Source organism: Streptomyces niger, from assembly GCF_000718305.1.
In the GTDB taxonomy this organism is placed as follows: domain Bacteria; phylum Actinomycetota; class Actinomycetes; order Streptomycetales; family Streptomycetaceae; genus Streptomyces; species Streptomyces niger.
The window spans coordinates 1-115343 of sequence record NZ_JOFQ01000015.1; the positions used below are offsets into that span (position 1 = coordinate 1).

Genomic DNA, 115343 nt, shown 5'->3' on the forward strand with positions numbered 1-115343 from the left:
GCGAACCGTCGGAGCCACTTGTGTGCGGTGGTCCGTGAGACGCCCATCTCGGCCGCGACATGCGCGACCGGACGGCCAAGACGGACCCGCTCGACCAGCAGCCGCCTGCCATGAACGGTCAATCGGGCATACGGTGGGACACGAAGACCTCCGTTGTGCGGTGAAGCCTAGACACCTCCACCACACCGGAGGTCTTCGCCATTGATCAAGCCCTGCGAGTGTCAACAAGCGCGCCGTCCTTGCCGGACCGCTTGCCGTCCTTGGCCTCCGCCTCGGCGGTGCCGCGCCGGCCGCGGGTGCTGTTCACGGTCCGGCCGCGGACGATCCCGATGAAGTCGTCCACCAGGTCCGTGGTCGCGTCCTCCGGCCAGGACAGCGCGATGCCCGACTCGGGGACGCCGGTGATCGGCCGGTAGGTGAGGTCCTTGCGGTGGTACAGGCGGGCCAGCGACTGCGGGACGACGAGCAGGCCGATCCCGGCCGCCACCAGTTCGACGGCGTCCTCGGTCCTGGCGGGCCGCTCGAAGGCGGGCTGTCCCGGCGGGCGCTCCCAGCCCAGGGTGTCGTCGAGCGGGTGCAGCACGACCTCGTCGGCCAGCTCCTCGGCGGCCACCTGGTCGACCGCGGCCACGATGTGGTCCTTCGGGACCACGACCACGGTCGTCTCGGTGTACAGAGGGATCGCGCTGAAGACCGTACGGTCCACCGGGAGCCGCACCAGGCCCGCGTCCGCGCGGCCGTCCCGCAGCACCTCGGGGGCCTCGGCGGCGGACACCTGGAGGAGCTCCAGGGGGACGTCGGGCAGGCGGTCCTGCCAGATCCGTACCCACTTGCCCGGCGTCACGCCTGGGACGTAGGCGAGCCGGAACGAGGGGGCCGCCTGCGGCGATGCCGCGGCGGGGGTGGATGCCGAGGGGGGAACTACCGAGCCTGTCACTACGCCAGGCTACCGGTCGTGGTCAGCGGCGGCGCGCACGATCGATACCCTTGTCCCATGACGTCGCACCACCAGAACACCCAGACCATGAAGCCCGCCACCGCGGCGAAGAAGCTGGGTGTGTACCTCGAGGCCACCCCCGCCGAGTTCCGGGAGGGTGTGGTCTCGCGCACCGAGCTGAACGCACTGCAGTCCGACCCGCCCGAGTGGCTGCGTGAGCTGCGGCGCAACGGTCCGCACCCGCGCCCGGTGGTCGCGTCGAAGCTGGGCGTCTCCATCTCGGGTCTGGCCCGTGGCGGCGTCACCGAGGCCCTCACCACGGAGCAGATCGACGCGCTGAAGGCGGAGAACCCGGAGTGGCTGCAGAAGGAGCGCGCCACGCAGGCCGAGGTCCGCAAGGAAGCCGTCCGGATCAAGGAGAAGAACGCCCAGCGCCGCGAGCAGGAGAGCTGAGGCCACCGCGCGCGAGCGCTCAGCCACCTCCGTCCCTTTTGCCCCCTGCCGCCGAGGGGCGGGCACCTGGACGGCACCTGAGCGGGCGGACCGGTACATCCGTCCGCCCGCCGGGTCGCGCGGACGTCCGCGCCCGCGCAGTACCGCCGTACCCTCCGGCCTACTGCACGGCGGCCCCCCGCCCCGATCGGAATAAGTCGGCGTCCCCCTCTTGACCGACTCCACCGCCGCTCGCCCCGTCGATCGGGCCGGGCGGCGCACACCAGATGCGGGGCCCTTTCCCTACGCGTTGCGTACCCGCCGCCGGCGCACCCGAGGAATCCGGCCAGGTGAGCGCTTTGTCGCCAACCGTCGGCAGGAGTGCCGCCGCGCCGCCCGTTGCGAGCTACACCTACAAGCGAAGGACGCTCTTTCCTGACGGGAGGGCCGGCCGGATGCTGACGATCAACGTGGCATTACTGCTCGCCGTCATCCTCTTCCTGCTGTTGTTCCGTCCGGTACAGGCCAGAAGCCGGGGCTACCAGACGATGGTCGTGGTCATCGCGGTGGTGCTGGGCGTGCTGATCGCCCCGACGGGGTTGGGGCAGGGAATCCTGAACGGCATGGCCCAGCTCTCGCAGGGCATCTCCAACTTCGGCCATTGAGTCACCGCCCCGCCTGCCTCGTCCCGTACGAGCAGGCGGGGCGGCTCAGCCGGGCCCGGCCCGGTCGGCCGGGTCCGTCACCGCCTCGCGTACCGGCGTGATGGAGACTACGGACGCCACACTGTCATCGACAGATCCACGACGATGCGGAGCGCCCATGCAGACCATCACCGTCGGCCCCGCCCGGATCCGCGAGGCCGTCACCATGCGCGAGGCCATCGACGCGGTACGCGCCGGCTTCCGTGACCTGGCCGCCGGGGAGTTCGAGATGCCCACGCGCACCGCGCTGCGGGACGGGCAGTTCCTGGTGATGTCGGCGCACCACCGCGCCACCGCCTCGGCCATGATCAAGACGCTGAGCCTGAATTTCGCGCGCACGCCCGCCATCACCGGCACCGTGGTGTGGACCGAGACCGGCCGAGTCGACGGCCTGGTCGCCGATGCCGGTGCGGTGACCACCCTGCGCACCGGCGCCGCCGTGGGGGTGGCCACCGATCTCCTCGCGCCCGTCGACGCCGGACGCCTGACGCTCATCGGTGCCGGTGCTCAGGCGCCCGACCAGGTCCGCGCCGTCCATGCCGTACGGCCGCTGCGCGAACTGACCGTGGTGGCCACCGACCCGCGCCGCGCGGAGAAGCTCGCGGAGACGCTGGCCCCGGATCTGCCCGGCACGCAGCTGCGCACCGCCACCGACGCGGAGGCCGCGGTGGCGGAGGCCGACATCGTCTGCTGCGCCACCAACACGAGCGACCCGCTCTTCTCCGCGTCGGCCCTGCCCGCCCGGGTACACGTCAACGCCATCGGTTCCTTCCGCCCCACGATGCGCGAACTGCCCGACGAGCTCCTCGCGCACAGCACCGTGGTCATCGACGAACTCGACGCGATCCTCGCGGAGTCCGGCGAGATCCTGCACGCGCTCGAAGCGGGCGCCCTCACCCGGAACGACCTCACCGAACTCGGCACGGCGCTGGCCACGCCCGACGCCCCGCGGAGCGAGCGGACCGTGTTCAAGTCGGTCGGCGTCGCCATGCAGGACTGGGCCATCGCCCGCCTGCTGGCGGACAAGTTCCTGGCCTGACCGGCTTTCCCGGCCCGACCGGCTTCGGGCCGCGGGACCGCCCCGGGACGCAGGACCGCCCCCGGGCGCGGGGTCGTCGCCCGAGGGCGACCGCGGAGACCCCGACTCGATCAGGCGCCGACGTACGAGGCGAGGTGCTTGCCCGTGAGGGTGGGGCGGGCCGCGACGAGGTCGGCGGGGGTGCCCTCGAAGACGATGCGGCCGCCGTCGTGGCCGGCGCCCGGGCCGAGGTCGATGATCCAGTCGGCGTGCGCCATGACGGCCTGATGGTGTTCGACGACGATGACGGACTTACCGGCGTCGACGAGCCGGTCGAGGAGGCCGAGCAGCTGCTCGACGTCGGCGAGGTGCAGACCGGCGGTCGGCTCGTCGAGGACGTACACGCCGCCCTTCTCCCCCATGTGCGTAGCCAGCTTCAGGCGCTGTCGCTCACCGCCGGACAGCGTGGTGAGCGGCTGGCCGAGGGTGAGGTAGCCGAGCCCCACGTCGGCGAGGCGCTGGAGGATCTTGTGGGCGGCCGGGGTGCGCGCCTCGCCGTCGGCGAAGAACTCCAGGGCCTCCGCCACCGGCATCGCGAGCGCCTCGGAGATGTCCCGCCCACCGAGGCGGTACTCCAGGACCGAGGCGTCGAACCGCTTGCCCTCGCAGTCCTCGCAGGTACTGGCGACACCGGCCATCATCCCCAGGTCGGTGTAGATGACGCCGGCGCCGTTGCAGGTGGGGCAGGCGCCCTCGGAGTTGGCGCTGAACAGCGCCGGCTTGACGCCGTTGGCCTTGGCGAACGCCTTGCGGATGGGGTCGAGCAGCCCGGTGTACGTCGCCGGATTGCTGCGCCGCGAACCGCGGATCGGGCTCTGGTCGACGGAGACGACCCCGAGGTCGGCGGGGACCGACCCATGCACGAGCGAGCTCTTGCCGGACCCGGCGACGCCGGTGACCACGGTGAGCACGCCGAGCGGGATGTCGACGTCCACGTCCTGCAGGTTGTTCGCGGTGGCGCCACGGATCTCCAGGGTGCCGGTGGGTTCGCGTACCGCGTCCTTGAGCGAGGTACGGTCGTCGAGGTGGCGCCCCGTGACGGTGTCGCTGCCGCGCAACCCGTCGACGGTGCCTTCGAAGCAGACGGTGCCGCCTCCGGTTCCGGCGCCGGGGCCGAGGTCGACGACGTGGTCCGCGATCTCGATGACCTCCGGCTTGTGCTCCACGACGAGGACCGTGTTGCCCTTGTCGCGGAGCCGCAGCAGCAGGTCGTTCATCCGCTGGATGTCGTGCGGGTGCAGGCCCGCCGTCGGCTCGTCGAAGACGTACGTGACGTCGGTGAGCGAGGATCCGAGGTGGCGGATCATCTTGACGCGCTGCGCCTCGCCGCCGGAGAGGGTGCCCGCGGGCCGGTCGAGCGAGAGGTAGCCGAGGCCGATCTCGACGAACGAGTCGAGCGTCTGCTGCAAGGCGGTCAGCAGCGGCGCCACCGACGGTTCCGTGAGCCCGCGCACCCAGTCGGCCAGGTCCCTGATCTCCATCCGGCAGGCGTCCGCGATGGACATCTTCTCGATCTTCGAGGAGCGGGCGTGCTCGGCGAGCCGGGTGCCGTCGCACTCGGGGCAGGTGGCGAAGGTGACCGCGCGCTCCACGAACGCCCGGATGTGCGGCTGCATCGCCTCCTTGTCCTTGGAGAGCATCGACTTCTGGATCCGCGGGATCAGCCCCTCGTAGGTCATGTTGATGCCGGCGATCTTCATCCGGGTCGGCTCGCGGTGCAGCAGGTCGTGCAGTTGCCGCTCGGTGAAGGTACGGATCGGCTTGTCCGGGTCGAAGAAGCCGGACTCCGCGTAGAGCCGCGAGTTCCAGCCGCCTCCGGTGTAGCCGGGGATGGTGAACGCACCCTCGTTGATCGACTTGCTGTCGTCGTACAACTGGGAGAGGTCGAGGTCGGAGACCGAACCCCGGCCCTCGCAGCGCGGACACATCCCGCCGACCTTGTTGAACGTGACCTTCTCCGCCTTCTTGGCGCCGCGCTCCACCTTGATCGCGCCGGACGCCGAGACGGACGGCACGTTGAAGGCGAACGCGCCGGGCGGGCCGACGTACGGCTTGCCGAGCCGGCTGAAGAGGATGCGCAGCATCGCGTTGGCGTCGGTGGCGGTGCCCACCGTCGAGCGCGGGTCGGCGCCCATCCGCTGCTGGTCCACGATGATCGCGGTGGTCAGCCCGTCGAGCACATCGACCTCGGGCCGCGCCAGAGTCGGCAGGAAGCCCTGGACGAAGGCGCTGTACGTCTCGTTGATCAGCCGCTGCGACTCCGCGGCGACCGTGCCGAACACCAGCGAGCTCTTGCCCGATCCGGAGACGCCGGTGAAGACCGTCAGCCGGCGCTTCGGGAGCTCGACACTGACGTCCTTGAGGTTGTTCACGCGCGCGCCGTGCACGCGGATCACGTCGTGGCTGTCGGCGGCGTGCGGCGCGGACGACTGCGAGTCCGTTCTCGGGGCCATGCTCATCGTGTCTCCATCTGTGGGGCGGGGCCGCCTGCGCGGTCTCCGTCGGCATCGCCCGGCTCGGCGCACCGGCGCCGAGCGGGTCGCCTGATTCTCCTTCGTCGGCGTCACCGCCGCCCCCGAGTTCCACTTTTCACCACTTCCCGGGCAGCGCACGATGCTCACCGTGTCACTTCACGGGGTCGGGGGAGCCACGGTCGACGTAGCTGCCCCGGAACAGGGCGCGGACGCTGCCGTGCGCGGTGGACGCGCTCCATTCCGCCAGCTCCACGAAGACCTGCCCTGACAGCCCTGCCCCGGCGCGGGCTTCCTCAGGACTCCTCGGTCGCGGCGTCGCGCGGGGCCGGAGCGGCGCGCCGCCGGTACACCACCACACCGCACACCGCGAGCAGGAGAACGACGACCGCGGCCACCCCGAGTGCCGTCCGCTCGGCGAACAGCCGCGCCAGCACTTCGAGCGCGCCCAGCCCCACCGTCGCGTAGAGCAGCGCCCAGCCCGCTCCCCCCACGAACAGTGCGGGGAGGTAGCGCGGCAGGGGCATGCGCAGGCTGCCGGCGAGGAAATTGGCGGCGGTCTGGAAACCGACGGTCAGGAACGAGACGGCCACCACCGGCGCGCCCCATCGCTGGATCGCCCGCTCGACGCGCTGGAACTTCGTCGAGGAGATCCGCCCGCCGAACCTGCTGCGCCGGGCGCCGGCACCGGCGAGCCATCCGACGGCGAACGTTCCGCCGGCCCGCAGCAGAACGATCACGTAGAGACCGGCGGCCGTGAGCGCGACCTTGTCCACGACGCCTCGTCTCCATGTCTCACCTGCAGCTTGCTTCCCCAGCCAGGTTAACCGACCGTCCATGCCCCGCACACACCACGCCGAACGGCCCCGACCGGGCCTCATCAGCGGCTGGGCGCGCGCCTCGGGCCGCACACCTGGATGCATAAAGATGATTGAAAGAGCCTTGACCGCGTCAACTTCGAGCAAATAGCGTCCGGATCATGACGGCACTGCCCCTCAGGAAGGCTCCGCGTGCGTAGACGTTCCCTTCTCACGGCAGCCGCCGCCTCGACGCTCGCGGCGGCCCCGCTCGCGGCCGGCTGCGGCCCCGCCTCGTCGCCATCCGCCTCCGGCGGCGGCTCCCGGCGCGGCCATCTCACCTACGGCGTCTGGGACGTCTACCAGGTGCCCGCCATGAAGCGGGTGGCGCGGGAGTTCGAGCGCTCCCGGCCGGGGGTGACCGTCGACGTCCAGCTCACCCCCAACGGCACGTACTGGACCAAGCTCCGTACCGCGTGCACCGGCGGATCCGCCCCGGACGTCTTCTGGATGAACGGTCCCAACTTCGGTATGTACGCGGACGCCGGGCAGCTCCTCCCGCTGGAGACCGACGGCCCCGAGCCCGTGCTGCGGTCCGCCGACTTCCCGCCCGACCTGGTCTCCCTCTACCGCTGGAAGGGCGTCCAGTACGGCGTCCCGAAGGACTTCGACACGGTCGCGCTGTGGTTCAACAAGGAGATCTTCGACCGGGCCAAGGTCGACTACCCGGACGCCTCCTGGAGCTGGCAGGACCTGATAACCAACGCGCAGCGGCTCACCGACCGCAAGCGCGGGATCTACGGCGTCGGGGCCCCGGTCCGCGAGCAGGAGAACTACTACAACTCGGTACCGCAGGCCGGCGGTTGGGTCATCTCCCCGGACAAGCGGCGCTCCGGCTACTCCGACGAGCGCACCCTCGAAGGGCTGCGGCTGTGGATCGACCTGATCCACCGCTACCGCGCCTCGCCGACCCTGCAGCAGATGACCGACACCGATCCCACCCAGATGTTCCAGTCCGGGACGCTGGCCATGACCTACGAGGCGAGCTACAACGCGGCGACGTTCCACGCCGACCGCGAGCTGCGGGCCAAGGTGGACGTCGCGCCGATGCCCAAGGGCCGGCGACGTGCCACCGTCCTGCACGGTCTGGCCAATGTCATCTACGCCCGCACGCCGCAGCCCGAGCTGGCCCGGGAGTTCGTCCGGTTCCTGGGCGGGAAGCGCGCCTCGTTGCTCCAGGGCAAGTACGGCACCGCCATCCCGGCGCGCAACGGCACCGCCGAACCGTGGGCCGCCGGCATGCCGCGCTTCGACCTCCAGGTGCACCTGGACGCGCTCGACTACGCGGTGCCCTACCCCAGTTCCGCCAACAGCGCCGCCTGGCAGCACAAGGACCAGATGTGGCTCGCCAAGGCGTGGAGCGGCGACCTGAGCCTCAAGGAGGCCACCAGCTCCCTGACCACGGCGATGAACCAGCTGCTCGCGCAGGAGAGGAAGGGCGAATCCTGATGAGTGTCGAGGCGCGTACGGGGCCGGTCGTACCAGGGCGGCGCGCCCGTGCGAGCGCCGTGGTCGGGCGGGAGCTGCGCCGCCGTGAGCGTCGCTTCCGGCACCGCGACAAGTGGTGGGGTTACGCGCTGATCGCCCCGGCCGGGCTGGGCCTCGCCGTCTTCTACCTGTGGCCCGTCGTGCAGACGGTGTATTACAGCCTCACCCGGTGGGGGGCCTTCGGCGGGACGACCTGGATCGGCCTGTCCAACTACCGCACGCTCGTGGCCGACCCCGAGTTCTGGCAGTCGCTGGCCAACACCGGCATCTACACCGGGCTGGTCCTGCTGGGCATCCCCCTGTCGATGGTGCTGGCGGTGCTGCTCAACCTCAAGGGCCTGCGCGGTACCGGCGTCTACCGCACGCTCTACTTCCTGCCGGTGGTCACGATGCCCGCCGCGGTCGCGGTGGTCTGGCGCTGGCTCTACAACGGCGACGTCGGGATCCTCAACCAGGCACTGTCCGCGCTCGGCATCGACGGCACCTACTGGGTGTCCGACCCGGACACGATCCGCTTCGCGGTGGCCGTCGTCGGCGTGTGGATGACCGTCGGCCACCACATGATCCTGCTGCTGGCCGGCCTGCAGAGCATCCCCGCCGACTACTACGAGGCCGCGTCGCTCGACGGTGCGGGACGCATCCGGCAGTTCTTCTCGGTCACCCTGCCGCTGCTGAGTCCCACGCTGTTCTTCACCACCGTGCTGTCGGTCATCCAGTCCCTGCAGGTCTTCGACCTGGTGTATCTGATCATCGGCGCCAACACGCAGAACTCGCTGCAGAACCCGGCCTTCGGCGAGGGCCAGACCGTCGTGATGCTCTTCTTCCAGAAGGCCTTCTTCGACAACCAGCGCGGCTACGGCGCGGCGATCGTGTGTGTGCTGTTCGTTCTGATCATGGCGCTGACCGCCGTCCAGTTCCGGTTGCAGAAGAGGTGGGTCCACTATGCGTAGGACGGCTGCGCGCGAGGGGCGGATCCGGCCCGCCCATGTTCTGCTGGCGCTGGGCGCGGTCATCACCGTCTTCCCGTTGGTGTGGGAGGTGCTGACCTCCTTCAAGAGCTTCGGCGAGTCCGTACGGATGCCGCCGACGATCCTTCCCGCGCACTGGGACCGGTCGAACTACGCGAAGGTCTTCGAGGCGGTTCCGTTCGGCCGGCAGTTCGTGAACACGGTGGTGATGGCGCTGCTGCGTACCGCGGCCCAGCTGCTGCTGTGCGCGATGGCGGCCTACGCCTTCGCCCGTATCCGCTTCCCCGGCCGCGGGGCGCTCTTCCTCGGGTTCCTCGCCGTGCTGATGGTGCCGGGCCAGCTCTTTCTGCTGCCGCAGTACCAGATCATGCAGAGCCTGGGCTGGCTGGACTCCATGCAGGCGCTGGTGGTGCCGGGGATGTTCTCCGCCTTCGGCACCTTCCTGCTGCGGCAGTTCTTCATGGGGCTGCCCGAGGAGCTGGAGGAGGCGGCGCGGCTGGACGGCGCCAATCCGTTCACCGTCTTCTGGCGGATCGCGCTGCCGCTGGCCCGGCCGGGCCTGCTGGCGCTCGGCATCCTCACGTTCCTGTGGTCCTGGAACGACCTGATGTGGCCACTGATCGTCAACACCGACCCGGCCAAGATGCCGCTGTCGGCCGGGCTGGCCTCCCTCCAGGGCGCCCATCTGACCGAGTACCCGGTGCTGATGGCCGGGTCCCTCCTCGCCACGCTCCCGGTGATCGTGGTGTTCGTCGCGATGCAACGCCAGTTCATCCAGGGCATCGCGTTCTCCGGAATGAAGGGCTGAGCACACATGACCGACGCCTCCGTCGCCCCGACGGAACACCGTCCGCACACCCGCGACCTGCGGCTGGGCGTCATCGGGCTCGGCCTGCGCGCCACCCTCGCCAAGGAGGCCCACCACCCCGGCGCGGGCTCCGCCGTGGTGGCCGCCGCCGACACCGCGCCCGGCATGTTCGGCCGGGCCCGCAAGTGGTTCGGCGACGACGTGCGCGTCTACCCCGACCACCGGCGGATGCTGGCCGCCGAGGACCTGGACGCGGTCTTCGTCATCACCCCCGACCACACCCACGAGGCCCTCGCGGTGGACCTGTTGGAGGCCGGGGTCGCCGTCTTCGTGGAGAAGCCGCTCGCCATCACCACCGAGGGCTGCGACCGCGTTCTGGAGGCCGCGCGGACCGGCCGCACCCGGCTGTACGTGGGCCACAACATGCGGCACATGCCGGTGGTGCGGGTCATGCGCGACCTCATCCGGGGCGGCGAGATCGGCGAGGTCAAGGCCGTGTGGTGCCGGCACTTCGTCGGCCACGGCGGCGACTTCTACTTCAAGGACTGGCACGCCGACCGCCGCAACACCACGAGCCTGCTCCTCCAGAAGGGCGCCCACGACCTGGACGTCATCCACTGGCTGGCCGGCGCGTACACCGAGCGTGTCACCGCGCTCGGCGGCCTGACCGTCTACGGCGACATCGCCGACCGCTCGGGCCAGGCCCCCGGTGCCGTCATGCCCGACTGGTACGACCCCGAGCGCAACTGGCCCCCGCTCTCCCTCACCGGGCTGAACCCCGTCGTCGACGTCGAGGACCTGTCGATGATGGTGATGCGGCTGGAGGGCGGCATCCACGCCAGCTACCAGCAGTGCCACTACACCCCCGACTACTGGCGCAACTACACGGTCATCGGCACCGAGGGCCGGCTGGAGAACTTCGGTGACCACGGGGAGACCGCCGAGGTCCGGGTGTGGAAACACCGCAGCGGCTACCGTGCCGACGCGGACCTCGTCGTCCCGATGCCGTCGCCCGGCGAGGGTGGGCACGGCGGCTCCGACCCGATGCTGGTGGCCGAGTTCCTGCGCTTCGTCCGCTCCGGTGGGACGACGGACACCAGCCCGGTCGCCGCCCGTGAGGCGGTCGCCGCCGGCGTCGCCGCGACCGAGTCACTGCGCGCCGACGGCCGCCCCGTCACGGTGCCGCGGGTCGCCCCCGACCTGGCGGACTGGTTCGCGAACGGCCAGAGCTGACCGCTGACCTTCACAAACCCGTGGACACCTTCCGGACAAGCGACGAACACGCACCATGACTTCTTGTAAGGGACTTGTTCAGGGAATTTGAGGCGTCCTGATACACCCGGTCCGAGGTTTTGCGACCTTGACGGGAATCAGCACGGACGGATATCCAGTTCAACGAGCAGGAAAAATCCAAGAAGCACGGGAGGCCTCACCCATGGCTGGTCCTTTTCGCCTCGCCCCCCAGGAAGTACAGGGACACATCCCCACCTGGGCCTTCGGCCGACAGACCAAGGTGATCGTCGACTGCAAGGCCGACGGGAACTTCGAGATGACGGCCGGCGGGTCCGCGACCGAGGTCAACGCGCTCCGAGTGGGACGAAATGAATTCGAGCGCTCTTTCGGCGGCGTCGAGTTATCCGTCAAGAATCTGACTCTGGAGGACATCACGGTGACGACGGAATAGGCGCGGCGATGCCGTGGACGTTCGACAAAAGCCGGATGGAAGTCGTCGGCCAGCTCACCAAATCCGAGCAGGAGACGTTCGACATTTTCCAGAACGCGATCCAGAGCGAGGGGCTCCACCCCGCCCAGGCAGCCGCGCGGGCCGGCGACACGAACTACAAGCGGTTGCTGGGCGATCAGTTCCAGATCCGCTTGAGCCAGAGCTCGCGCGCCACATTCCTGGTCCTTGACGAAGGAGGCGGCAACGGGAGGGTCGAGATGCTCCAGCTCGCCGGCCATACGTAGCAGCTCCTGAGAGCCGAGACGCGGCCAGGCCCCTGCCCGGCATTCGGGCAGGGGCCGGCCGGCACCCGCTGGATCTGCCGTGTTTTCTCCGCCGATCACCGGGCACCTGCACCGGTGATCGGCCGTGCAGCGGCAAGCCGTACCCGGCGCACCGCGCTGGAGGAGGACGGAGGTCCACCGTGTTGAGCACAATCGCAGATGTTCTCCGGTCCATCGGCGGGGCCATCGCCACCGTCGTCACCCTGCCTTTCCGGGCAGTGGCCCGACTGTTCGGCGGTGCCGCGAGCTCCGCCCACGGACACCACTGACAGGGCAGTCACGCGTCGATACGAAGCGCTTCCAGGACCGAGGCCCGGCTGGTACCCCCGTCCAGCCGGGCCTGCGCGCGCCGGGGTGCGGAGCTGACGTCCCCGAGGTCTCAGAGAGAGCCGAGGGGGTGCGGGGCCGTCGCCGGGAGCGGGGGCCAGGCGCGGGGGGCGAGGATGCCGAGGACGTAGGCGCGGGCGACGAGGGCGGGCCTGGTCGCGGCGCCCAAGAGGTCCCGCAGCCGACTGAGGTGGTAGTCCACCGCTTGCCGGGAGAGCTTCAGCGAGGTGGCGATCTCGCCGTTGGTGCTGCCCCCCGCGAGGAGGGACAGTATGCGGACCTGCGCCGCGGTGAGCGGGGGGTGTGCCTCATGGGCGATGCTCTGGTGGGTGACGACGGCCCACACGTGCGCAACGCGGCCGGCGGGCCCGATCACCGAGGTCAGGTGCAGCTGCGCGCGGCGCTGACGCCCCGCGGTGTCGAGGAGTACGGCGGAGGTCTCCACCCGTCTGACGCGGCGCGTGATCAGCGCCTCCCAGGCGAGGCGCAGCGGGCGGAGGTCGGGCGTGGCGGCGAGCAGGGTGTGCGCGCGGCGGCCGACGAGGTCGGACAGGCGCGTCCGGAACAGTTCGGCGGTGGCCGGGCCCGCCTGCTCGATGCGGCCGTTGACCGAGAGCAGCGCGCAGGGCAGACCGCTGTGGTCCCGCAGCGCCCGCAGGTTCTCCTCGGCCTCCCGCCGCTGGTCCATCGCGCGGGCGTGCTCGGTGATGTCGACGTAGATCCCGGCCACACAGGCCTGGCCGTCCTCCTCGACCGGGAAGCGGTGGCCGGCCGCCTGCCCCGTGCTGCCGTCCGAGCGGTGGTACCTCAGGTGGTGGCGTACCGGCTTGCCGCGGCTGAGGATCTCCTGGTCCAGGGCCCGGAACTGTGCGGCGTCGGAGGGGGTGTCGAAGTCCTCGATACGGCTGCCGACGACCCGCTCCGCCGTGGTGCCGTAGAGGTGCGCGTAGGAATGGTTGGCCCATAGATAGCAGCCGTCGCGGTCCCGGATGAAGGCCGCGGCCGGGGCGAAGTCGGCGAATTCCGCGAAGGCGGCGTACCGGCGGCCGCCCGCGGGCTGCGTATCGGTCTCCACGGCGATTCCACGGGTACGGCCGCTGCTTCGACGCTCGCCCAGGGGCCACGTCACACGGAAGGTCCGACCGTCGAACGGAACCAGGAAGTGGTCGTCTCCGCAGTCCTCCCCCTGGCCGTCGTCGCGGGAGTTTCTCTGAGCGGACATCTCCTGGCGCGCACGGTCGAGGAAGCGTTGCGTGGTGGGCAGATCGGTGAAGGCACCGCCGCCCCTCTCCACGACGCGCCCCTGCTCGTCGGCCTCCCACCAGGACACGGGGAGGTGCTCCAGCAGTGCTCTGAGACCGGAATCATCCACGAGGGCCTTTCCGTCCGAGTTCCCGCCGGTCGGCGGGGAATGACATCGCGATGTCTATCCCGTGCGTGATCCTTCCAATGCTCGGTTCTCGGCCGACTGCGTCGCGTGAGCGCGACCCCGCACAGCCGGCCGTAGGTGCCCCCTTTTTTCGTCTTTTTCCGTCTGCGCTCGACGCCGTGCGCGACTTTGGCATTTGCCTGACCGGTGGCCGTCCGCTGCGGCGGTTTCGAGGATCGCCGTCTGATTCCCTTGGGTGCGCCACCGGTCACCCGTCGTGTTCTACGCGGGTTGCGCCAGGTGCAGCGAGTCGACATCCCGTACCCGGCACGTCGATATCTCCGGCAGGACGAACGATGGGAGACGAACTTCAGTGAGCACGGTGCTGTTGGTGCACGCCAAGGGTGGTCCGCCGCTCGGCCATGTCCTGTCACGGGCAGCAGCGAGAGCGGAAGTGCACCTGTTGGCGCTCAGCGCGCTTCCGTCAGCGGTCGCCGCGTCCGCGAGCAGTCTGTGCGCCTCCGTCGTGACGCCCACCGACGCGGAGCGGTTCGACCTGGTCTCACTGATCGTCTCGCGGGCCGAGGCGGTCGGTGCGGACGCGGTCCTCACCTTCTCCGAGTACGCGGTCGTGGCCGTCGCCGAGGCTTGTGCGGCGCTCGGTCTCGCCGGCGCGGGAGGCGCCGCCGCGCTCGCCCGCGACAAGCGGATGATGCGGTACACCTGGCATCGGCACGGCCTGCCGCAGCCTGCGTTCCGTCCCGTCACCACGCGGGCCGATCTACACGAAGCCGCCGCCGCCCTGCCGTTCCCCATGCTGCTGAAGGCGGCCTGGAGCGCGGGTTCCACCGCCCACCAGGTCATCGCCTCGCCGCGGGAGGCCGACGGCGCCTGGCGGCGCTCGCGCGAGGTGATGGCGGAGTCCGCCCGGTTGGGGTTCGCCGAACTCCATGTGGCCGAGGCGGCGGCGCACTTCGTGGTCGAGGAGATCGTGACCGGTGACGCCGCGCAGTGGTTCGACGAGCCCGGCTGGGGCGACTACGTCAGCGTCGAGGGCGTGGTGGCCGGCGGCGTCTTCCACCCGGTCTGCGTCAGTGGCCGGATGCCGACGGTGGAACCGTTCACCGAGCGCGCCGGCATCACCCCCGCGTTGCTTCCCGCGGATCTCCAGGACCGCGTCGTGGCCCTCGCCCGGAAGGCCGTCGACGCCCTCGGCCTGCGCGACTGCGGTACACACACCGAGATCAAGCTCGGCGCCGACGGGCGCATGTGGCTGATCGAGACGGCCGCCCGGTTCGGTGGCGCGATGACCGTCCCGCAGATCGAGCAGGTCTTCCGACTCGACCTCGTCGGCATGCTCGTGGACCACCTGCTGGGCCGCCCGGTCGCCTGGCCGGAGCGGGCCCTCGGCCCCGAGCAGGCGCGCGGCGCCGCGGGTTCCCTCGTCGTCCTCGCGGTGGACGGCCGCGGCGAGGCCTGGCGGGACCGCAGGGTGTGGGACTTCCCCGCGGTGACGGAGGCCGTCACGCTCAGTGAGGGCAGCACCCTCTCGGTGGTACCGGAGAGTTCGCTGCCGGACGGCAGCACCGTGCCGGTCTACGACCCCGCCGGCGGTGCCAACACGATGGCGGCCCTGTGCCTGCTCTCCGCCGCCGACGCGCGCACCGTGCTCCGCGACTTCACCACCCTGGTGGACGCGCTGCCCACCGTGCTGCCGCCGGCCGCCTCCGCCGCCCCGCAACCACTGTCCACCACCCCTCAACTCCTGTCCGGCACACCGCAGTTGACGTCCGCCGCACCGCAGCCCGAAGGAGTCCGCGCATGAGCACCGCTCCGCTCCCCCTCGGCGACACCGGCGCTCCGGAACCCGCGACCGACCGCACGGTGATCGGCGAGAACCTCTCGCTGCCGCTGTTCCGCACCCTGTCCGGCGTGCTGGCCGGCCATCCCTACCTCAAGGTCGTCGTCGACCGCGCCGAGGCCACCTGGCACCTGCTCGACACGGCCGCCCACCCCTTCCACGTCAACTACATCGCCACCCATGTCATCGGCATGGACCTCGCCGAACTCGACGCCGCGCTGGACGAGTTCAATGCGTCCGTCTACATGGACCCCGAGCGCCGCTTCCTGCTCGGGGTGCTGTCCCTGCACACCGAGCAGGAAGCGGAGGGCCGCGAGCGCACCTTCCTCGTGCTGGAGACGACCGAGGCCGACACCATGCACGGGGAGTTGCTGGAGTTCTTCTACTCCTTCGTCCGGGAGCGCGTCGACGGCCGGCTGCCGCTCCTGCTCAAGCCCGCCAATCACGGCCAGGAAGAAGAACTGGCCGCGGTCAGCGAGCAGCGGGTGCCGCGCATCCTCAGCCACGAACTCTTCGGCACCAGGACCCGCACGCCGCTCAACCTCGGGGACGCCACGGGCCGGTTACGTCACTTCCGGACGGTGCAGGAGTATGAAGCGGCGGCCGGCGGGCTCGGCTGGTCGGACATCGTCGCCATGCCCTGCCTGCCGGACGACGTACGAAGAGTGGCCGGGTTCATCAACACCGCGCCCATCACCCCGCTGTCCCACACCAACGTCCTCGCCTCCGGATGGGGCATCCCCAACGCGATCGTCCGCGACCTGGAACAGCTCATCGAGAAGGACGGCCTGGACGGCGCCTGGGTCCGCTACCGGGTCCGTGAGGACGAGATCACCCTGGAGCGGTTGGCGCGCGCTCCCGAGCTGCGGGCCCCGGCCTGGCACCAACAGCGCATCCGGCTGGAGCCCCCGCTCCTGGCGGACGCCCCCGTACTCTCCCTGCACCGGCTGCGCAGCGCCGATCGGGACCGTTACGGCACCAAGGCGGCCAACCTCGGCGAGCTGTACCACGTGCTCGACAGCCGCACGGCGGATCTCACCGCGTTCCACGGCCGCCCCCGCCCGCCGCGGGAGAACCTGTACGGGCACCTCGCGGCCCGGCTCGGCCTGCGCGCGCCCGCCGCCGCCGAACTCCGCGTGGCCGCCGTCTCCTTCGTGGCCGGCACGGTCGGGGCCCCCGAAGGGGTCGCCCTGCCGTTCTCCCTCCTGCACCGTTTCCTCACCTCCTCCCCCGCGCTCCAGCAGGGCATCGGCAAGCTGAAGATGGCGCTCGAACTCGACGCCACCGACGTGCTCGACCCGCTCTGCCTGCAGCTCCAGCAGTTGGTCCGGCACACCCCGATGCCCGAGTCCGTCGCCGGGGAGATCACCCGGGCCCTCCCGGCGCCGCTCGCCACGGGCGTCCGCCTCGTGGTCCGCTCCTCCTCCAACGCCGAGGACCTGCCGGGCTTCTCCGCGGCCGGTGTCTACGACTCGGTCACCACTGTCCGCGGTACCGACGAACTCCTCGACGCCGTGCGGCAGGTGTGGGCCTCGTTGCTCTCTCCGCGCAGCGTGCGACTGCGCCAGCAGGTGGGCATCTCCCTGGACGACACGTACATGGGCGTGATCATCCAGGTGTACGTCCCCGCCGCACTCGGCGGCGTCCTGGTGACCTGCAATCCCACCCGGCGCGAGGACTTCCGCAACGTCTATCTCAACTGCTCGCCGGGCTCGCCGGAGAAGGTCGTCGAGGGCGAGGTCCTGCCGCAGCAGTACCTGTACAACACCGTCGAGGGCGGCGGGCGCACCGTCGCCCTCGGCTCCTGGACCGAGGGGCTGCCCGCCGCCACGCGCGCCCGGCTCGCGGACCTGTCCCTGGCCGGGCGGCTGCTGCAGTCCCACTTCAGCGCGCCCGAGGTGGACGCCCCGTTGGACATCGAGTGGCTGCTGACCGATCAGGGCGACTTCCGCCTGGTCCAGATCCGTCCCTACGCGCTGTGAGCCCCCGGCTCCGGCGCTCCGCGGCGCGGCCCGCCCGTACGCCACGGCCTGCGGCCACGTCCCTGACCGGCACCGCCCGCCGCATCATCCGGCTCAACCACGGCTTCCAGCTGCTGTTCAACCTGCTGTGGTGGATGCCGGTCTTCTACGCCTACCAGAAGGCCGCCGGACTCACCGACGGGCAGATCTTCGGCATCCAGAGCATCTACTACGTGGCCTTCTGCCTCTTCGAGATTCCCACCGGGCTGATCGCCGACCGTATCGGCGCCCGCAACTGCCTGCGGGCCGGCGCCGTCGTGATGACGGCGGCGAACCTCGCCCCGGTGTTCAGCGCCTCGTACACCGGGTTCCTCGTGCACTTCCTGGCCATCGCCGCGGGGCGCTCCCTCACCTCGGGGGCGGCCAGCGCCTACCTGTACGACGGGTTGCGCGCCGAGCGGTGCGAGGAGCACTACCTCAAGGCGGAGGGCACGGCACGGGCGCTCGGGCTCGCCGCGAAGGTGCTGTGCTGGCCGCTGGTCGGTCCGCTGATGGCCCTCGCGCATCCTGCCCCGTACGTCCTGAGCGCCGTGAGCGCGGCGGGTTCCCTCGCGTGCGCCGTGGCCCTGCCCCGGTCCGCCGCCTCCGTCGGGGCGCGCGATGCGGCGTCGTCGGACCGGACCGGAAAGGCGTCCGGAGCGGCGAGGGGCGGCCGGGGCGCCTCGCTGGCTGAGGCGAAGGCCGCGCTGCGTTGCCTCGCCTCCTCGCCGTGGCTGGCGCTGGTGATGGTGCAGGGCGTCGCCGTGTTCACCCTGTCCCGGATCTGCCAGGTCAACCTCTTCCAGCCGATCCTGCTCGACCACGGCATCGGCGAGGCCTCGCACGGCGGAGTGCTCGCCGCCATGACGGTGGCGGAGGCCGTGGGCTCGGCGCGCCCCCAGTGGCTCGGTCGCCGCCTGACGCCGGTGGCCTGGGTCTCCGTCCTCAGTCTCGCCCTCGCGGGCACCCTGGCCGGCAGCACGCTCGGCGGGCCCTGGGCGGTCGTCACCCTGCTCTGTCTGTTCGCCGCTGCCGCCGGCTTCGCCTACCCGGTCCAGCGCAAGTTGGTCAACGACGCCGTGCCCGCCCACGCCCCGCGGGCGACGCTGCTGTCGGTCGAGTCGATCGTGGACCGCGCGGTGTGCGCGCTGGCAGCCGTCGCCGTGGGCGCCTACCTCTCCGCGGGGCACCTGGATGCCCTGCTCTGGCACAGCGCCCTGGCGACCGCGGTGCTGCTCGGCGCCTTCCAACTGGTCCTGCGCAGCGGAGGAGTGCGGCGCGGTCCCGGAGGGACGGCAGAAGCCGCGCCCCGAGCACCCGGCGCGGGCGCACGGGAAGCCGTTCAGGCGCGTCAGCGGGACCGGTGCGCCGGCATCTCGATCACACGGACCGGGAGGTAGGCGGGGCGGGACGGCTGCCCGGTCTGATAGGCCAGGTATCCGAGCGAGGCCGCGACGCCGGTCTCCTCGGCGGTCTCGGCCTCGTAGACGAGGCGGCAGCCGTTCGCCTGCCCCTTGGCACGCTCCCACAGTGCGGGCGCCGGTTTGCGCTCCGCTTCGGTGCGCGGGGTGCGGATCCGGTCGCCGAAGTCCTTCCAGGCGAAGGGTACGGAGCCCGTCCAGGCACCGTCGACCTCCCTCTTCAGCGCGGCGGCACGCTCGGCGTCCGTCGCGCCCCAGGAGGGCGGCACGTTGGTGATCAGGCCGACCTTGATGTGGCGCTGCCGCAGCTCGCGCAAGTACGCGGCGGCGCCCGGCAGATAGCTCGTACTGCCGTCCTCGGCCGTGTGCACCAGGGTCTCGCCCAGGTCGAAGTAGACGACGGCGCAGCCACGCGCGGCTTCCGCCCGCGCCCCGGAGGGCACGTCGTGCGACACGTCCGCGGGCACGGCCGCACTCGCCGCGGTACCCGGCACGGTCGACAACGCCACGGCGCCCAGGAGCGCAAGGCCGGTACGGACAAGGCCGCGGAAGGAGCGTAAGGGGGATCTGTTCATGGCGTTCGGCGCCTTTCTCTTCGACGCTCCCGCCATACCCCTGAACCACACCCCCCACTCGCCGCACGCGAGTCGCCCTCGGATCGACCGTACGCGAGCTGTTCCACAAGCCCTGACGAATGCCTGCACACCATCTCCACAGTGCGGCACACCGTTACCCGACCATGACATAGCGATCTTGACAGTGGCTGCCATCGCGCAAGTAGGTTCAGCATGAAACGAATCTTTACCTCAAACCGGCGTCCCCGCGCCGGGAGAAGGGACGTCCATGGGTTCCCACGCCCGCCCCAACCGAATACACCGGACCGGAGTCCGGATCGCGACGGTGGCACTCTTCGGTGCCGCCCTGCCGATCACCGCCGGCGGCCTGGCCCAGGCCGCCACCCCCGGCACCGCGCACGCCGTCGACGAGAGCGGCCGGCAGACCGATGCGGCCGCCGCTGCCGTCAGCCAGGACCAGACCACCCCCCAGCTCCACACCGACCACGCCTTCCTGCTGGATGCCCGCGACGGCAGCCAGGAGCGGGAGCTGTGGGCGGGGGCCAAGGCGGACGAGAGCGTACCGATGGCCAGCACCACCAAGATCATGACCGCCTTGGTGGTACTGAAGCACCCCGAGTGGCTGAACCGGCAGATCACGGTGAAGCAGGAGTACCGCGACTACGTCCAGGAGAACGGCAGCAGCACCGCCGACCTCCAGACCGGCGACAAGCTGACCGTCGAGCAACTCCTGTACGCCATGCTGCTCCCGTCCGGCGGTGACGCCGCGATGGCACTGGCCGACAACTACGGAGTCGGCGACACCCAGGACGCGCGGATCGCCGACTTCGTGCGCCAGATGAACGCCGAGGCGCAGCAACTCGGCCTGGCCGGCACGCACTTCGACACGTTCGACGGCATCTCGCACGGCAACAACCACAGCACCGCCCGCGACCTGGCCAAGCTCGGCCAGCGCGCGATGCTGCAGCCGGTGTTCGCCGACGTGGTGAAGAACAAGCAGTTCAAGGCGGAGGCCCCGGCGGCCAACGGCCACACCCGGTACTACACCTGGACCAACACCAACGAGCTGCTGAGCAGTTACGACGGCGCCCTGGGCATCAAGACCGGCAGTGGCCCGGAGGACGGCTACTGTGTCGTCTTCGCCGCCCAGCGGGACAACCGCACCCTGGTCGGCGCGATCCTCAAGGACGACACGGACCAGCACCGCTTCGAGGACGCCGCCAAGATGCTCGACTGGGGCTTCGCCCACTGAGCAGGCGGCACACCCGGCGCCGAGCGGACGCCGTCCGGCGTACGAGCCCGGCCCTGACGCGGACCTTTCCGTGCGTCAGGGCCGGGTGATGTGTCACCCGTCCAGGTCTGCGAGGGCGGCTGCCAGGACGGGGCCGAGTTGCCTCAGGGCAGGGGTGCGCATCATGCGGTAGTGGGTCGTGTCGATGTCGTGTGTGGTGATGCGCTCGATCGTGGCGTCCGGGAGGCCGGCCTCACGTCCTCGTCGGCGAAGCAGCCGCCAAAGGGGCCAAGACCCGCTTCCGGTGGTAATCAGCCGCCCGGATCCGGGAACCCATCACCCGGCATTCCGTCGTCCCCCATCGAAAGGCGCCGCCATGACCACCGTGCGTCACACCACGCTCGGCCCCGCCAGCGACCTGGCCGACCTCTTCGAGCTCGCGCAGCAGCTGCGCGTGGACTCGGTGCGAGCCAGCACCGCCGCCGGTTCCGGGCACCCCACCTCCAGTCTGTCCGCGGCCGATCTGATGGCTGTCCTGATGGCCCGCCACCTGCGTTACGACTGGGACGCGCCCGAAAATCGCGCGGGCGACCACCTGATCTTCTCCAAGGGCCACGCGTCGCCCCTGCTGTACGCCATGTTCAAGGCCGCGGGCGTGGTGAGCGATGAGGAGTTGACGACGACCTACCGCCGCTTCGGCCACCGCCTGCAGGGCCACCCCACGCCGGTGCTGCCGTGGGTGGACGTGGCCACCGGCTCCCTCGGCCAAGGCATCGCCTACGGCGTCGGCATCGCACTGGCCGGCCGGGACCTGGAGAAGCAGCCCTACCGGGTGTGGGTGCTGTGCGGGGACAGCGAGATGGCCGAAGGCTCCGTATGGGAGGCGCTCGACAAGGCCGGCCACCATCAGCTGGCCAACTTCACCGCCGTCATCGACGTCAATCGCCTCGGCCAGAGCGGCCCCACCGAGCTGGAGTGGGACACCGGCGCCTACGCCCGCCGCGCCGAGGCGTTCGGCTGCCGCGCGATCGTCGTCGACGGTCACGATCTCGAAGCGATCGACCAGGCCCTGACCACCGCCGCCGACGGGCGGGCCCCCACCGTCATCGTCGCCAGGACGGTCAAGGGCCGCGGCGTGACCGAGGTCGCCGACAAGGACGGCTGGCACGGCAAGCCGCTGCCCGAGGACATGGCCGAGCGCGCCGTCGCCGAACTGGGTGGCATCCGCGATCTGCGGGTGCGCGGCCCCCAGCCGCCCGCCACCGCGCCCACCCCGGCCCCGACGCCCGGCCCCGTGGAGCTGCCCCGCTTCGACATCGGCGACAAGGTCGCCACCCGCGTCGCCTTCGGGAAGGCGCTGGTCGCCCTCGGCGCCCGCCCGGACGTCGTCGCGCTGGATGCCGAGGTCGGCAACTCCACCCACGCCGACGACTTCAAGAAGGCGTACCCCGACCGGTTCTTCCAGACCTATATCGCCGAGCAGCAGATGATCGCCGACGCCGTCGGCATGGCCGTACGCGGCTACCGCCCGTACGCCACCACCTTCGCCGCCTTCCTCACCCGCGCACACGATTTCATCCGGATGGCTGCCGTCTCCGAGGTCACCATGGCGCTGTGCGGTACCCACAGCGGTGTGGAGATCGGTGCCGACGGGCCGTCCCAGATGGGCGTCGAAGACCTCGCCATGATGCGTGCGGTCCGCGGCTCCACCGTCTTCTACCCCAGCGACGCCACCTCCGCGGCCGCCCTGACCGTGGCCATGGCCGACCTCGACGGGATCTCCTACCTGCGCACCACCCGCGGTGGCTACCCCGTCCTCTACGGCAGCGACGAGTCGTTCCCGGTCGGCGGCTCCAAGACCCTGCGACACAGCGGGGACGACCAGGTCACCCTCATCGGCGCCGGCGTCACCCTGCACGAATGCCTCGCCGCCGCCGACGACCTGGCCGGCGACGGCATCCCGGCCCGCGTCATCGACCTGTACTCCGTGAAACCCGTCGACGCGGACGCCCTCGCCCGCGCCGCCCGGGACACCGGTGCCCTCGTCGTGGCGGAGGACCACCACCCCGAAGGCGGCATCGGTGAGGCCGTCCTCTCGGCGCTCGCCGCATCCGCCGGCCATCCGGCCTTCGCCCACCTCGCCGGTACCGACCTGCCGGGGTCCGGCACCACCGACGAACTGCTCGACGCGGCCGGCATCTCCCGTACCCACATCGCCGAGGCAGCCCGGGCACTGCTCAAGCGGTAGCCCGGCCGGTGGCGGCCGGCCCGAGCCTTGTTCATGGCCCCGCGATGTACGCCAAGATGAGGCATCTGGCTTCGGGGACGTCACGGAACGGGGGCTCACAGTGGATCGCCTGGCAGAGACGGGGCGCAGGACGGCCGGGCGCGGCGGGCGGATGACCGGCCGGGCGGCGCCCGCGGTGCTGCCCCCGTCGCTGCGCGCGTGGCTCGGCCCCGTCGCGGCCCTCGCCGCGCTGGTGGTCGTCGTGCTCGGGGTCCTGTACGCCGGCCACAGCCGGCCCGGCAGGGTGGACAGGTGGTTCGTCGACCCGACGGCGGACAGCGTACGGCCACCGTGGCGGGGCGTCGCTCTGGCCATGGACTTCCTCGGGGAACCCGCCGGAGCGGCGACGCTGGTCGTGGCCGTCGCGACGGGCTGCCTGCTGCTTCGGCGTCCTCGCGCGGCGGCGCTCGTCGTTGCCGGGACCGGCGGCACCGTGGTGTCGGCGACGCTGCTCAAGCCCCTGGTGGGACGCACCATCCACGGCGACAACCTGTCCTTCCCGAGCGGGCACACCGCCTTCCTCACCGCGCTCGCCCTTGTCGTGGCGCTGCTCGCGACCGGCCGGCTCGGCCTCGGCAGGACGGCCGGCACGTCACTCGTGCTCGCCGCGGCGCTGATGGGCGGCGCCGCGATGGGGTGGGCCCAGGTCGCCCTGGGCGCGCACTACCCGACCGACGCCGTCGGCGGCTGGTGCACCGCGCTGGCGGTGGTTCCGGCGGCCGCATGGCTGGTCGACCGCGCTGCCGATCGCGCAGCCGACCGGCAGCAACGTCGCTGACGTCACGCCTTGCGCCGGAAGACCGGCTGCACAGGTCGTCCGCCCAGCCAGGGGGTGGGGTCGGCGGTGTCGAGTGCCTTCCGGTACACCGCGCAGGCCTGGGCCACCACGTCGACGGTGCGGTCGATGTCGGTGTCGTCGAGCGCGCTGCTCACCACGAACGACGGGGCCAGCACGCCGCCCGCGAGGAGTCGGCGCAGGAACAGCGTGCGGTACTCCTGCGAGGGCCGGCCGTTCCCGTCGAGGGTGGCGAAGACGAGGTTGCTGGCCCGGCCCCGGACGACGAGGTGGTCGGCGACGCCCATGCTCGCCGCGGCATCGCGGACACCGGCGGCCAGCTTCTCGCCGAGGGCGTGCAGCCGCGCGGTGATGCCCTCCTCGGTGTACGTGGTTTGCACGGCCATCGCGGCGGCCAGGGAGTGTGTTTCCGCGCCGTGGGTGGTGGACAGCAGGAACACCCGGTCGTCGGAGTGGCGCAGCCCGCCCCGCTCCATCAGCTCGCGGCGCCCGGCCAGTGCGGAGACGGCGAATCCGTTGCCCAGTGCCTTGCCGAACGTGGAGAGGTCGGGGACGACGCCGTACAGGCCCTGGGCGCCCGCCTCGGACCAGCGCAGGCCGGTGATCATCTCGTCGAAGACCAGTACGCAGCGGTGCCGGTCGGCCAGTTCGCGCAGCCCTGCAAGGTAGCCGGGCGGGGGCTCGGTGTGGGTGGCGGGTTCGAGGATAAGGCAGGCGACCTCGTCCCGGTACCGGCCGAGCAGCTCCTCCGTGGCAGCCAGGTCTCCGTACGGGAACGTCAGGGTGAGGTCCGTGGTCGCCGCCGGGATGCCGGCGTGCATCGGTGTGGTGCCGATGAACCAGTCGTCGGTCGAGAAGAAGGGGTGGTCGCGGCAGACCGCCACCCGTGGGCGGCCGGTGACGGCGCGGGCGAGGCGCACCGCGGCGGTGGTGGCGTCGGAGCCGTTCTTCGTGAACTTCACCATCTCGGCCGTCGGGACCGTGGCGAGGAAGCGCTCCGCGGCGTCCGCCTCCACGATGGACGGCCGGACGAAGTTGCTGCCGCGGTCGAGTTCCCGCCGGACCGCCTCGGTCACGCGCGGGTGGGCGTGACCGAGGCTGACCGACCGCAGTCCCGAGCCGTACTCGATGTAGCGGTTGCCGTCGACGTCCCATACGTGGGCACCGCGGCCGTGGCTGATGACCGGGGCCAGGTTCTCGGGGTACTGGTCGTCGCCCTTGGCGTAGGTGTGCGCGCCTCCGGGGACCATCGCGTGCAGCCGCTCGTTCGCCGCCCGCGACCGGGGCAGCGCGAACTCGCCGGTGGATACGGGGTGTTCGGTGTCCACGCCGGACCTCAGCTCTCGCGGTTCTGCAGGACCTCGGCGAGGCTGGGTGCCTCCCGGTCCCGCTGGGACTTCGAGGTGACCGGCAGCGGCCAGGGGATGGCCAGCTCCGGGTCGTCGAAGGCGATCGTGACGTCCTCGGCCGGATCGTGCGGACGGTCGATGCGGTACGAGGTGTCCGCGGTCTCGGTCAGTGCCTGGAAGCCGTGCGCGCAGCCCGCCGGGATGTACAACGTCACCTGCGTCTCGCCGGACAGCTCGAAGGTGGCCACGCCGAGGTAGGTCGGCGAGTCCGCCCGCAGGTCCACGACGACGTCGAAGATCCTCCCGTACGAGCAGCGCACCAGTTTGGCCTCGCCGGCGCCGGAGCGCAGATGCATGCCGCGCAGCACGCCACGGGCGGAGCGGGAGACGCTGTCCTGGACGAAGGTGTGCGGGTCCAGGCCCACCGAGCGGACCACGTCGGCGTCGAAGGTGCGGCAGAAGAAACCGCGCTCGTCGGCGTGGGGTGTCGGCTCGAAGAGGTACGCGCCGGCGATCTCCGGGACTTCGGTCGCTTTCATGGTGTCTCCCGCGGGGGCGTGAGGGCGTGGTCGGTCGCCGGGAACAGGGCCGCGGACAGGGCGTCGAACTGGCGCTCCAGGCACCGTGCCGCGGCCCGGTTCCGCTCGGTGAGGGTCTGCCGCAGCTCGGCCGATCGCTTCTCCAGCGACCGGAACTGCTCCAGAAGCCGGTCGGCATCGACCTCGCGTGCCGGGTGGCAGTACGCGCCGAGCCCCATCTGCGCCATGAGTGCGTCGCTCTTCGCCGCGTAGCTGAGGGCGAGCACGGGCGTGCCGGTCTTCAGCGCGCAGATCAGGTTGTGGTACCGGACCGCCACCACGGTGTCGGCGGCCACCATCTCGTTCATCAGGTCGGCGAGTGCGGCCGGTTCGGCGGCGGTGACCAGCGGCGACGGCACCGCGTCGAGGATCGCGGCGACCACCGTCGCGTCGCACGTGTCGCCGGTGAGCAGCCGGACCGGCCTGCCCTCCTCGACCAGCGCACGGACGAACCGGATCGTCCCGTCGAGGTAGCGGCGGTGGATCTCCGCGGCCCGGGCGCGGTCGTCGTTGCCGCCGTGGAAGTCCATGACGCCGACGCAGACCGGGCCGGGCGCGCCCGCGGGCGGGCTCGCAGGCGGAGTCGGCAGGGAGAACGCGAGGTCCGGGTAGACCTCGTCGCGCGCGGTGTCCACGCCCATCGCCCGCATCGCGTCGCGGGACCGGGCGTCCCGGTACGAGCGGTACGCGGCCAGCCGCGCCGACCAGCGCACCAGAACCCGGGTCGGCCGGTTGCGGATCTCGGCGGCGCCGACGCTGACCAGCGCGACCCGGGTGCCGAGCAGCCGGCCGCTCGCGCAGAGCAGGAACAGCGCGTACGGGAAGCCCCACGGCCGCAGTGGCAGTGTGGCCTCCAGAACGCCCATACCCGGCACGATCACCACGTCGTGCTTGCGCACCCAGGCGGCGGTGCGGAAGACGTCGACGAGTTTGCCCAGCCCCTTCCCCGCGATCGCGCCCGCGCGGGACGCGGTGCGGTACTCCCCGCGGTACCAGTGCAGCCGCGTCGCGGGGATCCCGAACCGGGCCGTGACGGTCTCGGGTCCGCCGCACAGCGCGTCCACGACCGCCTCCGGGTGCGCGGCACGGAGGTACCCGAGCACGGCTTCGAGCGATCCGTCGTTGCCGAGGTTGCCGGAGCCGAGCAGACCGAACACCCCCACCCGTGTCGCGGTCCTCATGCCTGCCTCCCCGCACGGCCGGCGACGAGGGCGTCGACGGAGACCGTGAACCGGCCCGGGTCGACCGGGGCACGGTCCTCGACCCGCTCCCCCGCGCCCGGCCGGGCCCGGCTGGTCATCCATGCGGCCAGGTGGCGGTAGCACGCGCGCCGGTCGGCCGCGGACAGCGGCGCCCGCCGGATCGCCGAGGCGAAGCCCCACAGGTACTCGGCGAGCAGCCGGGGCGTGGGGTGCAGCGGGCCCGCTCGGCGCGGATCCAGGTTGACGCACCGGGAGCGCTTGGAGGGGTTCGCGCGTTCGGCGCGGGTGGGGTGGTCGCGGCGGAAGTACAGCAGCTCCGGCACCTGGTGGAAGGGGCCGTGCAGGGTGATCTCGGCGACGAACGTGCGGTCCGCGTGGTGGTAGCTGTCGAGCGGCTTCACCCGGCGCAGCATGTCGGCCCGCAGCACCCCGTAGAAGTCGTCGCCCCCGGGCTCGAACAGCAGGCTGCGGAAGCGCTCCGGCGCGTGCGGCGAGTCGGTGGCGAGCCCGTACTCGTAGGGCACCTTCACCCGGCCGTCGCCGTCGATGACCGCCTGGCCGGAGTGCGCGAGGATCACGTCAGGGTGTTCGTCCAGCGCCTCCACGCAGCGCCGCAGCAGGTCACGCGCGTACAGGTCGTCGTGCGAGGCCCACTTGAACAGCTCGCCGCGGCACTGGGTGAACACGTAGTTGTGGTTCGGCGTGGCGCCGACGTTCCGGGACAGCCTCAGGTAGCGGATGCGCGAGTCCTGCGCGGCGTACTTGCGGCAGATGGCCTCGGTCCCGTCGGTCGAGGCGTTGTCGGAGATGACCAGCTCGAAGTCCTCGTAGGTCTGGCCGAGCAGCGCTTCGAGCGACTCGGCGAGGTACTCCTCGCCGTTGTATACGGGTAGGCCGATACTCAGCCGGGGGTGCGCGGTCATGGTGTTCTCACTTCGTTCAGGGGGTTCTGGTTCCGGTGGTGCTCGCGCAGCGCGGACCGCAGTTGCAGCCACCACACGGCCGAGCCGCTGAGGGTCGCGGCGGCGACGCCCCAGGCCGAGCCGACGGTGCCGGCGACGGCCGCCCCGCCGAGCCCGCCGCCGACGTAACACACCGAGGCGAGCAGCTGGCAGCGCAGGCTGCGCCGGGCCGCGGCGAGTGCGCGCAGCCCGGCCGCCGCGCCGGTGCCGAGCCCCGCCCCCGCGACGGCGAGCGTGACGGGCACGATGAGCTGCGAGGCGGCGGGCCATACGCCGCCGAGCACCAGCTCGCCGAGCCGGTCGGGCATCAGCAGCAGCGCCCCGCCCCAGAGCAGCGCGGCGGCGGCCTGCCCGGCGCCCAGCAGGAGGCAGAAGGAGCCGAGGCGGTGCGGGGTCTGCCGCAGCACCCGTGCCGCCTCCGGGACGGTGACCAGCGAGAGGCCCATCAGCACCGCGAGGAACGGGCCGAGCAGCAGCTCGGCGCCCCGGACCGCACCCACGGCGCCGACCCCGACGAGCACGCCGAGCCCGTAGGCGCGGAGCTGGCTCGCGCCGCTGAGGGCGACGTTCTCGACCAGGTACCGGTAGCCGAGGTCACGCTGCTCGCGGAGCCATCCCCGCGCTTCGGTCAGCCGGGGCCGGATGCCGGACTGGAGGCAGCCGTACCCCGCGGCCACCGCGGCGGCGGCGCCCCAGGCGAGCAGGAATGCGGCCACGCTGCCGACGCGGGCCGCCACCACCATGGCCGGGACGAGCGCGACGCCGCACACGAGGTCGTTGACGAACGCCTTCCGCCCGGCCCCCGCGGCGAAGAACGCGAACCGCCAGGCGTCCTGCAGCAGCAGCGCCGGCAGGACGACGCCGAGGCAGGCGAACGCGGTCCCCACGCTGCCGCCGAGAGCGAGCCCGGCCACCAGGGACGCCGCGCCGAGGGCCGCACCGAGGCCGAGCGCGGTGCCCGACGACCGGGCCGCCGCCGCGCGCCAGGACGCGGTCGGCACGCCGCTGAAGCGCACCACGAGCGGGTCGGTGGCGAGGCCGCGGGAGACGTTGAGCACCACGCCGTACGTCACCCAGGCCAGGCTGAACACACCGAACGCGGCCACTCCCAGCGAGCGTGCCACGTACACGCCCACCACGAAGTTGGACAGGCTGGAGGCCGCCTGGTCGGCCAGTCCCCAGGACAGCCGGCCGGCGAGGGCCCGCTTGGCGGATCCGGCGGATGGCTTCGTGGCCCCCTCCCCCTCGGTGGTCGTCGACGTCATGCCTTGACCAGCCCCGCTCCGTGCAGGGCGTCGGCCGCGGCGGCGACGGTGTCGAACGGCAGCCCGGACCGCTCGGCGACGTCCAGCAGGCTGTGTTCGCCGTCGGAGAGGTTGAGCACCCAGAGCATGGCCAGCTGGGCCTGCTTGGTGTCACTGCGGCCGCCGAGCGCGTCGTAGAGCCCGCGGCGGCCCAGCTGCGGTTCGCCGTACGGGCTGAGGTTGAGGTACCTCCGGTTGCGGTCGAGGACGGCGAATGCCTCGCGGCAGACCGCAAGGGTGTCAGCCATCGCCTCCGGGGAGACGAAGTCCAGGTTGTCCGCCGAGGTGTGGTACTCGGGGTAGCCCGCGTACGGGGTCCGGGTGAGCGATCCCACGCCGAGGTCGAACCCGGGCGAGCAGTACTGCCGCTCGTCGTATCCGTACGGGGTGAACTCAGCCACGCGGTGCGGCCGTTCGGATGCGGTCAGCACGTGCTCCAGCACCCGGTCGATCTCCGCGTCGCCGCGTCTGCTCCGCTTGTACGTGAGCCCGCCCGGGTCGCCGGCGCAGGCCAGCACAAGGCCGTGCTTCACCCTGCCCACCCGCTCCGCGTTGCGGGCCAGCCAGGTGATCGCGCCGATGGTGCCGGGCGCGAAGATGAACCGGTAGGTGTAGTACGGGGTGTGCTCGGCCAGCGCCCGCGCCAGGAATGTCGCCACCGCGACGCCGGCCATGTTGTCGTTGGCCAGCGAGGGGTGGCAGACGTGGCAGGAGACGATCACCTCGTCCGGGACCCGGCCGTGGACCACGTGCTCGGCATAGGTGAGGTGACCGTCTTCCAAGGTGGAGTCGATGCGCACCTCGTACTCGCCGTCCGGCATCGCGTCGAGGGTGTCCTGGGCCAGGCAGAACCCCCAGTCGGGCTTGTAGTAGCTCGTGCGATACGGAATCCAGCTCGGCCGGTCCGGCAAGGTGTGCAGGTGCGCGCGCAGCTCGGACAGCGGCATCGTCGCCGACACCGGGACGCTGTAGCCGAGCACGTGCAGGCTGGACGCGGCGAAGTCGACGACCCGGTTGCCGGCGCTGTCGGCGACGTACGCGTCCCGGATGTTCCACTCCTGCGGCACCGTCCAGTCGAGGACCTGGGTGCCGGTCGGTACCTCGTGCACGTCGAGCGGGATGTACTCGCCGACGATGTCCAGGGTGGCGCGCACCCCGTCACCGGTGATGCTCCGGCAGAGCGGATACAACCGCTCCACCAGGGCGTACATCTCCTCGCCGAGCGCGGTCACGGGCGCCGCCGCAGGGTGTCGTCGACGACGCCGGCCGCGGACGCCGCGCGGAGCACGGCGAGGCGGGTGAAGCGATTGTCGAAGGCGTCCTTGGCGAGGCCGAACTTCCGGTAGGCATCGGCGAGTTCGAGCGCGCCCTGCTTCACGGTCCACTCGCAGTCGAAGCCGGGTATCGCGGCGCGGAACCGGGAGAAGTCCACCCGGTACGACCGCGGGTCGGCACCGGTCTCGCCGGTGATGTTCACCCGCGAGCCGGGCACCGCCTCGGCGACCTGCTCGGCGATCTCGGCGACCGTGACGTTGTTGGCCTCGCTGCCGATGTTGAACGCCCGGTCGTGCACCGCTTCGCGCGGTGCGGTCAGCGCGGCCGTGAAGGCCCGTGCGATGTCGGCGGCGTGCACCAGCGGGCGCCAGGGAGTGCCGTCGGAGAGGACCAGCACCTCGCCGGACAGGAGCGCGTGGCCGACCAGGTTGTTCAGCACGATGTCGGCGCGCAGCCGGGGTGAGTAGCCGAAGGCGGTGGCGTTGCGCATGTACACCGGGGTGAAGTCGGCGTCGGCGAGCGCGTGCAGGTCGTCCTCGACGCGCACCTTGGACTCGGCGTACGGCGTCACGGGGCGCAGGGGGGCGTCCTCGCCCACGAGCTCGTCGCCGCCCGCGGCTCCGTAGACCGAGCACGTCGAGGCGTACAGGAAGCGCTTGACTCCGGCGTCGCGGGCCAGCCGGGCAAGGCGTACGGACGCGTGGTGGTTGATGTCGTAGGTGAGCTCCGGCGCCAGCGATCCCAGCGGGTCGTTGGAGAGCGCGGCCAGGTGGATCACGGCGTCCACCCCGGCCACGTGTTCGGCCGTGACGTCGCGCAGGTCCACCCGGTGTCCCTGCGGGTCGTCGGGCGTCGGGCCGAGGAGGCAGTCGGCGAACAGGCCGGCGTCGAGGCCGACGACTTCGTGTCCGGCGGCCGTGAGGACCGGGGCCATCACGGTGCCCAGGTAGCCCTGGTGTCCGGTGAGCAGTACGCGCAAGGTTCAGTCCCCCAGAGTGGAAGTGCCGAGGTGGAGAGTGAGTTTGGTGACGGCGAACGCCTCGGCGTAGCGCGCGTGGCATTCGATGCCGCGGATCCGGGCGAGGCCGAGGAAGGCCTCGCGGTCGTACCAGGGCCGGTGCCGTTGGGACGGGTAGTGCTCCTGCAGCAGCCGCACCTTGTCCTCGGCGGTCTCCGGCGACAGCGGTTGGTACGCCGCCATCCGGCCGAGGTCGCCGTCCCACTTGACGATCTCGTAGCCGAGCACGAGGTGGTCGCGGAACGCGGTGGGTATCAGCTGCGCCAGGCCGCGGTGGTCCTGGTGCGCGTCCTCGGTGCGCGGGGCCAGGATCAGGTCCGGGTCGGTCTGCCCACGCAGCTCCTCGACCGCGGCCTTGGCCTCGTCCCAGTGCACGGGCAGCCGGCCGTCCGGCAGCTTGAGCACGGTCAGCCGCAGGTCGGCACCCGGGCAGAAGGCGGCGAGCGCGGCCCGCTCCTCCTGCTCGCGCTCGCTGCCGCCGCCGGAGAGCACCAGCGCGTCGACGCGGAGGCCCGGCCGGGCCTGACACAACGTCAGCAGCGTGCCGCCGGCGCCGATGGCGATGTCGTCGCAGTGCGCGCCCACCGCGACGATCCGGTCCAGGGGTCCGGCCCCGAGGCGGATCATGCGTTCACCCCGGCGCCGTCCCGCTCCCACACGGCCCACGGGCGCTCGCCGCGAGCGTACGCGGCGTCCAGTGCGGCCCGTTCCTTCACCGTGTCGGTCGGCTTCCAGAAGCCGCGGTGCCGGTGCGCCACCAGCCGCCCCTGCTTGGCCAGTTGGGCGCAGCCGTCGGCGACCAGGTCGCCGTTCTCCGGGATGTGGTCGAAGACCTCCTGGCGGAGCACGAAGTAGCCGCCGTTCTCCCACAGCGGCATGTCGCTCACCGCGGTGATGCCCCCTACCAGGCCGTCCTCGCCCAGGTCCACGCAGTGGAAGGAGGACTGCGGCGGCACCACCATCATCGACGCCCCGGCGTCGCGCCGGGCGAAGTTCTCGATCATCTCCGGCAGCGGGGCGTCGGTGAGCACGTCGGCGTAGTTGGCGAGGAACATCTCGTCGCCGTCCAAGTGGTGCCGCACCCGGCGCAGCCGCTCCCCGATCGGCGACTCGACGCCGGTCTGCGCGAACGTGATGGTCCAGTCGGAGATGTCGGTGGACAGCAGCTCGGTCCGCCCGCCGCGCAGCACGAAGTCGTTGGACGTCGTCTCCTCGTAGTTGAGGAAGAAGTCCTTGATGTGGTGGGCCCCGTAGCCGAGGCACAGGATGAACTCCGTGTGCCCGAAGTGTGCGTAGTAGCGCATGACGTGCCAGATCAGCGGTCGCGGACCGACCATCGCCATCGGCTTGGGCACGTCGTCCGCGGCGCCGCTCCGCATCCGCATCCCGTAACCGCCGCAGAACAGTACGACCTTCATGACTTCTCGACCTCGACAATGCTCAGTTCCGGAATGGGGAAGACCAGCCGGCCGCCCCAGTCGTGGACGAAGGACAGCTGCTCGACCAGCTCGGCCCGCAGGTTCCACGGGAGGACCAGGACGTAGTCCGGCTTGTCGGCGGCTATCCGCTCGGGCGGCAGGATCGGGATGCGGGTGCCCGGGGTGAACCTGCCGTGCTTGTAGGGGTTGCGGTCGACCGTGTACGCGAGCAGGTCGGGCCGGATGCCGCAGTGGTTGAGCAGGGTGTTGCCCTTGCCCGGGGCGCCGTAGCCGACCACCGTCTCGCCGCGCTCGGCGGCCTCGATGAGGAACCGCAGCAGGTCCCGGCGCACCTTGGCCACCCGGTCGGAGAACTCGGTGTAGCCGGACAGCTCCTGCAGCCCGGCGGCCTTCTCCCGGGCCAGCACGTCGGCCACTCGCGGGGTCGGTTCCCCGGCCACCGCCGCCGGCCGGGCCCACAGCCGGATGGAGCCGCCGTGGGTGGGCAGCAACTCGACGTCGACGAGCGCGAGTCCGCCGCTGGCAAGGGCGCGGATCGCGGACGCGACCGTGTAGTACTGGAAGTGCTCGTGGTAGATCGTGTCGTACTGGTTCTCCTCGATCAGCGTCAGCAGGTGCTGCACCTCGATGGAGACCCAGCCGTCGTCGGCGACCAGGGCGCGCAGCCCTTGCGTGAACCCGACCACGTCGGGGATGTGTGCGTACACGTTGTTGGCGACGACCAGGTCTGCCGGGCCGTGCTCGGCGCGGACGGCCGCGCCGGTGTCCGGGGACAGGAACGCCGTGCGCGTGGGCACGCCCGCGTCCCGGGCCGCGGCGCCGACGTTCACCGACGGCTCGATGCCGAGGCAGCGGATCCCCCGGTCCACGACGTGCTTGAGCAGGTAGCCGTCGTTGCTCGCCACCTCGACCACGAAGGCGTCCTTCTCCCCGGAGTCGAGCGCGAGGCGCTGTACGGCGTCGGTGACGAACGTGCGCGCGTGCTCCACCCAGGAGGTCGAGAAGGAGGAGAAGTACGCGTACTCGCTGAACGTCTCCTCCGGCGTGATCAGCGGCGGGATCTGCGCCAGCCAGCAGTCGGTGCAGACCCGCAGGTGCAGCGGGTACGCCGGCTCCGGCTTGTCCAGTTGGTCAGCGGCGAGAAAGCTCTCGCACGGTGGCGTCGCGCCGAGATCGACGACGCTCTCCAGCGCCGCCGAGCCGCAGAGTCGGCATCGTGTCATTTGGTGCCCCCCATTGTTTTCGTCCCCCATTGATCCGTCCGACCCGCGATCGCGGTGCGGTACTCGTTCACCAGGCGCTCCAGGCCGACGGCCGGGCTGAAGCCCTGTTCGTAACGGCGCCGGGCCGCCTGTCCCATCTCCCGGTTGCGGCCCGGTTCGGCCGCGATCCGGCGTATGCAGGACGTGAGCGAGGCGGTCTCGCCCGGCCGGTGCAGCAGCCCGGTCGCCCCGTCCTCGACGAGTTCGACGAAGGCGCCGTGGCCGGCGGCGACGACCGGGACCCCGGCCGCCATCGCCTCCACGACCACCAGGCCGAACGCCTCCAGCCACGTCGAGGGAGCCACCACGGCGACCGACCGCGCGATGGCCTTTCGGCACTCCGCCGTGTCGTACAGACCGACGTACCGCACGTCGTCCCGGCCCGCCGCCCAGGCGGCCACCTCCGACTCCAGCGGCCCCGTACCGGCGATCACGAGCGGTACGCCCACACCGCCCGCCGCGGCGAGCTCGTCCCACGCGGCCATGAGCAGCCGTACGCCCTTGGCCTCCGCGAGCCGGCCGAGGTAGAGCACGTGCTCGCCGGCGCCGGACCGGCGGTCCTCCGGGTCGGGCACGAAGTTGTGCTTCACCGCCAGCCGCTCGGCCGGCATGCCGGCCCGCACCAGGACGTCGCGCTGCGCCGCGGAGATGCAGAAGAACCGCTCCACGCCCGACCACCACCGCCGCCGGTTGACCGACAGGCTGACCGCGAGCGGTACGGTCGCCAGCCGGGAGTTGCGGTAGCAGCCGTGCCGGACGGCGGGCAGCGGCGCCGCTGACCCGACGCACTCGGTACACGGCCGGCCGTCCCGCTGCAGCGTGCCGGGCGGGCAGACCTGGGTGTAGTTGTGCAGTGTGGCGACGGCGGGCACGCCGGCGTCCGCGCAGGCGGCCAGGACCGCGGGCGACAGCAGCGGGAAGACGTTGTGGACGTGGACCACGTCGGGGCGCTGGGCGCGGAGTCGCGCGGCGAGCTCGGTGCGGACCGCGGGATTCCACGGCACGAGCAGCGGCACCTTGGCCTTGCCCAGCAGGGACCGGGCGGCGATGTCGTCGCTGCGCCGCTCGAACACCTCGACCCGGTGGCCGGCGCCGCGCAGCAGCGCCACCTCCTGGTCGACCACCTTGTTCTCGCCGCTCGGCTGGGCCGAGGAGTAGCGGTTGTGCACTACCAACACGTGCATGCTCAGATCACCTCCGATCTCTGGGCCCGTCGCGCGCTACGTGGTCGAGGGCCTTCGGGCGTGGCGAGGGGGTCGGCCGCGGCAGGCGCCGCCAGCAGCGAGGCGGCGACGGCCAGGTGCAGCAGATACGGCGAGGCGTCGCCAAGGCCCGCCTCGGTGTACGACGCGATCGCGCAGTAGCTGATCAGGAAGATCGCGCAGGCCCGCGACAGCGACGGTGGCCGCAGCAGGGCGACGCCACCGAGCACGGTGATGATCGCCGCCACCAGGACGACGCCGGTCAGGCCCTGCTCCTGGTAGACGGCCAGCCAGCTGTTGTCGATCGGCAGCCCGCCGAACGACTTGTCGCCCAGGCCCACTCCGAACAGCTGCTCCACGGCCGACCGGGGCGCTGCCAGCAGGGCGTCCCAGACCTTGGCCCGGCCGGTGAGGCTGGAGAAGTTCTCCTCGCTCTGTCCGCGCAGGAACCACTCCGCCAGCGCGGAGCTGAACGCCACCGCGGCCACCGCGGCGCACAGCACCGCCCAGGTGACGAACCGGCGCGCTGCGGCGCTGGTCAGGAGGAGCGAGCCGATCGCGAGCGCCAGCCCGACGAGCAGGCCGAGCGTGGCCGTCCGGGTATGGGTCAGCACGAGCAGGACGAGTGACGGCACGATGATCACCGCCGCGCCGGCCCGGTCGGTCCGGCCGCCCAGCAGGAGCAGCACGGTGAGCCCGATGATCACTGCGGCGTACTGGCCGATCTGCGGTGGCGTGAGCGGCCACACCGCGCCGACCAGACGCCCGCCGTAGAGATCGGGCAGCGCTGCGCCCGGCGAGACGACCAGCCCCGCGGCCACCGACCCGAGCACCGCGAAGTACATCCGGATGTGGTGCCGGACGAACGTCGGGCCGCCGTCCCACCAGCGGCTGAGCAGCCACAGTGTGCCGACGAAGAGAGCCAGCCGAGCGCACCGGAACAACGCGCCGAGCCCCGATTCCAGATGCGCGCTGGAGAGCACGCTCGTCACCAGCAGCAGGGTGAGCAGGCTCAAGTAGGCGCCGGCTCGGATGCGCAGCCGGTGATTGAGCGTGAGCGCCAGCGCGAACGCGGTGACCAGCGCGCCCATGGTGACCATCTGGATGAGTGAGCGGGGCAGCGGGACGATGGTCTTGGCCCCGGCGGAGCCGAGCGTGTTGAGGACCAGCAGCCCCCAGACGATCCCGACGGCCTTCGGCGGGTCCGCGCGCCTCGGTGTGTCCGCGTCCATCGGTGTGTCCGCGCTCATCGGTGTGTCCGCACCCATCGGTGTGTTCCCGGCCATCTCAACCACCGTCCCGTGCGCGGAAGGTGCTGCCCGCGTCCTGCCGGTACGGCATGGCCTGCCACTCCGCGAAGTCGAGGATCCGGCTCGGGTCGTGGGCGACGAACTTCCACGGTCCGCGGTAGACGTTGTCGTGCCAGCGGTTGTGCTGCTTGCCGGTGATCGCCTCGGCCACCCGCTCGCCGTGGTACGGCGACCAGTCGGGATAGGTGCCGTAATTGGCCAGCACCGCCATCCGGTCGCACTTCGCCGTGCACATGACGACGGACTTGTCGAGCACGAAGCGGTTGTCGTGGATGTCCACCCGTTGGGTCTTCCACCGGCAGTCGGCGTAGAGCGGTGCGGTGCCGATCGACGGTTTCGCGCAGCGGTCGGTGTTCCGCACCAGCAGTGTGCAGTCACCGGAGGAGGTGTTGGCGGGGCTGTTGCAGAACCGGTCGGCGTTCTCCCACAGGGTGATCCCGGACCAGTTGTCCCGCAGTACGTTCCGGTAGATCTCGATCTTGTCGGTGCGGGCCCTGATCCGGGGTTCGCCGCCGGATTCGGACAGGTAGACGGTCGCGAACGGGAAGGTGTCGCCGCGGTCGGCCGCCCGGCGGCCCTCGACCCAGTTGTTCCGCCGGATCGTGTTGTTCCGGATGACCGCGTTGTAGCTGGTCTCGTAGATCAGCGCGGCACCGTCGTTGGTTTCGAGCAGGTTGTTCTCGATGCGGAAGTCGTTGTTGTTGGTGTCCGCCCACAACCCTGTTCCGCGGTTGTCGTGCACCCAGTTGCCGCGTACGTCGGCGCCGTCGACGGCCCAGAACTTGATGCCCCCGGTACAGCCGCAGCCCGACCGCCGCCGCTCCCAGTCGCCGGTGTTGTTGCCCACGATCTCGTTGCCCTCGACCACCAGGTCGCCGATACGGCCACCGGACTTGTACGCGTTCATGCCGTACTGGCCGTTGTCGCGCAGGCAGCTCGCGCGGACCCGCTGGCGGTCGCCGGCCATCAGCCCGGCGCCGGTGTTGTGCTGGATCGTCACGTGCTCGATCACCCAGCCGTCGGCCGAGTCGTGGTTGACCACGCCCTCGTTCTGCGGCGCGACGAAACCCTGCACGGTCAGGTGGCGGAGGGTGACGTCGGGCGCGTCACCGCCGAACGCGTACTGGTTCGTCTTCCCGCCGTCGAGCACCGCGCCCGGCGCACCGAGGTAGCGGTCCCCCTCCTTGGGGACGACCTGGGCGTAGCGGTCCGCGTCGAGGCGGTGCCTGCCCGGCCGGAGCCAGAACGTGGTGTGCGGCGGGCTGCTCCTGGTCTTCGCAGCCAGGTCACCCACCACCGCGGGGTCGACCGGCACCGCGCCCGCAGGTGGCTTCGCCGGCCCGGTGACGGGCTCGGCGCACACCCGGGCCGCGGGCGTGGCCGGTGCCCCGGACGCGGCCGGCGCGCCGGCCGCCTTCGCCGGCGTCTCCGGCGTGCTCGTACAGCCGGCCGTCGCCAGCAGGGCAACCGCCATCGGCAACGCCCGATTTCGCCACTTCATTCCCACGCGCCCCTCAGCCGCCGAACCTGAGCACGGTGGTGAACTCCCCCGACAGCACAGCACTGTCGGTGAAGCCGGTGCCGATCAGCGTGGTGGTGGGTTCCTTGCGCCCGAAGCCGGCGGAGTACCAGCCCAGCGGCGGCGCGGTCTCCCCGCGGTGCGCCCGCCAGGCCAGCTCCGCGGGCAGTTCCAGCTCCGCGGAGCGCTCCTCGCCGTCCACGGTCCAGGTGAGCACCGCACGGTCGCCCGTCAGGTGCGCGGTGATCGCGGGGCCGAGGTGGAACGCCAGACGTACGTCGCGGCCCGGGCCGCGCACCTCGTCGACGATCCTCAACTCTCTTTTCACGTCGGCGAGTTCGACCCGGCGTCGGTGCACGGCACCCTGGTAGCCGTCGTGCTCGGCAGACCAACGGGCCGCACCCGCCTCCAGGACGCGAGTGCGCGCATGCCGGGTCCACAGGAACGGGCCGCCGGAGACGGACTGGTCGGCGCCGTCCAGCTGCAGGGTGTTGTGGCCGAGGGTCGAGCGGAAGTACTGCCGCCACTCGCTCTGCCCGTGGTAGCAGTACGTCCCGGGGTCGGCGAGCACGTCGACCCCGTCGTGCCGTACCTCCACGGACAGCGCGTCGGCGTGGGCATGCGCGGCGATGGACAGGAAGCCGTGCGGACCGCCGTCGCAGCGGGCCCAGATCTCCCCCGGGCCGCGCAGGATGGTCATGCCCGCGTCGGCGAAGTGCGCGGGGCGGCTTGCCGGTCGGGACACGGGCAGCGCGGTGGGCTTGATGAGCGCGGCCAGCAGCGGAGTACGCACATCGGTGCCGGTCACCGTCGGCCACCAGGCGAGCCGGCCGAACACGGCCTCGCCGGTGGCCAGCAGCGAGCCCCAGCGGTCGGTGCCCGCGCCGTCCACGATCAGACCGTGTCCGTCGTCCGCGTCCCCCTGGCGCGGTGGCCGCAGCCGGTTGTCCACAACGGCGGCGAGCGCGTCGGTCATCCGCAGCAGGACGATGCGTACGGTCGCGGGGACCGGCACGCCGGCGGCATCCGCCTCGGCCAGCGCGGCAAGGCCGAGTTCCAGCACGAGGCCGTGGTACTCGGTGGCCAGCTCCCGGTTGAGGCCGGAGTGGAAGGTGTTGGCGCGCAAGTGCCGCTCCAGTGACCGCAGCGCGCCGGCCCGCCAGCGGGCCGAGTCGGGGAACCACCCGAACGCGCAGGCCGCGGCGGTCTGCCCGGCAGCTTCGGCGATGACATGGTTGTTCGCCGACGATCCCCGGCTGGGGAAGGCGGCCAGCCAACGCTGGTGGTGCCAGATCTGGTTGCGCGCCACCGGGTTGTCCTCGAACAGCCCGGCCGCGCCCGGCCAGCCGTCGAGCAGCCGGCGGATCCACACCCAGGACAGCAGCCGGATGCCCAGCTCGATGCCGCTGATCCAGTGCACGCCGCGCAACGGTGGGTTGGCCGCCCACCACGACCGCAGGTGCGTGGCCACGCGCTCGGCGTACCGCTCGTCCCCGGTGACCGCGTAGGCGGCGGCGAGCACGGTGAGGTACTGGTGCCGGGACGGCTCCCAGATCTGCTTGATGTCCCCGACCGCGTCCTCGTTGCGGTACGGCACGTCGAAGGCGTAGCCGGACGGGGCCCGGCGGCCGGTCTTCGGGTCGTACGACCAGTCCGGGTCGACCAGGTCCTCGCGGGCCACCCCGAAGAACTCGGCGTGCCCGGCCATCAGCCGATCCGCCTCGGCGAGGAGGCGCTTCACGGCATCCGGAGGGATCGCGGCGACGGTCCCGGCGGGCAGTGCCGCACGGAACCGGGCGCCGGTGACGTTCGGGCAGTCGGGCGGCGACGTCCGCCACCGCCGCCTGCGCACCGCGTCGCCCACCCGGCCGCCGACCTCCCGCGGTCCCATCCGGGACAGCCGGCGTAAGTACCAGCCCGCGCTCCCCGAGATCACAGTCATCGCGCGCTCGCCAACGCCACCGGCGCGCCGCCGGCCAGGGCGGTCCGCACGGCGAGGGTGGCCGCCGTGGTGGCGACGAGCGACTCCAGCGGCACCGGCATCGGCCCACCGGTCCGCACGGCCTTGACGAACGCGGCCAGCTCGGCGTTCTGGCCCTTGTCGCGGGCCTTGGGCAGCCGCGAGCTGACCCACCGCTTGCGGCCGTACACCGATGCCCGGACGAAGTCGTCGAGCCGCAGCGCCTTGCCGTCCGCGACCAGGTCAAGGGTCTCCTTGGGGAGACTGGCCGGGCCGGTGGTGACGTAGCTGAGGGTGGCGGTGGATCCGTCCGGGTAGCGCAGTACGACCTGCAGGTCCTCGTTGCCGGGCGTGCCGACCGCGTACACCGAGACCGGGTCGGCCCCGAGCAGCCAGCTCGCCGTGTCGATGAAGTGTCCGCCCTCACCGGCGAACCGCGAGCCTTCGGTGCCCTGCTGGAGGTACCAACTGCCGTGCTGGAGTTGGCCCGCGTTGACCAGGTAGCGCAGGCTCGCGGGCCCGGTGCGGGTACCGAACCGCTCCTTGGCCTCGTTCAGCAGCGGCGCGAACCGGCGGTTGAAGCCCACCTGGAGCCGGTCGTTGCCGGACTCCTCCACCGCCGCGAGCACGCCGGCCAGCTCGTCCTCGGTGAGGGCCAGCGGCTTCTCCGCGAAGACCGCCTTGCCGGCCAGCAGCGCCTTGCGCGTCAGTTCGGCGTGCGAGCTGTGCCGGGTGACGACGAACACCGCGTCGATGGACTTGTCACCGAGCACGGCGTCGAGGTCGGTGGTCGCCTCGGCGAAGCCGAACTTCCGCCGCGCGTTGGCAGCGGACAGCGCCGTCGTGGTGACGACGGTCGACAGCTCGACGCCGTCGCGCTGTGCCAGGTGGGGCAGGAGCATCGACGTGGCGTAGTTGCCGGCGCCGACGAACGCGAGGCGGACCGGGGTCTTGACTGCCCGAGCCGGCTTCCGCGGTACGTTCACCGCGGGTACGGCCACCTCCGGAGCTTGCACCTCCCCCGCCTGTTCGGGGTACCGGAACAACACCGCCACGGCCTTCAGCTCGCCGTCCTTCAGGCGCCGGTACGTCTCCACGGCGTCGTCGAAGTCGGCGATATGGGAGATCAGAGGCTCGACGTCGACGCGACCGCGGGCGAGGAGGTCGAGGAAGCACGCCAGGTTGCGGCGCTCGGTCCAGCGCACGTAGCCGATCGGGTAGTCCCGGCCCGCCAGCTCGTACTCCGGGTCGTAGCGCCCAGGGCCGTACGAGCGGGAGAACCGGACGTCCAACTCCTTCTCGTAGTACGCGTTCCAGGGCAGGTCCAGGCGGCACTTGCCGATGTCCACGACCCGGCCCCGGTCGCGGCAGAGCCGCGCCGCCAGCTCGACGGGCTGATTGCTGCCGCCGCCGGCGGCCAGGTACACCTGGTCCACGCCGTGGCCGCCGGTCAGCTCGGCGACGGCCGTCTCGACGGTCGCGGACGCGGGATCGCCGCAGGCCGCTGCGCCCAGCCGCTCGGCCAGCTCGCAGCGCGCCGGGTCGGGGTCGGCCCCGACGACGCGGACTCCCGAGGCGGCGAGGAGCTGCACCACCAGCTGCCCGATCAGCCCGAGGCCGATGACCAGCGCCACATCGCCGAGGTGTGACTCGCCCTGGCGGACGCCCTGCATCGCGATCGACCCGACGGTGCCGAAGGCCGCGTGCCGCGGCGCGAGGCCGTCCGGCACCGGCGCGTAGAGGTTCTTCGGCACCCAGTTCAGCTCGGCGTGCAGCGCGTGCTCGTTGCCGGCGCAGGCCACGAGGTCGCCGACCTTCACGTCGTCGATCCCGGTGCCGACCTGCTCGACCACCCCGCACAGCGAGTAGCCCAGCGGCGTGTAGGAGTCCAGCTTGCCCATCACCTTGCGGTAGGTGGCGGGCACCCCGTTGGTGGCCACGCTCTGCATGACCTTGGCCACCTGGTCGGGGCGGGAGCGGGCCTTGCCCAGCATCGACATGCCGGCCTCGGACACCTTCATCAGCTCGGTCCCGGTGGAGATCAGCGAAAAGGCGCTGCGGACCAGCACACCCCCCGGCTTGCACCCCGGCTCCGGCACGTCGAGCACCGCCAGCTCGCCGCTCTTGTAGTTCTGCACAACCTGCTTCACGCGTTCTCCCCAGAAGTCGCGCCCCGATACCAGTGCTCGAGGGTCAGCACATGCCACAGATGCTTGGAGTTGTCCCGCTGACCGGCGGCGTCCTCGGCGACGAGCCGGCGCAGCGCGTCGCGGCGCAGGAACCCGGAGCGGACGAGTTCGCCGTCGTTGACGACCTCGCGCACCAGCGGCGCGAGGTCCCGGCTCATCCAGGCCCGCAGCGGGGCGCTGAACAGGCCCTTGGGCCGGTAGACGATCTCCTTGGGCAGGATCGAGGTGGCCGCTTCCTTGAGGACGGCTTTGCCCTGCCGTCCCACGATCTTGCGGTCGCCGGGCACGGTGAACGCCGCCCTGACCACCTCGACGTCCACGTACGGCACCCGTACCTCGGTCGACGCGGCCATGCTGGAGCGGTCCGTGTAGGCGAGGTTCAGGCCCGGCAGGAACATCCGGGCGTCGCCCAGGCACATCCGGTTGACGAAGTCGTCGAGGTCGTTGTCCTCGTAGGTGTCCGCGTGTTCGGTCAGCACGTCGTCGACCGTCCCCGCCAGGTCCGGGTTGATCAGGCCCAGCAGCTCGCTCCGGTCGTACATGGTGTAGCTGCGCCGGAACGCGGTCTCCTCCGGCAGCTCGGCGAAGGAGAGGAACCGCTTGGCGAAGCGCACCGACCGGTATCCCCGGCGGCTCGTCGCGACCGGCAGCCGGTCCACGGCCGCGGACACGCCGCGCCGCAGGGGGCGCGGGACGCGCTGGTAGCGCAGCGCGAGCAGGTTGGCCAGGTGCTTGCGGTAGCCGGCGAACAGCTCGTCGGCGCCCATCCCCGAGAGCATCACCTTGACCCCGGCCTCCCGGGCTGCCGAGCAGATCAGGTACGTGTTGATCGCGGCGGGGTCGCCGATCGGCTCGTCCAGGTGGTACGTCATCTGCGGCAGCAGGTCGAGCACGTCGGGCGCGATCTCGATCTCCCGCAGGTCGACGCCGAACCGCTCGGCCACCTGCCGGGCGTAGCGCAGGTCGTCCGGCATCGCCTCGAACCTGGCGTCCTCGGCGCGGAAGCCGATCGTGTAGGCGGAGATCCCGGGCTGGTGGCGGGCCGCCAGCGCGGTCAGCCAGCTGGAGTCGAGGCCGCCGGAGAGGAAGGTGGCCACGGGTACGTCGGAGAGCAGGTGGCGCCGGGTCGACTCCTCGACGATGGCGGCCAGGTCCGGCCGCTCGCCGGCCCGGGCCCGCGCCCGGCCCTCGGCGGCGACGTCCTTGAGGTGCCAGTACCGGCCGCGCTCCACCCGGCCGTCGGGCCGGATCCGCAGCCAGCTCCCCGGCGGCAGCTTCTCCGCCTCGCGGAACGCGCAGCGGGAGTCCGGCACCCAGTAGTACAGCAGCGAGGCCACCAGCGCCGCGTGGTCCACCTCCAGCGACCCACCGGTGGCGGCGGCCAGCGCCTTGAGTTCGGAGGCGAACACCAGGCCTTCGCCGCGCCGGACCAGGAACAGCGGCTTGATGCCCAACTGGTCCCGTGCCAGCACCAGTTCGCCGGTCCGCTCGTCGAGGATGCCGAACGCGAACATGCCGCGCAGCCGGGGCAGGCAGTCCGTGCCCCAGCGCCGCCAGGCCTCCAGGAGCACCTCGGTGTCGGAGGTGCCGCGGAAGCGCGCCCCGGCGGCGGTCAGCTCGGCGCGCAGCTCGGGCGCGTTGTAGAGCTCGCCGTTGTACGTCAGGGCGAGGCCGTCCTCGACCATCGGCTGGGCGCCGTTCTCGGACAGGTCGAGGATGGCCAGCCGCCGGTGGCCGAGGTGCACTTCGCCGTCGCCGAGGGAGTGGCTGTAGCGGCCCGCCCCGTCCGGGCCGCGGTGGGCGAGGATGTCGGTGAGCCGGTCGGTCACGGCCTTGCCGTCCGGCCATCGGTATGTGCCTGCGATGCCGCACATGTGCTACCGCACCTCCTGGTCGTTGTCCGGGACCCTTCCCCGAGCTCTCAACTCCGTTCGAGCAGGGGAGGCCCCACTGGCCCACACCGGCTGACCCTCGGGCCGCCGCCGTTTGCCGGTGCCGGTCTGCCGGGCCGGCCGCTCGCTGTGACCCCGCAGCGCGGTGTGCAGCCCGTCCCACAGCGTGCCGTCGGTCCGGTCCCGCGGGTCGGGGTCGATCAGCACCACACCGAGCACCGCGATGCACTGGTCCGCGAGTTGTCGCGCCACGGTGTGCAGCCATGCGGCGCTGCCGTGCCCGGCACGTACGACGAGCACGGTCCGGGTGCCGAGGTACGGGAGGTCGGTCCACGCGGTGCCGGGTGCGACCGAGCCGACGCCGACCACCGGCCCCTCAGCGCCCAGTGCCGTGGTCAGGTCCGTGGCGAGCGCGCTCGTGTCGCGCGCGCAGCCCAGTTCCAGCAGCGACACCTGCTCGGTGGAGCCGCGCACGGTGCGGGCCAGGGTCGTGGTGAGGCGTTCGCGTGTCGCCCGGGTCCGTCGGCGCTGCCACCGCCCGCCCGACCGGTGGGGCAGCTCCGCGATGACCGAGGCGCCCAGGTGCGTCGCGATGTCCCGGCGCAGCACGGGGCGGTCCGCCACCACCGCGCCGACCGCGGCCAGCGCGAGTCCGAGGACGAGCCCGAGGGCGAGCCCGATCGCGCCGTCGGTGGCGACGGCCTTGGGCAGCGAGTGCCGCACCGCGTGCGGGGCGTCCACGATCTGCGTGCCGGCGACGACCTTGGGCGTGCCGGTGCCCGCCTCGGCGGCCCGCTCGTCGAAATCGGAGATCCGGGAGTTGAGCTCGGCCCGGCGGGCGAAGAGCGTCTCGATGCTCGCCGCCTCTTTCGGGTCGTCGCTCTCCGGCGAGCGGTCCCCGATCGCCTTGTTGACCTTGGTGAGCTCGTCCCGCATGCGGTCCCGCTGGTCGGTCAGGGCCGCGGCCTCGGCCTTCGCGGCTTCCCGCATCCGGCTCACATGGTCCGCGATGAACGCGTCGGCCAGCGCCTCGGCCCGGGCCACCGCTTCCGCGTCGCTGTCACCGGTCACCTCGATCTGCAGCAGGTTGTTGGTCAAGCCGGTGCCCAGGTAGTCCGCCATGAAGTCCGCCGGCTTCTCGGAGGACTTGAGGGACCGCAGGGCCTTGCCGGCGATCCGCGAGGTCTTCAGTACCGCGGCGTCGGTGCGGATCAGCGTTCCGGTGTCGTTCGGCTGGTCATCCTCATGTGCGACCAGCACCGTGGTCACCGCGCTCGGCGCGGGCGGCAGCAGGACCGCCACCGCCGCGCCGGCCAACAGTCCCAGCAGCGCCAAGGAGGACCAGAGGCGGCGGCGTCTGCGCACCGCTGCCACCAGCGCCTGGAGGTCGAGCAGCGGGACGGCGGCCGGCCACGCCGAAGTCGTACGCGTCGTCACAGCGCACCTCCCGCCGCGTGGCCGCGCATCGCGAGCGCCGGAGCGCCGGTGTCCGGAGGATCGCCGGCAGGCCGCGTCGGACGGGCGTCCACCGGGTCGGCGACGACGGTGCCGACGACCTCGTGCCCACCGTCCGCGCACGCCTCGGCGAGGCCGGCGAGCTCCTCCGCGGTCCAGCTGCCCGCGCTGAGGACCACCAGGGCACCGGACTCGGTGTCGCGGTCCGGCACGATCGGCCGGTCCACCGACACCTCCACCACCCGCAGCAGGGGGAATCCCCTGCTCGAAGAGGACGGGGAGAGGTCGCTCCCGGCCTCGGCGGCGAGCTGCCCGGCGGCCCGGCGGGCGATCTCGTCGCCGTCCGGTACGACGACGAGCAGCCGCCGTGGGGCCGGGATCCGGTCGCGGAGGCGCACGCACACCCGCCGGTAGCGGATCAGCATGCCGGCCTCGTCCCCGGGGCCCTGCTGGATCGGTACGTCCCACGGGGTGTCGGCGCCGAGGAGTCGGCGGATCCGGGCCCACGGGCCGCGGTTCTCCGCCCGGTGCGCGCGCGGTTCACCCGGTACGTCGACGGTGCCGAGGACCGCCGAGCCCAGCGCCGCTGCGATGTCCGCTTCGGTGCGCAGCCGGCGGTTCATCCGTGCGGCGACGAGGTGGCCGACGACCGCGAGCAGGAAGAACAGCAGCGCCCCTGCCGCGATGAGCTGGCCCCTCGTCGGTGGCGCCGCACCGGTCGGCCGGGCCGCGGCATCCATGACGACCATGCCGGCCTTGTCGCTCGCCCGGTCGGCCTCGGCCAGCTTCGTCATGGCCTCTTCCAGGGAGGTGCGCAGCTTTTCGAGCGAGGTGCGCGCCTGCGCGCCCTCCACGGTCCGGCCCGGGTCGGCCGCGGCGGCCAGGTCGGTGATGCGGCGGTCGGTCTCCACCACCTTCTGCCGCAGCGCGTCGGTCCCCGTGGCCGCGTCGGGGTCCGTGCTGCCGCCCGCGATCCGCCTGGCGAATCCGACGAACTGCTGGGCCACCTGGTCGGCGAGGCGCTGTGCGCGTGCCGGGGTGTCGGCCGTACCCGAGATCGTGATGATGTTCCCGTCGGCGGCCTGGGCGGTCACCCGCTCCCGCAGTTCCTCGCCGCTGACGTCCGGCCGGCCGAGCTTGGCGGCCGCGAGGTCGACCACCGACGAGCTGGTCGCGATGTCCACCTGCGTCAGCAGCTCACGCTCTTCCCACTGCCCCGGCAGCAGTACCGATGCGGACGCCGTGTACCGCGGTGGAAACACCACCGAGGTGCCGTAGCCGGCGAGCGCGCCCACCACGGTGAGAACGGCGAGGAGCCGCCAGCGCCCGCGAAATATCCGCCCGAGGGTGACCAGGCGGATCGTGTCGTCGCTCAACTGCCCGGCCTCTTCCTCGTACGGACCGGGCCGCCGTCCGACACCGGAGTGCGGCCGTCGCATGCGGCGGCGTAGGCGGCGAGCAGCGATGTCTGCGAGTTGCTCCAGGAGAGCGGCCCGCCGACCCGCTCCTGGCCGAGCTTGCCCATCAGGGCCCGCCGCTCGGGGTCGTCCAGCAGCAGCGCGATGAGCTCGGCGAACTCGGCCTCGTCGTTGGCGGCCGCGTAGACGGCGGCGTCGCCGGCGGAGACCCGCGCCTCCCGCAGGTCGAACGAGACGATCGGTCGGCCCATCGCCATGTACTCCAGGACCTTGTTCATGGTCGACACGTCGTTGAGCGGATTACGTGGGTCGGGGGAGAGGCACACGTCCGCGGTGGACAGGTAGCGCACCAGGTCGGCGTCCGGTATGCGCCCGGTGAACTGCACCTGTTCGGCGAGCCCGAGCCGCCGGGACAGGTCCACCATCGCGTCGAAGGCGTCGCCGGCGCCGACGAACACCGCATGCCAGTCGGTACGTCCGAGTTCGTCGCGCAGCTTCGCCAGGGACCGCAGGGCGTAGTCGACGCCGTCCTGCGGGCCCATGACACCGAGGTAGCACAGCAGGTGCGGCTTGCCGCGCTTCAACTCCGGCTCCGGCGGCACCGGTCTGAACCGCTCGACGGCGGGCGCGCTGCGTACCACGAAGACGTCCGCAGGGCGCTTGCCGCCGCGGCGCAGCGCGACGTCCCGGTAGCTCTCGTTCGTGGCGAGCACGATGTCCGCGGCACGGTAGGTGAACCGTTCCAGCGCGCACACGGCGCGGTAGAGCAGGTCCGCACCGCGGTCGAACCGGGAGAGGTACAGCTCGGGTACGAGGTCGTGCTGGTCGAAGACGAACCGCGCGCCGCGCCGCTTCATCCACAACGCCGGCAGGAACAGCAGATCGGGCGGGTTGCAGGCGTGGACCACGTCGACCGGGCCGACCTTGCGGGCCAGCCGGAGCGTGTGCCACAGCGCCGATCCGTACTCCCGCAGGTAGCCGGCAGGGCCTCCGGTGGCCGCGCGCAACGGGTAGCGGTGGATCCGCACCCCGTCGATCACGGCCGCCGCCTCCGTGTCCCGCTTGCTGCCCTTCGGGCAGATGACGTGCACTTCCCAGCCCGCGTCGCGCAGCGTCGTGCACTCCTGCCACACCCGCCGGTCGAACGGCACCGACAGGTTCTCCACCAGGATCAGCGCGCGCCGGCCCGGTCGTTCGTCACTGACTGCGTCACCAAGCAAGGCCCACGTACCCCGGTTCGGTCCGGCGCGCGTCGGCGTCGGGAAGGCGGATGAGATCGATCAGTACGGGGCCGTCGCCACCGTGGGGCAGCGCCGACAGCACGGCCACATCCCTGGTCCCGACCAGGCACACCTCGGCATGGTCGAGCACTTCCTCGACGGAGTCCGCGAGCAGCTGCGCGAGGTGCGGCAGCCGGGTCTCGATGTACTCGCGGTTCGCGCCGATCAGCCGGGAGAGGCTCACATTGGCGTCGTAGATCTTGAGTTCGTACCCCTTGCCGAAGAGCCGCTCCGCCAGCTCGACGAGCGGGCTCTCGCGGAGGTCGTCGGTGCCGGGTTTGAAGGACAGCCCGAACAGGCCCACCCGGCGCTTGCCGGTGCGCTCGACCAGCTCCACCGCGCGTTGCAGGTGGTCGGCGTTGGAGGGCAGTACGTGGGCGAGGATGGGCACCGAGACGTCGGCCCGCCGCGCCGCGTGGACCAGGCTGCGCAGGTCCTTGGGCAGGCAGGAGCCGCCGAACGCGAAGCCGGGACGCAGGTAGGCGGGGCTGATGTTCAGCTTGCGGTCGGCCAGGAACACGTCCATCACCTGGTGCGAGTCCACCCCGAGCGCCTGGCACACCGCGCCCAGCTCGTTCGCGAAGCCGATCTTGAGGCCGTGGAACGCGTTGTCCGCGTACTTGATCGCCTCGGCCACCGGGACCGGCACCCGGAACACCTCGCCGGGCAGGCCGTCGTACAGCGCCGCGACCACGTCGCCGCTCGCCGCGTCGAGCTCGCCGATGACGGTCTTGGGCGGATCGAAGAAGTCCCGCACGCTCGTGCCCTCGCGCAGGAACTCCGGGTTGACCGCGACCCCGATGTCCACCCCGGCCGTACCGCCGACGGACTTCTCCAGGATCGGTACCAGCAGGTTCAGGCAGGTGCCCGGGAGCATGGTGCTGCGGAACACGACGGTGTGCCGCCCACTGCGCCCACTGCGCCCACTGCGATCCGCCAGCGCGGCGCCGATCTCCTCGGTGACCCGCTCCAGATACGTGGTGCACAGGCTGCCGTTGGGCTCCGACGGGGTGCCCACGCAGATCAGCGACACCTCGCTGCCCATGATCGCCTCGTGGACGTCGGTGGTGGCACGTAACGCGCCGGTCCGCACGACCTCGGCGGTGAGCTCGCCGATCCGCTCCTCGACCACAGGGGCCTTGCCGTCGTTGACCAGGTCGACCTTCACCTGGTTCACGTCCACCCCGATGACCTGGTGGCCCATGCCGGCCAGGCACGCGGCCGACACGCAGCCCACGTAGCCGAGCCCGAAGACGCTTACTCTCATTGCTCGTTCCTCCCCCGGGCAGGCCCCTGCGGCCTGCGGTCCGTGCGTCGGCCGTTCGCCGACCCCCCGTGCATCAACAGGCCGCATCAGTAGGCCCCCTGGCCGTGCAGGACCGCGCGCAGCGTCTTCCACAAGATCACCGTGTCCAGGGCGAGCGACCAGTCCTCCACGTACCGCAGGTCGAGGCGGACCGCCTCCTCCCACGGCAGGTCGCTACGTCCGCTGATCTGCCACAGGCCGGTGAGCCCGGGCTTGACCAGCAACCGCCGCCGGATGTCCGGGTCGTACGCGGCACACTCCTCCGGCAACGGAGGCCGGGGACCGACGAGCGACATCGATCCGGTGAGCACGTTGAAGAGCTGCGGAAGCTCATCGAGCGAGTACCGGCGCAGCACCGTGCCCACCCGGGTCACCCGCGGATCCCGCCGGAGCTTGAACAGCAGCCCCGCGCCCTCGTTGCGGTCGGCCAGCTCGGCACGTGCCCCGTGCGCGCCGGCGACCATGGTGCGGAACTTGAGAATGGTGAACTCGCGCCCGTCCTTGCCGACTCTGCGCTGGCGGTAGAACACGCCACCCCGGCTGTCCATCAGGACGAGCAGCCCGACGAGCACCATCAGCGGCGCGAAGAGCACCAACAGGATCGCCGCGCCCAACCGGTCGACGACCTCCTTGACCGCGCGGCGCCCCCCGGTGAAGGTCGGCATGCTGACCCGCAGCAGGGGGATGCCGAGCACCGCGTCGACGTGCAGTCGCGGCCCCGCCACCTCCATCAGCACGGGGGCCACGACCATCTCGGCATCGCTGCCTTCGAGGTTCCACGCCAGCCGCTGCAGCCGGTCCGGTGACCAGTACGGGTCCGGTGTGACGGCGACGACCCGGTAGCCGCCGCGACGGACGTGGCCCGCGACGTCCGCCAGTCCGCCGACGACCGGCACTCCGTCCAGCTGGTCACCGTCGAGCGGCGGGCCGTCGTCGAGCCCGCGGCCGTCCGTCGTGCACACCGCGTCCACCCGCCAGCCGAGGTGCGGGAACTTGCGGGTGCGGGTGATCAGGTCGTGCACGGTGGCCGGGCTCCCGGCAGCGAGCACCGGCCTCAGGCACAGCCCCTGCTTCCGCTGTTTGTGCAGCCGGAGACGGAGCAGATACCGCTCGGTCATGGTGACGAGCGCGATCGCCGGGATCGCGACGAAGATCCAGAGCTTGATGTTGCGCGAGGTGAGGGCGATCCCGCCGAGCGCGAGCACGACCGTCGCCGTGAAGAGTGAGCGTCCGAGCCGGCGGAACTCCTCGGCTCCCTGGCCCAGCACGGCCGGCGCCCACGCCCGGCTCACCCACAGCGCTCCCAGCACCAGCAGCTCGGTGCCGAAAGCGAGGATGCCCCACTTCTCGTGCCAGTTGGCCGCGTCCCGGACCCCGAAGAAGTTGCCGATCGCCGCCACCACCGAGCCGGTGGCCACGGTGTCGCTGGTGAGCACGGTACGGCGGTACCGCTGCTCCCAGTCGCTCGCCGGCTGGCTGATCGCGCCGTCCGCCAGACGCCCGCGCGCCGACGGAAATGGGCCGACTAATCCCCCCTGCCGCACAGAAACCCCCCGGTTCCCAGTGGTACGTAGCCGAACAACGCCGTTTCTCCCCCACGGGAAGCCCCGCCCCCGCACCACGCATGACACTTCGGCTGGTTCGGCGTCACTTGAGCAATCCAGCCGGACGGCAGGAACCCGCACGCCCTGCCGAACTTTCGGAGACTCCGTTGCTGGCCGTCCGTAGCGCAGACCCATAGAGCCCCATAGAGGCCCATAGATCAACGTTTGTCGCTTCGTGTCACAGCATGCGAAGCACGGTCAATCTAGACCATCGAGGCCCGTCTGAAGAGAGGGATGTGTGGGATTTGTGCTCAAGATTTGGAGACGATTCGACCGGCCAGTGACGGACCCGTGACCACCAACGACCCCCGAATGACCAGAACCTGCCCCCTGAGCTGCGATGACGGGCGCTCTCGAAGCGCCGGACACCGGCAACCCGGAGGCCTGCCGGCGGGTTTGGACGGGATGACCGATCCACGAAACGGCCTGGGGCCGTCATCCGGGCTGGAGTGATCTTCCGAGCCGATACGGTTGCCTGCCGGCTACACCGGGTGAAGTCGCGGGGCGGCTCCACCCGACCCGGCCCGGCCGAGCGCCGGGTACGGGCCTCGCCCGAGATGCGTGGCCGCAGCCTCTCGCCCTCTCCCGCTTCGTCGCCGGGGATCCAACTCTTGACAGCACCGTCGCGTAACCCGCAGGATCACTCGCATGAACCTGTCAGACAGCCAGACAGGCGGCCGGGTACCGCGGCGCGTCAGCGCGATGGAAGCGGTGCTCGCCCACCTCCGCGGCGCCATCGAACGCGGCGACTACGCCATCGGTGACAAGCTCCCCTCCGAAGCGGAGCTGTGCCGCACTCTGGAGGTCAGCCGGCCCGTGCTGCGCGAGGCCCTCCGGGCCCTGCAGACCATGGGCCTGACCGTCTCCAGGACCGGCAGGGGCACCTTCGTGGTCGCGACCACCGTCGAGGACCCCACCTTCGGCGACTACGCGGCCAGCGACCTGCTGGAGGTACGCCGCCACATCGAGATTCCGGTCGCCCGGTACGCGGCACTGCGCCGCACCCCGGAAAACCTGGACCACCTGTCCCACCTCCTCGACCGGATGGAGCGGGAGACGGACACGACCGCGTGGGTCGCGATGGACAGCCTCTTCCACCTCGCCGTGGCCGAGGCGGCTCAGAACCCGGTCTTCCGCCGGGTCATCGAGGAGATCCGCGACGCGCTGGCGCGTCAGTCGGCGTTCCTCAACGAGCTGGGCGGCCGGCGCGAGCGGTCCAACCAGGAGCACCGGGCGATCGTCGAGGCGTTGATCGACGGTTCCGAGCACGACGCGGTGGCGGCCATGTCCCACCATCTCGACCGCGTCGACACCACCCTCACCGACATCGTGCGCCCCACACGTACGGACATACCTACGGAAGGCAGACCCGAGGCGTGAGCGAACAGCATCTCAAAGGCGAGACGCGCCCCTCGTCCGGCCACACGTCCGACCCTTCGTCCGGCCACACGTCCCACCCCTCCCCCGGCCACATCGACGCCGGAGACGCGGGTTACAGCAAGTCCCTGAAGTCCCGGCACGTCAACATGATCGCCATCGGCGGTGCCATCGGCACCGGCCTCTTCCTCGGCGCCGGCGGCCGGCTCGCCGACGCCGGACCGTCCCTCTTCCTCGCATACGCCGTCTGCGGCCTCTTCGCCTTCCTCGTCGTACGAGCCCTCGGCGAACTGGTCCTGTATCGCCCGTCCTCCGGCGCCTTCGTGTCGTACGCCCGGGAGTTCATGGGCGAGAAGGGCGCGTACACCGCGGGCTGGATGTACTTCCTCAACTGGGCGACCACCGGCATCGCCGACATCACCGCCGTGGCCACCTACACCCACTACTGGAGCATGTTCTCCGACATTCCGCAGTGGGTGATCGCCCTCATCGCCCTGGCCGTGGTCCTCACCGTGAACCTCATCTCGGTGCGGATCTTCGGCGAACTGGAATTCTGGTTCGCCATCATCAAGGTCAGCGCACTGGTGATCTTCATGTGTATCGGCATCTTCCTGCTGGTGACCCAGCAACCGGTCGACGGCACCACGCCCGGCCCTGCCCTGATCACCGACCACGGCGGCATCTTCCCCGGCGGCCTGCTGCCCATGCTGCTGATCATCCAGGGCGTCGTCTTCGCGTACGCCTCCGTCGAGCTGGTCGGCGTCGCGGCCGGGGAGACCGAGAACCCCGAGAAGATCATGCCGAAGGCGATCAACTCGATCATGTGGCGGGTGGGTCTCTTCTACGTCGGCTCGGTCGTCCTGCTGTCGATGCTGCTGCCCTGGACCGCGTACAGCGCCGACGAGAGCCCCTTCGTGACCGTGCTGTCCCGCATCGGCGTCCCGGCGGCCGGCGGCGTGATGAACCTCGTCGTGCTCACCGCGGCCATGTCCTCGCTCAACTCCGGCCTGTACTCCACCGGGCGCATCCTGCGCTCCATGGCCGTCAGCGGCTCGGCGCCGCGGTTCACCGCCCGGATGAGCCGCAGCCAGGTGCCGTACGGCGGCATTCTGCTCACCAGCGGCATCTGCGTCCTCGGCGTCGGCCTCAACTACGTGGTCCCCGCCGACGCGTTCGAGATCGTGCTCAACTTCGCGGCGATCGGCATCCTGGCCACCTGGGGCATGATCATGCTCTGTCATCTGCTCTTCTGGCAGAAGACCCGGAAGGGCGAGCTGACCCGCCCCGGCTTCCGCCTGCCGGGCTCCCCCTGGACCGAACTCGTGACGCTGGCCTTCCTCGCCTCCGTCCTGGTCCTCATGTACGCAGACGGCGGCGCCGGCCGCACCACCGTGCTGTGCCTGCCGCTGATCATCGCAGCGCTGGTCGCGGGCTGGTACGGCATCCGCGGCCGCATCGGGCGCACCTCCACCGGGACCGACGCGTGACCCGCGGACCGGTCACGGGTCACGGCAAACCGGCCCATGTTCGACACTCATGATCGAGACACTGATGCACACCCTGCAGAACCGTTCCCTCGCGGACTCCCGTTCCCTCGCGGACGCGCCCGCCATCCGCGAACCCCGCCACGCTCCCGTCGCCCACGTCCTCCGTGGCGGCGTGATCGAGGGCCTCCATCACGGTTCCGTCGCCGTACTCGGCTCCGACGGCGAAGTCCGCTTCCACCTCGGCGACATCGAGACCGCTTTCCACCCGCGCTCGGCCCTCAAGCCCGTTCAGGCCGTCGCCATGGTGCGGGCCGGGCTCCCGCTCGACGGCGAACTGCTCTCGCTCGCCGCGGCCAGCCACTCCGGCGAGGAACGTCACCTCGCCGGAACCCGGCGGATCCTCGATCTCGCCGGCGCCACCGAGGACGACCTGCGCAACGTCCCGGACCTGCCGTACGACCCGGCCGTCCGGGACGGCTGGGTCCGCGAGCACCGCCCGGCCTCCCGGCTCGCCCAGAACTGCTCCGGCAAGCACGCCGCGATGCTCTACACCTGCCTGCTCAACGGCTGGCCGCTGGAGAGCTACCTCGCACCCGACCACCCGCTCCAGACCGCGATCGCCGAGACCGTCGAGGACCTCACGGGCCAGCGCATCGCGCAGGTCACCATCGACGGCTGCGGCGCCCCGCTGTTCGCCGTCTCCCTGCACGGCCTCGCCCGCGCCGCCGCCCGCATCACCACCGCCGCGACCGGCACCCCCGAGGCGCGAGTGGCGGACGCCATGCGCGAGTACCCCGAGATGGCCTCCGGCGCCGGACGGGACGTCGCCGCGCTGATGCGCGCGGTTCCCGCACTGCTGGCCAAGGACGGTTTCGAGGGCGTCCAGGTCGCCGCGCTGCCGGACGGCAGCGCCATCGCCGTGAAGATCGCCGACGGGGCGAACCGGGCGCGCATACCCGTCGCCGCTGCCGCCCTGGCACACGCGGGCGTCGAACCGGAACTCCTCACCGCGTTCGCCGGGGAGCTGATGCTCGGCGGCGGCCGGCCCGTCGGCAGCGTACGGCCGGTCCCCGATCTGCTCCCCCGGGCCGTCGCCACCCCCGCGTGACCCTGACCCGACACAGGTCAAGCACCTGGCTCAGCCCACCTCACGAGCCCGACTCAGCCCCCTCACGAGCCCGACTGAGCCATCTCATAAGCCCGACTCACTCACCTCGAAGAAGAGGAACCGCCCACCCATGACCGCCGCCACCCGCAGCGAACACGACCTGCTCGGAGACCGGGAGATACCCACCGACGCGTACTGGGGCGTCCACACCCTGCGCGCCACGGAGAACTTCCCCATCACCGGCACCCCGATCTCCGCCTACCCGCACCTGATCGACGCCCTGGCCACCGTCAAGGAAGCCGCCGCCCTCGCCAACGAGGAACTCGGCCTGCTGGAGCCCCGGAAGGCGGCCGCGATCGTCGCCGCCTGCCGCGAGATCCGCGACGGCAAGCTGCACGACCAGTTCGTCGTCGACGTCATCCAGGGCGGCGCCGGCACCTCGACCAACATGAACGCCAACGAGGTCGTCGCCAACCGTGCGCTGGAGCTGCTGGGGTACGCCAAGGGGCAGTATCAGCACCTGCATCCCAACGAGGACGTCAACCTCGGCCAGTCCACCAACGACGTCTACCCGACCGCCGTCAAGATCGCGACGGCGTTCGCGGTGCGTGGTCTGCTCAAAGCGATGGCCGTACTCCAGGACGCCTTCGCCGCCAAGGCGGTCGAGTTCCGCGACGTGCTGAAGATGGGCCGTACTCAGCTCCAGGACGCGGTCCCCATGACCCTCGGGCAGGAGTTCTCGGCGTACGCCGTGATGCTCGACGAGGACCGCAGCCGGCTCGCCGAGGCCGTCGAGCTGATACACGAGATCAACCTCGGCGCCACAGCAATCGGCACGGGCCTCAACGCCCACGCCGGATACGCGGAGGCGGCCCGCCGCCACCTCGCCGACATCACCGGCCTGCCCCTCGTCACCGCCGCCAACCTGGTCGAGGCGACTCAGGACTGCGGCGCGTTCGTCCAGATGTCCGGCGTGCTCAAGCGCATCGCCGTCAAGCTCTCCAAGAGCTGCAACGACCTGCGCCTGCTCTCCTCCGGCCCGCGTGCGGGCCTCGCGGAGATCAACCTGCCGCCGGTCCAGGCCGGTTCCAGCATCATGCCCGGCAAGGTCAACCCCGTGATCCCCGAGGTCGTCAACCAGGTCGCCTTCGAGGTGATCGGCAACGACGTCACCATCACCATGGCCGCCGAAGCCGGACAGCTCCAGCTCAACGCCTTCGAACCGATCATCCTGCACTCCCTCTCGGAGTCCGTCACGCACTTGCGCGCCGCCTGCCTCACCCTCGCCGAACGCTGCGTGGCGGGCATCACCGCCAACACGGAGCAACTGCGCGCGACCGTTGAGAACTCCATCGGCCTGGTGACCGCCCTCAACCCGCACATCGGATACACGGCCGCCACCGACATCGCCAAGGAGGCCCTCGTCAGCGGCCGCGGCGTGGCCGAACTCGTCCTGGAGAAGGGGCTGCTCCCGGCCGACAAGCTCGCCGCCCTGCTGCGCCCGGAAGTCCTCGCGGGCAGCGGCGCGCCTCTGTCCTGATGCGGAACCGGGCGGCGCCCGCATTGCCGAGTGCCGCCCGGCCTGCTCCCTGTCACTGCCTGCCGACCGGCCACCGCCACGAGGCGGCGTTCCGACTCGGGCCCACTCGGCGTCTCATGTGAGCCGCCAAGTGGGCCCGACCGCCGTACCCCTCGTCCGGAGCGGGCTCGATCCGGTACAGCAGCAGATGGATGAGCAACATCGCGCCGGCCGCGACGAACATGCGGTCCCGCCAGATTTGCACGGGATTTCTCGGGCCCCGTGCATGCCCGGCCCGGACCGGGTGGGCCGTCCGGTGAAGGCGCGGGTAACGGTGATCGTGGGGAAGGCCGGGTCGACCAGGGCCGCCTTGTGCGGTGCGGAGGCGTCGACGGGTAGCAGCGGGGTGACCAGGCCAGGGCCCGGGTGAGGGGGCGTGCCACTCACCCGGGCCGGCTGGTCACCGCCGTGCCACGGCGGGCGCGGTGTGCGTCACCAGGCGGTGCACGCGCCGACGGTGGGCGGTGCGGCGTTGCCGTTGGTCATGACGGTGAACCCGAAGCTGGTCGAGGCGCCGGCCGAGAGGCTGCCGTTGCCGTTCGGCGTCATCGTCATGACGTTCCCCGTGCTGTCCCAGCTCGGCGTGCCGTTCCAGGTGGCGGAGATCTTCTGCCCCGAGGCGACGGTCACCGGCACGCTCCAGCCGCTGGTCCCGGACGATCCGGCGGTCACGGTCACCTTGCCGTTGTACCGGTCGCCCCACTGCTCCTGCTTCGCGTAGGAGACGGTGCAGGTGCGGGTACCACCATCGCCGCCACTCGTGCCACCGAGCGCGGACAGCACCGCGTCGTACGCCGGCTTCTTGCCGTAGTTGTCGTCGAAGAGCAGCGGTGTGCCACTGCTGCGCCACGAGTACTTGTCCGTGATGCCCCACGTGGTGATGCCGGTGCAGCGGGACACCGCAAGACACGCCTTGACCACGTTGCCGTAGCTGGTGGCCTGCGCGGAGCCGGAGCCCTCGATGTCCAGCTCGGTGATCTGCACGTCGACCCCGAGGTCGGCGAAGCGCTGCAGGTTCTGCCGGTAGTCGGACGGCACGGGGGAGTTGCTGTTGAAATGGCTCTGGAAGCCGACGCAGTCGATGGGGACGCCGCGTTGCTTGAAGTCCTTGACCATGGCGTAGACGGCGTTGGACTTCGCGTTCACGCCGTCGGTGTTGTAGTCGTTGTAGCAGAGCTTGGCGTTGGGATCGGTGGCCCGGGCGGTGCGGAACGCCTCCTCGATGAAGCCGTTGCCCAGCTTGTCCTGGAAGGGGGAACTGCGCCGCGCCCCGCTGCTGCCGTCCTGGAACGCCTCGTTGACGACGTCCCAGGAGTGAATCTTGCCCTGGTAGTGCTGCATGACCTTGGTGATGTGGTTGTTCATGGCGCTACGCAGGTCGGAGGCGGACAGACCGCCCACCCAGCCGGGCAGCTGGGAGTGCCAGACCAGGGTGTGGCCGCGAACCTTCATGCCCTTGCCTTGGGCGTGCGCGACGATCCTGTCCGCGGCGTCGAAGGTGAAGGAGCCGCGTGAGCTCTCGACGGCGTCCCACTTCATCTCGTTCTCCGGTGTCACCGAGGTGAACTCGGCGTCCAGTGTGGAGACGTACGGCGATTCCCCGAGGTGACTCGCGGCCACCGCCGTACCGAAGTAGCGGCCTTGGGCGGCTGCCGCCGTGCCGAGGGTGCTCGCGGCCTGCGCCGAGCCGGAGAGTGTGACGACGCCCGTTGCGGCGAGCAAACCCGTCGTGCCGAGCGCAAGGACCCGGTGGACGATGGCGGAGGCTCTGCTGTTCATGACGGACCTCTTTTCGATGGTGAGGGGTCGAGAACTTTCTGCGGAAAGCGGCCTGCCTGGCCGGGCCTTGTCATGCGCCTGACAAGGCGAAAGCCGAAGTGAGCATGCGGAACATGCGCAATGACGGCAGGTGCGGCGTTTCAAGCGAGCAGCCAGGGGCTTGCGTGAATCCTGGAGCAGGAGAGCGGCCGAAACAATCCCGGTGACGGAACGAAAGTTTTTCGCCCCTTTCCGCTCTTCGAGCCATCTCGCGCCCGCATTCCGAGGCAGGTTGCGCGGAATGCCTTGGGCGCGCCCACCGCCTCGGAATGCACGAGTCACAGGCCGCTGCCGCACCGGCGGAGACGCGCTCCTGGCCGGTGCGGCAGCTGCTCCTGCTGCCCGTTCGGGTCAGCAGGTGGAGTTGGCCTGGGTGAGCAGCCCCATGCGGTAGGGCAGTTGTGAGTAGTCGCCGCTGGAACTCGGGTCCCGGCCCTGATAGACGTACTGCAGGTGGCAGGGGTCGATCGGCAGGGTCTGGTCGTTGCCCGAGCGGATCATCTCGCCGTGGCTGATGTCGGCGGTCCAGGCGGGACCGTTGAAGGAGACGTTGGCCTTGCCGGCGAACGGCGCGCTCTCGGTGGTCGCGAGCGGGGTCCAGGCGCCGGTGAGGCTGGTGGAGGTCCAGGAACGGAAGTAGCGGCCGTTCGATCCGATGGCCTCGACCAGCAGCAGGTACTTGTTCGTGCCGGACACCTTGTAGACGTTGGATGCCTCGAACAGGGCGTACTTGGAGTCGGACATCACGAGCGTGGTGTTGCCGAACCCGTTGGGGAAGTTCGCGAGCGTGGTCTGGGCGCGGTAGAGGTGCCCGTTGTCGTCACTGAAGAACAGGTAGCAGTTCGCGCTGTCGCAGACGGTCCAGAAGTCGATCCATCCGCCGTTGCCCTTGTTCTGCCTGACCACATCGGGTTCCGAGGCGATGAAGGTCTTCGGGGCCGACCAGGAGGAGGGGTTGGACGGGTCGGTCGTCGTGGAGTAGGTGGGCGGGCCGGTCTGGTAGACCATGTACCACAGTTTCTGCGGGGCGAAGTAGAAGACCTGGGGCGCGGCCCGGTAACCGGTGCCGATGGCGGAGGAGTCCAGATAGTGCTGGGTCGCCGAGGCGGCGTTGGCCCACTTGTCGAAGCTGAAGTACTCCAGGTTCCAGCCCCCGGACGTGTTCGCCGTGGTCGCGTAGACGTGGTACTTGCCGTTGTACCGGATGACCGAGTAATCCTTGATCGACACCAGGTTGTGGGAGGAGTTCGACTGCGGGCCCGCCAGTACCCCGGTCGACACCCACGAGTACGACGACGGCAGGGAGTTCGAGACGGTCCCCACCTTGACCAGTTGCCACTGCTGGTGGATTCCGCCCTGGTCCGCGTACTGGTCGACGGCCGCGGCGTCGGCCGTGGCGGCGCCCGCGACCTCGACGGCCTTGCCGCTGTTGTGGTTGATCAGGCGGACGTACCCGCCGGCGGAATCCGCCAGGGAGAACTGCTGGTTGGTCCCGTTCGCGTCGTCCCACTGCTGGATGCGGGCCCCGTCGGCCGTCGACTGGGCGGACACGTCGAGGACCTTGCCGGTGAAGCGGGAACGCAACCGGTAGTGGCCGTCCCCGGAGTCGACGAAGCGCCACTGCTGCCAGGCGCCGTCGTTGCGGGTGTACTGCTGCAGTCCGACGCCGTTGTCGGCATTGCGGTCGGTGACGTCCAGCGCCTTGCCGCTGTTGCGGTTGACCAGCACGTACCAGGCGCTGGTGTCGACCGAGGCCGCCGACGCCGGCGTCGCGGTGAGGGCGAGACACAGGCCGGCGAGCAGCGCCGTCACGGTGATCCCGATCGTGCTTCGTCGCCAACGCCACAGCACGCCTTCGCGTCTCTTCCTGCCTGTAGCCATGTGGTTTCTCCTGAATTCGCGGTCCTGCCGCCTCGCGGCGCGAGACGGGTGCGGGGACGAGGAGGTCAGGGGGCGGTTACTTCGAACCGCGTGATCCGGACGGAGCCGCCGAGAGCCCCGGTGGTGAAGTTGAAGAGGGCGTAGCGGTAGCCCATGAAGAACTGCCAGGCGTTGTTCAGGGTGAAGGCGGGTCCTAACGGGATGAATTCGGCGCCGTCGGTGCTGTAGGAGAACCTGGCGGTGCGGTTCGCACCCGGGGTGATGTCGGCTTTCACGCGAAGCCAGATCCGACTGCCCGAGACGCCGGTGCTCGCTCGCACGGTGCCGGTGCCGGTGGTGTTCCAGTTGGCGTCCATGGTGAGACCGTCCACCATGACCACCTGGGTGCCGCTGCTGTTGCGCAGGAGGCCGATACAGGCGGAGGAGTCGCGCAGCACGGCCAGACCTGCCCGATCCCCGTTCCGCATCCCGGTGTACTCCAGCAGCACCGTCGCGGTGGAGGTCGGTCCCGGGATGCGGTGAGTGAGAGTGTTGCGGGCCCAGTACAGGTCGCTGGTGACGGTCGCAGTGCTCAGCGTGAGACCGTTGCCCACCGACCACTTGCTGTTGTCGGGGTTGTGATTCCACTCCCACCTGGGCGCCAGGGACGTACCGGTGAAGTTCTCGACGCCCGTCATCGGCTCGACCGGGCGAGGCGGAGCGGGCACGGCGGGGCTGGGATAGGAGCCGCCCCAGGCGCCGTCCACGAGCTGGACGACGGGCCAGCCGTCGGAGGTCCAGGTGACCGGGGCCAGGACGGGGATGCGGCCGCCGGGGTAGGCGTCGACGAAAGCCATGTAGTACCACGCCCCGTTCGGCGTCTGCACGAGCCCGCCCTGGTGGGGAATGCCACCGCCGGCGACCGGACCGGGCAGGTCGAGCAGCACCTGCCGGAGCGTGTAGGGACCGAAGGGCCCGCTCGTCGACTTCAGGATGTACTGGCCGTTCGCGGGGCGGGTCAGGAAGATGTAGTAACTGCCGTTGATCTTGTAGAAACGGGAGCCCTCCAGGGTGCCGATGCTGGACGGGGTGCTGAACACCTGCTGGCTACGGACCTGGGTGCGGCCGTCCGCGGAGAGCTGTGCCACATGGATGGCCGTGTTGCCGTACGCCACGTAGAGGGTGTCGTCGGTGTCGACGAGCATGCCCGCGTCGTAGTAGGCGGTGCCGATCGTGGTCAGCCGGCTCCAGGGTCCCTCTACGGAGGAGGCTGTGTAGAGGTAGCTTTTCGCGAAGTCGATCTGGCCCACCCAGTAGAACTTCCGGTTGGACGGGCGGTACGCCAGTGACGATGCCCAGATGCCCCGGACGTAGCCGCGGGCGCCTTGGAGGTCGTACTTGGCACCGAAGTCCAGCACCGGCACCGAGTGACCGGCGAACTCCCAGTTCACGAGGTCGTACGAGCGCAGGATCGGCGCGCCGGGCGAGTAGTGCATGGTCGAGGCCGAGCAGTAGTACGTGTCGCCGACGCGGATGACGTCGATGTCCGCGAAGTCCTGCCAGAGCACGGGGTTGGCGTAGGTCGTGGCCAGGGCTGGGGAATGCGCCGCGGGCTGTGCTGCGGATGCCTGTTCGGCCGTCGCAGCGGGCAGCACACTTCCTGCCAGCAGGCCGGTACCCGTCGCGAGTACCGCACGACGATTCACAGAATGACGAGTCCATGACATATGCGGTACTCCTTGCCGCATCGAGGTCAGACAGGGGACTTGCCGTCCAGTTGTTCGTTATCTCGAACGCACTTCGATTCTTCGGACGCTTAGCATCGTTGACAGCACCCGAGGCGCGTCAACCCCTCTGCATCATTCGGTCAATACTTCGAAACTGTTTCGCTCACCCAGGCATGCCTGCCGGGATGTACCCGGCAGGCGCAGTCCGCGACGAACGGCGCACCGCGCCTGCGCCTGCGCCTGCGCAGGATGTCGATTACGGTCCTACCGGTCGTGGCGACGGCTGTGACCCAAGCCGTGGAAACAGCGGCCGGTTCGAGGGCGGGCGAGCGCACACCGGTTCGATGTGCCGCATGAGCTCGGGTCATGTGGTGACGTCGGCGGCGATGAAGGCCAGGGCCGAGGAGCGACGTGATTCCAAGAAGTGGGCACGTCATTGCTCACTGGTTGCGGGGTCGGAGCGCGTCGCTTCGCTTCGCCGCAGCGCATCCGGTTCGCGGCTGACCCACCGCTCGGCCTGGCTCGAATGCCCCGGGCGAACTGCCTGTCATCGCGGGCACCTTGAGGGGGCTTCAGGTCGAGCGCCTGTCGAAGGGCCGCAACGCGTCGCCGGCGTGGTTGTGATCCTCCCGTTCCGGAGCCACCACCGCCACAGCTTCGACTCTCTCGCCCCCTCACCCCCTCACCCCCTCGGCGCTGGCCCCCGACGCCCGACGCCCGTAGGAGGTACCGGCAGGGCGCTCGCCGAGGGCCTGCACACCCCTGCGCCGCCGATCGCGCGAGAGGAGGGGCAAACGATCGTTCGGCACTCGAACGCGAGTGCAGTTTCCGGGCGGGCCGGTTGAGTGAGGCATGTCGGCCGACATGCCTCCGTCATGGGGCCACCGCCGGACCGCTCCGAGGTGGCTCATGGCCTCAACCTGCCTACATGTCAAGAAAATATGCCAAAGGAAAGACGGGAGCCTTCGGGCAGATCGTCCGTCGTCCGCTGGGCCAGACACGCAATCAGGCCGTTTATACGCTCGGGGCGCGGGTTACTGGTCGGCCTTGTCGGCTCCCCACATTCCGGAGCGGGCCACCAGCTCTTCACGGGTTTGTCCGAGAGCGGTGCACGACAAGGTGCAAGGACTGACTGTGTCGAAGACGACTCCTTCCCGTGCCGCCGAACCCTGTCGACCACCAGACGCCGAGACACTGCTGGCCCGACCGTCCTGGCCTCTTCGTACCGGCGAGGAAGAGTCCCTGCTGCGCGGCAGGCGGGTCCTGGTGACCGGGGCCGGCGGCACCATCGGCAGCGCCCTCGCGCGCAGAGCCGTCGACTGCGGGGCGGGCCCGGTCTTCCTGCTGGACCAGGACGAGTGCGCCCTGCACAGCACGGTGCTGGCGCTGAGCGGCAGGGGGTTCCACGAGAACGACCGTGCTCTGCTGGCGGACATCCGGGATGCGGCCAGGATGCAACGGCTCTTCCGGCGGACCCGGCCGGAGATCGTCTACCACGCCGCTGCGCTGAAGCATCTGCCACTGCTGGAACGCAACCCGGCCGAAGCGGTCAAGACCAACGTGTTGGGCACGCGGAACCTGGTCGATGCCGCACTGCAGACGGGTGTCGAACGATTCACCCTCGTCTCCACCGACAAAGCCGCCGATCCGGCTTCGGTGCTCGGGGCGACGAAGCGTTTGGCCGAGGAGGTCCTACGGGCCGGTGCGGCGCAGGGTGCGCGACGCATCGCGTTCGCCTCGGTACGTTTCGGCAACGTCCTGGGCAGCCGTGGTTCCTTCCTCGGCACCGTACTGGAGCAGTTGCGGCGTGGACTGCCGATCACGGTGACCGACCCCGAGGCGACCCGGTTCTTCATGACCGTCTCGGAAGCCGTGTCCCTGCTGATCCAGGCATCGGCCATGGCGTCACACGGCGAGGTGTACTCACTGGACATGGGCGAACCCGTCCGGATCATCCAGCTCGTCGAGCGGCTGGCCGCCCTCCAGGGCATCAGCGTGCCACCGGTCCGGGTCACCGGCCTGCAGCCGGGCGAGAAGCTGCGCGAGGAACTCGTCGGAACCCAGGAGCTGCGCAATCCAACCGCTCACCCGCGCATCTGGAACCTCGGCCTGAAGCCGGTACGGCCGGATCTGGCCCAGCGGCTGGACGAACTGCGGGCCGCGGCCGAGCAGGGACACCGTAAGGCGCTCATCCGCACGCTCGGCGAGCTCTGCGACACCTACCGGCTACCGGCCGAGCCCCCTGCGCCACCGGCCGGCACCACGACACCGGCACCGTGGGCGGCCCTCCGACCGACCGGCACCACCGCACCACGGACCGGCACCACCGCACCACGGACCGGCACCACCGCACCGCGGAAGGAACCGCCCCGGATCCGGCGGGAGCTGATCCCCGAACCGGGTGGCGCCACCCCCGCTCCGGTCGCGGTGCACCCGGAGCGCACCATGACTACCGCCCCGGCCGCAGCAGCGGAGTGGTGACCGATCGTGCCGGCTGCCCTGCTGATCGCCGTGGTGGTGCTCCCCGCTGCGGTGGCGGCCATCGATCTGCTGACGCCGCTGTTCGCCGACCGGGAGCGCCTCGTCGACATCGGGCCGTGGACGAGGCCCTGCCAGGACTTCGAGGTCCTGGTGCCGATCTACGGAAGCATCTCCTACCTGGAGAACGTCGAGTTCCTGCGCCCCTACGGCAGTCGCGTGCTGCTGTGCACCACCGACTCCGAGACGGACGAGTTCTACGCCGGTCTGATGTCGGTGGCTCGTGCGCACGGCTTCCGGGTGATGCGCCAGGAGGTCCGGGAGGCCGGGCGGGTGACGGGCGCGCGTCGCCGGGTGTCCGGGACGGTACGGGACTGTCTGATCAGGGAGGCCCTGCGCATCGTGCGAGCCCCGTACGAGGTCTGCATCGATGCGGACACCGTGACCAAGGAGCCGCTGGAGCTGCTGATGGGTGCCTTCCGGGACAGTGGCCGGGACTTCGCTTCGGTACGGCTGGTCCCGACCGGTGCGCCCGGGCTGCTCCTGCGATTGCAGAGGCACGAATACCGACTGGCCATGCGACGTCGGATGACCCACCCGTGGATGGTCTCCGGGGCCTGCCACATCGCGCGTACCGAGGCGCACCTCGCCATCATGGAGCGGCACTCGCTGTTCTTCCAGGGCAACGACGTGGAGATGGGCCTGCTGGGTGACGCACTGGGCTACACCTCCACGCATCTGCGCACCGAGGTGCTGACCACCGTCCCGGACGAGCTGGGCCCGTGGTTGCGCCAGCGGCTTGCGTGGGCCGGTGGCGAGTTCCGGGTACTGGGCGTGAACGCCTTCGTGCTGCTCCGGCATCCGGGCGTGCTGGCGTACGGCCTGGGGATCACCATCGCGCTGACCCCGTGGCGGTGGCACTCCGTCGTGGCGTTCAGCTGGCCGCTGCTGTCCGTGTACCTGGTGTACGCGGGCATGCTGGCGGTGTGCGACCGGCGGCACCTGGACTGGACGTTGCTGTGCTATCCCCTCTACGCGGTGGTCAACGGGCTGGTACTGGTGCCCTTCGGGTGGATCTGGTACCTGAAGATGGCCGTTCAGGACAGGAACGCCGGTGTCATCCGGGTCGGTCCTCGTCCGGCAGCGGTCCGATCGGCCGGGCGATGACGACGAGGACCGGCATCCGCTGGGGCGGGCTGCTGCTGGCGTCCGTCCTGTCCCTCGCCACGGTGAGCACGGCCGCCTGGCACGATCGGGTTCCGGAGGCCGTACGCGGGCACGTGGGACAGCCGCAGGCCGTACCGGGGCACCACGCGCCGGGGCCGGACACCGGTCGTCCGGTACCGACCTCGTCCGCCGACTGGGACGAGGTGGGGAACATCCTCGGCCGGCCGGGAAAGATCACACCGGACAACCTCACCTACCGGGTCTTCTTTCCTCGCAGCGACCTCTCCGTCACCAGCCTGGGGGTGCAACTGGCCCTCGGCACCGACCTCTCCAACTTCGCCGCGTTCACCGTGTACGCCGACGGCCAGGTGATGATGATGGGCGATCTGGTGGTGACCGAGCAGGAGTTGGAGCCGGTGATCGATGCCATCCAGGCTGGGAATTTCGCCCAGCACGGCATCCACAAGCACCTGCTCGCGTCCCGGCCCGCCCTGTGGTGGCTGCACTTCGACGGCATGGGCGGCGCCGGGGCGCTCGCCCGGGGATTCATGTCCGTCCTGCGCGCCACCGGCACGCCCCTGGCCCCGGTGCCCGCCGGGCGGCCGGTGACCGGCCTGGACACGGCAGGGATCAACGCCGCCCTGGGCTACAAGGGTTCCTCCTTTTTCGGTACCTACGTACTGGAGCCCCCGCGTCGCGACACCTTCGCCCACCACCGCAGGGTGCTGCCTCCCCTCCCGGGCCCGGCGAGTTCACTGCGCTTCCAACCCCTGCCGGACGGCCGGGCACTGGCCAACGGGGACATCGCCGTACGGGAGCAAGAGGTTCAGCCCGTCCTCCGGGCCCTGCGTGCCGCTCGTATCACCGTGGTCAGCCTGCACAATCACTTCCTGGACATCAGCCCCTCCTTGTACTTCACCCACTTCTGGGCCGTCGGTGACGAGGTGCGGCTGGCCCGGGTGTTGCGGAAGGTACTCGACCGGACGAACAGCCCACGATGACGGGCCCGCCGTTCCTGGATGCCCTGCGCCGCGCGCTGCCCGGCCGGGTGCTCGGCCTGGGCAGCGTTCCCGGCGTCGACAACGGCCGAGTGCGGCTCGCCCCCGCCTGTACCGTCCGCCCCGGGTCGGCCGACGACATCGGGACGACCCTGCGATTCGCGCGGGACGAGGGCCTGCCGCTGACCGTACGGGGCGGTGGCCACAGCACCGCCGGATACTGCCTCAACAGAACCGGCGTCGTCCTGGACATGTCGTCCATGCGGGGCGTACGGCTGGACGCCGACCGGCAGACCGTCCGGGTCGGCGGCGGGGCCCGCTGGCAGGACATCCACCCTCACCTGAGGGGCGACCGTCAGGGGCTCATCGCGGTCGGCTGCAGCAGCCCGCAGGTGGGGGTGGCGGGCGCGCTGCTGGGCGGCGGCTTGAGCTTCACCTCACGCGCGCACGGCCTCGGCAGTGACAATGTCACCGCGATCGAACTGGTCCTGGCGAACGGGGCCCGCGCTCGTGTCGAAGAGCATTCCGTCAGCCCGGCCGACCGGGAGCTGTTCTGGGCCTGCCGCGGCGGCGGGGGAGGCAACTTCGGCGTCGTCACCGCCGTGGAACTGCGTCTGCACCGACCACGAACGGAACACATGTTCGGCGGCCAGATCGTCTTCCCGTTGCGGCGGGCACCGGAGATCCTGCCCTTGTACGGCGAGTGGACCGCAGCACTGCCCGACACACTGGCGGCGTACCTCCACATCAGCAACCGGCGAGACACTCACGAACGCACCCGGCGGCTGTGGGCCATGACGGTCACGGTGATTCACGACGGCGCCCGCGAGGAGGCCACCGAGCTGCTGCGCCCTCTGCTGACCGCCGGACCACTTCGGGCATGGTCGGCGACGGCGCCCCTGCACGACTGGGAGGCCCGGGTGGGGGCCGCGTCCGCCGTCGCGCACCGGCTCGCCTACATCCGCTCCGGCGTCCTGCCGGCCCGGGCCTTCACCCCGGACTTCGTGAACACCGTCTGCGACTTCATGCCCCGCTCCCCCTCGCCGGAGTCCTTCCTGCTCTGGGTCCACACCGGGGGCCGGATGGCGACAGCCCCGGAAGCAGGCGCCTACCCGCACCGCAGCAGCGGATCCATCTACGAGCTGAAGTCCATCTGGCGGGACGAGGCCGCCGCGCGAGCGAACGTGACCTGGGCGTACGACTTCGGCGAGGCGCTGCGGCCCCACAGCACCGGCGCCTACGTCAACCAGCACGATCCGCTGCTGACGGGCTGGCGCACGGCGTACCACGGCCCGCACTACGACCGGCTGGTCGCCGTCAAACGGCGGGTCGACCCCACCCGCGTCCTGCGCTTCCCACAGGCCATCGGATCCACCTACGAGCCCCCCGGTACCTCCCCTCCCGACCTGCACCTGCTGGACCCCGACCCCGCGCGCCTCCGGGGCCGGTGAGCTGCCCCTGCTCCCCCGCGAATGCCTGCCCCGGCGCACCGCGCCCTGCTCGGTCTGCGGGACCGCGGTGCGTCTCTCCACCGGAGCCCTCCGATACGTCTTCGGTCGCCCGGCCGCCCGGCCGGGTGACCGGGCGACCGAAGGCGTGACCAGGGATCATTCCGCCATGTGAGCAGCGCCCATCGGGAACGGGAAGACGCTCGCTCCGTTGTAGATGCCGCCTTTGCAGAGAGTCTCACGGGTGAAGGTGTTGGTCACGAGATGTCCGCCCCCAGTGATGCACTGGAGCGAGTCGACGGGATCGGCGTAGGGATCGGCGGACGCACCGGGCGCGGCAGTGAGGGCCAGGCCGACCGCGGTCACGACCGCGACGGCGAAGGACACGAGGCGTTGACGTTGCACAGGACCTCCAGGGTCCGAGAAGGGGTGTACCTTCCGCCTACGCTGCTGGGCCGCCGCCCTTGGTGCGCCCTGGACTCGTCCGTCCCAGTGACCGGACCAGGCCGCGCACGGCTCCGAAGGGGTGGTCAGGGATGTCGCCCCAGTCGTCGGCCCAGCCGACGATGTGCCCGCGAACGGCCCTTTCCCCGACAGCGGACAATGGGCTCTCCGGGAGGCTCTGGAAGTTGGGGCCCGAGCAGGATCAGGGCAGGGGCCGCGGATCATGTCGGGGCCACGGGCAGATGGCTGGCACGGCGACTGTGCCGTGGCCACCCCCGGATCCTCTACGGATACGATCCGCCGGACAGCACCTCAGGAGGGGAAAACGTGGCCGAGACCAGCACCACCCGATCCGTCGCCGGTGAAGAGCAAGAGGCGCCACGAAGTCGGCTGCGGCGCCTGATGCGCTACCTCCCCCTGATCGCCCCCGTCCTGCTGTGGGCCGTGCCGTGCTGGGTTCTGCTGCACACCGGCCAGCACTGGCCGCTCCCCGTCACACTGATCGGCACCACACTGTTCGCCCTCGGCCTGATCGGTATGCCGCTCGCGATGGTGCGCGGCCACGGTCGGCGCCAGCAGGACCGGGCGGCGATCGTCGGTGACACGCTGCTGGGCAGCATATGGACCCTGTTCACCTGGTCCGTTCTGCTCGGCGCCCTGCTGCGGCCCGCCCTGACCGTGGCCGGCGTCGGTGACGGACAGGATCGCGCACGCATCGTCAGCTGGGCCGTCCTCGGCGTATCCGCCGTGCTGCTCGCCTGGGGGTACGCCGAGGCCCGACGCGTGCCACGCGTGCGCCGACTCGACGTGCAACTCCCGCGTCTGGGAGCCGGGTTGGACGGCACCCGAGTCGTCCTGATCACCGACACCCACTACGGTCCGCTCGACCGCACCCGATGGTCGGCACGGGTCTGCGAGACGGTGAACACCCTGGAAGCCGACCTGGTCTGCCACACCGGCGACATCGCGGACGGCACGGCCGAACGCCGTCGCGCCCAGGCCGCCCCACTGGGCACCGTGCAGGCGACTCGGGCCCGGGTCTACGTCACCGGCAATCACGAGTACTACAGCGAGGCCCAGGGCTGGGTCGACCTGATGGACGAGCTGGGCTGGGAGCCGCTGCGCAACCGCCATCTGCTGCTCGAACGCGGCGGTGACACCCTCGTGGTCGCCGGCGTCGATGACGTCACCGCCGAGTCCTCCGGACTGGCGGGCCACCGCGCCCATCTCGCCGGAGCCCTCGACGGCGCCGACTCCGACCTCCCCGTCCTCCTCCTCGCCCACCAGCCCAAGTTCATCGACCGCGCGGCAGCCCACGGCGTCGACCTCCAGCTCTCCGGCCACACCCACGGCGGCCAGATCTGGCCCTTCCACCACCTGGTCCGCCTCGACCAACCAGCCCTCGCCGGCCTCAGCCACCACGGCACCCGCACCCTCCTCTACACCAGCCGCGGCACCGGCTTCTGGGGCCCGCCCTTCCGCGTCTTCGCCCCCAGCGAGATCACCCTGCTCGTACTCCGCTCCCCACAGCGATCCACCTCGTCCTAGCACGGCGGCCGGGTCATCCATCCCGGCCTGGCCCCGGTGCAAAAACTCTTCCAGGTCGGTGTCGGAGAACACCGTGCCAGGATCCGGTCCGGGCCCCGGGCGTGCGCGGTCACCCGGCGGCCGCCGTCGGCCGATGATCGGTGGTTTCCGGCGGACGCCGCCTGCTCGGAAAGGGCTCCTCACGATTTGACTAGAGTCCCACTCTAGTGTTTCACTCCAGTCACCGGATGCACCGCTCACTCACCTCGACCGAGGGGGAGTCATGGCAGGTCCGCTACACGGCAAGAGGGGGCACTGTTACTGCTCACCTCGGTGGAACTGGTGGTGTCTCTTGACGTGTCGATCGTCAACGTCGCGCTGCCCGCCATCGGGGCCGCGTTGGGCATGACCGTCGTCGGGCTGGCCTGGGTGGGCACCGCTTACCAGGTGACGTTCGGCGGCTTCCAGTTGGGTGCGGGCCGGCCCACGGACGTCCTGGGCAGAAGGCGGCTCTTCCAGGCGGGTCTTGTGGTCTTCACGGCCGGTTCGCTGCTCGCCGGGATGGCGGCCCGGCCGTGGCTACTGCTCGCTGCACGGGCTCTGCAGGGGGTGGGAGCGGCCATCCTCGTACCTGCCGAACTGTCGCTGCTCACCGCGATGTTCACGGAACCGGCCGCCTACCGCCGGGCGTTCGGCTGGTGGAGTGCGATGGGCGCTGTCGGCGCGGCCGGCGGTGTCGTACTCGGTGGCCTGATCGTCGAGCTGCTCAGCTGGCCCTGGATCTTCCTGATCAATGTGCCGATCGGGATAGCGGGGCTCATGGCCGGTGGGCGGCTGCTGCCCGGCGACGACGCACGCTCCCCGGCCGCCGCACGAAGCCGGCTCGACCTGCCCGGCATCGTCACCGGAACCGGCGCCTTGCTGCTGCTGGTCTACGTCGTCACGGTCGCCGCCGAAAGACGTCTCGACGCTTTCGCCGGCCTGCTGGGCGGCCTCGCGGTGCTGCCGATCGCCATCGGGAACCTTCTGGTCTCACATTTTGCCGTTCCCCGGGCGCTGGCCCGGCTCGGACCCCGCACGGTACTGACCCTGGGCATGGGCTTCATGGCCCTCGGCCTGGCCCTGTTGAGCAGGATGCCGGTCGACGCGGATTTCGTCACCGACTACCTTCCCGGAGCGCTGCTCTTCGCCGTCGGTCTGCCTGCCGTCTTCGTCGGCTCGACCCTGCCCGCCGTCAAGGCGGTGGCCGAGCACGAGACATGCGTCGTCTCCGGCCTGGTCAACACCGCTCAGCGGATCGGTGCCGGGCTCGGAGTCGCTGTCCTGGCAGCGCTGGCGGAGCAGCATACGAACGCCTCCTCGGGCCCGGAAGCGGTATCGCTGCACGAGGGTTACCGCCTCACCTTCCTCGCCGCCGCGGCCATCGCCCTTGCGGGCCTGATGGTCGGCCTGTGGCTCGTCCGCCGTGGACGGAACGCTGTTGGCGCCGGCCGACGGGGCAGCGGCGAAGACCGGGCCCGAGACCCCTTCCTCCGCCTCCGAGCACGTCTCGTAACGGGCGGGTGGTCAGAAGCATTTCTGCACGTGAGGCCCAACGGAAAAGAGGCAATGGCGAATAGAGTCCTGCTTTAGATTGCAACTACAACGACTGGCGGTGACGCCTCATGGCAGTACAGCAGGGAGCCCGGAAGCGGCAGGCGAAGGAAACCAGGAACCGGATGCTCGAAGGGGCACTTCGGCTCTTCATCGCCCACGGGTACGAGGGCACCACAATCGAGGCCATTGCCCGCGAGGCGGGGGTCGCGATCCAGACCGTCTACTTCAAATTCGGCAACAAGCAGACGATCCTCAAAGAACTCGTGGACGTTCGCGTCGCCGGCGACGACGAGCCCATCCCCACACTGGAGCGCCAGTGGGCTCGCGAGGCAATGGGCGCAGCGGATGTGTCCACACAGCTGCGTCACCAGGTCGAGGGCGCACGGGAGATTTACGCGCGGGTCGGGGGCCTGCTGGAGGTGCTGCGCAACGCGGCCTTGTCGAACGAGGAGATCGCCACGCTGTGGGAGCGCAACAAACAACAGCGTTTCGAGGTGCAACTGCACTTCATCAAAGCCTTCGCAGAAAAGCAGCCCCTGCCTTCCGGGCTCACCCCCGAGCGGGCCGCCGACATCAGCTACGGCCTGCTCGGCCCTGAGCTGTACAACCTGCTGGTTTCCGAGCGTGGCTGGACTCCTCAAGAATGGGCGGACTGGGTGCATTCAGGCCTGTGCCACCACTTGCAGTGTGAGGGGTAAGACCGTCCACATTGCAGTTGCGAACGCGGTCGGGCCGGCCTGCGGTCACGAAACGCACGCCACCGGATGCACTGAGTGGAGCAGCCATGACGATTTCGGCGCACCCGCGCTCACACCCCTCCGAGGAAGAGCCGTCGCCACCGCCCGCGTCAGGCCGCCTGGCAGCGGTCGCGCGCCTGTTGGCGCGTCGCAGAGTGCCCGTCTTCCTGCTGGTCGCGGCGGTGACCGTGGCCGCGGCCGGGTTCGGTTCGAGCGTGGTCGAACACCTGCGCAACGGTGGCTACACCCCGGAGAAGTCCGAGTCCGCCCGGGCCGACCGAATACTGGCCGACCGCTTCGACGCCGGCGCGCCCAACATGGTGCTGCTGGTCTCCGCGAGGTTACCGGTGGGCTACGCCTCGGTCGCCGAGGCCGGGGGCGCCCTCACGCGGGATGCTGCCTCGCGCCCCGGTGTGGTCTTCGCGCAGTCGTTCTGGACCACACACGACCCGTCGCTGCGTTCCGAGAACGGCCGTAAGGCACTGGTGCTGGTCAAACTCGCCGGAGACGAGGACCGCGCCACCCGTACGGCAAAGGAACTGGTCCCCGAACTGACCGGGGAGCGCGGGCCGATCGAGGTCACCGTCACCGGGCAGGCTCCGGTCAACCATCTGCTGGAGAAGCAGAGCGACGAGGACCTCACCCGCGCGGAGCTCCTGGCGGCCCCGCTGACCCTGCTCATCCTGCTGGCCGCCTTCGGCTCCCTCGTCGCCGCCTCCCTCCCCATGCTCGTGGGCGTGGTGTCCGTGGTGGGAACGCTCGCGGTGCTGCGCCTGCTGGCAGGGTTCACCGACGTGTCGCTGTTCGCGATGAACGTCACCACCGCGCTCGGCTTCGGACTGGCCGTCGACTACAGCCTCTTCATCGTCACCCGCTACCGCGAAGAGCTGGCGCGGGGGCGCGAGGTGCGGGAGGCCATCGCCGAGAGTCTGCGCACCGCGGGGCGTACGGTGCTCTTCTCCGCGCTCACCGTCGCCCTGTCCCTCGCCGCACTGCTGGTCTTTCCCGTCTACTTCCTGCAGTCCCTCGCGTACGCCGGTATCGCGGTGGTCGTCCTGGCGGCCCTGACCTCCCTGCTCATCCTGCCCGCGATACTCGCCCTCATCGGCCGGCGCATCGACCGACTCGATGTGTTCGCGCCACTGCGACGCCGCTTCGCCGGCTCCGGTCCCGGCTCGGCCAAGGCGAGCGTGTGGCACCGGCTGGTGACCGGGGTGATGCGCCGTCCCGTGCTGGCCGGCACAGGCGTGGCCGCTCTTCTCGTACTGCTGGCACTGCCCTTCGGACATGCGCGTTTCGGCCTCACCGACGACCGGATCCTGCCGCGCGGCAGCAGTGCCCAGCTCGCGGCCGAATCCGTCCGCAGCGAATTCGACCGGGCTGCCACCTCACCGGTGACCGTGGTCATGCCCGGTCTCGACCCCCGTGCGGAGCAGCGGGAACTGACCGACTACGCGCGCACGCTCTCCCAACTGCCCCACACCGTACGGGTGGACAGCGCGGCGGGCACCTGGGCCGAGGGCGAGCGCACGGCGGCGCCGGGCGCGGCCTCGGCCGCCTACGCCGCCCGTGACGACGACCGCGGCACCGGGCTGTCGGTGATCTCCGATGCGGGTGCCAACTCGGCCCAGGGCGAGGACCACGTCCGTGCCGTACGCCAGATCCCGGCCCCCTCCCCCGCTCTCGTGGGCGGTGAGGCCGCCTCCCTGGTGGACACCAAGGCCACCCTGGGGGACCGTCTGCCCTGGGCGGCCGCAGTGATCGCCGTGAGCATGTTCGCCCTGCTCTTCCTCTTCACCGGCAGTGTGGTGGTGCCGCTCAAAGCACTGGTGATCAACCTGCTCAGCCTGACTGCCTCGTTCGGCGCGATGGTCCACGTCTTCCAGGACGGTCATCTCAAGTGGCTGGTCGGCGACTTCGTCCACACCGGGCAGCTCGAGGTCACCGTCCCCATCCTGATGTTCTGCGTGGCCTTCGGGCTGTCCATGGACTACACCGTCTTCCTTCTCTCCCGCATCCGTGAGAAGTACCTGGTCACCTCCGACAACACCCGCGCGGTGGTCTTCGGCATCGACCACACCGGCCGGCTCATCACCGCCGCCGCCCTCGTCGTCGCCACCGTCCTGGCCGCACTCGCCACCTCGCAGCTCAGCCTGCTGAAACTGCTGGGCGCAGGTCTCGCACTGGCCGTCCTCGTCGACGCCACCCTCGTACGCGGCCTGCTCGTCCCGGCCACCATGCGACTCCTGGGACACGCCAACTGGTGGGCCCCACGCCCCCTCCGAAAGCTGCACGACAGGACCGGCCTCCACGACGCCTGACACACAGCCGCACCTGCCACGCGTACGTATGCCCCGTGCTCGCGGGCCGCCCCCGGCTCACGAGCACGGGGCATGCACACGCTCCCGGGAAGTGCTCGCGGCGCGCAACATTTCCCATGTCTGACTTGAGCTGCTCACCACTCCGCCGATTCTTCAGGCGGCCTCCCTTCCCCCGGTGGTCACAACTCCGGCCGTGGGTGGTGCTCGAGCCAGTGCTCGGCAATAGCGCCCCGAGTGACCACCCACACCCCGTCCTTGGCGGTGATGTAGTCGAGGAAGCGGCGCAGGGCGGGAAGCCGGCCAGGGCGTCCGACCATCCGGCAGTGCAGTCCGATGCTCATCATCTTCGGGCGGGCCAGCCCATTCGGATCGCCCTCGTCGTAGAGCGTGTCGAACTGATCGCGGAGGTACCGGTAGAACGGTTCGGCGTCGCTGTAGCCCTGGGGCAGGCCGAAACGCATGTCGTTGCAGTCGAGCGTGTAGGGCACCACGAGATGTGGTTTTTTGTCGCCGTCGGAGTTCTTCACCAGCATCCAGAACGGCAGGTCGTCACCGTAATAGTCGGAGTCGTAGAGCAGCCGTCCGTCATCGACGACGAGGCGGCGGGTATTCGGCGAATCCCGTCCCGTGTACCAGCCCAGCGGCCGCCTGCCGGTAAGCCTCTCGATGATGTCGAGTGCCTGCTGCATGTGGGCCCGTTCGATCTCCTCGGGCACCTCCTGGTAGTGGATCCACTTGAGTCCGTGGCAGACGATGTCGTGGCCACGGTCGAGGAAGGCTTCGGTGACGTCTGGAGCGCGTTCGAGGGCCGTGGCGACTCCGAACACGGTGAGAGGCAGGTTGAACCGGTCGAATTCCCGCAGGATTCGCCAGACCCCTTGACGCGAGCCGTACTCGTATACCCCGTCCATCGACATGTGCCGCTCGGGGTAGGGGCTGGGATTGAACATCTCGGACAGGAACGTCTCGGCCGTCGGATCGCCGTGGAGCACATTGTTCTCCCCGCCCTCTTCGTAGTTGAGGACGAACTGCACGGCGATGCGCGCTCCCCCGGGCCATTTCGGGTCATACCCGTCCTGCCCGTAACCGACAAGGTCGCGGGGGTAGTCAGCGGTGCTGTCATAGAACGGCGATTGCGACATCAGGATCCTTTCACGAGCGTGCACCGATCGACAGAAAACAGGTCGGTGACTGAAGGAGCGTTCGGGGGCCCTCAGCGACATGGGTTACTTCGGCGACCACCTCCAGGCCTATGAGGGCCGGACGTTGGCGACGCCGGTGGTGAGTCGAGATGCTGCCGGTCGACCGCCGGTGGCACTGTGGGGTCGACGCCAGTTGTAGCGGATGTTCCACCCGTCGAGGGCGGCTATGCGTTCGTCCTCGCAGTTGTACGTGCGGGCGTGGAGGAGCCCCTCGGCCATGATCCGCGGTTGACGCTCGACCTTGCCGTTGCGGCGTGGGGTGCAGGGCTTGGTGTGTTGTTTTCGGGTCTTGGCTCCGACGATGCTGGCGAAGCCGCCGGACCTGCAGCAAGCGCCGTTGTCAGTGCCGCGGTGGATGTGAGTGATGCCGTGCGCGGCGAAGCAGCCCTTGGTCCCGCTGCGAAACCGCCCAACTCGGAGCATGCGGGCCGCGGGCGCTTCCTGTCCAGCAGCGCCCCGCATCACCGGTCCGCCACGCCGCTGAGCGCGACCGACGGCCCCGTAGTGATCCTCCGACAGTTTTCCGGACATGTGTCAGATGGCACGACGGAAGTACTCCGGCCAACCTCCGCCCCCGGGTCACCAGCGACGCACTGACAAGAACTGGAACGGGAGTGGTCCCCCTCCACCGCACGTGCGCGCAGATCCATTCGTTGCCGCAGAACAGAGGAGGCTGAGTCGGCCGAACTTCCCCTCTACGGTCCCACCGAAGCGGCCGGCCAACGGAGGAAGCTCAGCCGGACCTGGCGTCGCGGGTTGCCCCCGTTCGTGTCCGCCAGCCTCCGCTGAAGCAACTCTGTCCCTATCCCCTCGGCGCAGAGGGCCCAAGGTGCGGCCGCGGCTGGCGCGGCCGGTCGACGGCGGGGCTCCCAGCCAGCCAGTACTCACTCAGAGGTCGCGCGGGTAGGCACGGGGCGCCGATGCGGAGAAGGCAAGCACGGGGTTCCGGTGATCACGGGGTTGTGACGCCACGTGATCATAGATGTGAGTGTTGTTGTGGGTACCTCCTCACTCGGTGGCCACCGTCGCCTGCCACGCGCCCGGGCGTTTGCCTGTGGCCTTGTGGAAGAACACCGAGAAGTTGGATGCGTCGGGGAAGCCGAGTATGTCGGCGCAGCGGGCGGCGGTGAGGCGGTCGTGTGCGAGGAGCCGCTTCGCTTCCAGAGTGATCCGTTCGACGATGTACGCCTTCGCGGTGCGGCCGGTGGCCTGTTGCACCGCTCGTGAGAGGGTGCGAGGCGCGTAACCCAGGGTGCGGGCGTAGTAGCCGGCGTCGTGGTGTTGCCGGAAGTGTGCTTCGACGCTGGAGCGGAACAACCGGAACGCCGGATGAGTGAGCCGTGCTTCGGCGTGCGGTGGGTGCAGCCGGGTGATGAGCGCGGAGAGCAGGATTTCGGGCAGCTCCGTCGAGGAGTCACTGGGTGGGGCGGATGCTTCGAGGAGGAGATGGCTGCGCGCCGCGTCGGCGAAGGGCCAGTCGGCGTCGGGGATGCTCCAGTGCGCGGCCGGGTCCGGGGAGGCGACGAGTTCTCGGGTGGCGTGGGTGACCGGCGCGGTCGGCACGAACAGCACGAGGTGCCCTGCCACGTCGGCGATGTCGTCCCACCGGTGCACCGCGCCGGGTGGGATCCACACCGCGGATCGATCTCGGAGCGGGTGGCGGTGGAAATCGACGGTGACTGAGCCGGGTCCGGTGTCGATGACGGCAAGGACGTGGAAGTCGGCGCGCTGCGTGCCGCCGTCGTTCAGCTCGCGAAGGCGGCCGAACGTCATCGTCTCGACCGCGGCGGCGCGGCGTGCCGCGGGCTGGTAGGTCATTTGCCGGATCACGCTCACGTGTCCAGTTTCCACCATCGGGCGACCAGTCTCGCCGATGCCCCGTCCGGGTGCGGAAGTTTCAATGAATACACAGGGCAGCCGCCCAGAGCACCGACCGGAAGAGCCACCGTGAACACGACGCAGCAGACGCTTCTGCCCACTTACGACCATCGGCCGGGGACCGGACCGACCCTGGTGTTCCTGCACTATTGGGGCGGTTCCGCCCGCACCTGGGACCTCGTCGTCGACCGCCTGGCGGGCCGTGACGTGCTCACGGTCGACTTTCGCGGATGGAGCCGGTCGAGCGCTCTGCCCGGTCCCTACACGCTCGGTCGGCTCGCCGACGACACGCTCGCCGTGCTCGCGGATGCGGGGGTCACCGACTACGTCCTGGTGGGGCATTCGATGGGGGGCAAGGTCGCACAGCTGGTCGCGGCCACCCGGCCCGCCGGCCTGCGCGGCATCGTCCTCGTCGGTTCCGGCCCGGCGAAGCCCGCCGCACAGGTCACTCCCGAGTACCAGGAAGCCCTGTCGCACGCCTACGACTCCGCCGAGTCCGTGGCCGAGGCACGGGATCACGTCCTCACCGCGACCGAGCTGCCCGCGCCGGTCAAGGCGCAGATCGTGACCGATTCGCGGACCGTTACCGACGCCGCCCGCACCGAGTGGCCGCTGCACGGCATCGCGCAGGACATCACCGAGCACACGCGCATGGTCAGTGTGCCCGCTCTCGTCGTCGCCGGAGAACACGACCAGGTGGAACCCGTCGGCGTGCTCCGCGACAACCTGGTGCCCTACCTCTCCCACGCCGACTTCGTGGTGGTCCCCCGCACCGGTCACCTGATCCCGCTGGAAGCCCCGGCCGCCCTCGTCGACGCCATCACCGCATTCGCGCCGGCCGCCTGACCGTCCCCGCGGCCCGACGACGGGCTGTGCTCCTGATCACCCGCCCACGGGGCCGGGTCTACCGAGCGGGCGGGGTCAGCGCCCCGTGCCTGCCGATCGGGCTGCTCGGACGTCCCTTCGTCCACTCCGCGAGGGCGCGCGAGACCACCGAGCCGTTGGAGCCGGACCCCCTCATCAGGGGTGCGACCCGCCTGTCAGATCTCGGTGTCGGGGCCCGCATCATGCCGAGCCGGGGCACACCGCCGGCTCCGTCTCTGTCCTCACCGACCACGGCGATCTGGTCGCCGGAGACCTCGTGGCCACCCCGTTCCTGGGCTTCGGCAAGCGACCCGCCAACCCGCCCTTCCACGACGACCGGCTCGGCAACCTCGCCGGCCTGCGCGAGATGCCGGCCCTGGCCCCCACCGAACTCGACCTGCTCGGCCACCACAATCCGTAACCGTCGCAACGAGTGGATTCGTCTCGGAGTCCTCGCTCGATTGAAGCAGATCGCGCTGGAGTCCTACGACCGAATCGTTGGTCCGGTTCTCGACCAGATCGCCGTCGATGGATCGATCACCAAAGCCCCGGCGGCGGCGAGACGGCCGGACGTTCCCCGGTCGACCGCGGCAAGCAAGCCATCAAACGCTCCGGCATGACAGACGGTCACGGCATCTCACTGGGCCATGTCCTGGCTGGGGCCAACCGCCACGACTCACCATCGCTCGCCCCGCCCCTGGACCGCCTCGACGAACTTGGGTCGTTACCCGACGACATCACCATCCGTCTGGACGCCGGCTACTACTCCGCCACAACCCGCACCCTGCTCGACGGCCGCAACTTGCGCGGCCGGATTGCATGCGAAGGAGAGAAAGGACCGATTCAGGCAAGTCGACGGTGGCACGTGGAGCGCACCCACGCCCGGCAAAACGCCTTCCACCGCCTCGCCCGATCCTGCGAGCGTCGACTCACCGTGATTGACGGCTCCTTCGACCTCGCCGACGCCGTCATCACCGTACGTGGCCTGATCCGCCAAGCATGGAGGACCCACCGCTGGAAGGCACGCCCTCACCTGCGCCCATGAGCAGACGCCCTGTCTGCCCATCTGCGCGAGTTCTTAAGGCGATCTCCAGCCAGGCCCCTTCGGCGTGAGGCCCATGGCAACCGGGAGCCAGCAGGCATCAACCAGTCCGGAAGCATGCCGTCGCCGTGCGAGGAAACCGGGTCACGTGCGGCTCTGCTGTAGGCACCTCCGGCCCACATGTCTGACCCGTTTGGCGCGGCCGGACTCCATCTCTGGAGTCGTCACCCCGCGCCCCCTTCAGCCAAGAAACGACAGCCGGACCTGACGCCGCGGATTATCCCCGTTCGTGTCCACCAGACATACCGACTGCCACGTGCCCAGGGCCAGGTCGCCGTTTACTACGGGGAGGGTGGCGTGGGGTGGGACGAAGGCCGGGAGGACGTGGTCGCGGCCGTGGCCGGGGCTGCCGTGGCGGTGGCGCCAGCGGTCGTCGGCCGGGAGCAGGTCGCGCAGGGCGCCGAGCAGGTCGTCGTCGCTGCCGGCGCCGGTCTCGATGATGGCGATGCCGGCGGTGGCGTGCGGGACGAAGACGTTCAGCAGTCCGTCCCGGCCGGCGGCCGCTTCGGCGAGGAAGGCCGAGCAGTCGCGGGTGAGGTCGTACACGGTCTCGTTGGAACCGGTGCTGACGTTCAGTACGTGGGTCGTGAAGGCGTTACTCATACTTCCCATGATCGGTGATTCATCGGGGCGGAGACGGGCTGACACACTGCCGCAACAAAGGTCCACTGACCGAGACGGTAATTGACCGGTCTTCGTCCACGCGGCTACGTTCTGCGACATGTCTACGTCAGCCTTGCTCACCACGCGCGGTCACATCGACCTGCTGCGGGTGGCCTCCGCCGCCTGTCGCGGCTGCTGACGCACTTTCAGAGGCGACCCTCGGCTGCTGCCCTTCAGCGTACGTAGCGTTGTTCAACTCGATGCCTGTCGTGCCTGTCGCGATCGTTGTGCCTGGCGCGTTCGTCGTGCCTGGCGCGTTCGTCGTGCCTGGCGCGTTCGCTGTACCCGTTGCGCCTGTTGTGCTCATTGCCTTCAGCGGGGCCTCTTTGTCCGGATGGCTGGACGTAGCTCCCCTTTCTTGCCTCTTGCCTCTCGCTCGTGGAGCCTTCATGTCACTCGATCAGGCCATCGTGGCCGATCAGTCTTCTGCGCCGCCCGATAAATCCCTCGTATCGGCTTCTTCGGCCCCGGGCCCGGAGTCGTCCTCGGCTTCCGCCGGGCCCGAGCTCGTCACGCTCGTGCCGGTTTCGGCGCGGCGTCGGGCCGTGCCGCGCTGGTTGCGGCGCACCGTGGGGCCGGTGGGGTTGCTCGTGCTGTGGCAGGTGCTGAGCGGGACGGGCGTACTGCACCCCGACATCCTCGCCTCCCCCGGCACCATCGCCCGTACCGCCGGCAGCCTCGTCTCCGACGGCACGCTGCCCTCGGCCATGCTGGTGTCGGTTCAGCGCGTACTGGTCGGCCTGGTGCTCGGCGGTATCGCCGGCGTCGCGTTGGCACTCGCGTCCGGGCTGTCGCGGCTGGGTGAGGACCTGGTGGACGCGACCGTACAGATGCTGCGGTCCATCCCGTGGGTCGGCGTCATCCCGCTGTTCATCATCTGGCTGGGCATCGGCGAGGCGCCGAAGATCGCGCTGATCGCGCTGGGTGTCGCCTTCCATCTGTACCTGAACGTGTACGCCGGGATCCGTGGCGTGGACGCCCATCTGGTCGAGGCGGGGTCCTCGCTGGGGCTCGGGCGCTGGGGCCTGGTCCGGCACGTCGTACTGCCGGGCGCGCTGCCAGGTGCCATGACCGGCCTGCGGTACTCGCTGGCCACCGCGTGGCTCGCACTCGTCTTCGGCGAATCGGTCAACGCCGACGACGGCATCGGCTTCCTCATGAACCAGGCACGGGAGTTCTTCCGTACCGACGTGATCGTCGTCTGCCTGATCGTCTACGCGCTGCTCGGCCTGTTCGCCGATTTCCTCGTCCGTACCCTCGAAAGGTTTCTGCTGCAATGGCGACCGACGTTCACGGGACAGTGAGCCCGAAGTCCGTGGGGGCGCCCGCCGCGGGCACTGCGCTCGCCCCCTCCCCCACCGACTTCGACACCGCTCCCGATGTCGATACCGATACCGATACCGATACCAATGATGTCGAGGTCGAGGGAGGTGTTGGTGTCGAGGGCGGTACCGATGCCGGGTTTGTGGAGGGTGGCTCCGCGGCCGTACGGGTGGCGGGGCTGACCCGGTCGTTCGACGGACGGGCGGTCATCGACGGTCTCGACCTGACCGTGCGGCCGGGCGAGTTCGTCGCGCTGCTCGGCCGCAGCGGCTGCGGCAAGTCGACCCTGCTGCGGGTGCTGGCCGGGCTGGACCGGGAGATCGAGGGCGAGGTGTCGGTACCGCGCCGCTCGGCCGTCGCCTTCCAGGCACCGCGTCTGATGCCGTGGAAGAGGGTGTGGCGCAACGTCCTGCTCGGGTTGCCCGGCCGCGCCGAACGCGCCGTCGCCGAGCGGGCGTTGGGGGAAGTGGGGCTCTCGCACCGTACCGACGCGTGGCCCAAGACGCTCTCCGGCGGCGAGGCCCAGCGCGCATCGCTGGCCCGCGCCCTGGTGCGCGAGCCCGACCTGCTCCTGCTCGACGAACCGTTCGGCGCGCTGGACGCACTGACCCGTATCAAGGCGCAGCGACTGGTGGCGGAGCTGTGGCAGCGGCGCGGGTGCGCGGTGCTGCTGGTCACCCATGACGTGGAGGAGGCGCTGCTGCTCGCGGACCGCGCGGTGGTCATGGACCGGGGCGTGATCGCGTACGAGACCGCCATCGACCTGCCGCGCCCTCGGGACATCACCGACCCGCGGTTCGCGGCACTGCGCGGCCGGCTGCTGGAACGGCTGGGCGTGGACGACACGGAGATCACCCACGAGAGTCCCGATGCCTGACGACACGGCGACTGCCTGACGACATGGCGGTTGCCTGACGCCCTGGCGGCTGCCTGACGCCCTGGCGGTTTGAGGACATGTCGGCATGACGATCCGGCGACCCGACGGCCCAGCGAACGGTGACCGCTGACCGACGACCGGTGACCGGCGACCGGTGACCGGCGACCGGCGACCGGCGACCTGATGAACGACCTGACGACCTGGCGGTCCGATGTGTCGCCGTCCCGATGACCCGCCCCGATGCCCCGCCTCGATGGCCCGTCCCGGTGACCCGCGTCAGCCCGACGCCCCGTCCCGAACCGAACCGAACCGATGAACAGAACGACGAACGGAAACGCTGTGATGAGAACCCGCCGACCGGCCCCGGCGCTCGCGCCCGCCGCCCTGCTGCTCCCGCTCGCGCTGCTGCTGACGGCTTGCGGTGGCGCGTCCCGGGCGGACGGCGGCGCGGCGAGCGGCAAGGGCAGCGGCTCCGACGGCAAGGGCTCGCTGACCCTGCACGTCGGCGATCAGAAGGGCGGTTCGGAGGCGGTGCTGCGTGCCGCCGGGGAACTGGACGACCTGCCGTACCGCATCGAGTGGTCGACCTTCACCTCCGGTCCGCCGTTGCTGGAGGCACTCAACGCGGGTGCCGTCGACATCGGCGGGGTCGGCAACACACCGCCGGTCTTCGCCGCCGCCGCGCAGCAGAAACTCAAGGTCATCGCCGCCACGCACAGCTCCTCGGCGGGCGAGACGATCCTGGTGAAGAAGGACTCGCCGCTGAAGCGGCCGGCCCAGCTCAAGGGGAAGACGATCGCCGTGGCGCAGGGCAGCTCGGCCAATTACCAGCTCGTCGCCTCGCTCAAGAAGGCCGGCCTGACGACGAAGGACGTCAAGCTGAGCTATCTGCAGCCGGCCGACGCACTGGCCGCGTTCACGCGGGGCCGGGTGGACGCCTGGGCGGTGTGGGATCCATACACCTCGCAGGCGCTGGACCAGGCCGACGCCCGCGTCCTGACCACCGGGAAGGGCGTCGTCAACGGCCTGTCCTTCCAGGTGGCCGCGCCCGCCGCGCTGCAGGACAAGAAGAAGGCCAAGGCCCTCAAGGACTACAACGAGCGGTTGCGGCGCGCCCAGGCCTGGGTGTTCAAGCACCCGCAACGGTGGGCCGAGGTGTGGGCTAAGGAGACGGGGCTGCCGGAGAAGGTGGCGCTGGACGCGGTTCGGCGGACCCGCGGCACGGCCGTACCGGTCGCCATCGACAAGGCAGCCATCGCTTCCGAACAGCAGATCGTTGACACGTTCGCCGATATCAAGCTGATCCCGCGCTCGTACTCCTTCGAGAAGTACGTCGACACCCGCTTCAACGGCGACCTGCCGCCGTCGAGCACGGCGCCGCGGTCATACGGCAAGGTGGACTGAGCGGGCAGGAGGCCCCTCACCACGGATCGGGCGATGCCCGTGCGGGAAGACAGGGCGATGCCCGTGCGGGAAGACAACGGCCTCCGTCTCCGTTGGTACCGACATGAACTACGCCAGCGGAGCCCATGACGTCGACGTTGTCGTCATCGGTGCAGGTCAGGCCGGGCTGGCCGCCGCATTTCACCTGCGGCGGCTCGGCTACGTGCCCGACCGGGACTTCGTGGTCCTCGATCACGCGCCGCGGCCGGGCGGCGCGTGGCAGTTCCGCTGGCCGACCCTGACCTACGGCAGGGTCCACGGCATGCACGCGCTCCCCGGTATGGAACTGACCGACGCCGACCCCGCCCGCCCCTCCGCCGAGGTCATCGGCGAGTACTTCACCGCCTACGAGGACGCCTACGGGCTGCGCGTCCACCGGCCTGTGCACGTCACCGCGGTGCGCCCGGGGCCGGAACCCGGCGGCCGGCTGCTCGTCGAGTCCTCGGAGGGGGTGTACGCGGCCCGGGCGCTGGTGAACGCGACCGGTACCTGGGACCGCCCGTTCTGGCCCCACTTCCCCGGTCAGGCGCGCTTCCGCGGTCGCCTGCTGCACACCGCCGGCTACCGGGGGCCACAGGAGTTCGCCGGGCAGCGCGTCGTCGTGGTCGGCGGCGGCACCTCCGCCGTACAGCATCTGATGGAGATCGCCGAGGTCGCTGCGGACACGGCCTGGGTGACCCGGCGGCCGCCGGCCTTCCGGGAGGGGCCGTTCGACGAGGACCGGGGGCGCGCCGCGGTGGCCCTGGTGGAGGACCGCGTCCGCCAGGGGCTGCCGCCGCGCAGCGTGGTCTCGGTCACGGGCCTGCCGATGTCCGAGGAACTACGCCGGGCCCGGGAGCGGGGCGTACTCGTGCGCCGGCCGATGTTCGACCGGATCACCGAGACCGGCGTCCACTGGCCCGAGGGCGCGCGGGAGGATGGCGTCACCGCCTTCGACGCCGACGCCATCCTGCTCGCCACCGGTTTCCGCCCCGTCATCGACCATCTCGCCCCGCTCCGCCTTCGGGGCGCCGGCGGCGGCATCCGCATGGCCGGTACCCGTGTCGCGGACGACCCGCGCATCCATCTCGTCGGCTACGGCCCCTCGGCCAGCACCATCGGCGCGAACCGAGCGGGCCGGGCGGCGGCACGCGAGATCCACCGGCTCCTGGAAGCCGACGTCCCGGCCGCCGCCTGAGCGGCTACCGGTGACGACATCCGGCCATCACCCGATATCACTCGAAATCGCAATCGAAATCGCTCGAGATCGCTCGGACCACGGAAGCGCCGCCCGCTGATCACTCGAACCGCGAGACGGCGACCATCGGTCACTCGAACCGCGAGACGTCGCCCGCTCCCCTGCGGACGATCTCGGGTTCGTCGCCGGAGAAGTCGATGACCGTGGTCGGCTCGGTGCCGCAGTCGCCGGAGTCGACGACCGCGTCCACCACGTGGTCGAGCCGTTCCTTGATCTCCCAGCCCTGCGTCAGCGGCTCCTCCTCGCCGGGCAGCAGCAGGGTGCTGGAGAGCAGCGGCTCGCCCAGCTCGGCGAGGAGGGCCTGCGCGACGGTGTGGTCCGGGATGCGGACGCCCACGGTCTTCTTCTTCACGTGCAGCAGCTTGCGCGGCACTTCCTTCGTCGCCGGGAGGATGAAGGTGTAGCTGCCGGGAGTCGCGGCTCTGATCGCCCGGAACACGTCGTTGTCGACGTGGACGAACTGCCCGAGCTGCGCGAAGTTCTGGCATACGAGCGTGAAGTGGTGGCGGTCGTCGAGGTGCCGGACCGACCGGATCCGGTCGATGCCGTCGCGGCTGCCCAGCTGGCAGCCGAGGGCGAAACAGGAGTCCGTCGGGTAGGCGACGAGCGCACCGGACCGGATGTTGTCGGCCACGGTCGTGATGGTGCGCGGTTGCGGGTTGTCGGGGTGCACGTCGAAGTACTTCGCCATCCACCGACCTTAGGTGATGTGATCGAAACCCGCATCAAGGTACGGGTGCGGCCGGATACCGCTTTCCTCAGCCCTTTCCGCCGCTCAGCCGGGGAAGCGGTGGGTGTTGCGGAGGTGCCAGCGGCGTTCGGCGTAGGCCAGGTCGTCGCGCCAGAGGCGTCCGGCGACGGCTCGCATGAGGGGGCGCAGTACGGGGGCCGCCTTGCGGGCCGCCGCGAAGCCGGGGCGGTCGGAGGCGGCCACCACCGCTTCGATCACCGCGGTCCGCGGGCGACCGCGGTCGTCGGGCGCGAGCGGGGTGGCGTGGGTCTCGACCACGGAGCTCTGGCCTTCTCCGTCGGTGATGTGCATGACCACCGTGCGGGGTTCGGGTGCGGTGAACACCGCCCGGACGGGCACCACGAGGCGGCCGGCGAGCCGGAAGGACACATCCACCGCGAAGCCGTCGTCGGAGGCAGCGAGCCCGTCGCCGGGGGCTGCGAAGCCGTCCTCATCGGTGTCCGCACCGTCCGCGGAGGCGTGCTCCTCGGCGTCCTTTCCGTCCGGGGCCGTCACGACGGTGAGGTCGACGAAGGAGTACGGGTGGAACCAGGCGCCGTGCCAGGGGTCGAGGCGGTTGGCCACGACATCTTCCGGTTCGCACATGCCGAAGCCGGTGTAGACCGCCGCCACCGCTTCGGCCGGCGGTGGGCGTCGCGGGATCACCGGTTCGGCCAGCGGCTGCTCGCCGCCGACGGCGTCCAGGCGTACCCAGACCAGTACGCCGTCGTCGTGCACGGGCAGCGGTGACCAGCCCGCGAACGGGTGGCCGTCCAGGGCGAGTCCGTGCCAGTGGCAGACGAGCCTGCCGCAGCGTACGGGGCTGTCGCGCAGGGGCGCGCCCAGGTGGGGGCAGGCGCCCGGGCCGGCGACCAGGCGTCCTTCGGGGCCGCGCCAGATGACGACTTCGTGTCCCGCGACGGTACGGGCCAAGGGGCGCGCGGGGCCGACGTCCCGGGTGGCGCCGACCACGTACCAGTTGCCCGAGGGGCGGGCCGATGCACGCTTCAGCGCCGCGGCGATCACCGTGGGCCTGGCGTCGCGCCAGGTCGGCCGCTGACGGTCCCAGGGTACGGGGGAACGGCGCAGGCTGAGCGGGTAACGTCCGCGTGCGGGGCGGCCGTCGGCGGTCATCCGGCCTCTCCCGTTCCGGCGGGGCGCAGAGGGGGCTTGCTGATGGCCGACTGCCGAAGGAGGGGCCTGCTCTCGCCCGCCCGAAGGAGAGCTGCGCCCGCGGCACCTGGTAGTGGCGGGGTGCTGCCTGCCCGTAGGCGGGCGGCCGTGACGCGGGCGAGGCCGTCCAGGGCCACGGCAGCCCGGCGGCGCCTCGGGACGACGGCGCGTCGGTGGAGTACGGCGTGGCCCTCGGCGGCGATGGTGTCCAGGATCGCCCCGTAGAGCACGAAGGCGGTGCGGATGCAGGGGCGCGCCACCGGGTCCAGCATCGCCAGTCCGGGGGCGGCCTCCCGGTAGACGCCGCGGGTGAGGTGCTCGGCGGCGCGCAGCGCTTCGGTGATGCGCCGGTCGGCCCGTCCGGTGTCCCGGCTCCACCGGAGCAGCGCGCGGTCGACGTCGTACGCGGCGAGGAGGTCCGCCGGCAGGTAGATCCGGCCCCGGTCCAGGTCCTCCCCCACGTCCCGGAGGAAGTTGGTGAGCTGGAAGGCCATGCCCAGCGCGGCGGCGTGCGGGGCCGCCCGTTCGCGTGGCACGACCGTGCCGAGCACGGGCAGCATCTGCAGTCCGATCACCGCGGCGGAACCGTGCATGTAGCCACGCAGCTCTTCGTAGGTGGCGTAGTCGGTGACCACCAGGTCGTCGCGCATGGACGCCATGAAGTCGGTGAAGTGGCGGTGGTCGATCCCGTACCGTGCGGCGGTGTCGGCGAGGGCGTGCACCACGGGCTCGGTGCTGTGCCCGTCGCGCAGCCCCGCCTCCAGGGCTTGTCCGAGGCGCAGCAGGGCCGCACGCCGCTCTGTGGGGGGCGTGCCGTCGTCCAGGTGGTCCACGATGTCGTCGGCCCAGCGGGCGAAGCCGTACAGGGCGTGCACGGCGGGGCGGCGGGCCGGCGGCAGCAGGCGCGTGGCGAGGAAGTACGTCCTGCCGTGCCGGGCGTTCAGGTACCGGCAGCGGGTGTACGCGTCGCGTAGGGCCGGGTCGGTGATGCCGGCGGCATCCAGCTCGCGGTCGGTCATCGCCGGGTGCCTTCCGTGGCCGGACGCAGGGCCCGGGGGCGCGCGCGGGGGCGGGGCGGCGGGCCGGTCACCCGGTGGGCCGCCAGTTTGCCGGAGAGCAGGACCGTCGGTACGCCGACTCCCGGGGTGGTGCCGCAGCCCGCGAGGACGGCGTTCTCGGTGCCGCCGACCAGGTTGCGCGGGCGGAACGGGCCGGTCTGCGCGAAGGTGTGGGCAGCGGAGAACGGGGTGCCGGCGGCGTGCCCTTGCGCGTGCCAGTCGGCCGGTGTGACCAGGCACTCCTCTTCGACTGCGGCGGCCAGGCCGTCGAGTCCGCGGCGTTCCAGTTCGCCGAGGAGCCGCGCCCTGTAGCGCGGCGCGAGGTCGCTCCACTGAGCCGCGCTCGGCCCGATGTCCGTGTTGGGGCAGGGCGCCAGGATGTAGTGCAGGTGGCGCCCCGGTGGCGCGAGTGCGGGGTCGGTGGCGGTGGGGCGGGTGATGAGCAGGGACGGGTCGGTCATCGGGCGGCCGGTCCTGGTGAGCTCCTCGAAGGTGCGCCGCCAGGCGTGCCCGAAGGACAGCGTGTGGTGCGCGAGGTCCGGCCAGGTGCGGTCGGTGCCCGCGTGCAGGACGACCGCGGAGGGCGAGTGGCGCAGCCGTACGGGGCGCCGCGGGCGGCGGCCCAGCAGCCGGTAGGCGACGGGCAGATCGGGGGTGAGGACGACCGCGTCGCACGAGATGCGGCCCTGTGAGGTGACGACGGCGGTGATGCGGTCGCCGGAGCGTTCCAGCCGGGTGACGTCGTGTGCGTACCGCAGGTCGGCGCCCGCCTCGGCGGCGGCGTCCGCCATGGCCTGAGGAAGGGCGTGCATGCCGCCGCGCGGGAAGTACACGCCGGCAACGGTGTCCATGTACGCGATGACGGCGTACGCGGCCAGGGCGCGGGCCGGCGGGACGCCCGCGTACAGGGCCTGGAAGGTGAAGACCCGGCGCAGCCGCTCGTCGCTCAGGTGGCGGCCGATCCGGGCGTCGAGCCGGCCGAAGCCGCCCAGTGCGGCGAGCCGGGCCAGGTCCGGGTTGAGCAGTTGGAGCGGCGAGTCGAAGTTGGCGTCGATGAAGCGCCGCATCTGGGCCCGGTAGACCTGCTCCAGCCAGCCGCGCAGGCGTCGGTAACCGGCCGCCTCCCGGGGCCCGGCGAAGCGTTCGATCTCGGCCTCCATCGCCTCGGCGCCGGTGTGCACGTCGAGCCGGCTGCCGTCGGCGAAGTGCGCGCGGTAGGCCGGGTGCAGGGGCACGAGGTCGACGCGGTCGCGGAGGCTGTCGCCGACCGCAGCGAAGGCCTCGTCGGCGAGGTCGGGCATGGTCAGGACGGTGGGGCCGGTGTCGATGCGGTAGCCGCCGCGCTCGATCCGTCCGGCCCGGCCGCCGGGCAGCGCGCCGCGTTCGACGACCGTGACCCGTCGCCCGGCGCCGAGCAGGTGCAGGGTGGCGGCGAGTCCGGCGAGTCCGGCGCCGACCACCACGACGTGGTCGGTACGGCCGGGCAGGGTCCTGGTCATCGTGTTCCTCCGTCGGCCGCGGCGGGGTGGCGGACGCTGTGCGCGACGAGCCGTTCCATCTTCACTGCCGGTGCCCCGCGAACGGCGATCGACACGAGGGCGGGCCGTACTTCGGCGAGAACCGCCTCTCGGTGCGGTGCGGGCAGCGCCCGTAAGGTCGCGCTCACCGCATCCCCGTGTGGCGAGAACAGCGCCCTACATGGGTGCGCCTCCGCGTGCCGCGTCTCTTACGGGCCGTGTGGCACGGGATCCTTCGGGCAGCCGCGTGTCGGGCGCCCGAACGGCGGGCCGCGCGCTCGGGTGGCCCGCGCCGTCGTACCGGAGGAGGAAGTGCCGTGCTCGATGCCGATGTCGCCGTCGTGGGGGCGGGGGCCGCCGGCCTCTCCCTGGCCCACCGGCTCTCGGCACCCGGGGGCGGCGGCCGGCGGCCCACGGTGGCGCTCATCGACGCGCCGCCCGGCCCGCTGCGCCCACCCCGGCGGACCTGGTGCTTCTGGGAGCCGGGCGACGGTGCGTACGAGGCGGCGGTCACCGCGTCCTGGCAGCGGCTGTCCGTGCACGACCATCGGGGCGGCACCACGTCCGGCTGCATCGCGCCGCTGCGCTACAAGATGATCCGGTCGGAGGACTTCGAGGCGCTGGTGGCGCGCGACCTGGCGGAGCGGCCCGGGGTCCGCCGCATCGAGGCGGCGGTCGAGGAGGTGCGGGACGTACCCGAAGGCGCCGAGGTGCGCGGCACCACGGCCGAGGGAAGCCGGGTGTCCGTGACCGCCCGGTGGGTGTTCGACTCGCGGCCCCTCGGAAGGCTGCCGGCGGCCCGCACCACGCTGCTCCAGCACTTCCGCGGCTGGTTCGTCCGCACCGAGCGGCCCGTCTTCGACCCTCAGGTGGTGCGCCTGATGGACTTCCGTACCCCGCAGCCCCCGCACGGCCTGTCGTTCGGATACGTGCTGCCCACGGGGCCGCACACCGCCCTGGTGGAGTACACCGAGTTCTCGTCGGCGCCGCTGACCACGGAGGCGTACGAAGCGGCGCTGCGCCACTACACCGAGGACGTGCTCCGCCTGGGCGGCCTGTCCGTCACCGGCACGGAGACGGGCGTGATCCCCATGACGGACGCCCCGTTCGCGCGGCGGACCGGGCCCGCCGTCTTCCGTATCGGCGCGGCCGGCGGTGCCACGCGGCCCGCCACGGGGTACACCTTCGCGGCCGTCCAGCGGCAGACGCGGGCCATCGCCGCCGCCTGCCGCGCGGGACGCCACCCCGTTCCGCCCCCGCCGCACCGGGCGCGGTCCCGGGCGATGGACTCCGTACTGCTGCGCGCGCTGGACACCGGGAGGGTGGACGGGGCCGACTTCTTCGCTCGGCTGTTCCGCCGCGTGCCCGCGGAGCGGCTGCTGCGCTTCCTGGACGGCCGTACGCGGCTGCACGAGGACCTGGCGATCGGGCTGCACACCCCCGTCCTGCCGATGCTCCGCACGGTGGCCGAGCTGCCGCTGCTGCCCCGCCGCCCCTTCCCGGGGCCGTGAACCGCCCCCACCACCACGCACCTTCGGGTGACCAAGGAGGCTCCATGCTCGTGCCGCGCGACGAGGCACCCGTCGCCGCCCGCCGTGGCCGCGACCGGCGCGCCCGCGTCCTGCCGCCCCGTCCGGGCCGCCCCCGTATCGAGGGCGCACCGCCCACCACGGCGGTGGTCGGCGGGGGCATCGCCGGACTGGCCGCCGCCACCGCCCTCGCCGAGCGCGGCGTACGGGTGACGCTGCACGAGCGGGAGGCGGCCCTCGGGGGTCGCCTCGCCGGCCGGCCCACGGAGCTCGCCGACGGCAGCGGGGTGACGATGAGCCGGGGCTTCCACGCGTTCTTCCGGCAGTACTACAACCTGCGGGGGCTGCTGCGTCGGGCCGACCCCGGACTGGAGGCGCTGACCGCGCTGCCCGACTACCCGCTGCGGCACAGCAGCGGACTGCGGGACGGCTTCCGCCGGGTACCGCGGACGCCGCCCTGGAGCGCGCTGGGTTTCGTGGCGCTCAGCCCGACCTTCCGCGCCCGCGACCTGCTGCGCATGAATCCGGTGGCCGCCCTGCCGCTGCTGGACGTCCGGGTGCCCGACGTCTACGAAAGGCTGGACGGCGTCAGCGCGCGGGACTTCCTCGATGCCATCCGTTTTCCGGCGGCCGCGCACCACCTCGCCTTTGAGGTCTTCTCGCGCAGCTTCTTCGCCGACCCTCGCGAGCTGTCGGCCGCGGAGATGGTCCTCATGTTCCACATCTACTTCCTCGGGTCCAGCGAAGGGCTGCTCTTCGATGTGCCCGGCGAACCGTTCCCGGCCGCCCTCTGGGAGCCGCTGGCGCGCTACCTACGGGGCCACGGTGCCGAGTTGCGTACGGGCAGCCCGGTGGACGGCGTGGCGCCCGCGCCGGACGGCGGGTTCACCGTGACCGGTCCGGCGGGCTCCCGGCACCACGACGCGGTGGTGCTCGCACTGGACACCGGAGGGCTGCGCTCGCTGGTCGACCGCTCCCCCGGTCTGGGGGACGCCCGGTGGCGCGGGCAGGTGGCCCGGCTGCGTACGGCACCGCCGTTCCTGGTGTCGCGGCTGTGGCTGGACCGGCCCGTCGCGCCGGAGCGGCCCGGCTTCCTCGGGACGAGCGGCTTCGGCTCCCTGGACAACGTCAGCGTGCTGGACCGCTGGGAGGGCGAGGCGGCCCGCTGGGCCGCGCGCACCGGCGGCTCCGTGGTGGAGCTGCACGCATACGCGCTGCCCGAAGGGGCCGACCGCGCGCGGGAACAGGAGCGGCTGGTCGGGCAGTTGCACGCGGTCTACCCGGAGACGCGCGCGGCCCGGGTGGTCGACGCACGGCACGAGTGGCGCGCGGACTGCCCGCTGTTCCCCGTGGGCGGGCACACCGACCGGCCCACGGTGCGCACACCGCACCCAGCCCTGATGGTCGCGGGCGACCTCGTCCGTACGGATCTGCCGGTGGCGCTCATGGAGCGCGCGGCGACCTCCGGCTTCCTCGCCGCCAACGCCCTCCTGGAGCGCTGGGGAGTACGGGGCCAGACCCTGTGGACCGTGCCGGACCGGGGGCGTTCCGCCCCGCTGCGGGCACTGGCCAAGTGGCGGCGGGGCGGATGACGAGCCGGTCGGGCAGGGCAACGGCCGGTCACCCGGGCCGTTCCGGGTCCGGCGGCGGCATGCTGTCGATGTGGGCGGCCAGCGCCTCGTGGGCCCGGTGGAGCACGCCGGTCGCCCGGGGGAAGTCCTTCACCTGCCCGCCGATGAGGTTCAGGGCGGGGAACAGGCAGTCGGGCGGCACGTCACGGGCGGCGAGGATGTCGGCGGTCCAGCGGATGAAGTCGCCGAAGAGGGCGTCGTCGTCCACGTAGAGGGCGGTGGCGAGGAAGTTCACGATGTGCGCGACGTCCTCGGCGGTGTACTGGCGCTGCCGCTCGGTGTAGGTCTTCATGGCCGGCACGTGGTCCTCCAGCGCGGCCAGCGTGTGCTGGACCAGTTGCACCGTGGACCGGGTGAGGAGCGTGTACTCCTGGTCGTCGAGGTGGGCCAGGTCGTCGACCGGCTGCCGTACGGCCGTGGGGTCGGGCCGTACGAGCCCCTCCTCCAGCCGGTCGGCAGCGCCGCGCGCGTCACCGGCCCAGGCCGCGCCGAGCAGGCGTGCGTACCGGCCGTCGCGCCCCAAGGCGGCGCCGCCCGCCAGCACGGGAACCCCCGCCGACCGGCAGGCGTTGAGGGTGGTGTGGACGGTGGGGAGCCGGTCGGCTAGGGAGGCGGAGAGAGCGACGGCAGCGGCGCCGGTGTGGTGAAGGTGCGCGATGAGGTGCGGAGTGGGGACGTGGGCGCCGAGGAAGTCCACCTGCCAGCCCCGCAGTGTGAGGACCTCGGCGAGCAGTCGCGCGGGCAGCGCGTGCCACTCACCCGCCACGCAGGCGATCGTCAGCCGCCGGTCGGTGGACCGGCCGTTCCTGGGGGCGCGGTCGGGGCGGTCGGCGACGCGGAGGGCGAGCGCGGCCACCACGCGGTCGTTGACGGCCGTGGCGGCGTGTTCCTGCGCGACGGTGATCCGGTTGGCGGCCCACTCGGTACCGACCCGTCGCTGGACGTGTGTGACCGCGTCGAGCAGGACCGTCTCGACGGTCAGGCCGTCGTCGACGGCGGCGTGGGCGGCCCGGACGGCGGCGTGCTCGTCGCCCACCGAGACGGCGTCCCACAGCCGGGTTCGTGCGGTGTCCAGTGCCGGAGCGGCATCGGAGGACGAGGAGGAAGAAGAGGAGGAAGAAGGAGAACTGGTCATGTCGTGCACCTACCTGGTGGGTGTTCGCTCGCCGCGGTGTGGGCGGTGCGGGGAGCGGTGATCGCGACGACGGCCATGTCGTCGTGACGTCCCTGACCGATCCACTGCGTGGCGAGCATCTGAATCCGTTCGACGACCGCCTCGGCGGGCATGCCCAGGCACTCCGCCAGGGCGTTCCGCAGCCGCCGCTCACCGAACATGGCTCCGCCCAGCGGTCCGCCCTTGGCTTCCGTGATGCCGTCGGTGTACATCAGGCACGTCTCGCCCGGCGCGAGCTCGACCTCGACCGTCTGCGCCTCGATCTCCGACAGCACCCCGACGAGCGTTCCCCGGGTGTCGGCCTCCTCGACCGTGCCGTCGGTCCGCACGATCATCGGTGCCGGATGTCCGGCGCAGGTCAGTCGTAGCCTGACCCGGTCGGGCAGGCGCAGCGCCGAGGCCAGTACGAGCGTGGCGAAGCGGGCGTGCTGGGAGGCGACGAGCGCGCCGTTGAGGAGGCTGAGGACGCGGTGGTGGTCGTCGGCCATGGGCAGCAGCGCCTGCAGCGTGTTGCGGATCTTGCCGGTGAGGACGGCGGCGTCCAGACCCTTGCCGCACACGTCGCCCAGGACGACGAAGGTCTCCTGCCCGCAGTCGCTGCCGGGGTGGACGTCGTAGAAGTCGCCGCCCACCCGGGTGCCGTGGCCCGACGGGCGGTAGCCGCCGGCGAACTGCACGCCGTGCACCTGACGCAGGGTGGGCGGCAGCAGCTCCCGCATCAGGGTAGCGGTGATGCTCGCCTGCTCGGCGTAGAGCCTGACGACCGACCACGCGGCTCCGGCCCGGGCTGCGAACAACCGGGCGAAGGCTTCCTCGCTCTCGCTGAAGCCGGCGTTCTCCCGGCCGCGCAGCAGGACCAGCGCGCCGGTGGGTACGCCGTGCCCCGGGAGCGGGGTGACCACGACCGAGCCGACGGAGCCGGCCAGGGCGCCGGGCACCAGCCAGTCGGGGAGTGCGCCGGGGTCGATCCAGCGTCCGGACACCGGTGGCAGCCCCTGCAGTGCTTCGCTCAGCCCGGGCACGTGACCGGGGTCCGCGTCGACCGTCCGGCGCACCACGCCGCCCGTGGCGCTGCTGGAGATGACGGACAGCCGGTGGTTGGTCGTCGAGGGGATCACCACCGCCGCGTCCGCGAGGTGACGCGCGGCCAGTTGCGCGGTCACCGTCGTGCACCGTTCGACGTTCATGCAGGCCAGCAGGGCGTTGGAGACCTCGGACAGCAGCAGGGCGCGTTGCCGCTCGGTCCGTAGGGCGGTTTCGGCCAGCCTGCGGTCGGTGATGTCGATGAGCCACCACGCGACCTCCCCCTCCTCGCCGACGGTCGGGTACGCCTCGAAGGCCCGTCCGCCGGCGTCGCCGTACATCGGCCGCATGGATTCGTGTCCGGGGGACAGCAGGGCTTCCTGTCCCCCGGAGAGAACGAGATCGGTGAGGTAGCGGTGGGCATCGGCCAGCCATGCCGGTGCGACGTCCTGCAGCCACGCCCCGTCGACGGCACGGGGGAAAAGGAGCAAAGCCGCGCGGTTCACCTCCCGCACGGCGCCTGAGGTGTCCGCCACCAGTACGGGGTACGGAGCGGCGCCCCTTGCGGTACCGAGTCCGACCCCGTGGTGGTCGGCAGCAGCACCCTTGAAAGTCTCCACGAGTCTCCACAAGCGGACACGAGTCCCCGAGCGGGGCGCACGGCTGCGGCCCCCCACCTCCCGGCTTCCGGCTTCCGGCTTCACACCGTTCTGGGGACCCTCCCGTACCTGCCCCGCCGCGGCAACCGCTCCTCCGGATAACTTCGATGCCGCAGCAAAGCTGATTGAACACCCGCTCATGATGGGCCGATTCATGCCCACCTCTGCCCGTATGGGATTCCGCTTCTGACCGGCCACCAGGTGCCGCGAGGTCAGGCGTCGACCCGACCGACGCCGCCGGAAGCCCTGCCGGCGCTGAGGGAGGCCGGCGACGGGCACGGCGGTGGTGCTTCCTCGGTCGACCGTGGACGAGCGCCTTACCTCTGCGGCGGCACGCCGTCGATCGGGCGGCCGAGTACGCCGGGGCGGCGCTGCCGGGGCAGCGGGCCGCCGGGCGGGCGGTAGTCGACGCCGAGGGCGTCCAGGCGGGCGTAATGGGCGGTCATACGGGTCTCGAACGCGGCGTAGTCCCGCTCCGCCGGCGCCGGGAGCCGCGACCAGGCGACCTCGGCGAACGCCGCGAGCCGGGGGAAGACCTGGTAGTCGACGCGGGCGCGGTTCTGCATGACCTCGGTCCAGACGTTGGCCTGGGTGCCCAGTACGTGGCGGGCCGCCTCGGGAGAGAGCCCCGGCGGCAGGGGTTCGAACCGGTACACGTCCTCCAGGGTGCGGACGTAGCCGATGGGCATCGGCTCGTCGGGGCCGCCGTGTTGCCGGTGGTCCAGATACACCTGCTGCTCGGGGCACATCACGACGTCGTGCCCGGCCTCGGCGGCGGCGACGCCGCCCGCATAGCCGCGCCAGGAGGAGACCGCCGCGCTCCCGGGGAGGCCGCCTTCCAGGATCTCGTCCCAGCCGATGAGGCGGCGTCCGCGGGCGGTCAGCCAGTCGTCGAAGTGGCGGAGGAACCAGGACTGGAGGGCGTCCTCGTCGGCCAGGCCGAGGTCCGCGATCCGCGCCTGGGCCGTCGGGGAGCGCCGCCATTCGTCCTTGGGGCACTCGTCGCCGCCGAGGTGCACGAAGGGTGAGACCTCCACCGGGAAGAGGTCGAGCACCTCCTCCAGGACGCCTTCGTAGAAGCGCAGGGTGGCGTCGGTCGGCGCGAGGAGGTGCGGGCTGACGCCCCAGCTGTCCCAGACCTCCAGCGCCGAGGTGTCGACGGCGTCGGTATTGCCCAATTCCGGGTAGGCGGCGATGGCGGCCTGCGAGTGGCCGGGTATGTCGATCTCCGGGACGACGCGGATGTGCCGTGCGGCGGCGTAGGCGACGATCTCTCGGATGTCGTCCTGCGTGTAGTACCCGCCGTGCGGCGTCTCGTCCCACAGCTCCGAAGCGCGGTGGCCCCACTTGGTCCGCGGGCGCCAGGACCCGATCTCGGTCAGGCGCGGGTACCGCTCGATCTCGATACGCCAGCCCTGATCGTCGGTGAGGTGGAAGTGGAAGACGTTCAGCTTGTGCGCGGCGAGCAGGTCGAGACAGCGCAGGACGTCGTCCTTGGGCAGGAAGTGCCGCGCCACGTCGAGCATCAGGCCGCGCCAGCCGAACCGGGGCCCGTCCTCGATCCGTACGGCGGGCAGGCTCCGGCCCCCTTCGGGGGCGATGGGCGCGCGGCGGAAGGCGTCGGGGCCGAGGAGTTGGCGCAGGGTCTGGGCGCCCCAGAAGACGCCGGCCGGGTCGCCACCGGTGATCCGTACGGAGCCGTCGACGGTGTCGAGCCGGTAGTGCTCCGCGGGGAGTTCGGGGTTGACGGTGAGGGTGATCGTGCCGGGCGCACCGGCGCGGCCGGGCGGCAGCGGCAGGTCGAGCGCGCCGCCCAGGGTGGTGCGCAACCACCGTTCGGTGGTCGCGGTGCCGGGGCCGGCCGCGAGTGCGGTGCCGGCGTCCAGCGTGCAGCCGGCGCCTGGGGCGGCGTCCATGTGCACGGGTGCGGGGAGGAGTGCGGGGTGCGTGGTGCCGGTCGTCGAACGCTTCATGGAATCAGTCCTTGACCGCGCCGCCGAGCCCGGAGACCAGGCGGCGCTGTACGAGTACGAAGAAGACCAGGACCGGGACGGTCATCACCGTGGAGGCGGCCATGATTCCGCCCCAGTCGTTCTCGTCGGGCTTGAAGAAGACCAGCAGTGCCATGGGCAGTGTGGACTGAGAGACGTCGCTGATGAGGAACGACTTCGCGAACAGGAAGTCGTTCCAGGTGGAGATGAAGGAGAAGACGCTGGTCGCGGCCAGGCCGGGGAAGACCAGCGGGAAGAGGATGCGCCACAGGAAGCGGGCGCGGCTCGCGCCGTCGATGGCGGCCTGTTCCTCCAGGGCCTCGGGCACCGCCTTGACGAAGCCGCGCAGCATCCAGATGGCGAACGGCAGCGAGAAGGCGAGGTGCGGCAGGATCAGCGAGCCGAGGGTGTTGAGCTGGCCGAAGTCGCGCATGAGGAAGAACAGCGGGATGGTCAGCGCCTCGACCGGCACCATCTGTGCCACCAGGAACATGATCAGCAGGGTGGTGCGGAACCGGAAGCGGAAGCGGGTGACCGCGACGGCGGCCAGGAAGGCGATCAGCGCGGAGGCGACGACGACCGTGCCCGCCACGAGCAGGCTGTTGAGGAAGTACCGGCCGAAGTCCTGCTGCGCGAAGACGCGCCGGAAGGCGTCGAGGGAAGGGTCGAGGGTCCAGGGGCGTGGCTCGGTGGACTGGATCTCGCCGGCCGGTTTGAAGGCCGAGAGCACCATCCAGTACAGCGGGAAGGCGACGAGGGCGGCGATGAGGACGGCGGCGGCCTCGGCGGCGAGCCGGCCGGGCCGTCGGATGCGGAGACGACGGGCGCGGGGACTACGCATGTGGAACGTTCCGGGCGGGCTCACAGTTCCTCCCCCTGGCGTCGCACGATGCGCAGGTGGACCAGCGTGACGGCGAGCAGGATCAGCAGCATCACCACGCCGATCGCCGAGCCGAGGCTGTACTGCGAGGAGGCGAACGCCTTCTGGTACGCGTAGACGTTGAGCACGAGGTTCTGCCGGGCGATGCCGCCGCCGTTCGTCATCACGTAGATCTGGGTGAAGATCTTGAAGTCCCAGATGATCGACTGGATGGTGACAACGAGGAGGATCGGCCGGAGCATCGGCGCCATGACGGAGCGCCAGGTACGCCACTGCGAGGCGCCGTCCAGCGCGGCGGCCTCCAGCACTTCGGAAGGGATCGCGCGGATTCCGGCGTAGACGGTCACCATCACGAAGGGGAACGAGCACCAGACGACTTCGAAGAGGACAAGTGCGAAGGCGCTGTAGCGCCCGTACGTCCAGGAGAAGTCCCCGAGCCCGAGCACCCGGTTGACCGGGCCGAAGTCGGGGTCGAAGAGGAAGACCCAGACGGTGGAGCCGGTGATGGCGGGGGTGGCCCAGGCGCCGAGCGCGGCCAGCATCAGGAGGAGCCGGGGCAGCGCCCGGACGCGGGTCAGCAGGACGGCGAGGGCGCAGCCGACGAGCAGGGTGGAGAGCACGCAGGCGGCGGCGAACAGCACGGTGGCGAGCAGCACCCGCCAGAACTCACCGTCGCCGAACAGCGTCGCGTAGTTGGCGAGCCCCTGGAAGGAGGTCGGCTGCCCGCCGCTGACCTGGGCCTGGGTGTACTCCAGGAAGGAGATCAGGCCGAGCTGGTAGATCGGATAGACGAGCAGCGCGACGAGTACGGCGAGCGCGGGCAGCAGATAGAGCCAGGGCGTCCAGCGAGGGTGGCGCAGGCGTGCGGCGGTCAAAGGCGCGGTCCTCACTGCGCGGCGGTGAACGCGGCGTCCATCTTGCCGGCCGCGTCGTCGGAGGCCCGGCCCACTCCCTTACGGCCGCTGACGATCTCCTGGAACATGGTGGGGAGGATCAGCGAGGCGTCGATCTGGCCCCAGGCGGGCGAGGCGGGCACGGATTTGGCCCCGGCGTGCAGGGTCTTCACGAACGGCTCGACGAACGGTTCCTTCTCCGCCGCCTCGTCGAGCACGTCGGTGTAGGTGGGCAGGAAGCCCATGGCGTCGAACAGCCGGCGCTGGGAGTCCTTGCCGGCCAGCGACTTCATCAGGTCGACGGCCAGGGTGCGGTGCGAGGTGCTCTTCAGGACGCCGATGTTGTTGCCGCCGGCGAAGGCCGGGGCGATGGAGTTCTTCCTCACGCCGGGCAGCGGGACGACCGCGTACCTGCCCTTGACCTTGCTCGCTTCGACGGCGGCGTGGCTGAAATCGCCGCCGATCGCCATGGCGGCCTTGCCCGAGGTGAAGGCGGTGACGGTGGCGTTGCCGCCCAGCGAAGCGCACTTGTCGGCCGGGCAGTTGGCGTCCCCGAAGAGCGAGGCGTACGCGGCGATGCCCTTGCGGGCCTGCGGGGTGTTGACGGCCGCCTTGTAGGTACCGTCCTTCCGCACCGCGAGTTCGCCGCCGTTGGCCCAGAGGAAGGGCAGGGCGCCGTAGGTGTACGCGCCGCCGACCGCGAGGCCGTAGAGCCCGGGTCTGGCCTTGTGCACCTTCTTCGCGGCGGAGATCAGTTCGTCCTGCGAGCGCGGCGGCTCGATGTTCAGGTCGTTCAGAACGTCGGTGCGGTAGTACAGCGCGCGGACGCCGACGAAGAACGGCGCACCGTAGACCTTGCCGTCGACGGTCACCGACTGCTGTGCGGTGGGGTCGGCGTCCGCGGCATCGTCCCAGGCCTTGAACTCGGTGGTGACGTCGGCGAGTCCGCCGTCCCGGACGTAGCCGGCGGTGTCCGTGTTGCCGTACTCGATGAGGTCCGGCGCGCTCTCGGGGTCGTTGAAGGCGGCCTTGATGCGCTGGGCGCGGGTGTCGACCGGGATGTACTCGACCTGGACGTCGGTGCCCTTGTGCTGCTTCTCGAAGGCGGCGACGGCCGCGTCGACCACCTTCTCCTTGGGCTTGTTGCCGACCTCGCGGAACAGCCACACGCGAAGGGTCCCGCTCTTCTCGTCCTCGGGTGCCCGGCTCCCGGAGGTCTGGGGCGCGCAGGCGGTGACGGTGAGGCCGGCGAGGGCAAGTGCGGCCAGCGGAGCGGCTATTCGGGCGAACGGCTTCATCGATTCCCCTACGGATCGAGCGTTGCAATATACGCAATGAACGTTTCGCTCTGCACAACTGGCCCGGAGCATAGGGCGACCGCGAGGCGGCGACAAGGTCTACACCAATCGCGATCCAGGTACGGGGCCGCGTCTACACCAATTCGCGATCCAGGTGCGGGGCCGCACGGGGAGGCAATATCGGCCAATCAACTTAAGACGATTGTCTTAGTAAGACACGCGTCTTACGGTGGCCGGGAAGCCGACGCCCGGAGGAGCCCCCCATGACCGACGAGGCCACACCGATCCCTGACTACCCGTTCGACCAGCCCCACGTGTTGGAGCCGCCGCGCGAATGGGCCGAGAGCCGGTCCAAGTGCCCGGTCGCGCACGTGCGGATGCCCAGCGGCGACGTCGTGGGCCTGCTGACCGGGTACGACGAGGTCCGTACCCTGCTCGCCGACCCGCGGTTCAGCCGCGACCTGTCCCGCAAGGGCGCGGCCCGCCTGTCCAACACCGAGGACGGCGGCCTGTTCAGCCGGACCACCGCCGGCACCGCCGACATCCAGGAGGGCCCCGGGCACCAGCGGTGGCGGCGGCTGCTCAGCCGGGCGTTCACCGTGAAGAAGATGGAGGCCTGGCGGCCCCGCGTCCAGGAGATGGCGGACGAGCTGATCGACGCCATGCTCGCCAAGGGAGCCCCGGTCGACCTCCGGCAGGAGCTGGCGCTGCCGCTGCCCGTCCGCGTCATCTGCGCGCTGCTGGGCGCGCCGAGCGAGGACCAGGAGAAGTTCGCGTACTGGTCCGAGGTGGCACTGACGCTCACCAAGTACTCGCAGGACGAGGTCGACGCCGCACAGCAGGCCTTCATGGACTACGCGTCGGACCTGGTGGAGCAGAAGCGCGCGCACCCCGGTGACGACCTGCTCAGTGAGCTGACCCAGATATCCGACAGCCAGGACGGCCGGCTCAGCCACGAGGAGTTGGTCTCCACCGCGCGCGGACTGCTGCTCGCGGGGCACGAGACCACCTCGAACATGATCCTGAAGATGACGGCGCTGCTGCTGTCCGAGCGGGAGCGGTACGAGGCCGTGGTCGCCGACCCGGAGCTGGTCACCGGCACCGTGGAGGAGTGCCTGCGGATGGACCCCCTCGCCGGTGTGGGCATCCCCCGCTTCATCACCGAGGACATCGAGGTCGGCGGGGAGCCGGTCGGCTCGGGCAGCAGCCTGCTGGTCAACCTGGCGGCCGCCAACCGGGACGCGCGCAAGTTCCCCGAGCCCGACCGCTTCGACGCGCACCGCGACAACAGCAGTCAGCACGTCACCTTCGGTGCCGGGCCGCACTTCTGCGTCGGCCAGACGCTGGCCCGGGTGGAGCTGAAGGTCGTACTGGACACCTTCGCCCGCCGGCTGCCCGGCCTGCGGCTGCGGGACACTCCGGAACAGCTGCGCCAGCGCGAGGGCGTGGCGGCCGGTGGTCTGCAGGAACTGTGGGTCACGTGGTGACGCGGCGCACCACCGGACGGCAGGGAGCGAGGAGGTAGCATGAAGATCACCGTGGACCAGGACGCGTGCTGCGGCAGCGGACTGTGCGTCCTCAGGGCCGACCGGGTGTTCGACCAGCGGGAGGAGGACGGCGTCGTGATGTTGCTGGAAGAGGCGCCGTCGACGGAGGACTTCGAAGACGTGCGCGCCGCGGCCGCGGGGTGCCCGACCGGAGCCATCCGACTCGCGGAATGAACACGACCGCGCCGGCCGCCTCGCCGTCCCCCCGCTCGGTGCTCGCACGGAACAAGCTGATGCGCACCGCGGAGCGGCTCTATGCCGAAAGGGGCTTCGCGAACGTCTCCGTACGGCAGATCAGCGAGGCGGCCGGCCAGCGCAACAACTCCGCCGTGCAGTACCACTTCCACGGCCGCGACGAGCTCATCAAGGCGATCCTGTCGCGCTACACGGACGTCATCGAGGAGCGGCGCATCGCGATGGTCGAGGCGCTCGGCACCGAGCGGACGGTGTCCCTGGAGGAGCACTTCACGTGCCTCATCATGCCGGGCGTCGAGTACCACATCGAGGCCCCGGGGCCGACCTGGGGCGCCCGGTTCTTCGCCCAGGCGCTCGTCGAGCCGGCGCTGCGCGCGTACGTGATCCAGGAGCACCTGAACACCCCGTCGCACCGCATCCTGGACACCTACGGCGCGGTGCGGCGGAAGGACGTCGATCCCGGCCTGCTCCAGCGGCACAACGCGATGGTGCGCCAGCTCAGCGTGCACGCCTTCGCCGAGCTGGAGCACGACCTGGCGAACGGCCGGATCGACCGTTCCGAGACGGAGGCCCGCTGGCGCCAGCTCGGCCAGGACCTCATCACGGCCCTGTGCGGTCTCTCCGCGGCACTGCTGGGCCGAAGCTGAGCCGGCCGCCGGCCGGCCCGGACCACCGGCAGGGCACAGCCGTCACCGCCGCCCGGCGGCCCGCACCGCGCGCGGCCCGTACCAGCGCCGCGTTGTCCGGTAACGACACAGGCCCGGCGGACGGGGCGCCGCGTCACCCGGGGCCGCCGGGCAGGACGTAGGAGGATCCGTCTTCCGCCCCCCAACCCACTTCTACCGTGCACCTGTTGAGTGGGTCGGCGTCGGCGAACACGCACAGGGCGCGCAAGCGCTGCCGGAGGCGGCGGGGGTCGGCGGGCGGGCCGCCGGGCGAGATGTCGGCGGCCAGCTTGTACGACCCGCGGCTGCCGGCGCGCAGCAGGTACGTCAGGTGCCAGACGTCGGTGCCGGGCAGTCGGTCCAGCAGCGAGCCGGTCAGGTCGTCGTGGTCGGTGAGGCCGTCGGCGAGCAGCAGTACATGGCCGGTGGCCCGGTGGCCGCGCCAGAGGAACGTCACCGCGCGGTCGCCGGACTCCCCCGCGGCCTCTTCGATCAGGGGCGTGCCGCGCCGTTCGGCGTCCGCCCAGAACGCGGCGAGCAGGGCGCCGCGTTCGGCTTCGGTGGCGGCGGTGGCGAGCCGGGCGGCGAGGCGTTCGACGCAGGGACCGGCCGTGCGGAACGGCCGCGAGTCCTGAGCGCCGGGACCGACGAGGACGTACATCTTTCCCGCTTTCCTGAGCGGCGGGCGGCCCCTGTGACCGCCCTGCCGCGACCATACATAGTTAGGTTAGCCTAAGCTAACTTCATTGGTCCTACGGATTTGTCCCGCCCGGGAGGCCGCCCATGCGTCTGCTCGTCACCGGCCGCGCCGGATTCACCGGCTCGCCCTTTCTCAGGGCACTGCTGTCCGCCACCCCTGTGAGCGCCCCGCGCGCCGTCACCGTGCTCGACCCGTCCGCCGGCCGCGGCCCCGCCGGGCCACCGCCCTTCGCCGGCCGGGCCTGCGTCGACCACGTACCCGGCGACGTCCACGACGGCCCGTTGGTACAGGAACTGATGCGCCACCACGAGCTCGTCGTCCACCTCGCCGAAGAACCCGAAGCGGCCCGCACCGGCTCCGACCTGCCGGGCACCCGCACCCTCCTCCGGTCGGCCGTGCACGCCGGGGTGACCCGGTTCGTCTACGTCTACGACCACTACCGGGCGTTGCGGCTGACACTCGACGGCGGCGCGGCCGGACAGGTCCACGACCTCGGCGACGGGGCCGAACTGACCGCCGCCGAGCTGACCGGCCGGCTGCTCGCCGAGTGCGGCCGCTCGGGAGGCGCGCGATGAGCTGCTGGCTGGTGACCGGAGCGGACGGCGAGGTCGGGCGCGGGCTGTGCGCGCTGCTGCGCGCGAACGGCCAGCGGTTCCTGCCGCTGGGCCGGGACGACCTCGACCTCGGCGACGCGGCGGCCGTGCAGACCACCCTGCTGCGCACGCGACCCGCCGTGGTCGCGCACTGCGACGCCCGGCCCGGCCCGGGCGAGCCGCCCTCCGGGCCACGGGCCGTCCGCGGCGAACTCGACGCCCTGCGGGTGCTCGCCCGGGCCTGCGGCCGGCTCGACGCCTGCCTGCTGCACCTGGCCGCGGGCCGGACGCTGTGCACGACCTCGCTGTACGCGGCACACGGCCGCTCCGTGGTGCACGAGGAACTGCCGGACACCGCGCCCGGCGCCCCGCGGCGGCACCCCGACGGCGGCTGCCGGGCACCGGATTGGGTGTGTGACGTGGCCGAACGGCTCTACGCACTGGGCAGTACGCCGGGTGGCCGGGCGGCCGGCGGGCTTCGCCCGGCCCCCGCCGTCAGCGGCGCGCCCGGGCACCGCTGAGCGGCCGCCGGCCGGCGCGGGCGGCGCGGCCCGGCACACCGAGCGGGGTGTGCGGGCCGCACTCCGCCACCACGTCGAACAGGCCCGCCACATGCGTCCGCAGGCGCACCGCCGTGTAGAGCCCCGGGTGGGCGGCGCAGGCGATGCGCAGCTCCGAACCGCCGTCGCAGAGGGTCACGGCGAGGTCGTGGACGGGCCCGTCGGTGAGGGGGTGGGCGACCGTGGGCGCGCCTGCGAGGAGGATGTCGTCACCGGGCTCCCGTGCCGCGACGATCGGGCCCACCAGGGCCGGCCCCGTAGCGCTCCGTCCGAGGTCGCGCCGGAGGTCGGCCAGGGGGTAGCGCTGGTGGCGCCGGGCGGCCCGGAGGCCGAGGACGGTCTGCCGGATCAGCGTCGCGAAGGTGTCGTGCGGACGCACCGTCAGACGCAGCGGGAGTACGGTGCGCAGCACGCCGGGGACGCTCAGCGCCGTCGGTCCGGTGCGGCCGGACATCGGCACGCCGAGCAGGACGTCGGTCGCGCCCGTGGTGCGCGCGACATGCAGCCCCAGCGCGGCGGTGAGCACCTCGGCCCGGGAGGCGTCCAGGTCCGCCGACAACCGGCCGATTCTTCGGGCGAGATGACCGGGTACGGCCACGTCGTCACGGAGGGCCGTGCGGGCGGGCGGCGCGGTGCGGCCCGCGAGCACGGGCGGCACGGGGCGGTCGCCCAGGGTGGCGGACCAATGGACCCGGTCGGCCGTGTACCGGTCGGACGCGCCGTACGCCGCCTCGTCCGCGATCAGTGCCGAGAGGCGGCCGAAGGGGCTGTCCGGAGGGCGCAGGCCGGCGGCGAGCGCGTCGTACACCTCGGCGGTCCGCCGGACGAGGAGGTCGCGCCCGAAGTCGTCCACGACGAGGTGGTGGATGCGTCGGTACCAGAGCCAGCGGTCCTCCCCCACCCGGAACAGCGCGTACCGGAAGTACGGGCCGTCCGGCGGGAACGGGCGGGCCAGGTCCGCCGCCATCCAGCGTTGCGCCTCGGCGTCCGGATCCGGCCGGTCGCGCAGGTCCGCGCGGTGCAGGGGGAAGCCCTTGCCCGGCGCCTCGATGACGCGCGCGCACTGCCGGGGCCCGTCAGTCGTGACGAAGAACCGCATACGCAGCGCGCTCGCCTCGCCGACCGTGCGCTGGAGCGCCTGCGCGAACAACCGGGGTTCCAACGGGCCGTGGATCTCCCGGTACTCGGCGCTTTGGTACGCCGGATCCTCCGGGCCGTGCCGCGTCTCCCACACCTCGCGCTGGGCCGCGGTGAGCGGCAGGGCGCGGGGGCACGCGGACGACGGGACGCATGTCGCGCCGGCGAGCGGTTCCGGTATCGGCATGACCCACCCCGATCTCAGTAAGGTAAGGCTAACCTAACACGATCGATCGAGGCGGCAAGAGGCGCCGCGGCGGCGCCCGCCGGGCCGCGGCGCGCGGCCGGTGCGGTCACCGCCGCCGCGGCGCTCGCCCCTCAACGGCCTCAGACGAAGAAGGCGTTCATGCCGGGGACGTCGGACAGGTACGTCTCGATGCTCGCTATCCTGCCGTCGCGCAGGCGGCAGACGGTGCTCAGGTACTCGTCCAGCTTGACGTCGTCCCGCTGAGCGGTGTTGTGCAGGGACAGCGCCATGTTCTCGCGGCTGACGAGGATGTGCAGCAACTCGAAGCGCAGGCCGTACGAGGCGATCTTCTTCGCCCGCTCCACGACCTCGTCCGCGCCGCGCGCCGTGCCGGAGACGGTGTTGTCACCCGGCAGCGTCCAGGTGACGTCGTCGGTGAGCAGCGTCCGGATGCCGGCCCAGTCTCCGGCGGTGAGGAAGGCGTGGAACTGCTCGCCGAGCCGGTGGGCGGCCTCGTGCTGAGACATGGATCCTCCAAGAAATGATTTAAAGCAATGAACTTTGCTTTTGGCAGCCTAAAGAGGCGCACCCTTAAAGCGCAACTCTTTGCTTTAAGATGGAGTCATGCCCGCCAAAAGCAAAGACACCCGGCCCGGCGGCCGGAGCGCCCGCGTACGCGCCGCCGTGCACCGGGCGACGGTCGACCTCGTGCAGGAAGTCGGCGCCGACAAGGTGACCCTCCCCGCGGTGGCGCGCCGCGCCGGCGTCAACCCCAGCTCGGTCTACCGCCGCTGGGGCACGACTTCCGCGCTCCTGGCGGACGTGGCCGCCCAGCGCAAGGACGAGGCGGCTCCGGAACTCCTCGGCGACCTGCGCGCCGACCTCGGCCACGCCGCGGTGTGGACGCTCACCGACCTGTCCCGGCCCGGCGGCGTGGCGTTCTTCCGCGCCGAGGTGGCACCGGACGTGGATGACCGCAGGGCCGGCCTGCGGGAGTGCCTGGAGCGGGTCAGCACACGGTTCCAGGCCGCGCTGGAGGCCGCGGCCCGGCGGGGCGAGGAGACGCCGTCCCTGGACCGGGTACTGGACCGCGTGGTCGCTCCGCTCTATTTCCGGGTCGTGTTCTCCCTTCCGGAGACGGACGAGGAGTACGCGCGCGGGCTCGTCGCCGAGTTGTGCGACGGCCTGCCGGCCTCCGGACAACTCCCGGACAGCCCCCGGACAACCCCCGAATAACCCCCGGACCTCGGCTTCCCCGCGGACGGGTCCTGGGTACCAAGGCGGTGGTCATGGGATGCTGGGGCCTCCATGGATCATGGCGAGCAACGGGAGAGTACGGCAGCGTGATGGCAGCGATACGGCGGGCCCGTACCGGCACCTGGGACCGTTTCGCGGCGTCCGACCCCGGACTGCTGCGGTTGATGGCGGGGTTGCGGACGGTCGGTGCGATCACCCTGACCCTCGCCGTCCTCGCCCTGCTCGGCACGGACGTCACACACATGGTGGCGGGCGCCATGGCGGCGATGGTCGGCACCTTCGCCATCAAGGAGAAGGAGGTGCGCGGGCAGGCCGTCACGCTCGCCTGCGCGCTGCCCGTCGCCCTCGCCTCGATGTCGCTGGGGGCACTGCTGCACGCCCAGGTCATCGCGGGTGACGTCTTCTTCGTCCTGTTGATCTTCGGCGCGGTCTACGGCCGCAGGTTCGGCGACCGCGGCACGGCGCTCGGCCTGATCGGCTTCCAGGTCTACTTCGTCTCGCTGTTCGTCCGCGCCACCGTCGACACGCTGCCGGAGCTGTACCTGACGCTGACCGTCGCGTTCGCGTGCAGCGCGGTCGTACGGTTCGCCGTGGTGCCGGAGACCCCGCAACGCACGCTGGGACGGCTCCGCGAGGCGTTCCGGGCGCGGCTCGCGCAGCTGGTGGCGGCCCAGGTCGAGCTGCTGGACAGCACCCCGGAGGAGCTGGACAAGGTCCTGGACACCCTGCGGCAGCGCACCGCCCGGCTGCACGAGGCGGCCCTGATGATCCAGGGCCGGCTGGAGGAGGGCACCCGGGACGCGGCCACCGCCGCCCGGTTGCAGCGCCGCATCGCCGACGCCGAGATCGCCGCCGAGCGGCTGGGCGTCACCCTGCTCAACGCCCGCAGCTCCGAACGCGCCGACACCATCACGCTGCACCTGCCGCACGCGCCGGTGCCGGTCGCCGCGCACCGTACGCCGACCGAGGACGCCACGACCGGCACCCTGCGCCGTGACCTCAACGCCCTGCACCTGCTGATCGCACGCCCCGCCGGGGGCGGGGGCGGCATGGCCGTGGCCCACGTACGGAACCGGCTGCTCGGCTACCGGGACGAGGAGAAGCTGCCGACGGCCTCCCCCGCCACCCAGGACGTCTTCCGCGGCATCGGTGAGGCCGCGCGCGCCGTGCTGGGTCTGCGCCTCGCGCTGGACGGGCCGCAGGACCAGTCCGACGACAGCCCCGCGACGGCCCGCTCCCGCGAGGAGTTCGACGCCGAGGACGTCGCCATGGCCGGCCTCGACGAGGAGGCGGAGGAGAAGGCGGGCGACGAGCGCACCGGGCTGCGGCGGCCCACCACGCGGGCCGCGTTCCAGGTCGCGGTGGGTTCGACGCTGGCCATCATCGGCGGCGAGTTCCTCTCCAGCCAGCGCTGGTACTGGGCGGTGCTGACCTGCTGGGTCGTCTTCCTCAACACCGCCTCGACGGGCGAGATCATGGTCAAGGGGTACCGCCGGCTGGTGGGCACCGTCCTCGGCGTGGTCGCCGGTGTGGCGCTCGCCGGGCTGGTCGGCAACAACACCTGGCTCGCGTTCGGCCTGGTCCTGCTCTTCATCTTCGGGATGTTCTTCACGGCCCCGCTGTCGTACGCGCTGATGTCCTTCTGCGTCACCGCGATGCTCGGCCTGCTCTACACGCTGCTGAACACCTACAGCCTGGACGTGCTGATCCTGCGCATCGAGGAGACGGCGCTCGGCGCGGCCTGCGGCATCATCGCGGCCGTGCTGGTGCTGCCGGTGCACACCGACAGCCGGACGGACGAACTGCTGGGCACGGTGCTGGAGCGGCTGCGGGACGTGGTGTCGGCCGCGGTGGAGCAGCTCAGTGGCGGCCCCGCCGTCGACCTGCTGGACAAGGCGCGGGACCTGGACACCGCGCTGGACGACCTGCGCGCCTCCACCCAGCCGCTGACGCACCCGATCACGCCGCTGCGGGTCCGCCGGCAGACCGCCCGCTACCTGGTGGCGCTGCTGGAGACCTGCGCGTACCACGCCCGTTCGCTCGCGGCGACCGCCGAGCTGGTGCCGTACAGCAAGACCGTCGCGGCCGACCCGCGGCTGGAGCGGGCGGGCCGGCGCATCGCCCGCAACATCGACGTCATCGTCGCCCGGGTGGTGGACGAGAACACCCGCGGCGAGGTCACCGCCGGCGCGAGCATCGCCTCGATCCTGGACGTGGACGACACCGGCACCCCGCGCTCCGGCACCGTCACCTACCGCGTGCTGCGCCACCTCCAGCGCCTCGACGAGGGCGTGGTCGGCCTCGCCCGGCCGCTGGACGTGCCGGTGGCCGGACGCAACGTGGGCTCGACCGGCTGAGGCGCCCGCCCCTGCGCGGGCCCGGGCGGACGCGGTCGGCGCCCTCAGCCGCCGGTCGTGCGGCTGCCCGCGGTCGCGGCCGGCGTGGGGGCCTCCTCGGCCGGCCGGGCGGGTGCTTGACGGCGCGCGAGCGGCATGCGGAAGGCCCAGTCCATCCGGGGCTCCATGACCGGGCGGAAGAAACGGCGTACCGGGGCCGAGGTGAGGATCAGTGCGAGGGCGACGCCGAAGACGGTGACGGCCAGTTCACCGGCCGGGGTGTGCCAGAACGCCGCGTCGAACCAGCCCTTCCAGGCGGCGGTGCGCACGAAGAAGCCGTGCAGCAGATAGGCGCAGAGCGTGCCGGCGCCGAGCGAGGTGAACCACGTGCGGCGACGCGGTACGAGCGCCAGGAACGCCGCCGAGAGCACGAGCGAGCAGAGCGTCGTGCCCAGCACCATCGCCACGCCGATCGGCCAGGAGACGTGCAGTTCGCCCCAACTGTGGTTGTGCATGGCCCACTGCGCCGTCATCCGGCCCTTGGCCCAGTACGCGAAGGCCGCGCCCGCCACCAGCACCGGTACGGAGGCGATCCGCACCCACCGGGCGCCCAGCAGTTGCCAGTGCTCGGGGCGCAGCACCAGGCCGATGACGAAGAAGGGCAGGAACTGCAGCACGCGGTCGAGGTTGAGGATGCCGCTCACCGAGGTGGCGGCGCCGATCAGCGCGACGGCGAAGGCGAGTCCGACCGCGACGTAGGGGTGCATCGCCCGCCACACGGGAGCCGTGAGCCGCCATACGAAGAGCGCGGCGAGGAACCAGGTGAGGTACCACGGGGAGAGCAGGCTGAGGTCGTTGTGCCGGCCGTCGACGTTGTTGCCGTACAGCGTGTAGGCGGTTTCGAAGACGAGGTACGGGAGCGCGACGCCCGTGAGGAGCCGCTTGCCCTGTTCGGGCTTGAGGACGAAACTCCGCGAGAAATAGCCGGAGATCACGATGAACAGCGGCATGTGGAACATGTAAAGGAACAGGTACGCGGACCACACGGCGTGACTGTCCTTGAGCGGCTGCCAGGCGTGTCCCGCCACGACCAGCACCATGGCCAGCAGTTTCGCGTTGTCGAAGAACGGATCGCGTCCTGTGCCCGGCACCTCCGGCGCGCGCTGTCCCACGTACCCTCCTCAGCGATGACCGCGGCGTCCCGCCCGCTGCTCCACCGGTCACCGTGAGCGGGTCGGCCCACCCTCCTCCTACACGTTGTAGGGCACGACCCTAGGGCCCCATGGGGCGCGGCGTCGAATGGCGGTCCACCGTGTCGGGCGGGGGCCGGACGGCTCAGCGGGTTTCATAGGCGCGTTCGACCGTCTCCTCGGGGGTACCGTCGATCACGCCCGCGCCACCCACCGCCGCCTCGGTCTCCGCCTCGCGGCCGTCGGCCCCGTAGACGATGCGGTCGTCCACGACCCGCATCGGGGCGGCGGCCGGCGCGTCGGCGGGCACCTTGAGCACCTTCAGGTTCTGCCGCTGCCGTCGCGGGTCGGCGTGGAGCAGGATTTCCTCCGGGGTGCTCTCCAGCTCCACCGGTTCGGCGTGGATGTGGAGGACGGTGCCGGTGTCCCCGTCGTAGACGACATAGCTGACCGTTTTCATCGTGCTGTGCCCTTTCTCGTCGACCACTGGGCTTTCAGGTGATGTCGTAGAGGATTCCCTCGGCACGGTGTCCGCCGCCGTCGCTGCGGAGTTTCACGGTCACTCGCGTCGCGTTCTCCAGGAATTCGTCGATGTTCAGCCGACGAATGTTGTCCGCCGGGGAGTCGGCGGGATCGTCCCGTACCCCACAGAGCACCTGGTCACTGCCGCGCCGCACGCACACCGTCGAGATGAACACCTGCCCGTATTCGGCACCGTATTTTCCGGTGAGGCCGCCGGTGAGGAGATAGCGGCGGCCCGGATCGAGCCTGAGCGTCACGGAAGTCGTCAGGCGCCCCGTCACCCACAGGAAATACCGACTGACCACGAACACAGCTACCTCCCCCGGCAGATTCCGATGGCGGCAGCATAAAAATGGGGGAAGAGCCCGGCAATCCCGGAATTCGCCGTGCCGGAAACCCCGCGGGCGCGCCGGGCCGCACGACGCGGCGGCCGGGCGTGACACTGACCGCATGGACTGGTACCCCCTGCGACTGACGACGCCCGTCAAACAACACGTCTTCGGCGGCCGCGCGATCCCCGACCAACTCGGGCGCGGCGGGCTGCCCGAAGGCCCCGTCGCGGAGACCTGGGAGGTCAGCGACGTGGACGGCGACGGCGCGCGGATCGGGAACGGCCCACTGGCCGGCCGGCCCCTGCGGCAACTGACCTTGGAACACCCCGAGGAGCTGGTCGGGCGGGGCCGGCACGGCACGCGCTTTCCGCTGCTGACCAAATTCATCGACGGACACCGCCCGCTCCCGGTCCATCTGCACCCCGACGACACCGCGGCCCGCGAACGGGAGGGCGAGCCGAACGGCAAGACCGAGGCGTGGCACATCCTGGACGCGCCGCCCGGGACGGTCGCCTACGCGGGCGTGCTGCCCGGGGTGGACCGGGCGCGGCTGCGGCAGACGCTGCTCGACCAGGACTTCGAGGCGGTGCTGCGGCGGCTGCCGGTGCGCCCGGGCGACACCCTGTACGTGCCGGCGGGGACGCTGCACCGCTTCGGCCCCGACACGTTGGTGTACGAGATCGAGCAGACCTCGGATCTGCAGCAGCACGCGATGCGGCACCGGATGGAGGACGGCTCGGCGCTCGATGAAGCGGAGTGGCGGGCGAACATCGAGGCGCTGCTCGCGGAGTGGCGACCGGACGCCCGGCCGGACTTCCACCCGGGCCTGCGCCTCCCGTCACCCGACGGGGCGACGGGCCGAATGCTCTGCGCCGGCCCGTACTTCGCGCTGGAGCGGTGGCGGGTGGGCGCGCAGACGCCGGCGCCGCTGGTCCGCCCCTTCGACACCGCGCTCGTGCTGAGCAACGCGGGGCCCGCGGTGACCGTGGCGTACGGGGCGGGCAGCGAGACCCTCGGGCGCGCCGAGACGCTGCTGCTGCCCGCGGCGCTCGGCCGGGTGGAGATCCACGGCCCCGCCGACGTCCTCCTCGGCCACCTGCCCGACCTCGACCGCGACGTCCGCGCCCCGCTGCTCGCCGCGGGCCACGACCCGGCCGCGATCGCCGCCCTGGGCGAAGGGCTCGACTGAGCCGGCACGCACCCGGCTACGAACACACGAACACGGGAGCGGTTGTTCCCCGGAACGCGTGATCGCCCACCAAAGGGCTTTCATTGGTTGCTTGAGGCAGGTGAAGCTTACGGGGCGCAAGCGACGGGCTGCAGACCGTCACCGCGCCGCCCTCGGCCGAAGTCCCTTTCCGGCGCGGGGGCGTGTCCCGCAAACGCACCATGTACTAGGAGAACGACCCGATGAACTTCCTCACCAACGTGCTGGCCGGCGTCATCCACTTCGTGGGCTGGCTCGTCTGACGGAACCGCACCACCGGGCGCCGCTCCTCCTCGTCCCAGGGAGGAGCGGCGCCCGCCGTCGTACTCGGACCTGACGGCAACTCAGGTCTCCATCAGCTGCTTCGTGACCGGCAGCGAGGCCGGGCAATGCGGCTCCAGCCGCGTCACCGACCTCTCAGACACGGCCTAGCGGAGGGCGGTGGCGTTGGCCGGTGAGCCGACGCCGCCGGTCAGGTTGAGGGGCTTGACGGTGAGGAGACTGTCCCAGCGGCCGGTGGCGCGGCAGTCCTGGGCGAGGGCCGTGAGGTTCCACAGTTCGCCCAAGGGCAGGCCGAGTTTGGCGATGAGTTCCTGGTGCATCATGCCGTCGTCCTCGGGAGCACTGTCGCGGAAGTCGCTGTCGGCGAGTACGGGCAGGACTTCGACGGCGAAGGTGTCGGTTGCCATCAGTGCGATGCGGTGGTCCCAGCACCAGGCGGCGAACGCGCGGCTCTGGGCGAAGCCGGTGGCACACCTTCGGGCGCGGGTCTCGGCGCGCTGCTCGGGCGTCGTGGTGAGGTACCAGTCCGCCCAGCCGGTGTGAACCAGCACCAGATCCCCTGGCTCGACGTGGCAGCCCTGTGCGTCGAGGGCCTCGTCCAGCAGGTCGATGGTGAGCGCTGGGCCGTCGGTGTGGTGCAGCGGGGTGCCGCGGTCGCGGAGCAGTCCGTCGACGTCGATCAGCAGCCCGCGGCCGGCCAGGGGGACTTCGGCCCACATCTGTACGCCCAGGCGCGGGTTGCCGGGGACGATCTCGTGGTCGGGTACGCCGTTGTAGAAGCCGTGGCCTGACGCGCGGCGGTGGCGCAGGCCGTCGACCTGGGTGGCGGCCTGGAGGTGGAAGCCGTCCAGGACGTCGTCGCGGGCCTGGTCGTGCTTGGCGGTGATGCGGTGGCGGGGGACGCCGCGGGACTTGGACATGGGCGGGTCGAAGGCGTCCAGGGCGTAGTCCAGGTTGAACGCGTGGCCGTGCACGACGCTGCCCGCGGCGCGGAGCAGTTCGTGCGGTCCGGCGAAGTTGGCCATGCCGCGTTCGGGATGGTCGGTGAAGAGGTACCAGCTGGATCCGGCGGGAGCGTCGGTGCGCTCGGTGAGTTGTCGGTACGTGGGCAGTGGCACGGGAACTGGCACGGGAGGCTTTCTGTCAGGGGCAGCGGGCGGCGATGGCGTCGGCTGCCCGGCGTACTTCGCCGATGAGGCGGGCGTGGTCGTCCTCGGTGAGCTCGCCGCTGGTTCCGGTGATGCTGAGTGCGCCCAGGACGTGGTCGTCGCGGTGGATGGGCGCGCTGACGGCGGTGACGTTGAGGACGCGTTCGCTCAGGGAGAGGGCGTAACCGTCCTGCTTGATCCGGCGCAGGTCGGCTGCCAGGTCGTCGGCGGTGACCTGCTGGCCGGAGATCCACGTGAAGGGCGTGGTCCGCTCGATGAGAGTGTCGAGTTCCGCGTCGGGGAGCCATGCGGCCAGCGCCTTGCCGGCACCGAGGTGCAGGGGCAGCTTCTCACCGATGGGGAGTTGGTAGCGCAGGGGGTTGCGTCCCTGGACGCGGGCGATGAGGACGCGGGCGAGTGCCACGCGTACGTACAGGCTGGCCGTCAGGCTGGTGGTCGCGGCCAGTTCCTGCAGGACGGGCAGGGCCACCTGGCTGAGGCGGTTGTTGACCAGGAAGGCGTGGGCC

The 115343-nt window shown here is 71.2% G+C and carries 98 protein-coding genes and 1 pseudogene (1 of these 99 running past the window's edge); 46 read left to right on the forward strand and 53 right to left on the reverse strand.

Features of this window, described 5'->3' with window-relative positions; all coding sequences use genetic code 11:
- On the reverse strand, positions 1-122 hold a 122-nt coding region (locus IF20_RS38170), incomplete at its 3' end, for a helix-turn-helix domain-containing protein (protein WP_199896748.1).
- Positions 123-205: 83 nt separating this feature from the next.
- On the reverse strand, positions 206-844 hold the full coding sequence (locus IF20_RS26375; RefSeq protein ID WP_052867842.1) for a LysR family substrate-binding domain-containing protein: 639 nt from the start codon (positions 842-844) through the stop codon (positions 206-208).
- Positions 845-994: 150 nt separating this feature from the next.
- On the opposite strand from IF20_RS26375, the gene IF20_RS26380 reads away from it, so the two are divergent.
- The 3 genes from IF20_RS26380 to IF20_RS26390 all read left to right on the forward strand — a co-directional run bounded on the left by IF20_RS26380 (position 995) and on the right by IF20_RS26390 (position 3112).
- Entirely contained in the window at positions 995-1390 is a 396-nt protein-coding gene (locus IF20_RS26380; RefSeq protein ID WP_052867843.1) for a DUF5997 family protein, read from the forward strand.
- Between the two features lie 434 nt (positions 1391-1824).
- Positions 1825-2034, forward strand: coding sequence for a hypothetical protein (locus IF20_RS26385; protein ID WP_052867939.1), 210 nt, complete (start codon positions 1825-1827; stop codon positions 2032-2034).
- 157 nt (positions 2035-2191) lie between these two features.
- Entirely contained in the window at positions 2192-3112 is a 921-nt protein-coding gene (locus tag IF20_RS26390; protein ID WP_052867844.1) for an ornithine cyclodeaminase family protein, read from the forward strand.
- Between the two features lie 110 nt (positions 3113-3222).
- Here the strand turns inward: IF20_RS26390 and IF20_RS26395 are convergent, their stop codons facing one another.
- The gene (locus tag IF20_RS26395) at positions 3223-5610 is read right to left on the reverse strand and encodes an ATP-binding cassette domain-containing protein (protein ID WP_052867845.1); all 2388 of its coding nucleotides are present in this window, start codon (positions 5608-5610) and stop codon (positions 3223-3225) included.
- A 308-nt stretch (positions 5611-5918) separates the two neighbouring features.
- Positions 5919-6398 carry a DedA family protein gene (locus IF20_RS26400; protein ID WP_052867846.1) on the reverse strand — a complete coding sequence of 160 codons (480 nt, stop codon included), beginning with the start codon at positions 6396-6398 and terminating at the stop codon, positions 5919-5921.
- Between the two features lie 234 nt (positions 6399-6632).
- Between IF20_RS26400 and IF20_RS26405 the strand changes: the two genes are divergently transcribed.
- From IF20_RS26405 to IF20_RS40580, 7 genes are all read left to right on the forward strand, one after another.
- The gene (locus IF20_RS26405) at positions 6633-7928 is read left to right on the forward strand and encodes an ABC transporter substrate-binding protein (RefSeq protein ID WP_052867847.1); all 1296 of its coding nucleotides are present in this window, start codon (positions 6633-6635) and stop codon (positions 7926-7928) included.
- Entirely contained in the window at positions 7928-8917 is a 990-nt protein-coding gene (locus tag IF20_RS26410) for a carbohydrate ABC transporter permease (protein ID WP_110944568.1), read from the forward strand. Before IF20_RS26405 ends, IF20_RS26410 begins: the two co-directional genes overlap by 1 nt.
- Positions 8910-9743, forward strand: a complete 834-nt coding sequence (locus tag IF20_RS26415) for a carbohydrate ABC transporter permease (protein ID WP_052867848.1) — start codon at positions 8910-8912, stop codon at positions 9741-9743. The genes IF20_RS26410 and IF20_RS26415 overlap by 8 nt, the downstream gene beginning before the upstream one ends.
- A gap of 6 nt (positions 9744-9749) precedes the next feature.
- Positions 9750-10976, forward strand: a complete 1227-nt coding sequence (locus tag IF20_RS26420) for a Gfo/Idh/MocA family protein (protein ID WP_052867849.1) — start codon at positions 9750-9752, stop codon at positions 10974-10976.
- Positions 10977-11178: 202 nt separating this feature from the next.
- A complete protein-coding gene (locus IF20_RS26425) occupies positions 11179-11427 on the forward strand; it encodes a hypothetical protein (protein WP_052867850.1) in 249 nt (82 codons plus the stop codon).
- 8 nt (positions 11428-11435) lie between these two features.
- The gene (locus tag IF20_RS26430) at positions 11436-11711 is read left to right on the forward strand and encodes a hypothetical protein (RefSeq protein WP_030609190.1); all 276 of its coding nucleotides are present in this window, start codon (positions 11436-11438) and stop codon (positions 11709-11711) included.
- Between the two features lie 179 nt (positions 11712-11890).
- Complete coding sequence (locus IF20_RS40580; RefSeq protein WP_267881143.1) at positions 11891-12019, forward strand: LPFR motif small protein; 129 nt, start codon at positions 11891-11893, stop codon at positions 12017-12019.
- 110 nt (positions 12020-12129) lie between these two features.
- Here IF20_RS40580 and IF20_RS26435 read toward each other — a convergent pair whose 3' ends face one another.
- The gene (locus IF20_RS26435; RefSeq protein ID WP_052867851.1) at positions 12130-13449 is read right to left on the reverse strand and encodes a PAS domain S-box protein; all 1320 of its coding nucleotides are present in this window, start codon (positions 13447-13449) and stop codon (positions 12130-12132) included.
- 370 nt (positions 13450-13819) lie between these two features.
- Between IF20_RS26435 and IF20_RS26440 the strand changes: the two genes are divergently transcribed.
- Genes IF20_RS26440 through IF20_RS26450 form a run of 3 tightly spaced genes read left to right on the forward strand, consistent with a single transcriptional unit; the run spans position 13820 to position 18707 of the window.
- On the forward strand, positions 13820-15271 hold the full coding sequence (locus IF20_RS26440; protein ID WP_052867852.1) for an ATP-grasp domain-containing protein: 1452 nt from the start codon (positions 13820-13822) through the stop codon (positions 15269-15271).
- Positions 15268-17289, forward strand: a complete 2022-nt coding sequence (locus IF20_RS26445; RefSeq protein ID WP_052867853.1) for a PEP/pyruvate-binding domain-containing protein — start codon at positions 15268-15270, stop codon at positions 17287-17289. The genes IF20_RS26440 and IF20_RS26445 overlap by 4 nt, the downstream gene beginning before the upstream one ends.
- Positions 17286-18707, forward strand: a complete 1422-nt coding sequence (locus IF20_RS26450; RefSeq protein ID WP_052867854.1) for an MFS transporter — start codon at positions 17286-17288, stop codon at positions 18705-18707. The genes IF20_RS26445 and IF20_RS26450 overlap by 4 nt, the downstream gene beginning before the upstream one ends.
- Here the strand turns inward: IF20_RS26450 and IF20_RS26455 are convergent.
- Complete coding sequence (locus tag IF20_RS26455) at positions 18659-19303, reverse strand: hypothetical protein (RefSeq protein WP_052867855.1); 645 nt, start codon at positions 19301-19303, stop codon at positions 18659-18661. The genes IF20_RS26450 and IF20_RS26455 overlap by 49 nt on opposite strands.
- A 268-nt stretch (positions 19304-19571) precedes the next feature.
- Between IF20_RS26455 and IF20_RS26460 the strand changes: the two genes are divergently transcribed.
- The 3 genes from IF20_RS26460 (at position 19572) to IF20_RS26470 (ending at position 23599) form a co-directional block, all read left to right on the forward strand.
- Positions 19572-20555: a D-alanyl-D-alanine carboxypeptidase family protein gene (locus IF20_RS26460; RefSeq protein ID WP_052867856.1), complete on the forward strand. Its 984-nt coding sequence runs from the start codon at positions 19572-19574 to the stop codon at positions 20553-20555.
- A 355-nt stretch (positions 20556-20910) separates the two neighbouring features.
- Positions 20911-22782 (forward strand): transketolase, encoded by a 1872-nt coding sequence (locus IF20_RS26465; RefSeq protein ID WP_052867857.1) that lies wholly within the window; start codon positions 20911-20913, stop codon positions 22780-22782.
- 151 nt (positions 22783-22933) lie between these two features.
- On the forward strand, positions 22934-23599 hold the full coding sequence (locus IF20_RS26470) for a phosphatase PAP2 family protein (RefSeq protein WP_052867858.1): 666 nt from the start codon (positions 22934-22936) through the stop codon (positions 23597-23599).
- 2 nt (positions 23600-23601) lie between these two features.
- Here IF20_RS26470 and IF20_RS26475 read toward each other — a convergent pair whose 3' ends face one another.
- The 21 genes from IF20_RS26475 to IF20_RS26575 form a co-directional block, all read right to left on the reverse strand.
- Positions 23602-24945, reverse strand: coding sequence for a glutamate-1-semialdehyde 2,1-aminomutase (locus IF20_RS26475; protein WP_110944569.1), 1344 nt, complete (start codon positions 24943-24945; stop codon positions 23602-23604).
- Positions 24946-24953: 8 nt separating this feature from the next.
- On the reverse strand, positions 24954-25505 hold the full coding sequence (locus IF20_RS26480) for a dTDP-4-dehydrorhamnose 3,5-epimerase family protein (RefSeq protein WP_052867859.1): 552 nt from the start codon (positions 25503-25505) through the stop codon (positions 24954-24956).
- Positions 25502-26725, reverse strand: coding sequence for a polysaccharide pyruvyl transferase family protein (locus IF20_RS26485; protein WP_052867860.1), 1224 nt, complete (start codon positions 26723-26725; stop codon positions 25502-25504). Before IF20_RS26485 ends, IF20_RS26480 begins: the two co-directional genes overlap by 4 nt.
- Positions 26722-27669, reverse strand: coding sequence for a glycosyltransferase family 2 protein (locus tag IF20_RS26490; protein ID WP_052867861.1), 948 nt, complete (start codon positions 27667-27669; stop codon positions 26722-26724). The genes IF20_RS26485 and IF20_RS26490 overlap by 4 nt, the downstream gene beginning before the upstream one ends.
- A complete protein-coding gene (locus tag IF20_RS26495; RefSeq protein ID WP_052867862.1) occupies positions 27666-28973 on the reverse strand; it encodes an MATE family efflux transporter in 1308 nt (435 codons plus the stop codon). The genes IF20_RS26490 and IF20_RS26495 overlap by 4 nt, the downstream gene beginning before the upstream one ends.
- Positions 28970-30223, reverse strand: a complete 1254-nt coding sequence (locus IF20_RS26500; RefSeq protein ID WP_052867942.1) for a DUF4910 domain-containing protein — start codon at positions 30221-30223, stop codon at positions 28970-28972. Before IF20_RS26500 ends, IF20_RS26495 begins: the two co-directional genes overlap by 4 nt.
- A gap of 17 nt (positions 30224-30240) precedes the next feature.
- Complete coding sequence (locus IF20_RS26505; protein ID WP_052867863.1) at positions 30241-31266, reverse strand: NAD-dependent epimerase/dehydratase family protein; 1026 nt, start codon at positions 31264-31266, stop codon at positions 30241-30243.
- 3 nt (positions 31267-31269) lie between these two features.
- Positions 31270-31932: a PIG-L deacetylase family protein gene (locus tag IF20_RS26510; protein WP_052867864.1), complete on the reverse strand. Its 663-nt coding sequence runs from the start codon at positions 31930-31932 to the stop codon at positions 31270-31272.
- A complete protein-coding gene (locus tag IF20_RS26515; protein ID WP_052867865.1) occupies positions 31929-32723 on the reverse strand; it encodes a glycosyltransferase family protein in 795 nt (264 codons plus the stop codon). The genes IF20_RS26510 and IF20_RS26515 overlap by 4 nt, the downstream gene beginning before the upstream one ends.
- Entirely contained in the window at positions 32720-33967 is a 1248-nt protein-coding gene (locus IF20_RS26520; RefSeq protein ID WP_052867866.1) for a class I SAM-dependent methyltransferase, read from the reverse strand. Before IF20_RS26520 ends, IF20_RS26515 begins: the two co-directional genes overlap by 4 nt.
- Positions 33964-35190 (reverse strand): glycosyltransferase, encoded by a 1227-nt coding sequence (locus tag IF20_RS26525; protein ID WP_052867867.1) that lies wholly within the window; start codon positions 35188-35190, stop codon positions 33964-33966. Before IF20_RS26525 ends, IF20_RS26520 begins: the two co-directional genes overlap by 4 nt.
- 2 nt (positions 35191-35192) lie before the next feature.
- On the reverse strand, positions 35193-36458 hold the full coding sequence (locus tag IF20_RS26530; protein WP_052867943.1) for a hypothetical protein: 1266 nt from the start codon (positions 36456-36458) through the stop codon (positions 35193-35195).
- A 37-nt stretch (positions 36459-36495) separates the two neighbouring features.
- The gene (locus tag IF20_RS26535; protein WP_110944570.1) at positions 36496-38019 is read right to left on the reverse strand and encodes a right-handed parallel beta-helix repeat-containing protein; all 1524 of its coding nucleotides are present in this window, start codon (positions 38017-38019) and stop codon (positions 36496-36498) included.
- Positions 38020-38032: 13 nt separating this feature from the next.
- Positions 38033-39979 carry an alginate lyase family protein gene (locus tag IF20_RS26540; protein WP_052867869.1) on the reverse strand — a complete coding sequence of 649 codons (1947 nt, stop codon included), beginning with the start codon at positions 39977-39979 and terminating at the stop codon, positions 38033-38035.
- Positions 39976-42147: a bi-domain-containing oxidoreductase gene (locus tag IF20_RS26545; RefSeq protein ID WP_052867870.1), complete on the reverse strand. Its 2172-nt coding sequence runs from the start codon at positions 42145-42147 to the stop codon at positions 39976-39978. The genes IF20_RS26540 and IF20_RS26545 overlap by 4 nt, the downstream gene beginning before the upstream one ends.
- A complete protein-coding gene (gene asnB, locus IF20_RS26550; protein WP_052867871.1) occupies positions 42144-44060 on the reverse strand; it encodes an asparagine synthase (glutamine-hydrolyzing) in 1917 nt (638 codons plus the stop codon). Before asnB ends, IF20_RS26545 begins: the two co-directional genes overlap by 4 nt.
- 3 nt (positions 44061-44063) lie before the next feature.
- Positions 44064-45515, reverse strand: a complete 1452-nt coding sequence (locus IF20_RS26555) for a Wzz/FepE/Etk N-terminal domain-containing protein (protein ID WP_052867872.1) — start codon at positions 45513-45515, stop codon at positions 44064-44066.
- Entirely contained in the window at positions 45512-46909 is a 1398-nt protein-coding gene (locus IF20_RS26560; protein WP_052867873.1) for a Wzz/FepE/Etk N-terminal domain-containing protein, read from the reverse strand. The genes IF20_RS26555 and IF20_RS26560 overlap by 4 nt, the downstream gene beginning before the upstream one ends.
- A complete protein-coding gene (locus tag IF20_RS26565) occupies positions 46906-48171 on the reverse strand; it encodes a glycosyltransferase family 4 protein (protein ID WP_052867874.1) in 1266 nt (421 codons plus the stop codon). Before IF20_RS26565 ends, IF20_RS26560 begins: the two co-directional genes overlap by 4 nt.
- Positions 48161-49498, reverse strand: coding sequence for a nucleotide sugar dehydrogenase (locus IF20_RS26570; RefSeq protein ID WP_052867875.1), 1338 nt, complete (start codon positions 49496-49498; stop codon positions 48161-48163). The genes IF20_RS26565 and IF20_RS26570 overlap by 11 nt, the downstream gene beginning before the upstream one ends.
- A gap of 86 nt (positions 49499-49584) precedes the next feature.
- Complete coding sequence (locus tag IF20_RS26575) at positions 49585-51081, reverse strand: sugar transferase (protein ID WP_052867876.1); 1497 nt, start codon at positions 51079-51081, stop codon at positions 49585-49587.
- Positions 51082-51843: 762 nt separating this feature from the next.
- On the opposite strand from IF20_RS26575, the gene IF20_RS26580 reads away from it, so the two are divergent.
- The 4 genes from IF20_RS26580 to aspA all read left to right on the forward strand — a co-directional run bounded on the left by IF20_RS26580 (position 51844) and on the right by aspA (position 56653).
- Complete coding sequence (locus IF20_RS26580; protein WP_052867944.1) at positions 51844-52521, forward strand: FadR/GntR family transcriptional regulator; 678 nt, start codon at positions 51844-51846, stop codon at positions 52519-52521.
- Positions 52518-54005, forward strand: coding sequence for an amino acid permease (locus tag IF20_RS26585; protein WP_110944571.1), 1488 nt, complete (start codon positions 52518-52520; stop codon positions 54003-54005). The genes IF20_RS26580 and IF20_RS26585 overlap by 4 nt, the downstream gene beginning before the upstream one ends.
- 49 nt (positions 54006-54054) lie before the next feature.
- The gene (locus IF20_RS26590) at positions 54055-55113 is read left to right on the forward strand and encodes an asparaginase (protein WP_234426826.1); all 1059 of its coding nucleotides are present in this window, start codon (positions 54055-54057) and stop codon (positions 55111-55113) included.
- A 130-nt stretch (positions 55114-55243) separates the two neighbouring features.
- Positions 55244-56653: an aspartate ammonia-lyase gene (gene aspA / locus IF20_RS26595; protein ID WP_052867877.1), complete on the forward strand. Its 1410-nt coding sequence runs from the start codon at positions 55244-55246 to the stop codon at positions 56651-56653.
- A gap of 471 nt (positions 56654-57124) precedes the next feature.
- On the opposite strand, the gene IF20_RS26605 is transcribed toward aspA, so the two are convergent.
- From IF20_RS26605 to IF20_RS26615, 3 genes are all read right to left on the reverse strand, one after another.
- Complete coding sequence (locus IF20_RS26605) at positions 57125-58471, reverse strand: endo-1,4-beta-xylanase (RefSeq protein WP_052867879.1); 1347 nt, start codon at positions 58469-58471, stop codon at positions 57125-57127.
- A gap of 390 nt (positions 58472-58861) precedes the next feature.
- Positions 58862-60391 carry a non-reducing end alpha-L-arabinofuranosidase family hydrolase gene (locus tag IF20_RS26610; RefSeq protein WP_110944573.1) on the reverse strand — a complete coding sequence of 510 codons (1530 nt, stop codon included), beginning with the start codon at positions 60389-60391 and terminating at the stop codon, positions 58862-58864.
- 65 nt (positions 60392-60456) lie between these two features.
- Positions 60457-62097: a glycoside hydrolase family 43 protein gene (locus tag IF20_RS26615; protein WP_052867880.1), complete on the reverse strand. Its 1641-nt coding sequence runs from the start codon at positions 62095-62097 to the stop codon at positions 60457-60459.
- Positions 62098-63231: 1134 nt separating this feature from the next.
- Between IF20_RS26615 and IF20_RS26620 the strand changes: the two genes are divergently transcribed.
- From IF20_RS26620 to IF20_RS26635, 4 genes are read left to right on the forward strand one after another with little or no spacing between them, the layout of a single operon-like run.
- A complete protein-coding gene (locus IF20_RS26620) occupies positions 63232-64578 on the forward strand; it encodes a polysaccharide biosynthesis protein (protein ID WP_199896749.1) in 1347 nt (448 codons plus the stop codon).
- 6 nt (positions 64579-64584) lie between these two features.
- Positions 64585-65742, forward strand: a complete 1158-nt coding sequence (locus tag IF20_RS26625; protein WP_052867882.1) for a glycosyltransferase family 2 protein — start codon at positions 64585-64587, stop codon at positions 65740-65742.
- On the forward strand, positions 65739-66743 hold the full coding sequence (locus IF20_RS26630) for a DUF1259 domain-containing protein (RefSeq protein ID WP_052867883.1): 1005 nt from the start codon (positions 65739-65741) through the stop codon (positions 66741-66743). The genes IF20_RS26625 and IF20_RS26630 overlap by 4 nt, the downstream gene beginning before the upstream one ends.
- The gene (locus IF20_RS26635) at positions 66740-68191 is read left to right on the forward strand and encodes an FAD-binding oxidoreductase (protein WP_052867884.1); all 1452 of its coding nucleotides are present in this window, start codon (positions 66740-66742) and stop codon (positions 68189-68191) included. The genes IF20_RS26630 and IF20_RS26635 overlap by 4 nt, the downstream gene beginning before the upstream one ends.
- Before the next feature lie 156 nt (positions 68192-68347).
- Here the strand turns inward: IF20_RS26635 and IF20_RS26640 are convergent, their stop codons facing one another.
- Positions 68348-68593, reverse strand: coding sequence for a hypothetical protein (locus IF20_RS26640; protein ID WP_199896750.1), 246 nt, complete (start codon positions 68591-68593; stop codon positions 68348-68350).
- 366 nt (positions 68594-68959) lie between these two features.
- Here IF20_RS26640 and IF20_RS26645 point away from each other — a divergent pair, with 366 nt between their 5' ends.
- The 4 genes from IF20_RS26645 (at position 68960) to IF20_RS26660 (ending at position 74813) form a co-directional block, all read left to right on the forward strand.
- Entirely contained in the window at positions 68960-70180 is a 1221-nt protein-coding gene (locus IF20_RS26645) for a metallophosphoesterase (protein ID WP_052867886.1), read from the forward strand.
- Positions 70181-70504: 324 nt separating this feature from the next.
- On the forward strand, positions 70505-71791 hold the full coding sequence (locus IF20_RS26650) for an MFS transporter (protein ID WP_199896751.1): 1287 nt from the start codon (positions 70505-70507) through the stop codon (positions 71789-71791).
- Positions 71792-71823: 32 nt separating this feature from the next.
- Positions 71824-72453, forward strand: a complete 630-nt coding sequence (locus IF20_RS26655; RefSeq protein WP_110944576.1) for a TetR/AcrR family transcriptional regulator — start codon at positions 71824-71826, stop codon at positions 72451-72453.
- Between the two features lie 194 nt (positions 72454-72647).
- On the forward strand, positions 72648-74813 hold the full coding sequence (locus tag IF20_RS26660; RefSeq protein ID WP_199896752.1) for an MMPL family transporter: 2166 nt from the start codon (positions 72648-72650) through the stop codon (positions 74811-74813).
- A gap of 179 nt (positions 74814-74992) precedes the next feature.
- On the opposite strand, the gene puuE is transcribed toward IF20_RS26660, so the two are convergent.
- The 3 genes from puuE to IF20_RS26670 form a co-directional block, all read right to left on the reverse strand.
- Positions 74993-75955 (reverse strand): allantoinase PuuE, encoded by a 963-nt coding sequence (puuE, locus tag IF20_RS26665; protein ID WP_052867889.1) that lies wholly within the window; start codon positions 75953-75955, stop codon positions 74993-74995.
- A gap of 108 nt (positions 75956-76063) precedes the next feature.
- Complete coding sequence (locus IF20_RS38180) at positions 76064-76546, reverse strand: integrase core domain-containing protein (RefSeq protein ID WP_110944578.1); 483 nt, start codon at positions 76544-76546, stop codon at positions 76064-76066.
- A gap of 477 nt (positions 76547-77023) precedes the next feature.
- Positions 77024-77869: a helix-turn-helix domain-containing protein gene (locus tag IF20_RS26670; protein ID WP_234426827.1), complete on the reverse strand. Its 846-nt coding sequence runs from the start codon at positions 77867-77869 to the stop codon at positions 77024-77026.
- 93 nt (positions 77870-77962) lie between these two features.
- On the opposite strand from IF20_RS26670, the gene IF20_RS26675 reads away from it, so the two are divergent.
- The 3 genes and pseudogenes from IF20_RS26675 to IF20_RS38185 all read left to right on the forward strand — a co-directional run.
- On the forward strand, positions 77963-78739 hold the full coding sequence (locus IF20_RS26675) for an alpha/beta fold hydrolase (protein ID WP_052867891.1): 777 nt from the start codon (positions 77963-77965) through the stop codon (positions 78737-78739).
- A gap of 295 nt (positions 78740-79034) precedes the next feature.
- Positions 79035-79178, forward strand: a complete 144-nt coding sequence (locus IF20_RS39340) for a hypothetical protein (protein WP_199896755.1) — start codon at positions 79035-79037, stop codon at positions 79176-79178.
- Positions 79147-79802 (forward strand): annotated as a pseudogene (locus tag IF20_RS38185) (transposase); the annotation flags it as partial. The gene IF20_RS39340 and the pseudogene IF20_RS38185, both read left to right, overlap by 32 nt.
- Positions 79803-80039: 237 nt before the next feature.
- Here IF20_RS38185 and IF20_RS26680 read toward each other — a convergent pair.
- Positions 80040-80462 (reverse strand): secondary thiamine-phosphate synthase enzyme YjbQ, encoded by a 423-nt coding sequence (locus IF20_RS26680; RefSeq protein WP_052867892.1) that lies wholly within the window; start codon positions 80460-80462, stop codon positions 80040-80042.
- A 118-nt stretch (positions 80463-80580) separates the two neighbouring features.
- Here IF20_RS26680 and IF20_RS40935 point away from each other — a divergent pair, with 118 nt between their 5' ends.
- From IF20_RS40935 to IF20_RS26700, 5 genes are all read left to right on the forward strand, one after another.
- Positions 80581-80661 carry a putative leader peptide gene (locus IF20_RS40935; RefSeq protein ID WP_361564494.1) on the forward strand — a complete coding sequence of 27 codons (81 nt, stop codon included), beginning with the start codon at positions 80581-80583 and terminating at the stop codon, positions 80659-80661.
- A 250-nt stretch (positions 80662-80911) separates the two neighbouring features.
- Positions 80912-81826, forward strand: coding sequence for an ABC transporter permease (locus tag IF20_RS26685; protein ID WP_234426828.1), 915 nt, complete (start codon positions 80912-80914; stop codon positions 81824-81826).
- Complete coding sequence (locus tag IF20_RS26690) at positions 81799-82722, forward strand: ABC transporter ATP-binding protein (RefSeq protein ID WP_234426829.1); 924 nt, start codon at positions 81799-81801, stop codon at positions 82720-82722. Before IF20_RS26685 ends, IF20_RS26690 begins: the two co-directional genes overlap by 28 nt.
- Positions 82723-83064: 342 nt before the next feature.
- Positions 83065-84126 (forward strand): ABC transporter substrate-binding protein, encoded by a 1062-nt coding sequence (locus IF20_RS26695; protein WP_052867895.1) that lies wholly within the window; start codon positions 83065-83067, stop codon positions 84124-84126.
- Between the two features lie 103 nt (positions 84127-84229).
- The gene (locus IF20_RS26700; protein WP_052867896.1) at positions 84230-85342 is read left to right on the forward strand and encodes an NAD(P)-binding domain-containing protein; all 1113 of its coding nucleotides are present in this window, start codon (positions 84230-84232) and stop codon (positions 85340-85342) included.
- A 130-nt stretch (positions 85343-85472) separates the two neighbouring features.
- Here IF20_RS26700 and IF20_RS26705 read toward each other — a convergent pair whose 3' ends face one another.
- The 4 genes from IF20_RS26705 to crtI all read right to left on the reverse strand — a co-directional run bounded on the left by IF20_RS26705 (position 85473) and on the right by crtI (position 89862).
- Entirely contained in the window at positions 85473-86093 is a 621-nt protein-coding gene (locus tag IF20_RS26705; protein ID WP_052867897.1) for an L-threonylcarbamoyladenylate synthase, read from the reverse strand.
- 84 nt (positions 86094-86177) lie between these two features.
- Positions 86178-87266, reverse strand: coding sequence for a DUF5914 domain-containing protein (locus tag IF20_RS26710; protein WP_052867898.1), 1089 nt, complete (start codon positions 87264-87266; stop codon positions 86178-86180).
- On the reverse strand, positions 87263-88324 hold the full coding sequence (locus IF20_RS26715) for a phytoene/squalene synthase family protein (RefSeq protein ID WP_110944579.1): 1062 nt from the start codon (positions 88322-88324) through the stop codon (positions 87263-87265). The genes IF20_RS26710 and IF20_RS26715 overlap by 4 nt, the downstream gene beginning before the upstream one ends.
- Positions 88321-89862 carry a phytoene desaturase family protein gene (gene crtI, locus IF20_RS26720; RefSeq protein ID WP_052867899.1) on the reverse strand — a complete coding sequence of 514 codons (1542 nt, stop codon included), beginning with the start codon at positions 89860-89862 and terminating at the stop codon, positions 88321-88323. The genes IF20_RS26715 and crtI overlap by 4 nt, the downstream gene beginning before the upstream one ends.
- A 335-nt stretch (positions 89863-90197) precedes the next feature.
- Between crtI and IF20_RS26725 the strand changes: the two genes are divergently transcribed.
- The gene (locus tag IF20_RS26725) at positions 90198-91391 is read left to right on the forward strand and encodes a lycopene cyclase family protein (RefSeq protein ID WP_052867900.1); all 1194 of its coding nucleotides are present in this window, start codon (positions 90198-90200) and stop codon (positions 91389-91391) included.
- Positions 91392-91435: 44 nt separating this feature from the next.
- Positions 91436-93001 carry an FAD-dependent oxidoreductase gene (locus IF20_RS26730; RefSeq protein ID WP_052867901.1) on the forward strand — a complete coding sequence of 522 codons (1566 nt, stop codon included), beginning with the start codon at positions 91436-91438 and terminating at the stop codon, positions 92999-93001.
- Positions 93002-93029: 28 nt separating this feature from the next.
- Here the strand turns inward: IF20_RS26730 and IF20_RS26735 are convergent, their stop codons facing one another.
- The 6 genes from IF20_RS26735 to IF20_RS26760 all read right to left on the reverse strand — a co-directional run bounded on the left by IF20_RS26735 (position 93030) and on the right by IF20_RS26760 (position 100958).
- The gene (locus IF20_RS26735) at positions 93030-94175 is read right to left on the reverse strand and encodes a cobalamin B12-binding domain-containing protein (protein WP_110944580.1); all 1146 of its coding nucleotides are present in this window, start codon (positions 94173-94175) and stop codon (positions 93030-93032) included.
- A complete protein-coding gene (locus tag IF20_RS26740) occupies positions 94172-95857 on the reverse strand; it encodes a SpoIIE family protein phosphatase (RefSeq protein WP_052867902.1) in 1686 nt (561 codons plus the stop codon). Before IF20_RS26740 ends, IF20_RS26735 begins: the two co-directional genes overlap by 4 nt.
- A gap of 356 nt (positions 95858-96213) precedes the next feature.
- Positions 96214-97869: a beta-N-acetylhexosaminidase gene (locus tag IF20_RS26745; RefSeq protein WP_110944581.1), complete on the reverse strand. Its 1656-nt coding sequence runs from the start codon at positions 97867-97869 to the stop codon at positions 96214-96216.
- A 4-nt stretch (positions 97870-97873) separates the two neighbouring features.
- Positions 97874-98728, reverse strand: coding sequence for a carbohydrate ABC transporter permease (locus IF20_RS26750; RefSeq protein WP_052867903.1), 855 nt, complete (start codon positions 98726-98728; stop codon positions 97874-97876).
- 20 nt (positions 98729-98748) lie between these two features.
- Entirely contained in the window at positions 98749-99642 is an 894-nt protein-coding gene (locus IF20_RS26755; RefSeq protein ID WP_234426831.1) for a carbohydrate ABC transporter permease, read from the reverse strand.
- A gap of 11 nt (positions 99643-99653) precedes the next feature.
- On the reverse strand, positions 99654-100958 hold the full coding sequence (locus IF20_RS26760) for an extracellular solute-binding protein (RefSeq protein ID WP_052867904.1): 1305 nt from the start codon (positions 100956-100958) through the stop codon (positions 99654-99656).
- A 263-nt stretch (positions 100959-101221) separates the two neighbouring features.
- Between IF20_RS26760 and IF20_RS26765 the strand changes: the two genes are divergently transcribed.
- The 3 genes from IF20_RS26765 to IF20_RS26775 are packed head-to-tail and all read left to right on the forward strand — an operon-like array spanning position 101222 to position 103347.
- Positions 101222-102445 (forward strand): cytochrome P450, encoded by a 1224-nt coding sequence (locus IF20_RS26765; RefSeq protein WP_052867905.1) that lies wholly within the window; start codon positions 101222-101224, stop codon positions 102443-102445.
- A gap of 39 nt (positions 102446-102484) precedes the next feature.
- Positions 102485-102679, forward strand: a complete 195-nt coding sequence (locus IF20_RS26770) for a ferredoxin (RefSeq protein WP_052867906.1) — start codon at positions 102485-102487, stop codon at positions 102677-102679.
- Entirely contained in the window at positions 102676-103347 is a 672-nt protein-coding gene (locus IF20_RS26775) for a TetR/AcrR family transcriptional regulator (protein ID WP_052867907.1), read from the forward strand. The genes IF20_RS26770 and IF20_RS26775 overlap by 4 nt, the downstream gene beginning before the upstream one ends.
- 133 nt (positions 103348-103480) lie before the next feature.
- Here the strand turns inward: IF20_RS26775 and IF20_RS26780 are convergent, their stop codons facing one another.
- Complete coding sequence (locus IF20_RS26780) at positions 103481-104026, reverse strand: enterochelin esterase domain-containing protein (RefSeq protein ID WP_052867908.1); 546 nt, start codon at positions 104024-104026, stop codon at positions 103481-103483.
- 122 nt (positions 104027-104148) lie between these two features.
- On the opposite strand from IF20_RS26780, the gene IF20_RS26785 reads away from it, so the two are divergent.
- Positions 104149-104640 (forward strand): NAD-dependent epimerase/dehydratase family protein, encoded by a 492-nt coding sequence (locus tag IF20_RS26785; RefSeq protein WP_052867909.1) that lies wholly within the window; start codon positions 104149-104151, stop codon positions 104638-104640.
- On the forward strand, positions 104637-105179 hold the full coding sequence (locus IF20_RS26790; protein ID WP_052867910.1) for a sugar nucleotide-binding protein: 543 nt from the start codon (positions 104637-104639) through the stop codon (positions 105177-105179). Before IF20_RS26785 ends, IF20_RS26790 begins: the two co-directional genes overlap by 4 nt.
- On the opposite strand, the gene IF20_RS26795 is transcribed toward IF20_RS26790, so the two are convergent.
- On the reverse strand, positions 105154-106542 hold the full coding sequence (locus IF20_RS26795; protein ID WP_052867911.1) for a condensation domain-containing protein: 1389 nt from the start codon (positions 106540-106542) through the stop codon (positions 105154-105156). The two genes, IF20_RS26790 and IF20_RS26795, sit on opposite strands and share 26 nt — an antisense overlap.
- A 140-nt stretch (positions 106543-106682) precedes the next feature.
- Positions 106683-107069 (reverse strand): nuclear transport factor 2 family protein, encoded by a 387-nt coding sequence (locus IF20_RS26800; protein ID WP_052867912.1) that lies wholly within the window; start codon positions 107067-107069, stop codon positions 106683-106685.
- Positions 107070-107166: 97 nt separating this feature from the next.
- Between IF20_RS26800 and IF20_RS26805 the strand changes: the two genes are divergently transcribed.
- Together IF20_RS26805 and IF20_RS26810 are read left to right on the forward strand one after the other, a co-directional pair.
- Positions 107167-107778 carry a TetR/AcrR family transcriptional regulator gene (locus IF20_RS26805; protein WP_052867913.1) on the forward strand — a complete coding sequence of 204 codons (612 nt, stop codon included), beginning with the start codon at positions 107167-107169 and terminating at the stop codon, positions 107776-107778.
- 110 nt (positions 107779-107888) lie between these two features.
- Entirely contained in the window at positions 107889-110156 is a 2268-nt protein-coding gene (locus IF20_RS26810; protein ID WP_052867914.1) for an FUSC family protein, read from the forward strand.
- A 44-nt stretch (positions 110157-110200) separates the two neighbouring features.
- On the opposite strand, the gene IF20_RS26815 is transcribed toward IF20_RS26810, so the two are convergent.
- From IF20_RS26815 to IF20_RS26825, 3 genes are all read right to left on the reverse strand, one after another.
- Positions 110201-111307 carry an acyltransferase family protein gene (locus IF20_RS26815; RefSeq protein WP_052867915.1) on the reverse strand — a complete coding sequence of 369 codons (1107 nt, stop codon included), beginning with the start codon at positions 111305-111307 and terminating at the stop codon, positions 110201-110203.
- A 163-nt stretch (positions 111308-111470) separates the two neighbouring features.
- The gene (locus tag IF20_RS26820; protein WP_199896754.1) at positions 111471-111785 is read right to left on the reverse strand and encodes a hypothetical protein; all 315 of its coding nucleotides are present in this window, start codon (positions 111783-111785) and stop codon (positions 111471-111473) included.
- A 34-nt stretch (positions 111786-111819) separates the two neighbouring features.
- Positions 111820-112158 (reverse strand): hypothetical protein, encoded by a 339-nt coding sequence (locus IF20_RS26825; RefSeq protein WP_052867917.1) that lies wholly within the window; start codon positions 112156-112158, stop codon positions 111820-111822.
- A 139-nt stretch (positions 112159-112297) separates the two neighbouring features.
- Here IF20_RS26825 and IF20_RS26830 point away from each other — a divergent pair, with 139 nt between their 5' ends.
- On the forward strand, positions 112298-113368 hold the full coding sequence (locus tag IF20_RS26830; RefSeq protein WP_052867918.1) for a type I phosphomannose isomerase catalytic subunit: 1071 nt from the start codon (positions 112298-112300) through the stop codon (positions 113366-113368).
- A 446-nt stretch (positions 113369-113814) separates the two neighbouring features.
- Here IF20_RS26830 and IF20_RS26835 read toward each other — a convergent pair whose 3' ends face one another.
- Both IF20_RS26835 and IF20_RS26840 read right to left on the reverse strand, forming a co-directional pair.
- Positions 113815-114798 (reverse strand): cyclase family protein, encoded by a 984-nt coding sequence (locus tag IF20_RS26835; RefSeq protein ID WP_234426832.1) that lies wholly within the window; start codon positions 114796-114798, stop codon positions 113815-113817.
- 13 nt (positions 114799-114811) lie between these two features.
- Positions 114812-115343: the 3' portion of an IclR family transcriptional regulator gene (locus tag IF20_RS26840; protein WP_052867919.1), read on the reverse strand. Its footprint extends 221 nt past the window's final position; only the last 532 of its 753 coding nucleotides appear in the window; its start codon lies beyond the right edge, outside the window — the gene reads right to left on this strand; its stop codon occupies positions 114812-114814.

Excerpts from the sequence above, each read along its gene's own strand:
- IF20_RS26380 (WP_052867843.1), top strand. The coding sequence starts at position 995 with ATGACGTCGCACCACCAGAACACCCAGACCATGAAGCCCGCCACCGCG.
- IF20_RS26385 (WP_052867939.1), top strand. The coding sequence starts at position 1,825 with ATGCTGACGATCAACGTGGCATTACTGCTCGCCGTCATCCTCTTCCTG.
- IF20_RS26390 (WP_052867844.1), top strand. The coding sequence starts at position 2,192 with ATGCAGACCATCACCGTCGGCCCCGCCCGGATCCGCGAGGCCGTCACC.
- IF20_RS26395 (WP_052867845.1), bottom strand. The coding sequence starts at position 5,610 with ATGAGCATGGCCCCGAGAACGGACTCGCAGTCGTCCGCGCCGCACGCC.
- IF20_RS26410 (WP_110944568.1), top strand. The coding sequence starts at position 7,928 with ATGAGTGTCGAGGCGCGTACGGGGCCGGTCGTACCAGGGCGGCGCGCC.
- IF20_RS26415 (WP_052867848.1), top strand. The coding sequence starts at position 8,910 with ATGCGTAGGACGGCTGCGCGCGAGGGGCGGATCCGGCCCGCCCATGTT.
- IF20_RS26420 (WP_052867849.1), top strand. The coding sequence starts at position 9,750 with ATGACCGACGCCTCCGTCGCCCCGACGGAACACCGTCCGCACACCCGC.
- IF20_RS26425 (WP_052867850.1), top strand. The coding sequence starts at position 11,179 with ATGGCTGGTCCTTTTCGCCTCGCCCCCCAGGAAGTACAGGGACACATC.
- IF20_RS26430 (WP_030609190.1), top strand. The coding sequence starts at position 11,436 with ATGCCGTGGACGTTCGACAAAAGCCGGATGGAAGTCGTCGGCCAGCTC.
- IF20_RS26445 (WP_052867853.1), top strand. The coding sequence starts at position 15,268 with ATGAGCACCGCTCCGCTCCCCCTCGGCGACACCGGCGCTCCGGAACCC.
- IF20_RS26455 (WP_052867855.1), bottom strand. The coding sequence starts at position 19,303 with ATGAACAGATCCCCCTTACGCTCCTTCCGCGGCCTTGTCCGTACCGGC.
- IF20_RS26460 (WP_052867856.1), top strand. The coding sequence starts at position 19,572 with ATGGGTTCCCACGCCCGCCCCAACCGAATACACCGGACCGGAGTCCGG.
- IF20_RS26465 (WP_052867857.1), top strand. The coding sequence starts at position 20,911 with ATGACCACCGTGCGTCACACCACGCTCGGCCCCGCCAGCGACCTGGCC.
- IF20_RS26470 (WP_052867858.1), top strand. The coding sequence starts at position 22,934 with ATGACCGGCCGGGCGGCGCCCGCGGTGCTGCCCCCGTCGCTGCGCGCG.
- IF20_RS26480 (WP_052867859.1), bottom strand. The coding sequence starts at position 25,505 with ATGAAAGCGACCGAAGTCCCGGAGATCGCCGGCGCGTACCTCTTCGAG.
- IF20_RS26485 (WP_052867860.1), bottom strand. The coding sequence starts at position 26,725 with ATGAGGACCGCGACACGGGTGGGGGTGTTCGGTCTGCTCGGCTCCGGC.
- IF20_RS26490 (WP_052867861.1), bottom strand. The coding sequence starts at position 27,669 with ATGACCGCGCACCCCCGGCTGAGTATCGGCCTACCCGTATACAACGGC.
- IF20_RS26495 (WP_052867862.1), bottom strand. The coding sequence starts at position 28,973 with ATGACGTCGACGACCACCGAGGGGGAGGGGGCCACGAAGCCATCCGCC.
- IF20_RS26500 (WP_052867942.1), bottom strand. The coding sequence starts at position 30,223 with ATGTACGCCCTGGTGGAGCGGTTGTATCCGCTCTGCCGGAGCATCACC.
- IF20_RS26510 (WP_052867864.1), bottom strand. The coding sequence starts at position 31,932 with ATGATCCGCCTCGGGGCCGGACCCCTGGACCGGATCGTCGCGGTGGGC.
- IF20_RS26515 (WP_052867865.1), bottom strand. The coding sequence starts at position 32,723 with ATGAAGGTCGTACTGTTCTGCGGCGGTTACGGGATGCGGATGCGGAGC.
- IF20_RS26520 (WP_052867866.1), bottom strand. The coding sequence starts at position 33,967 with ATGACACGATGCCGACTCTGCGGCTCGGCGGCGCTGGAGAGCGTCGTC.
- IF20_RS26525 (WP_052867867.1), bottom strand. The coding sequence starts at position 35,190 with ATGCACGTGTTGGTAGTGCACAACCGCTACTCCTCGGCCCAGCCGAGC.
- IF20_RS26530 (WP_052867943.1), bottom strand. The coding sequence starts at position 36,458 with ATGAGCGCGGACACACCGATGGACGCGGACACACCGAGGCGCGCGGAC.
- IF20_RS26535 (WP_110944570.1), bottom strand. The coding sequence starts at position 38,019 with ATGAAGTGGCGAAATCGGGCGTTGCCGATGGCGGTTGCCCTGCTGGCG.
- IF20_RS26540 (WP_052867869.1), bottom strand. The coding sequence starts at position 39,979 with ATGACTGTGATCTCGGGGAGCGCGGGCTGGTACTTACGCCGGCTGTCC.
- asnB (WP_052867871.1), bottom strand. The coding sequence starts at position 44,060 with ATGTGCGGCATCGCAGGCACATACCGATGGCCGGACGGCAAGGCCGTG.
- IF20_RS26570 (WP_052867875.1), bottom strand. The coding sequence starts at position 49,498 with ATGAGAGTAAGCGTCTTCGGGCTCGGCTACGTGGGCTGCGTGTCGGCC.
- IF20_RS26580 (WP_052867944.1), top strand. The coding sequence starts at position 51,844 with ATGGAAGCGGTGCTCGCCCACCTCCGCGGCGCCATCGAACGCGGCGAC.
- IF20_RS26590 (WP_234426826.1), top strand. The coding sequence starts at position 54,055 with ATGATCGAGACACTGATGCACACCCTGCAGAACCGTTCCCTCGCGGAC.
- aspA (WP_052867877.1), top strand. The coding sequence starts at position 55,244 with ATGACCGCCGCCACCCGCAGCGAACACGACCTGCTCGGAGACCGGGAG.
- IF20_RS26605 (WP_052867879.1), bottom strand. The coding sequence starts at position 58,471 with ATGAACAGCAGAGCCTCCGCCATCGTCCACCGGGTCCTTGCGCTCGGC.
- IF20_RS26610 (WP_110944573.1), bottom strand. The coding sequence starts at position 60,391 with ATGGCTACAGGCAGGAAGAGACGCGAAGGCGTGCTGTGGCGTTGGCGA.
- IF20_RS26615 (WP_052867880.1), bottom strand. The coding sequence starts at position 62,097 with ATGTCATGGACTCGTCATTCTGTGAATCGTCGTGCGGTACTCGCGACG.
- IF20_RS26630 (WP_052867883.1), top strand. The coding sequence starts at position 65,739 with ATGACGACGAGGACCGGCATCCGCTGGGGCGGGCTGCTGCTGGCGTCC.
- IF20_RS26635 (WP_052867884.1), top strand. The coding sequence starts at position 66,740 with ATGACGGGCCCGCCGTTCCTGGATGCCCTGCGCCGCGCGCTGCCCGGC.
- IF20_RS26655 (WP_110944576.1), top strand. The coding sequence starts at position 71,824 with ATGGCAGTACAGCAGGGAGCCCGGAAGCGGCAGGCGAAGGAAACCAGG.
- puuE (WP_052867889.1), bottom strand. The coding sequence starts at position 75,955 with ATGTCGCAATCGCCGTTCTATGACAGCACCGCTGACTACCCCCGCGAC.
- IF20_RS38180 (WP_110944578.1), bottom strand. The coding sequence starts at position 76,546 with ATGTCCGGAAAACTGTCGGAGGATCACTACGGGGCCGTCGGTCGCGCT.
- IF20_RS26670 (WP_234426827.1), bottom strand. The coding sequence starts at position 77,869 with ATGGTGGAAACTGGACACGTGAGCGTGATCCGGCAAATGACCTACCAG.
- IF20_RS26680 (WP_052867892.1), bottom strand. The coding sequence starts at position 80,462 with ATGAGTAACGCCTTCACGACCCACGTACTGAACGTCAGCACCGGTTCC.
- IF20_RS40935 (WP_361564494.1), top strand. The coding sequence starts at position 80,581 with ATGTCTACGTCAGCCTTGCTCACCACGCGCGGTCACATCGACCTGCTG.
- IF20_RS26685 (WP_234426828.1), top strand. The coding sequence starts at position 80,912 with ATGTCACTCGATCAGGCCATCGTGGCCGATCAGTCTTCTGCGCCGCCC.
- IF20_RS26690 (WP_234426829.1), top strand. The coding sequence starts at position 81,799 with ATGGCGACCGACGTTCACGGGACAGTGAGCCCGAAGTCCGTGGGGGCG.
- IF20_RS26695 (WP_052867895.1), top strand. The coding sequence starts at position 83,065 with ATGAGAACCCGCCGACCGGCCCCGGCGCTCGCGCCCGCCGCCCTGCTG.
- IF20_RS26700 (WP_052867896.1), top strand. The coding sequence starts at position 84,230 with ATGAACTACGCCAGCGGAGCCCATGACGTCGACGTTGTCGTCATCGGT.
- IF20_RS26705 (WP_052867897.1), bottom strand. The coding sequence starts at position 86,093 with ATGGCGAAGTACTTCGACGTGCACCCCGACAACCCGCAACCGCGCACC.
- IF20_RS26710 (WP_052867898.1), bottom strand. The coding sequence starts at position 87,266 with ATGACCGCCGACGGCCGCCCCGCACGCGGACGTTACCCGCTCAGCCTG.
- IF20_RS26715 (WP_110944579.1), bottom strand. The coding sequence starts at position 88,324 with ATGACCGACCGCGAGCTGGATGCCGCCGGCATCACCGACCCGGCCCTA.
- crtI (WP_052867899.1), bottom strand. The coding sequence starts at position 89,862 with ATGACCAGGACCCTGCCCGGCCGTACCGACCACGTCGTGGTGGTCGGC.
- IF20_RS26730 (WP_052867901.1), top strand. The coding sequence starts at position 91,436 with ATGCTCGTGCCGCGCGACGAGGCACCCGTCGCCGCCCGCCGTGGCCGC.
- IF20_RS26735 (WP_110944580.1), bottom strand. The coding sequence starts at position 94,175 with ATGACCAGTTCTCCTTCTTCCTCCTCTTCTTCCTCCTCGTCCTCCGAT.
- IF20_RS26745 (WP_110944581.1), bottom strand. The coding sequence starts at position 97,869 with ATGAAGCGTTCGACGACCGGCACCACGCACCCCGCACTCCTCCCCGCA.
- IF20_RS26750 (WP_052867903.1), bottom strand. The coding sequence starts at position 98,728 with ATGCGTAGTCCCCGCGCCCGTCGTCTCCGCATCCGACGGCCCGGCCGG.
- IF20_RS26760 (WP_052867904.1), bottom strand. The coding sequence starts at position 100,958 with ATGAAGCCGTTCGCCCGAATAGCCGCTCCGCTGGCCGCACTTGCCCTC.
- IF20_RS26765 (WP_052867905.1), top strand. The coding sequence starts at position 101,222 with ATGACCGACGAGGCCACACCGATCCCTGACTACCCGTTCGACCAGCCC.
- IF20_RS26770 (WP_052867906.1), top strand. The coding sequence starts at position 102,485 with ATGAAGATCACCGTGGACCAGGACGCGTGCTGCGGCAGCGGACTGTGC.
- IF20_RS26775 (WP_052867907.1), top strand. The coding sequence starts at position 102,676 with ATGAACACGACCGCGCCGGCCGCCTCGCCGTCCCCCCGCTCGGTGCTC.
- IF20_RS26780 (WP_052867908.1), bottom strand. The coding sequence starts at position 104,026 with ATGTACGTCCTCGTCGGTCCCGGCGCTCAGGACTCGCGGCCGTTCCGC.
- IF20_RS26785 (WP_052867909.1), top strand. The coding sequence starts at position 104,149 with ATGCGTCTGCTCGTCACCGGCCGCGCCGGATTCACCGGCTCGCCCTTT.
- IF20_RS26790 (WP_052867910.1), top strand. The coding sequence starts at position 104,637 with ATGAGCTGCTGGCTGGTGACCGGAGCGGACGGCGAGGTCGGGCGCGGG.
- IF20_RS26795 (WP_052867911.1), bottom strand. The coding sequence starts at position 106,542 with ATGCCGATACCGGAACCGCTCGCCGGCGCGACATGCGTCCCGTCGTCC.
- IF20_RS26800 (WP_052867912.1), bottom strand. The coding sequence starts at position 107,069 with ATGTCTCAGCACGAGGCCGCCCACCGGCTCGGCGAGCAGTTCCACGCC.
- IF20_RS26805 (WP_052867913.1), top strand. The coding sequence starts at position 107,167 with ATGCCCGCCAAAAGCAAAGACACCCGGCCCGGCGGCCGGAGCGCCCGC.
- IF20_RS26810 (WP_052867914.1), top strand. The coding sequence starts at position 107,889 with ATGGCAGCGATACGGCGGGCCCGTACCGGCACCTGGGACCGTTTCGCG.
- IF20_RS26820 (WP_199896754.1), bottom strand. The coding sequence starts at position 111,785 with ATGAAAACGGTCAGCTATGTCGTCTACGACGGGGACACCGGCACCGTC.
- IF20_RS26830 (WP_052867918.1), top strand. The coding sequence starts at position 112,298 with ATGGACTGGTACCCCCTGCGACTGACGACGCCCGTCAAACAACACGTC.